The sequence below is a fragment of the Streptomyces sp. NPDC005492 genome (assembly GCF_040605995.1).
In the GTDB taxonomy this organism is placed as follows: Bacteria; Actinomycetota; Actinomycetes; order Streptomycetales; family Streptomycetaceae; genus Streptomyces.
On the sequence record NZ_JBEXDX010000004.1, the window covers coordinates 260129 to 374767 of the forward strand.

The 114639-nt window shown below is 70.9% G+C and carries 99 protein-coding genes and 4 pseudogenes (1 of these 103 running past the window's edge); 53 read left to right on the forward strand and 50 right to left on the reverse strand.

Annotation, left to right across the window (positions count from 1 at the left end; all coding sequences use genetic code 11):
• Positions 1-19: 19 nt before the first annotated feature.
• Both mftR and ABZT04_RS08250 read right to left on the reverse strand, forming a co-directional pair.
• Complete coding sequence (gene mftR, locus ABZT04_RS08245) at positions 20-643, reverse strand: mycofactocin system transcriptional regulator (RefSeq protein ID WP_356054327.1); 624 nt, start codon at positions 641-643, stop codon at positions 20-22.
• 33 nt (positions 644-676) lie between these two features.
• Positions 677-1906, reverse strand: a complete 1230-nt coding sequence (locus ABZT04_RS08250) for a SpoIIE family protein phosphatase (RefSeq protein WP_356054329.1) — start codon at positions 1904-1906, stop codon at positions 677-679.
• A gap of 123 nt (positions 1907-2029) precedes the next feature.
• Between ABZT04_RS08250 and ABZT04_RS08255 the strand changes: the two genes are divergently transcribed.
• Both ABZT04_RS08255 and ABZT04_RS08260 read left to right on the forward strand, forming a co-directional pair.
• Positions 2030-2593 carry an AAA family ATPase gene (locus tag ABZT04_RS08255; protein WP_356054331.1) on the forward strand — a complete coding sequence of 188 codons (564 nt, stop codon included), beginning with the start codon at positions 2030-2032 and terminating at the stop codon, positions 2591-2593.
• Positions 2590-3453: a fructosamine kinase family protein gene (locus ABZT04_RS08260; RefSeq protein WP_356054333.1), complete on the forward strand. Its 864-nt coding sequence runs from the start codon at positions 2590-2592 to the stop codon at positions 3451-3453. The genes ABZT04_RS08255 and ABZT04_RS08260 overlap by 4 nt, the downstream gene beginning before the upstream one ends.
• A 27-nt stretch (positions 3454-3480) precedes the next feature.
• Here ABZT04_RS08260 and ABZT04_RS08265 read toward each other — a convergent pair whose 3' ends face one another.
• Positions 3481-4680 carry a PP2C family protein-serine/threonine phosphatase gene (locus ABZT04_RS08265; protein ID WP_356054335.1) on the reverse strand — a complete coding sequence of 400 codons (1200 nt, stop codon included), beginning with the start codon at positions 4678-4680 and terminating at the stop codon, positions 3481-3483.
• Between the two features lie 231 nt (positions 4681-4911).
• Here ABZT04_RS08265 and ABZT04_RS08270 point away from each other — a divergent pair.
• A pseudogene (locus tag ABZT04_RS08270) lies at positions 4912-5107 on the forward strand (hypothetical protein); the annotation flags it as partial.
• Between the two features lie 9 nt (positions 5108-5116).
• Here ABZT04_RS08270 and ABZT04_RS08275 read toward each other — a convergent pair.
• Entirely contained in the window at positions 5117-6631 is a 1515-nt protein-coding gene (locus ABZT04_RS08275) for a serine/threonine-protein kinase (RefSeq protein WP_356054337.1), read from the reverse strand.
• Positions 6632-7021: 390 nt separating this feature from the next.
• Positions 7022-7468: a DUF1772 domain-containing protein gene (locus tag ABZT04_RS08280; protein WP_356054339.1), complete on the reverse strand. Its 447-nt coding sequence runs from the start codon at positions 7466-7468 to the stop codon at positions 7022-7024.
• A 90-nt stretch (positions 7469-7558) separates the two neighbouring features.
• On the opposite strand from ABZT04_RS08280, the gene ABZT04_RS08285 reads away from it, so the two are divergent.
• The 5 genes and pseudogenes from ABZT04_RS08285 to ABZT04_RS08305 all read left to right on the forward strand — a co-directional run.
• On the forward strand, positions 7559-8137 hold the full coding sequence (locus ABZT04_RS08285) for a TetR/AcrR family transcriptional regulator (protein ID WP_356054341.1): 579 nt from the start codon (positions 7559-7561) through the stop codon (positions 8135-8137).
• 148 nt (positions 8138-8285) lie between these two features.
• Positions 8286-9284 (forward strand): NAD-dependent epimerase/dehydratase family protein, encoded by a 999-nt coding sequence (locus tag ABZT04_RS08290; RefSeq protein WP_356054343.1) that lies wholly within the window; start codon positions 8286-8288, stop codon positions 9282-9284.
• 140 nt (positions 9285-9424) lie between these two features.
• Positions 9425-10183 carry a glycosyltransferase family 2 protein gene (locus ABZT04_RS08295; RefSeq protein WP_356054345.1) on the forward strand — a complete coding sequence of 253 codons (759 nt, stop codon included), beginning with the start codon at positions 9425-9427 and terminating at the stop codon, positions 10181-10183.
• Positions 10180-10797 (forward strand): DUF2064 domain-containing protein, encoded by a 618-nt coding sequence (locus tag ABZT04_RS08300; protein WP_356054348.1) that lies wholly within the window; start codon positions 10180-10182, stop codon positions 10795-10797. The genes ABZT04_RS08295 and ABZT04_RS08300 overlap by 4 nt, the downstream gene beginning before the upstream one ends.
• Before the next feature lie 164 nt (positions 10798-10961).
• Positions 10962-11273: pseudogene (locus ABZT04_RS08305) on the forward strand (methyltransferase domain-containing protein); the annotation flags it as partial.
• Between the two features lie 134 nt (positions 11274-11407).
• Here the strand turns inward: ABZT04_RS08305 and ABZT04_RS08310 are convergent.
• On the reverse strand, positions 11408-11902 hold the full coding sequence (locus ABZT04_RS08310; protein ID WP_356054350.1) for a hypothetical protein: 495 nt from the start codon (positions 11900-11902) through the stop codon (positions 11408-11410).
• Positions 11902-13140, reverse strand: a complete 1239-nt coding sequence (locus ABZT04_RS08315; RefSeq protein WP_356054353.1) for a molybdopterin-dependent oxidoreductase — start codon at positions 13138-13140, stop codon at positions 11902-11904. Before ABZT04_RS08315 ends, ABZT04_RS08310 begins: the two co-directional genes overlap by 1 nt.
• 208 nt (positions 13141-13348) lie before the next feature.
• Here ABZT04_RS08315 and ABZT04_RS08320 point away from each other — a divergent pair, with 208 nt between their 5' ends.
• Positions 13349-14671 carry a hypothetical protein gene (locus tag ABZT04_RS08320; RefSeq protein ID WP_356054589.1) on the forward strand — a complete coding sequence of 441 codons (1323 nt, stop codon included), beginning with the start codon at positions 13349-13351 and terminating at the stop codon, positions 14669-14671.
• Positions 14672-14797: 126 nt separating this feature from the next.
• On the opposite strand, the gene ABZT04_RS08325 is transcribed toward ABZT04_RS08320, so the two are convergent.
• From ABZT04_RS08325 to ABZT04_RS08340, 4 genes are all read right to left on the reverse strand, one after another.
• Positions 14798-15913, reverse strand: a complete 1116-nt coding sequence (locus ABZT04_RS08325; protein ID WP_356054591.1) for a substrate-binding domain-containing protein — start codon at positions 15911-15913, stop codon at positions 14798-14800.
• A gap of 113 nt (positions 15914-16026) precedes the next feature.
• Positions 16027-17076: an ABC transporter permease gene (locus ABZT04_RS08330; RefSeq protein WP_356054593.1), complete on the reverse strand. Its 1050-nt coding sequence runs from the start codon at positions 17074-17076 to the stop codon at positions 16027-16029.
• A gap of 146 nt (positions 17077-17222) precedes the next feature.
• The gene (locus ABZT04_RS08335) at positions 17223-18791 is read right to left on the reverse strand and encodes a sugar ABC transporter ATP-binding protein (RefSeq protein ID WP_356054355.1); all 1569 of its coding nucleotides are present in this window, start codon (positions 18789-18791) and stop codon (positions 17223-17225) included.
• A gap of 204 nt (positions 18792-18995) precedes the next feature.
• A complete protein-coding gene (locus ABZT04_RS08340; protein WP_356054357.1) occupies positions 18996-19754 on the reverse strand; it encodes an IclR family transcriptional regulator in 759 nt (252 codons plus the stop codon).
• A 217-nt stretch (positions 19755-19971) separates the two neighbouring features.
• On the opposite strand from ABZT04_RS08340, the gene ABZT04_RS08345 reads away from it, so the two are divergent.
• From ABZT04_RS08345 to ABZT04_RS08365, 5 genes are read left to right on the forward strand one after another with little or no spacing between them, the layout of a single operon-like run.
• On the forward strand, positions 19972-20931 hold the full coding sequence (locus ABZT04_RS08345; RefSeq protein ID WP_356054360.1) for a cyclase family protein: 960 nt from the start codon (positions 19972-19974) through the stop codon (positions 20929-20931).
• A complete protein-coding gene (locus tag ABZT04_RS08350) occupies positions 20931-22031 on the forward strand; it encodes an NAD(P)-dependent oxidoreductase (protein WP_356054362.1) in 1101 nt (366 codons plus the stop codon). The genes ABZT04_RS08345 and ABZT04_RS08350 overlap by 1 nt, the downstream gene beginning before the upstream one ends.
• Entirely contained in the window at positions 22028-22957 is a 930-nt protein-coding gene (locus ABZT04_RS08355) for an NAD(P)-dependent oxidoreductase (RefSeq protein WP_356054364.1), read from the forward strand. Before ABZT04_RS08350 ends, ABZT04_RS08355 begins: the two co-directional genes overlap by 4 nt.
• A 5-nt stretch (positions 22958-22962) precedes the next feature.
• Positions 22963-23859, forward strand: coding sequence for a phosphogluconate dehydrogenase (NAD(+)-dependent, decarboxylating) (gene gnd, locus ABZT04_RS08360; protein ID WP_356054366.1), 897 nt, complete (start codon positions 22963-22965; stop codon positions 23857-23859).
• Positions 23860-23907: 48 nt separating this feature from the next.
• The gene (locus ABZT04_RS08365; RefSeq protein ID WP_356054368.1) at positions 23908-25008 is read left to right on the forward strand and encodes an MFS transporter; all 1101 of its coding nucleotides are present in this window, start codon (positions 23908-23910) and stop codon (positions 25006-25008) included.
• 17 nt (positions 25009-25025) lie between these two features.
• Here ABZT04_RS08365 and ABZT04_RS08370 read toward each other — a convergent pair whose 3' ends face one another.
• Positions 25026-26510 carry a gluconokinase gene (locus tag ABZT04_RS08370; protein WP_356054370.1) on the reverse strand — a complete coding sequence of 495 codons (1485 nt, stop codon included), beginning with the start codon at positions 26508-26510 and terminating at the stop codon, positions 25026-25028.
• Between the two features lie 159 nt (positions 26511-26669).
• Here ABZT04_RS08370 and ABZT04_RS08375 point away from each other — a divergent pair, with 159 nt between their 5' ends.
• From ABZT04_RS08375 to ABZT04_RS08390, 4 genes are all read left to right on the forward strand, one after another.
• Positions 26670-27554, forward strand: a complete 885-nt coding sequence (locus tag ABZT04_RS08375; protein WP_356054372.1) for an NAD(P)-dependent oxidoreductase — start codon at positions 26670-26672, stop codon at positions 27552-27554.
• The gene (locus tag ABZT04_RS08380; protein WP_356054374.1) at positions 27551-28324 is read left to right on the forward strand and encodes an SDR family oxidoreductase; all 774 of its coding nucleotides are present in this window, start codon (positions 27551-27553) and stop codon (positions 28322-28324) included. The genes ABZT04_RS08375 and ABZT04_RS08380 overlap by 4 nt, the downstream gene beginning before the upstream one ends.
• A gap of 68 nt (positions 28325-28392) precedes the next feature.
• Complete coding sequence (locus ABZT04_RS08385) at positions 28393-29448, forward strand: L-idonate 5-dehydrogenase (protein ID WP_356054376.1); 1056 nt, start codon at positions 28393-28395, stop codon at positions 29446-29448.
• Between the two features lie 193 nt (positions 29449-29641).
• A complete protein-coding gene (locus ABZT04_RS08390) occupies positions 29642-30661 on the forward strand; it encodes a D-glycerate dehydrogenase (protein WP_356054378.1) in 1020 nt (339 codons plus the stop codon).
• A 142-nt stretch (positions 30662-30803) separates the two neighbouring features.
• Here the strand turns inward: ABZT04_RS08390 and ABZT04_RS08395 are convergent, their stop codons facing one another.
• From ABZT04_RS08395 to ABZT04_RS08405, 3 genes are all read right to left on the reverse strand, one after another.
• A complete protein-coding gene (locus ABZT04_RS08395) occupies positions 30804-31697 on the reverse strand; it encodes an aminoglycoside phosphotransferase family protein (RefSeq protein ID WP_356054380.1) in 894 nt (297 codons plus the stop codon).
• 130 nt (positions 31698-31827) lie between these two features.
• Complete coding sequence (locus ABZT04_RS08400) at positions 31828-32193, reverse strand: hypothetical protein (RefSeq protein WP_356054382.1); 366 nt, start codon at positions 32191-32193, stop codon at positions 31828-31830.
• On the reverse strand, positions 32190-32795 hold the full coding sequence (locus tag ABZT04_RS08405) for a DUF6232 family protein (RefSeq protein ID WP_355913882.1): 606 nt from the start codon (positions 32793-32795) through the stop codon (positions 32190-32192). Before ABZT04_RS08405 ends, ABZT04_RS08400 begins: the two co-directional genes overlap by 4 nt.
• A 223-nt stretch (positions 32796-33018) precedes the next feature.
• Between ABZT04_RS08405 and ABZT04_RS08410 the strand changes: the two genes are divergently transcribed.
• Entirely contained in the window at positions 33019-33306 is a 288-nt protein-coding gene (locus tag ABZT04_RS08410; protein WP_356054385.1) for a hypothetical protein, read from the forward strand.
• Between the two features lie 87 nt (positions 33307-33393).
• On the opposite strand, the gene ABZT04_RS08415 is transcribed toward ABZT04_RS08410, so the two are convergent.
• Positions 33394-34674: a multidrug effflux MFS transporter gene (locus ABZT04_RS08415; RefSeq protein WP_356054387.1), complete on the reverse strand. Its 1281-nt coding sequence runs from the start codon at positions 34672-34674 to the stop codon at positions 33394-33396.
• Positions 34675-34777: 103 nt separating this feature from the next.
• Here ABZT04_RS08415 and ABZT04_RS08420 point away from each other — a divergent pair, with 103 nt between their 5' ends.
• The gene (locus ABZT04_RS08420) at positions 34778-35272 is read left to right on the forward strand and encodes a winged helix DNA-binding protein (protein WP_356054389.1); all 495 of its coding nucleotides are present in this window, start codon (positions 34778-34780) and stop codon (positions 35270-35272) included.
• Between the two features lie 18 nt (positions 35273-35290).
• On the opposite strand, the gene ABZT04_RS08425 is transcribed toward ABZT04_RS08420, so the two are convergent.
• Positions 35291-36499 (reverse strand): cytochrome P450, encoded by a 1209-nt coding sequence (locus ABZT04_RS08425; RefSeq protein WP_356054391.1) that lies wholly within the window; start codon positions 36497-36499, stop codon positions 35291-35293.
• 567 nt (positions 36500-37066) lie between these two features.
• Between ABZT04_RS08425 and ABZT04_RS08430 the strand changes: the two genes are divergently transcribed.
• Entirely contained in the window at positions 37067-39610 is a 2544-nt protein-coding gene (locus ABZT04_RS08430; RefSeq protein WP_356054393.1) for a SpoIIE family protein phosphatase, read from the forward strand.
• Between the two features lie 76 nt (positions 39611-39686).
• Positions 39687-42413, forward strand: a complete 2727-nt coding sequence (locus ABZT04_RS08435; RefSeq protein WP_356054395.1) for a SpoIIE family protein phosphatase — start codon at positions 39687-39689, stop codon at positions 42411-42413.
• Between the two features lie 40 nt (positions 42414-42453).
• On the opposite strand, the gene ABZT04_RS08440 is transcribed toward ABZT04_RS08435, so the two are convergent.
• Both ABZT04_RS08440 and ABZT04_RS08445 read right to left on the reverse strand, forming a co-directional pair.
• Positions 42454-43941 carry an esterase gene (locus tag ABZT04_RS08440; protein WP_356054397.1) on the reverse strand — a complete coding sequence of 496 codons (1488 nt, stop codon included), beginning with the start codon at positions 43939-43941 and terminating at the stop codon, positions 42454-42456.
• Between the two features lie 126 nt (positions 43942-44067).
• Positions 44068-45903 carry a glycoside hydrolase family 15 protein gene (locus ABZT04_RS08445; protein WP_356054399.1) on the reverse strand — a complete coding sequence of 612 codons (1836 nt, stop codon included), beginning with the start codon at positions 45901-45903 and terminating at the stop codon, positions 44068-44070.
• Positions 45904-46055: 152 nt separating this feature from the next.
• On the opposite strand from ABZT04_RS08445, the gene ABZT04_RS08450 reads away from it, so the two are divergent.
• The 4 genes from ABZT04_RS08450 (at position 46056) to ABZT04_RS08465 (ending at position 50414) form a co-directional block, all read left to right on the forward strand.
• Positions 46056-46262 carry a hypothetical protein gene (locus ABZT04_RS08450; RefSeq protein WP_356054401.1) on the forward strand — a complete coding sequence of 69 codons (207 nt, stop codon included), beginning with the start codon at positions 46056-46058 and terminating at the stop codon, positions 46260-46262.
• Between the two features lie 80 nt (positions 46263-46342).
• The gene (gene sthA, locus ABZT04_RS08455; protein ID WP_356054403.1) at positions 46343-47746 is read left to right on the forward strand and encodes a Si-specific NAD(P)(+) transhydrogenase; all 1404 of its coding nucleotides are present in this window, start codon (positions 46343-46345) and stop codon (positions 47744-47746) included.
• 224 nt (positions 47747-47970) lie between these two features.
• A complete protein-coding gene (locus tag ABZT04_RS08460) occupies positions 47971-49443 on the forward strand; it encodes an APC family permease (protein WP_356054405.1) in 1473 nt (490 codons plus the stop codon).
• Between the two features lie 11 nt (positions 49444-49454).
• Positions 49455-50414 (forward strand): hypothetical protein, encoded by a 960-nt coding sequence (locus tag ABZT04_RS08465; RefSeq protein WP_356054407.1) that lies wholly within the window; start codon positions 49455-49457, stop codon positions 50412-50414.
• 18 nt (positions 50415-50432) lie between these two features.
• Here ABZT04_RS08465 and ABZT04_RS08470 read toward each other — a convergent pair whose 3' ends face one another.
• The 3 genes from ABZT04_RS08470 to efeU all read right to left on the reverse strand — a co-directional run bounded on the left by ABZT04_RS08470 (position 50433) and on the right by efeU (position 55078).
• Entirely contained in the window at positions 50433-51596 is a 1164-nt protein-coding gene (locus ABZT04_RS08470) for a HoxN/HupN/NixA family nickel/cobalt transporter (RefSeq protein ID WP_356054409.1), read from the reverse strand.
• Positions 51597-51731: 135 nt separating this feature from the next.
• Positions 51732-53003 carry an iron uptake transporter deferrochelatase/peroxidase subunit gene (gene efeB, locus ABZT04_RS08475; RefSeq protein ID WP_356054411.1) on the reverse strand — a complete coding sequence of 424 codons (1272 nt, stop codon included), beginning with the start codon at positions 53001-53003 and terminating at the stop codon, positions 51732-51734.
• 44 nt (positions 53004-53047) lie between these two features.
• Positions 53048-55078 carry an iron uptake transporter permease EfeU gene (efeU, locus tag ABZT04_RS08480; RefSeq protein ID WP_356054413.1) on the reverse strand — a complete coding sequence of 677 codons (2031 nt, stop codon included), beginning with the start codon at positions 55076-55078 and terminating at the stop codon, positions 53048-53050.
• 193 nt (positions 55079-55271) lie between these two features.
• Between efeU and ABZT04_RS08485 the strand changes: the two genes are divergently transcribed.
• Genes ABZT04_RS08485 through ABZT04_RS08495 form a run of 3 tightly spaced genes read left to right on the forward strand, consistent with a single transcriptional unit; the run spans position 55272 to position 57240 of the window.
• A complete protein-coding gene (locus ABZT04_RS08485; protein ID WP_356054415.1) occupies positions 55272-55940 on the forward strand; it encodes a DedA family protein in 669 nt (222 codons plus the stop codon).
• Positions 55940-56542 carry a phosphatase PAP2 family protein gene (locus ABZT04_RS08490; protein WP_356054594.1) on the forward strand — a complete coding sequence of 201 codons (603 nt, stop codon included), beginning with the start codon at positions 55940-55942 and terminating at the stop codon, positions 56540-56542. The genes ABZT04_RS08485 and ABZT04_RS08490 overlap by 1 nt, the downstream gene beginning before the upstream one ends.
• Entirely contained in the window at positions 56539-57240 is a 702-nt protein-coding gene (locus tag ABZT04_RS08495; RefSeq protein ID WP_356054417.1) for a phosphatase PAP2 family protein, read from the forward strand. The genes ABZT04_RS08490 and ABZT04_RS08495 overlap by 4 nt, the downstream gene beginning before the upstream one ends.
• Here the strand turns inward: ABZT04_RS08495 and ABZT04_RS08500 are convergent.
• From ABZT04_RS08500 to ABZT04_RS08520, 5 genes are all read right to left on the reverse strand, one after another.
• The gene (locus tag ABZT04_RS08500) at positions 57182-59344 is read right to left on the reverse strand and encodes an alpha-galactosidase (RefSeq protein ID WP_356054419.1); all 2163 of its coding nucleotides are present in this window, start codon (positions 59342-59344) and stop codon (positions 57182-57184) included. The two genes, ABZT04_RS08495 and ABZT04_RS08500, sit on opposite strands and share 59 nt — an antisense overlap.
• Positions 59345-59396: 52 nt before the next feature.
• Positions 59397-60251: a proteasome subunit beta gene (prcB, locus tag ABZT04_RS08505; RefSeq protein WP_356054421.1), complete on the reverse strand. Its 855-nt coding sequence runs from the start codon at positions 60249-60251 to the stop codon at positions 59397-59399.
• 73 nt (positions 60252-60324) lie between these two features.
• Positions 60325-61272 (reverse strand): lysylphosphatidylglycerol synthase domain-containing protein, encoded by a 948-nt coding sequence (locus tag ABZT04_RS08510; protein ID WP_356054423.1) that lies wholly within the window; start codon positions 61270-61272, stop codon positions 60325-60327.
• 93 nt (positions 61273-61365) lie between these two features.
• A complete protein-coding gene (locus ABZT04_RS08515) occupies positions 61366-62730 on the reverse strand; it encodes a HupE/UreJ family protein (RefSeq protein WP_356054426.1) in 1365 nt (454 codons plus the stop codon).
• Positions 62727-63653, reverse strand: a complete 927-nt coding sequence (locus ABZT04_RS08520; RefSeq protein ID WP_356054428.1) for a DUF3500 domain-containing protein — start codon at positions 63651-63653, stop codon at positions 62727-62729. Before ABZT04_RS08520 ends, ABZT04_RS08515 begins: the two co-directional genes overlap by 4 nt.
• 604 nt (positions 63654-64257) lie before the next feature.
• Between ABZT04_RS08520 and ABZT04_RS08525 the strand changes: the two genes are divergently transcribed.
• From ABZT04_RS08525 to ABZT04_RS08535, 3 genes and pseudogenes are all read left to right on the forward strand, one after another.
• Positions 64258-64983, forward strand: a complete 726-nt coding sequence (locus ABZT04_RS08525; protein ID WP_356054430.1) for a response regulator transcription factor — start codon at positions 64258-64260, stop codon at positions 64981-64983.
• Positions 64984-64996: 13 nt separating this feature from the next.
• Positions 64997-66496 carry an ATP-binding protein gene (locus ABZT04_RS08530; protein WP_356054432.1) on the forward strand — a complete coding sequence of 500 codons (1500 nt, stop codon included), beginning with the start codon at positions 64997-64999 and terminating at the stop codon, positions 66494-66496.
• 157 nt (positions 66497-66653) lie between these two features.
• Positions 66654-66832: pseudogene (locus tag ABZT04_RS08535) on the forward strand (deaminase); the annotation flags it as partial.
• Between the two features lie 47 nt (positions 66833-66879).
• On the opposite strand, the gene ABZT04_RS08540 reads toward ABZT04_RS08535, so the two are convergent.
• Both ABZT04_RS08540 and ABZT04_RS08545 read right to left on the reverse strand, forming a co-directional pair.
• Entirely contained in the window at positions 66880-68166 is a 1287-nt protein-coding gene (locus tag ABZT04_RS08540) for a VanZ family protein (protein WP_356054434.1), read from the reverse strand.
• A 91-nt stretch (positions 68167-68257) separates the two neighbouring features.
• Positions 68258-69019 (reverse strand): DeoR/GlpR family DNA-binding transcription regulator, encoded by a 762-nt coding sequence (locus tag ABZT04_RS08545; protein ID WP_356054437.1) that lies wholly within the window; start codon positions 69017-69019, stop codon positions 68258-68260.
• An 89-nt stretch (positions 69020-69108) separates the two neighbouring features.
• Between ABZT04_RS08545 and ABZT04_RS08550 the strand changes: the two genes are divergently transcribed.
• Together ABZT04_RS08550 and ABZT04_RS08555 are read left to right on the forward strand one after the other, a co-directional pair.
• Positions 69109-70287 carry an MFS transporter gene (locus tag ABZT04_RS08550; RefSeq protein ID WP_356054439.1) on the forward strand — a complete coding sequence of 393 codons (1179 nt, stop codon included), beginning with the start codon at positions 69109-69111 and terminating at the stop codon, positions 70285-70287.
• 19 nt (positions 70288-70306) lie between these two features.
• Positions 70307-70936, forward strand: a complete 630-nt coding sequence (locus tag ABZT04_RS08555) for an HAD family phosphatase (protein WP_356054441.1) — start codon at positions 70307-70309, stop codon at positions 70934-70936.
• On the opposite strand, the gene ABZT04_RS08560 is transcribed toward ABZT04_RS08555, so the two are convergent.
• Genes ABZT04_RS08560 through ABZT04_RS08570 form a run of 3 tightly spaced genes read right to left on the reverse strand, consistent with a single transcriptional unit; the run spans position 70922 to position 74023 of the window.
• Entirely contained in the window at positions 70922-71926 is a 1005-nt protein-coding gene (locus tag ABZT04_RS08560; RefSeq protein ID WP_356054443.1) for a TAXI family TRAP transporter solute-binding subunit, read from the reverse strand. The two genes, ABZT04_RS08555 and ABZT04_RS08560, sit on opposite strands and share 15 nt — an antisense overlap.
• Positions 71923-73326, reverse strand: coding sequence for a HAMP domain-containing sensor histidine kinase (locus tag ABZT04_RS08565; RefSeq protein ID WP_356054445.1), 1404 nt, complete (start codon positions 73324-73326; stop codon positions 71923-71925). Before ABZT04_RS08565 ends, ABZT04_RS08560 begins: the two co-directional genes overlap by 4 nt.
• Positions 73327-73336: 10 nt before the next feature.
• On the reverse strand, positions 73337-74023 hold the full coding sequence (locus tag ABZT04_RS08570) for a response regulator transcription factor (RefSeq protein WP_356054447.1): 687 nt from the start codon (positions 74021-74023) through the stop codon (positions 73337-73339).
• A gap of 254 nt (positions 74024-74277) precedes the next feature.
• On the opposite strand from ABZT04_RS08570, the gene ABZT04_RS08575 reads away from it, so the two are divergent.
• From ABZT04_RS08575 to ABZT04_RS08590, 4 genes are all read left to right on the forward strand, one after another.
• Positions 74278-75561 carry an MFS transporter gene (locus ABZT04_RS08575; RefSeq protein WP_356054595.1) on the forward strand — a complete coding sequence of 428 codons (1284 nt, stop codon included), beginning with the start codon at positions 74278-74280 and terminating at the stop codon, positions 75559-75561.
• A 180-nt stretch (positions 75562-75741) separates the two neighbouring features.
• Entirely contained in the window at positions 75742-76134 is a 393-nt protein-coding gene (locus ABZT04_RS08580; RefSeq protein ID WP_356054449.1) for a hypothetical protein, read from the forward strand.
• Positions 76135-76192: 58 nt separating this feature from the next.
• The gene (locus ABZT04_RS08585) at positions 76193-77413 is read left to right on the forward strand and encodes a histidine kinase (protein WP_356054451.1); all 1221 of its coding nucleotides are present in this window, start codon (positions 76193-76195) and stop codon (positions 77411-77413) included.
• On the forward strand, positions 77410-78075 hold the full coding sequence (locus tag ABZT04_RS08590) for a response regulator transcription factor (protein ID WP_356054453.1): 666 nt from the start codon (positions 77410-77412) through the stop codon (positions 78073-78075). Before ABZT04_RS08585 ends, ABZT04_RS08590 begins: the two co-directional genes overlap by 4 nt.
• Before the next feature lie 41 nt (positions 78076-78116).
• Here ABZT04_RS08590 and ABZT04_RS08595 read toward each other — a convergent pair whose 3' ends face one another.
• A complete protein-coding gene (locus ABZT04_RS08595) occupies positions 78117-78878 on the reverse strand; it encodes a LysR family substrate-binding domain-containing protein (RefSeq protein ID WP_356054456.1) in 762 nt (253 codons plus the stop codon).
• 58 nt (positions 78879-78936) lie between these two features.
• On the opposite strand from ABZT04_RS08595, the gene ABZT04_RS08600 reads away from it, so the two are divergent.
• Positions 78937-79320, forward strand: a complete 384-nt coding sequence (locus ABZT04_RS08600) for a DUF5997 family protein (RefSeq protein WP_356054458.1) — start codon at positions 78937-78939, stop codon at positions 79318-79320.
• 282 nt (positions 79321-79602) lie between these two features.
• Here the strand turns inward: ABZT04_RS08600 and ABZT04_RS08605 are convergent.
• Both ABZT04_RS08605 and ABZT04_RS08610 read right to left on the reverse strand, forming a co-directional pair.
• Positions 79603-79695 (reverse strand): annotated as a pseudogene (locus ABZT04_RS08605) (TetR family transcriptional regulator); the annotation flags it as partial.
• 17 nt (positions 79696-79712) lie between these two features.
• Positions 79713-80108: an SgcJ/EcaC family oxidoreductase gene (locus ABZT04_RS08610; protein ID WP_356054460.1), complete on the reverse strand. Its 396-nt coding sequence runs from the start codon at positions 80106-80108 to the stop codon at positions 79713-79715.
• A 114-nt stretch (positions 80109-80222) separates the two neighbouring features.
• On the opposite strand from ABZT04_RS08610, the gene ABZT04_RS08615 reads away from it, so the two are divergent.
• On the forward strand, positions 80223-80900 hold the full coding sequence (locus tag ABZT04_RS08615; RefSeq protein ID WP_356054462.1) for a nucleoside/nucleotide kinase family protein: 678 nt from the start codon (positions 80223-80225) through the stop codon (positions 80898-80900).
• Here the strand turns inward: ABZT04_RS08615 and ABZT04_RS08620 are convergent.
• The 6 genes from ABZT04_RS08620 to ABZT04_RS08645 form a co-directional block, all read right to left on the reverse strand.
• Entirely contained in the window at positions 80897-82714 is a 1818-nt protein-coding gene (locus ABZT04_RS08620) for a hypothetical protein (protein WP_356054465.1), read from the reverse strand. The two genes, ABZT04_RS08615 and ABZT04_RS08620, sit on opposite strands and share 4 nt — an antisense overlap.
• A 51-nt stretch (positions 82715-82765) precedes the next feature.
• Complete coding sequence (locus ABZT04_RS08625; RefSeq protein WP_356054467.1) at positions 82766-84484, reverse strand: hypothetical protein; 1719 nt, start codon at positions 84482-84484, stop codon at positions 82766-82768.
• A gap of 2 nt (positions 84485-84486) precedes the next feature.
• Positions 84487-85392: a carbohydrate ABC transporter permease gene (locus ABZT04_RS08630; protein ID WP_356054470.1), complete on the reverse strand. Its 906-nt coding sequence runs from the start codon at positions 85390-85392 to the stop codon at positions 84487-84489.
• On the reverse strand, positions 85389-86300 hold the full coding sequence (locus tag ABZT04_RS08635; protein WP_356054472.1) for a sugar ABC transporter permease: 912 nt from the start codon (positions 86298-86300) through the stop codon (positions 85389-85391). The genes ABZT04_RS08630 and ABZT04_RS08635 overlap by 4 nt, the downstream gene beginning before the upstream one ends.
• A 117-nt stretch (positions 86301-86417) precedes the next feature.
• A complete protein-coding gene (locus tag ABZT04_RS08640; RefSeq protein ID WP_356054475.1) occupies positions 86418-87746 on the reverse strand; it encodes an extracellular solute-binding protein in 1329 nt (442 codons plus the stop codon).
• Positions 87747-88023: 277 nt separating this feature from the next.
• The gene (locus ABZT04_RS08645; RefSeq protein WP_356054477.1) at positions 88024-89157 is read right to left on the reverse strand and encodes an ROK family protein; all 1134 of its coding nucleotides are present in this window, start codon (positions 89155-89157) and stop codon (positions 88024-88026) included.
• Between the two features lie 295 nt (positions 89158-89452).
• Here ABZT04_RS08645 and ABZT04_RS08650 point away from each other — a divergent pair, with 295 nt between their 5' ends.
• The 5 genes from ABZT04_RS08650 to ABZT04_RS08670 all read left to right on the forward strand — a co-directional run bounded on the left by ABZT04_RS08650 (position 89453) and on the right by ABZT04_RS08670 (position 96092).
• Positions 89453-90352: a BadF/BadG/BcrA/BcrD ATPase family protein gene (locus ABZT04_RS08650; protein WP_356054480.1), complete on the forward strand. Its 900-nt coding sequence runs from the start codon at positions 89453-89455 to the stop codon at positions 90350-90352.
• A gap of 214 nt (positions 90353-90566) precedes the next feature.
• The gene (locus ABZT04_RS08655; RefSeq protein ID WP_356054482.1) at positions 90567-92495 is read left to right on the forward strand and encodes a phosphatase PAP2 family protein; all 1929 of its coding nucleotides are present in this window, start codon (positions 90567-90569) and stop codon (positions 92493-92495) included.
• Positions 92496-92587: 92 nt separating this feature from the next.
• Complete coding sequence (locus ABZT04_RS08660) at positions 92588-94312, forward strand: phospholipid carrier-dependent glycosyltransferase (protein ID WP_356054484.1); 1725 nt, start codon at positions 92588-92590, stop codon at positions 94310-94312.
• Between the two features lie 67 nt (positions 94313-94379).
• Positions 94380-95303: a MurR/RpiR family transcriptional regulator gene (locus tag ABZT04_RS08665; RefSeq protein ID WP_356054487.1), complete on the forward strand. Its 924-nt coding sequence runs from the start codon at positions 94380-94382 to the stop codon at positions 95301-95303.
• Between the two features lie 414 nt (positions 95304-95717).
• Entirely contained in the window at positions 95718-96092 is a 375-nt protein-coding gene (locus ABZT04_RS08670) for a hypothetical protein (protein WP_019064417.1), read from the forward strand.
• A 12-nt stretch (positions 96093-96104) separates the two neighbouring features.
• Here the strand turns inward: ABZT04_RS08670 and ABZT04_RS08675 are convergent, their stop codons facing one another.
• The gene (locus tag ABZT04_RS08675) at positions 96105-96752 is read right to left on the reverse strand and encodes a peptidoglycan-binding protein (protein ID WP_356054490.1); all 648 of its coding nucleotides are present in this window, start codon (positions 96750-96752) and stop codon (positions 96105-96107) included.
• A gap of 233 nt (positions 96753-96985) precedes the next feature.
• Between ABZT04_RS08675 and ABZT04_RS08680 the strand changes: the two genes are divergently transcribed.
• The 3 genes from ABZT04_RS08680 (at position 96986) to ABZT04_RS08690 (ending at position 101255) form a co-directional block, all read left to right on the forward strand.
• Positions 96986-97669, forward strand: a complete 684-nt coding sequence (locus tag ABZT04_RS08680; protein ID WP_356054597.1) for a TetR family transcriptional regulator — start codon at positions 96986-96988, stop codon at positions 97667-97669.
• A 168-nt stretch (positions 97670-97837) separates the two neighbouring features.
• Positions 97838-98251 carry a zinc ribbon domain-containing protein gene (locus tag ABZT04_RS08685; RefSeq protein WP_356054492.1) on the forward strand — a complete coding sequence of 138 codons (414 nt, stop codon included), beginning with the start codon at positions 97838-97840 and terminating at the stop codon, positions 98249-98251.
• 277 nt (positions 98252-98528) lie between these two features.
• On the forward strand, positions 98529-101255 hold the full coding sequence (locus ABZT04_RS08690; protein ID WP_356054495.1) for a hypothetical protein: 2727 nt from the start codon (positions 98529-98531) through the stop codon (positions 101253-101255).
• A gap of 70 nt (positions 101256-101325) precedes the next feature.
• On the opposite strand, the gene ABZT04_RS08695 is transcribed toward ABZT04_RS08690, so the two are convergent.
• The 4 genes from ABZT04_RS08695 to ABZT04_RS08710 all read right to left on the reverse strand — a co-directional run bounded on the left by ABZT04_RS08695 (position 101326) and on the right by ABZT04_RS08710 (position 104634).
• A complete protein-coding gene (locus ABZT04_RS08695; RefSeq protein ID WP_356054497.1) occupies positions 101326-101796 on the reverse strand; it encodes a DUF1003 domain-containing protein in 471 nt (156 codons plus the stop codon).
• A gap of 37 nt (positions 101797-101833) precedes the next feature.
• Positions 101834-102220, reverse strand: a complete 387-nt coding sequence (locus tag ABZT04_RS08700) for a PPOX class F420-dependent oxidoreductase (protein WP_356054500.1) — start codon at positions 102218-102220, stop codon at positions 101834-101836.
• 10 nt (positions 102221-102230) lie between these two features.
• On the reverse strand, positions 102231-102989 hold the full coding sequence (locus ABZT04_RS08705) for a type 1 glutamine amidotransferase domain-containing protein (protein ID WP_356054502.1): 759 nt from the start codon (positions 102987-102989) through the stop codon (positions 102231-102233).
• Positions 102990-103455: 466 nt separating this feature from the next.
• Entirely contained in the window at positions 103456-104634 is a 1179-nt protein-coding gene (locus ABZT04_RS08710) for an aminotransferase class I/II-fold pyridoxal phosphate-dependent enzyme (RefSeq protein WP_356054505.1), read from the reverse strand.
• 231 nt (positions 104635-104865) lie between these two features.
• Here ABZT04_RS08710 and ABZT04_RS08715 point away from each other — a divergent pair, with 231 nt between their 5' ends.
• Complete coding sequence (locus ABZT04_RS08715) at positions 104866-106233, forward strand: S1 family peptidase (protein ID WP_356054507.1); 1368 nt, start codon at positions 104866-104868, stop codon at positions 106231-106233.
• Positions 106234-106374: 141 nt separating this feature from the next.
• Here the strand turns inward: ABZT04_RS08715 and ABZT04_RS08720 are convergent, their stop codons facing one another.
• Positions 106375-106560, reverse strand: a complete 186-nt coding sequence (locus tag ABZT04_RS08720) for a hypothetical protein (protein WP_355922869.1) — start codon at positions 106558-106560, stop codon at positions 106375-106377.
• Positions 106561-106660: 100 nt separating this feature from the next.
• Positions 106661-107818, reverse strand: coding sequence for an ROK family transcriptional regulator (locus tag ABZT04_RS08725; protein WP_356054510.1), 1158 nt, complete (start codon positions 107816-107818; stop codon positions 106661-106663).
• A gap of 171 nt (positions 107819-107989) precedes the next feature.
• On the opposite strand from ABZT04_RS08725, the gene ABZT04_RS08730 reads away from it, so the two are divergent.
• From ABZT04_RS08730 to ABZT04_RS08745, 4 genes are read left to right on the forward strand one after another with little or no spacing between them, the layout of a single operon-like run.
• Positions 107990-108907 carry a sugar ABC transporter permease gene (locus ABZT04_RS08730; RefSeq protein ID WP_356054512.1) on the forward strand — a complete coding sequence of 306 codons (918 nt, stop codon included), beginning with the start codon at positions 107990-107992 and terminating at the stop codon, positions 108905-108907.
• A 15-nt stretch (positions 108908-108922) separates the two neighbouring features.
• Complete coding sequence (locus ABZT04_RS08735; protein WP_356054514.1) at positions 108923-109870, forward strand: carbohydrate ABC transporter permease; 948 nt, start codon at positions 108923-108925, stop codon at positions 109868-109870.
• 10 nt (positions 109871-109880) lie between these two features.
• Positions 109881-111224 (forward strand): sugar ABC transporter substrate-binding protein, encoded by a 1344-nt coding sequence (locus ABZT04_RS08740; protein WP_356054517.1) that lies wholly within the window; start codon positions 109881-109883, stop codon positions 111222-111224.
• Positions 111225-111253: 29 nt separating this feature from the next.
• Positions 111254-112453 (forward strand): Gfo/Idh/MocA family oxidoreductase, encoded by a 1200-nt coding sequence (locus tag ABZT04_RS08745; RefSeq protein ID WP_356054520.1) that lies wholly within the window; start codon positions 111254-111256, stop codon positions 112451-112453.
• Positions 112454-112485: 32 nt separating this feature from the next.
• Here ABZT04_RS08745 and ABZT04_RS08750 read toward each other — a convergent pair whose 3' ends face one another.
• Positions 112486-113181 (reverse strand): L,D-transpeptidase, encoded by a 696-nt coding sequence (locus ABZT04_RS08750; RefSeq protein ID WP_356054522.1) that lies wholly within the window; start codon positions 113179-113181, stop codon positions 112486-112488.
• 135 nt (positions 113182-113316) lie between these two features.
• Positions 113317-114639: the 3' portion of a PQQ-binding-like beta-propeller repeat protein gene (locus ABZT04_RS08755; protein WP_356054524.1), read on the reverse strand. The gene runs 735 nt beyond the window's last position; 1323 of the gene's 2058 nt are visible here — the last part of the coding sequence; its start codon lies off the right edge, out of view — the gene reads right to left on this strand; it ends in the stop codon at positions 113317-113319.

Genomic DNA, 114639 nt, shown 5'->3' on the forward strand with positions numbered 1-114639 from the left:
CCCCGAACGAAGCGCGGAGTCAGAGCCGAGCCGGCCCCTCGAAGCCGGCCGCGAGTTGACGTAGCCCCAGGTCCAACAGGCCTCCAAGGCTTGCCTGTTCGTCGGTCAGCCAGTGTTCGTACGCGGCGATGCAGGCGGCCAGGGCGGTGTGGCCGATGAGGGCGGGTAGCAGGTCCGAGGGCGGTCGGCCGGTGCGTCTCGCGGCGAAGTCCGTGACGAGGGAGCGCCATGAGGCGTAGCGGACGGTCGAGTCGGCCTGGAGGGTCGGGACGCGCAGGATCAGGGCCATGCGCTGGCGGTGCCACGGTACGGCCGCCGGGTCGAAGCGGTTGAACTCGACGACCGCGCCGCGCAGCGCGTCCATCATCGGGGCGGCCGGATCGGTGGCCGTCAACAGGCCGTCGAGCTTGATCAGTTCGGCTTCGAAGTCGCCCCACACCAGGTCGTTCTTGGCGGCGAAGTAACGGAAGAAGGTACGGCGGCCGATGCCGGCCGCGGCGGCGATGTCGTCGACGGTCGTCCGGTCGAAGCCCTGCCGTGCGAACAGTTCGAAGCCCACCCGCTCCAGTGCGGCCCGCGAGGTCGCGGGCGGCCGGCCCGTTCTGGTCCGCCGCTGTTCGTGCTCACCCTGCTCACCGTCCACAGCGGACATCATGCACAGATGTGGGGTGACCCGTCAGAGTCGCACGATGATCAGGGCGGTGTCGTCGGTCGCGCCGCCGCGCGGCAGCAGTTCGAGGAGTACGGCGTCGGCGAGGGATTCGGGGTCGGCGTTCTGGTGGCGGACCAGGGAGTCGGCGAGGCGGGCCAGGCCTGTGTCGATGTCCTCGCGGCGGCGTTCGATCAGGCCGTCGGTGTAGAGGACCAGGGTCGAGCCGGGGGAGAACGCGGTATCGGCCTGGAGTCTGGGCGTCGGGTCGGGCCGGGCGTCGAGCGGCGGGTCGGTGGCGCGGTCCAGGAACTCCACGCGGCCGTCGGGATGGACCAGTGCGGGTGGCGGGTGGCCGGCGCTGCTGTAGGTGATGGTGTGCCGGTCGAAGTCGACGAACGTGGTGACCACGGTGGCGGATTCGGCGCCGTCCACGACGTTGGCATAGCGGCCGAGGACGTCCAGGGCTTGGGCGGGGCCGTCCGCGACCCGGGAGGTGGCGCTCAGGGCGCTGCGCAGTTGACCCATGACGCCGGCGGCGGCGAGGCCGTGGCCGACGACGTCCCCGACGGAGACGCCGATGCGGTCGCCGCCGACCAGGCCGACCACGTCGTACCAGTCCCCGCAGACGTTCAGGGAGCCGACCGCGGGCCGGTAGCGCACCGCGATCTGGTGGCCCGCGCTCTGGCGGCGGGTGGGCAGCATCGCCTCCTGGAGGGCCAGGGCGACCTCGCGTTCCCGGGCGTGGGCGCTGCGCAGGCGCTCGTTGACCTCCTGGAGTTCGCGGGCGCGGGAGTACAACTCAGCCTCCAGGACGCGGGTGCGGCTGCCGCCGGAGCTGCCGCGGGCGCGGATCAGTTCGGTGACCTCCTCGACGCGGTGGACGAGGAGCACCACCTTGCCGCCCTCGTCGAGCACGGGGGCGTTGACCGGGCTCCAGTAGCGCTCCTCCCACTGTCCGGGGCGCTGGGTCGACTCGACGTCGTAGCGCTGGAGGGCCATGGTGTCCCGTTCGCCTGTAGCTATGACGCGTCGCAGCGAGGTCTCCAGGTTGCGCATGCCGGTGGCGGCGGAGTCGTTCGGGTTGTCGGGGAAGACGTCGAAGAGGAAGCGGCCGACCACCTGCTCGCGGGTGCGGCCGGACATGCGCAGGAACTCCTCGTTGGCGTCGGCGTACACCAGGTCGGGAGTCAGCAGCGCCACCATGCCGGGCAGCCCCTGGAACACCGCGCCGTAGTCGATCGTCGCGTCGGTCATGGCCCTGCCACCAATCGCCGCTATCACACCATTTTCCCACGATATGAGCCGACCGGGCAGTCCCCAGGGGGCACTTTGTGTCCACCTGGTCACCCAGTGACACACGGTGGATAGGGTGCCCCGGTGACCACGCCCTCCTCCCCCACCCGGCTGATCGTGCTGCGCGGCAACAGCGCCTCCGGCAAGAGTTCGGTGGCCACCGGTCTGCGTGAGCGGTACGGCCGCGGTCTCGCCCTGGTGCGCCAGGACACCCTGCGTCGCGAGGTGCTGCGCGAGCGTGACGTCCCTGGCGGCGCGAACATCGGCCTGATCGACCTGACTGTGCGGCACGCCCTGGCGCACGGCTTCCACACCGTGCTCGAAGGCATCCTCTGCACCGCCCACTACGGCGAGATGCTGGCCGGGCTGCTCGCCGACCACCCGGGCCGCACCCACTGCTACTACCTCGACGTGTCCTTCGAGGAGACCCTGGCCCGGCACGCCACGAAGCCCATCGCCGACGAGGTCTCCGAGCACCAACTCCGCGAGTGGTACCGGCCGTTGGACGTGCTGCCGGGTGGCGTCGAGACGGTGGTCCCGGCGACGAGCCCGCTGGAGGGGACGATCGGGCGGGTGCTGCGCGAGTCCGGCCTGTGCGAGGGCGTTCGGGCGGAGGCCGGTTTGACCGGTCGTACGCTGTGGTCGTGATCGAGAGCGAGACTCCGGGTGCGGCGGCGGCCCGGCTCACCGGGTACGCGGTCTCCGGTGAGCGTGCCGTGTCCGGGGCGGTCACCGAAGTCACGCTGGGCGGCGGGCAGTTGGTGGTGGTCAAGGGTGACGAGGCCCCGGGCGCGGTGCGGGCCGAGGCGGCGGGGCTGCGCTGGCTGGCCGACGCCGGTGCGGTCCGGGTACCCGCCGTGCGCGGGCTGGACGAGCGCTGGCTGGTCACCGACTTTGTGCGCACCGGGCCGCCGAGTGCGCGAGCGGCGCTCCGGTTCGGCCGTGACCTCGCCGCGCTGCACGCCTCCGGTGCGTCCGCCTTCGGCGCGCCACCGCCCGGCGGCCCCACGGACGCGTACATCGGCCTCGCCCCGATGCGCGACGTGCCGGGCGCCGACTGGCCCAACTGGTATGCGGAACAACGGGTGTTGCCCTATCTGCGCCGCGCGGTCGACGCGCACACCCTGCGCGCCGACGAGGCTGCGGCGGTGGAGCGGGTCTGCGAGCGGCTCCCCGAGCTGGCCGGTCCCGCCGAGCCGCCCGCACGGCTGCACGGCGATCTGTGGAACGGCAATGTGCTGTGGGGCGCCGACGGGCATGTGTGGTTGATCGACCCGGCCGCGCACGGCGGGCACCGGGAGACCGACCTGGCCATGCTCCATCTCTTCGGCTGTCCACACCTGTCCGAGGTGCTGGAGGGCTATCAGCAGACCGCGCCGCTGGCCCCCGGCTGGGCCGACCGCATCGGGCTGCACCAACTGTTTCCGCTGCTGGTGCACGTGGTGCTGTTCGGGCGCGGCTATGCCGAGCAGGCGTCGTCGGTGGCAAGGACGGCCCTGGCCGGATGACCCCGGCCGGGCCGGGTGCGTCGGCGCCTACGCGTTCATCTGGGCGGGGTTCCTCGGGCGCAGCCGGGCCGCGATCGCCGCCACGTCGTCCTCCGCGTCCTGTACGTCGAGGCGGAGCACGATGTCGTCGAGGAGGCGGGAGACGCCCTGACCAGGGTGCAGCCGTAGCCGGGCCAGTCGGGCGAGGGAGACATCGATGTCCTCGCCGCGCCGCTCGACCAGTCCGTCGGTGTACATGACCAGGGTGTCCTCGGGGGTGAGGGTGAGCGTGGTCATCTCGTAGTCGGCGTAGCCCGTGCCGAGGGGCGGGCCGACGGGGACGGGGATCAGTTCCCCGGCGCCGTCGCGGTGGAAGACGGCGGGCGGGAGATGGCCCGCGCCGGCGAACGCGGCCGTGCCCCGGTCCGGGTCGAGAAGAGCGAGCAGACAGGTCGCCGGGCGGCGACTGTGCTCCTCGGACATGGCGGTGTCCATCTGGCGCAGGATGCGGTGGGGCGGCAGGTCGGTGGAGGCGACGTAGCGCAGCATCGAACGGTACGCGTTCATGTCGACCGCCGCGTCCAGGCCGTGCCCCATGACGTCGCCGATGACGAGGAGGGTGCGGCCGTAGTGCAGTCGTACGGCCTCGAACCAGTCGCCGCCGACGAGCGTGCCGCTGCCCGCGGGCAGGTAGCGGGTGGCCATCTCGACGTTGGGGTGGGGGCGGCTGGGCTCGGTGAGCAGGACCTGTTGCAGGTTCAGGGCGGTGGTGCGCAGCCGGTGGTTTTCGACCGCGTGGCGCAGATGGGCCGCGGTGAGCCGGGCGGCATAGTGCACGGCGGCGGCCTCGTCGTCGCCGAAGGTCCGCCCGGCGCGGATCGTGAGGAGCGCGCCGTAGGCCTTGCCCCAGGCCGTCAACGGCACGGACAGGGCGGCCAGTACACCGTGGTCGTTGGTGGTGAAGGACGTGGTGATCGGGTGGCCCGTGTCCAGGGCACGGACCATGACGTCCTCCCGTGGCGCGGTCCGCAGGCTGTCCAGCAGTTCCTTGCGGCCCTCGGCCGCCATCGGGTGCAGCATGCCGTGCGGCGCCGGCCGTGCCTCGTCCTGCGCGAACAGGTCCACGGCCGCGGCGTCGCACAGCTCCGCCACGAGGAATCTCGCGCACTCCGCCGCCGTCCTGCGCTCGTCGAGCGTCGACCCGATGGCGGAGACGGCCCGCTGCGCGAGCGCGAATCTGTCCGTCAAGCCCTTCTCCGACCCGGTAACCCCGTCGCCGTCCACCACGGCCCCTTTCTGCCGCCTCCATCCCAACACCCGCGCAACCGATCGGGCGGTAGCGACCCGTGGTGGGTGACATCGAGTACGAGGTGCCGGACCGGCGCCGAGGGGCGCCGAAACTCCGTGGCCGTCCCGTCTCTGCCGCGCATATCGTCCGCTGTGATCCCTTGGCCACCGACGCGGACAGCGACTCCGATGATCGACTGGCGGGCCTGGCCGCCCCGGCTGCCCGAGCAGCCGATCTTCTACCCGGTCCTCAACAAGGACTGTGCGATCAGGATCGTGAGGGACTGGAACGTCCAGCACGACGGCGCCGGTTTCGCCGGCCGCGGAGCTGGCGGAGTTCAACACCCACATCGTCGGCGAGATCCAGGTGGTGCACGAGTTCCGGTGAGCCGGTGGCTCAGGACGAGGTCGTCGCGAAACCGTCCCTGACCCTGTCGAAGACGGGACGGTAGGTGTCCCACTTCGCGTCCGGGGCCGAGAGGTAGATGTCGTACTCGCGGTCGCCCTCCTTGCCGAAGCCGAGGTCGATGGCGCGGAACATCCGCACCCTGCCCTGGAAGGTGAACTCCCAGATCGCGGCCGGTTGTTCGCGGAAGGTCGTCTGCTGCATGCGGAGCCTGCGGTAACTCGGGTAGTTGACCTTGGTGTTGGCCTCGATGTCCGCGAAGTGTGTGCTCGGGTTGGGGCCCGCCGGGTCGACGATTCCGATGGTGAGCCCGGCCAGGCCCGTCCCGTCGGTGTACGTGACGCCCTCGGCCGTCCGCTTGGCGGCCTTCCAGTCGTCCGGCACCGGGAAGGAGACGCCGAGTTGGCGGTCGCGGACGAGGTGATAGCCCTCCGGCACGGGTGACACGGAGGGGGTGGTGGTGGGCTCGTCCGACGCCTGACCGGGGTCGGGCTTCGACGTCGAGTGGAGCACGAGCACCGTGGCCGCCACGGCGGCGGCCACGGCGATGGCGATCCCCACGAGGACGAGCTTCTTCCGGCCCCGGCGACGCCCGCGGCCACCGCTGTCCCCGACCTCCTCGGCCGGTCCCGGCTGTGGGGTCGCGATGGTCAAGTCGGGGGTGGGCGGGGGCAGTTGGGTGGTCGGATCCCCCCACCACGCGGTCTGCAGGGCACGCTCCGTCTGTGCCGCCGTCGGCCGCTCGTCGGGCTCCTTGATCAGGAGCGCCTCGATGAGCGGCTCCAGCGGCCCGGCCCGCTTCATGGATTCGAGGGGGTCCACGGCGATGGCGTACGCGGTCTCCATCGCGGTGGCCCGGCGGAACGGCGGGCGCCCCTCGACGGCCTGGTAGAGGGTGGCGCCCAGGGCCCACAGGTCGGAGGCCGTGCCGGGGGTGAGCCCACGGATCCGCTCCGGGGCCATGTAGTGGATGGAGCCGACCATCTCGCCGGTCTTGGTCAGCGTGGACGCCCCGTCCGTCATGGCGATGCCGAAGTCGGTGAGGACGGTCCGGTCGCCGGCGCCGAGCAGGACGTTGCCGGGCTTGACGTCGCGGTGCAGCACACCGGCGGCGTGGGCCGCGCGCAGGGCGGCGACCATGTCCAGGCCGATCCGGGCCGCGTCCGGATGCGGGAGGGTCCGGCCGTCCTTGAGGAGGTCGGCGAGGGTGGGGCCGGGGACGTACTCCATGACGATGCAGGGCCGGCCGCCGTCGTCCACGACGTCATGGACGACGACCACGTTCGGGTGCGTGATCCTGGCGGCGCTGCGGGCCTCGCGGCGGGTCCGCTCGTACAGAGTGTCGAGTTCGTCGGCGGACAACTCCGGCCGCGCGTGCAGCCGTTTGACCGCGACCTGGCGGCCGAGCACCTCGTCGTCGGCCCGCCAGACCGTACCCATGCCGCCCCGGCCGATCTGCTCGATCAGCAGGTAGCGCCCGGCGATGCGACGCCCTTCGTCCGACACGGTGTCCTCCGCCGGTTCTGTCCACGTTCGATTCGCCTGATCACCATAACCGCCACCTGTTGCGGATCATGTGGGGCGGATCACTGCGTCCGACTCAAGGGGAGGGCGGAGAGGGCGCAATTCCCCGGTACTAGTCGCCCCGGCCGTTTTCACTTCCCCGGTCCCCCGGCTGCCCCGAGGGGCGTGGGGCCGCAGGCGTCGGCCGCCGGTGCCACCGCCCGCGTGGTGTTCGAGGCGCCGGACGGACAGCAGCTGAGGTCCGGCGCCAACAGGACAAGGAGCCCGGGCCAGTCGTGGTTCAGGGGCAGTTCGGCCGGTATCGCGGCGCAGGCAGGCGAGCCCGAGAAGGGCTGCTGCTCGCGCCGGGATCGCGGTCGCGGATCCGCGAGGTCAGACGAGGGCCGCGGCCAGCAGGGCGAAGGCGGCGATGATGACGGCGACGCGGACGTAGTGGAAGCGGTCCCAGCGGTTCATCTGCTGCTTCCAGTCGGCGGGTCGGTTGTCAGGGGTCCATGTCTTGCCCCGGTTGTTGATCGGAACGAGGAGCAGGATCGACATGATCACGCTGAGGGCCAGCAGTGCGCCGGCGGTGACGACGGCTCCGGTGCCGTCGTGGTGCCGTCCGGCGACGGCCCAGACCCCGACGAGGATGAGCGAGGTGATGTACCAGACCGGCATCACGGCGCCGAGCATCCGGCCCCCGTGGGCGCGGCCGAGTTGGCCACTGTCGCCGGGGAGTGCGTCGAGGATCCGGTTGATGACGAAGGCGACGGAGAACTCCACCCCCACCATCACTCCGACGACGACCGTGGTGACGACCTTGAGTGCGTCGAGCATGGTGACTCCCCTGATATCTAGCGCCGCTAGCCGATGAGGCAACGCTAGTACTGCCGACGCTCGATTGTCTAGCAGTGCTAGGGTCGAGCCATGTCGGTACAGGAACGCAAGCAGCGCGAGTGGGCGGAGCGCGAGCGCCTCATCGTGGCGACAGCCCGCGAACTCGCCGAGCGGCAGGGCTGGGACGCGGTCACCACCCGCCGGCTCGCCGAACGCATCGAATACAGCCAGCCCGTGCTCTACAGCCACTTCCGCGGCAAGCGCGAGATCATCGGCGCCGTCGCCCTGGACGGCGCGGCCGAGATGGCCGTAGCGCTGCGGGCCGCGACCGCCGCCGCGGACGGACCCCGCACCCGGGTCACCGCCCTCGCCCGCGCCTACCTCGACTTCGCCGCACGCAACCCGGCGGTCTACGACGCCATGTTCCAGCTCGACGGCGGCCTGGCCTTCGCGCACGAGGACACCCCGCAACCTCTGAAGGACGCCTTCGCCGCCCTGCTGGAAAGCCTCGGCGAGGTCACCGGCGACGGCGTCCACCCCGCACTGTTCACCGAGGTGTTCTGGGCGGCCCTGCACGGACTGGCCACCCTGACCCGAGCGGGGCGACTGCCGCCGGAGGACGCCGAGTCGAGGGTGAAGCTACTGGTGGACCGACTCGCCGTGGTCTGACACACCGTTGCGGCGGCGCACACATCGGCCGGGATGCCCACACCGTTGTCGATGACCGCACCACCGATGCTGAGCAGGCCTTACGGACCGGTGACATGACGGGCGTGGTGCTGCCTCACGGCGGGTTCGCGGTCCTAGCGTCTGATCCATGCGAGTACTGGTCACCGGCGGTGCCGGGTTCATCGGGTCCCATGTCGTCGAAGCTCTGACCGCACGGGGACATGAGGCGGTCGTGTTCGACCTGAGCGACGGCTCGGACGTACGCGACACCGAGGCGGTCGCGTCCGCGCTGCCGGGAGTGGACGCCGTATGCCATCAGGCGGCGATGGTGGGGCTGGGGACGGGATTCGGTGACGCCGCCGACTTTGTCTCGCACAACGACCTGGGTACGGCGGTGCTGCTCTCCGCCATGGCCGACGCGGGGGTACGCCGACTCACGCTCGCCGGGTCGATGGTGGTGTACGGCGAGGGTTCGTACGCGTGCGAGTGGCACGGACCGGTGCGTCCGGGGCCCCGGGCCGTGGCCGATCTGGAGGCCGGGCGTTTCGAACCCCGGTGCCCGCGCTGCGACGAGGAGTTGGCACCGGGGCTGGTGGGTGAGGACGCTCCGGTCGACCCCCGGAACGTGTATGCGACGACCAAGCTCACCCAGGAACATCTGGCGGCCGCCTGGGCGCGCTCAACGGGCGGTTCGGCCGTGTCGCTGCGCTACCACAACGTGTACGGCCCGAGGATGCCGCGCGACACCCCGTACGCGGGAGTCGCCTCCTTCTTCCGGTCCGCGCTCGCCCGCGGTGAGGCGCCCCGCGTCTTCGAGGACGGCGGCCAGCGGCGGGACTTCGTGCACGTACGGGATGTGGCGAGTGCCAACGTGGCGGCACTGGAGGCCGATCCCCAGGAAGGGGCGCTGGTCGCGTACAACACCGGCAGCGGTGACCCGCACACGGTCGGCGAGATGGCACGCGCGCTGGCCGCCGCGTACGGCGGGCCCGAACCCGTGGTGACCGGGGAGTACCGGCTGGGGGACGTACGGCACATCACGGCGGACTCGTCGCGGCTGCGGGCCGAACTGGGCTGGAAGGCCGAGGTCGGATTCCCGGAGGGGATGCGGGAGTTCGCGACGGCGAAGCTGCGGGGGGAGCGGTAATCGCCGCCGAGGGCTCGGGCGTTCACGCCTCGCATGCCGTCGAGCGTCCCGGCAGCACCGTTCTGCCGCCGGTCGCCGCGCCCCGACGTCCGCGTTTCGTAAGGAGCGGAAGTCCGATACGTCCCATTCGCGATCGTAGGGTGAAAGCCGTGACGACCTCTCCCGCAACGGAATCTGACACGGCGCCTGTCGACGTGGTCCTCCCCTGTCTGAACGAAGCCGGGGCTCTGCCCTGGGTCCTCGCCCGTATCCCGGCCGGCTGGCGCGCGCTGGTCGTCGACAACGGATCCACGGACGGTTCGGCGCAACTGGCCGCCGGCCTCGGCGCCACCGTCGTACGCGAGACGCGCCGCGGCTTCGGCGCCGCCTGCCACGCCGGGCTGCTGGCCGCCACCGCGGACATCGTCTGCTTCTGCGACTGCGACGCCTCGCTCGACCCGTCCCTCCTGGTGCCCTTCGTCCGCGAAGTCCGGGACGGCCAGGCCGACCTCGTGCTCGGGCGGCGCCGCCCTCAGGGGCGAGGCGCCTGGCCCGCACACGCCCGGGCCGGCAATCTCGCGCTCGCCCGGATGCTGCGCCGCCGCACCGGACTGCGCCTGCACGACCTCGGCCCGCTCCGCGCCGCCCGCCGCGAGGAGTTGCTCGCCCTCGGCCTCACGGACCGGCGCAGCGGCTACCCGCTCCAGATGGTCGTCCGCGCCGCCGACGCCGGCCTGCGCGTCGCCGAGCACGACGTGCCGTATCTGCCGCGGACCGGCGCCTCCAAGGTCACCGGGACCTGGCGCGGGACCTGGCAGGCGGTACGGGACATGCGCCGCGTCCTGGCCGAACCTCCGGGGTCCCGGAAGCTTCCGGGCGTCAACTCCTCCTCCGCATCCCTGGGAGCGAACTCCCGGTGACCACACTTCTTCTCATCGCCAAGGAGCCGCGACCGGGACGGGTGAAGACCCGGCTCACTCCGCCGTTCACCCCCGCGGAGGCCGCCGCGCTCGCCGAGGCGTCGCTCGTCGACACCCTGCACGTGCTACTGGCGACGCCCGCGCGGCGGCGGGTCCTGGTGCTCGACGGAACGCCGGGCCCATGGCTGCCACCGGGCTTCGAGGTCGTACCGCAGTGCGGCGGCGGGCTGGACGAGCGGCTGGCCGCCGCCTTCGCGGGCTGCGACGGACCCGCGCTGCTCATCGGCATGGACACACCCCAGGTCACGCCCGACCTCCTCACCGTCGACTTCGCCGACTGCGACGCGTACTTCGGCCCGGCGGAGGACGGCGGCTTCTGGGCACTGGGCCTCGCCGACCCCGACCCCGAACTCCTGCGCGGCGTACCGATGTCGACGCCCACCACGGGCGCCGTACAACGGATGCGGCTGACCGCCGGAGGGCTGCGGGTGCGGGATCTGCCCGCGCTGCGCGACGTCGACACGGCGTACGACGCCGAACTGGTCGCCGCCGCGGCACCCGACGGGCGGTTCGCCAGAAAGCTGGCACGGCTGAGAACGGGAGTCGCCGGGTGAGCACGGAGCACGAGGTGGCGCCCCCACGCCCCTGGTCCGCCGACCCCTACACCGACGCGCTGCGCACCGGCCGCGGACCCCTCTATCTCCGCCGTACCGACGGCTGGTTGCTGCCTCTGGAGGTCGAGCGGTGGTGCGCGGCGGCCGATGCCGCGGACCATGAGGTGCTGCGGCGGTCCCAGGGGGCCGTGCTCGACGTGGGATGCGGGCCCGGCCGGCTCGTGGCGGCGCTCGCCGCGCAGGGGCGGCGGGTGCTCGGCATCGACGTCAGCGAGGCCGCCGTCGCGCACACCGTCGGGCTGGGCGGGCAGGCGCTGCGCAGGTCCGTCTTCGATCCCGTCCCCGGTGAGGGCCGCTGGGACACCGCCCTCCTCCTCGACGGCAACATCGGCATCGGCGGCGACCCCCGCGCCCTGCTCCGCCGGATGTCCCAACTCCTCGCCACCGGCGGCATGTTGATCGCCGAGACCGCCGTGGTCGACATCGACGAACAGGTGCAGGTACGCGTCGCCGACGGGCGCGGCGCCATCGGTACGCCCTTCCCCTGGGCCCGCCTGGGCACCCCGGCCCTGCTGCGGTACGCCCGCGCGGCCGGATGGCGCCCCGACGGTCAGTGGGCGGCCGGCGGCCGCTCCTTCCTCGCCCTGCGCAACCGCAGCACGAGCAGCGCGGCCGAGCCCCCGAACAGCACGGCCGTGAGCAGCAGCCAGCGGGAAAGGAACCCGTCGCCGGACAGGGCGGTCGCGGACCTGTAGTGGTCCGCGACCTGCCCGCTGATCAGCGGGAACCACACCAGGAGCAGCAGACCGGAGAACGCCGCCGGGACCCGGACGTAGAGCGTCCACTCCCGGTGGCCGACCGCTCCCAGGGTCCGTGCGAGAGCCCGGTCCGCCCCCGCGTACAACGGCACCAGCACCAGGTCGTGCACCAGCGCCGCGCCCACGAACCACATCGCCACCCCGAACCAGTCGTCCGCGAGCAGCCGCACCCCCGCGTACCCGGCGAGCGCGAACGAGCAGGCGAGCAGCAGGATCTGCAGGGGGCTGCCCAGCACGGGCCTGCCGAACGGTCGTAGCTTCAGCGGTGTCCATCGCGGCCGTCGCATCACAGGTCTCCGAACGTCATTCGGGCCACCCATTTGGTGTTGAGCACGCCGGGCGCCGCGGGGACGATGACGCGTGCCGGGTAGCCGTGGTCGGGGGTGAGGTCCTCGCCGTTGACGAACAGGGCGAGCAGGGACCGCGGGTCGCGGACCTGGTTGTCCCGCAGGGCCGAGCGGCGGAACGCCCCATGCCGTTGGAGCGACTCCACCAGTACGTCGGGCGCCTGGGCCGTCTCGTAGCCGACGAGCGCCGCCAGGTCGCGCAGCCGTACGCCTCGCCACCACTGGTCGGAGGTCGACCAGCCCTCCACACAGGCGATGGGCAACGCGGCGCTGTACAGGGGCAGTTGAAGCAGCTCGGCCCGGCTCAGCCGGACCGTCCGGCCGCCTCCCTCGACCACCAGCCTCCACGCCTCGTCGGATGTCTCGCGCATGTCGATCCCGACCGCCGCAGCGGTCTTGTTGATCTGGAACGCGCCGGGTCCCGAGCCCGGTTCGGGTCCGCCGTGCGGTGCCAGCACGGCCGTCTCCCGCAGGGCTCCGTCGAAGCTGTGGCCCGCCGTCGTGGCGAACAGGAGCAGCGATCCGCCGCCCACCACACCGAGCGCGCCCCGGCGCGAGACGGTGGGCTCGGTGGGGTTCGGCGACACCAACTCCCTTTCGTCGGGAGTGGGTTCGCCCCGTAGGTGGCGCAGGTTGCGCAGCGCGATGGGCGTCTTCAGGACGGCGTGCGCGAGGAACGCGGCGAAGAAGACCCAGGCGCCGTAGAAGTGCAGGGGATAGAAGGAGCCCGGAAAGATGTAGTCGAGCTGGACGTTGAGCACGCCGGTGGTGAACTCGAACAGCCCGCCGCCCACGAGCAGCAGGAGCGAGAGCCGCTCCAGCGCGTGCGCGAGGGAGCGGGCCGGCGGCAGGGCGAACAGCTTCGGCACGACCGACCACAGCTTCGCCAGCAGTACGGGGATCAGCGTGATGCCGAGGGTGACGTGCACGCCCTGCGTGAAGCGGTACAGCCAGGCCGGGTCGGTCGGCCAGGAGAAGAGATAGAAGCCGAGGAGGCCCTTGTCCGGTGTCTGGTCGTTCACCGGCGACAGGTCCGGGTTGTAGGCGGCGTACGACACCAGGCCCGTCACGAACAGCACGGTGATCCCGCCGAGCAGCACGACGCCCAGCACGGAGGTGAACCAGGGGCCGCGCAGCGGACTGCGCCAGAAGGCGGGTGAGGACGGGGAGCGTGGCATGTTCCGACCGTAGGCCGGTGCTGCCCTCGAACGGCTCCGCGAACCATGACGAAACCCTGACGTCCACCCCGGCGGCGGTTCCGTCGGGCGTACATCGGCCTAGCGTGGCCGTGTGAACCGCGATCTTCTCCGCGACCGGCCCCGCACCCGTCCTGACGAGCGTCCCCGTGACGTTCTCGGCGACCGCCCGCGCGACCACGTCCGCGACCTGTCCGCCGCCCTCGCCGCCACCGCACTCGTCGTCGTGGCCGCCCTGGTCGGCACCGCCATCCAGCACAGCGACCGGTCGCTTTTCGTCAACTGGCCGCCCCTGTTCGCCACCTGGGAACCGCATATCGGCCCCGGCACCCCGGCAGCGCTCGCGATCGCGGTCGCCGTCGTCGCCTACGGGCCCGTCCTCGCGGCCCGGCTGCCCTGGCGCGCGCTGCTGTTCACCGTCTGGGGCACCGCCATGGCCTGGACGTTCTCACTCGCGCTGGTCGACGGCTGGCAACGCGGCATCGCGGGACGGCTGACGGCCCACAACGAATACCTCACGGTCATCGGCCGCTTCCACGACATCCCCGCCACCCTGCGCGACTTCACCCACCACATCCTGAGCCACTCACCCGCGCCTTGGCCCGCGCACATCGCGGGGCATCCCGCGGCGGCGACCGTCACCTTCGTCCTCCTCGACCGGATCGGACTCGGCGGCGGCGCCTGGGCGGGCGTCTGGTGCATCGTCACCGGCGCGGCGGCCTCGGCCGCGGTCCTCGTCACCGTACGAGCGCTGTCCGGCGAGGCACTGGCCCGCCGTGCCGCTCCCTTCCTCGTCCTCGCCCCGGCCGCCATCTGGGTGGGCGCCTCGGCGGACGGATACTTCGCGGCGGTCGCCGCCTGGGCCGTCGCCTTCCTCGCCCTCGCGGTCACCGGACACCGGCCGCGGACGTCCGGCCTCGCCGCCGGCCTCCTCTTCGGCCTCACCATGTATCTCTCGTACGGCCTGACGCTGTTCGCCGTGATCGCGGGCGCCGCGCTGCTGCTCGGGCGGCGCCGACTCGCCCCCCTCCCCTATGTCGTCGCCGGACTGGCCGTCGTCCCCCTCGTGTTCACGCTGCTCGGCTTCGACTGGTGGGAGGCGTACCGCCTCCTGATCACCCGCTACTACGAAGGGGTGGGCGGGACCCGGCCGTACAGCTACTGGGTGTGGGCGAACCTGGCGTGCACGGCGGTGATCGTCGGCCCGGCGACGGCGGCGGGTCTGCGGCGGGCTGTTTCGGCCCCCGGTCGTCCCCGGCTCCCGGACCTCCGGGGCGATTTCCGCACCTCCTCACCCGAACCCCGCCTCGCCCTCCTCGTGTTGGCGGCACTGCTCGCCCTCCTCGTCGCCGACCTCTCCGGTATGAGCAAGGCGGAGACGGAGCGCATCTGGCTGCCGTTCGCGATGTGGCTGCTCCCCGCCTGCGCGTTCCTCCCCCGGCCGCGCGCGTGGCTGGCGGCCCAGGCGGTGCTGGCCCTGCTTCTCAACCACCTGCTGCTGACGGGGTGGTGAGGAGCGGGACGCGGACTTGCACGCACGAATGCCCCGGCGGGGAGGCACGGCGGTGTCCCTCCCGGGCGTCGAACGGGAGGGACACCGCCGGTACGGAACCTGTAAGGCACCTGCGCAGAGCGGGAGTTACTTCCCCCAGAGCTTCTTGTACGCCTCGCGGTATCCCGCCGGGTCCCAGGACGACTTGGTCTCACTGTTGTCGCTCGTGGTGATGTGGGCCGGAGCGACATAGCCGCTGGCGGGCTTGCCGGCGAAGGAGCGGTTGAACTCGTCGACGATCTGCCAGCCCTGCTCGGACAGCGGCTCGGGGACCGTCGCCGACTGGAACTGCTTGCTGTTGATGCGCTGGAAGGCGGAGGGGTCGCCGTCGCCCGCGCCGATGTTGAAGGGCGCGGCGTTGCCCTGCCTGCCCGCGGCCCGGAGCGAGGGGGCGGCGTCGGCGAAGTAGAGGTCGTTGATGGCGACGGAGTTCGTCCACTTGGTGCCGTAGCGGGAGAGCAGGGCGGACACCTCCTGCGGGGTGCGGGTGCTCGCGTCGGCGATGGGGATGTTGGACGTCTTCAGGACCTTGACGTCGGAGCAGGTGGCGAGTTCCTTCACGATCAGGTCCGACTTGCCCTTGGCGAAGGGGATGGAGGCGTCGGTGAAGACCACCACGCCCGCGCGGCCGTTGGACTGGCTGATGACCCAGTCGGCGCTGATCTTGGCGACGTCCTGGACCTTGGTGGTGATGTTGCTGAACAGCTTGGGGTCGGTGCTGGGGCCGGGGGCGTCCACTGCGTGCCAGCCGATGAGCGGAATGCCGGCGGCGTTGGCCTGGGCGACCTGCTGTGCGGTCGACTTGGGGTCGAAGCCGGACAGCACGATCCCGTCGGGCTTGACCGCGACGGCCTGGCTGAGCGCGGCCTGGATGCCGGCCGGTGTGCCCTGGCCGTCTATGACGCGCACCTTCCAGCCGATGGCCTTGGCCGCTTCCTTGACGCCCTCGGCGGCACCGGCGACTCCGGGGTTGGTCATGCTCTGGGCGACATAGACGATGGTCTTGCCGGCGACCGCCTTGGGGCCGGTGGTGGGGCCGTTCCAGGCGGCGTTGACGTCCTCGGCCGCCTTCACCGCGGCCTTGGCCTTGGCGAGGACGGCGGGGCAGCCCGCCTTCGTGCCGGACACGGTGCCGGCGGCGCCGGTCTGTGAACCCCGGCTGCAGCCTGTGGCGAAGGCGGTGACCACGGCGAGGGCTGCCACAGCTCTCACGGACGTCTTGCGGGTGAGGTGGTACGACACGGAGGAGCTCCTTGCTCAGGTGCGGCGGGGAAGGAGAGTGCGCGGGGGGAGGTGGAGGGCGGCAGGGCCCGGAGCTAGTCCGTCGTGGACGGTGGCGGGGGCGCGTCCTGGGCGGCGGTGACGGAGGTCTGGACGGATGCCGCCGGGGATTCGGACAGTGACGTGCGCGTGGCGGTGGCCCCGGCGCGCAGCCTGCGGCGGGCGGAGTAGCCGGCCAGGCCGACCGCGAGGAGGAGGGTGCCGCCGTTGAACAGGGAGGTGGCCCAGAACTCGGCGCCGAGCTGCTGGATGCCGGCGAGGCCGATGGCGAGGATGGCGACGGCGACGACCGTGCCGGCGGCGTTGGCGCGGCCGGGCTTGATGGCGGTGGAGCCGAGCAGCGCGCCGACGAACGCGGGCAGCAGATAGTCCATGCCGACGCTGGGGTTGCCGATCTGCTGCTGGGCGGCGAGCAGGACGCCGGCGACACCGACCACGAGACCGGAGCCGGCGAAGGCGTAGATGCCGTAGCGGCGGGTGGGGATGCCGACCAGGTCGGCGGCGCGGGCGTTGGAGCCGATGACGTACAGGTAGCGGCCCAGCGGCAGCCGTTCCAGGAGCAGCCACAGCAGGACGGCGAGGCCGAGGACGTAGAAGGCGGGTACCGGCAGGCCGAGGAACTTGGAGTCGTACAGGTCCGTGAAGGCCGGGGGCAGTCCGTTCGGGCCGGGGACGATGCGGGCGCCGTCGGTGATCCAGCCGGTGACGGCGTAGAGGACGCTGCCGGTGCCGAGGGTGGCGATGAACGAGTCGATCTGGGCGAACTCGACGAGCAGGCCGTTGAAGACACCGACGATGCCGCCGCCGACGATGACGACGAGACAGGCCGTCGGCCAGGGCCAGCCGTTGTTCACGATGAGCTGCATCGTCAGCACGTGGGCGAGGCCGAGGCCGTAGCCCACGGACAGGTCGAACCTGCCGGTGACGATGGGGATCATCGCGCCGAGCGCGAGCATCGCCGGGATCGACTGGTTGGACAGGATCGACGAGATGTTGTCCAGGGTCGGGAAGGTGTCCGGAAGCGCGAGGGAGAAGATCAGGAACAGCAGGACGGTGAGGGTGAGCAGGCCGTAGGTGCCGATCAGGTGGCCCCGGAGCCGGCCGCCGCGGGACGTGTTCTTCTCGCGCCCCGGTCGGGCGGGCGCGGTCTTACGGCGGCTCACGGGTGGCCCGTCGGCTCCGCCGGTCGTGGGCCGCTGGGCTCCGTTGGAGGATTTCGTCTCGGTGGCCATCAGTGGTTGCCCGTTCCGGTCAGCGCCGGCATCGCCGACGCGGCATGGGTGAGTTCGGTGACGTTGAGGGCTTCGCCGGAGAGTTCGGCCGTCACGCCGCCCCGGACGAAGACCAGGGCGCGGTGGCACACGTCGGCGACCTCTTCGAAGTCGGTGGAGATGAGGAGGACGGCGAGTCCTGCGGCGAGGGCGTCGTCCAGGAGGCGGTAGATCTCGGCCTTCGCGCCGACGTCGACTCCGGCGGTGGGCTCTTCGAGGATCACCACACGGCGGCTGAGCCGCAGCCAGCGGCCGATCATGATCTTCTGCTGGTTGCCGCCGGACAGGGTGGCGATGGGTGCCTCGGGGTCGGTGGGGCGTACGCCGAACCGTTCGACGAGTGCGTCGGCCTCGGCGCGTTCGCGTGCGGGGCTGATCCAGCGCCACGGGGAACGGCTGTCGGCGCGGGGGTTGGCCAGGAAGTTCTCGCGCACGGTGAGTTCGAGGGCGCAGCCCTCCTCCTGGCGGTTGCTGGTGACGAAGCCGATTCCGGCGTCGACGGCGGCGGTGACCGAGCCGGGTCGGTAGGGGCGGCCGTCCAGCAGCACCTCGCCGGAGGTGAGGGGCCGGGACCCGGCGAGGGCGCGGCCGAGGTCCATGTGGCCGGCTCCGGTGAGGCCGACCATGCCGAGGACCTCACCGGCGCGCAGTTCCAGGTCGACGGGGCCGGCGCCGGCGGTGGTGACGCCGCCGAGGCTCAGCACGGTTGCGGCGGCGGTGCCCGTGGTCCGGGGCGCGGGCGGCCGGTGGCTCTCCGGTTCGTGGCCGACGATGTCGCGCACGATGCGCTCGGGGCCGTGGTCGGCGAGCAGGCCCTCGCTGATGAGGTGGCCGTCGCGCAGGACGGCGAAGCGGTCGGCCACTCGGTAGACCTCGTCGAGGCGGTGGCTGACGTAGACGATGGCGTGGCCTCGGTCGCGGAGGGTGTGCAGCACGTCGAAGAGCCGCTCGCAGTCGGCGGCGGGCAGGCTGGCGGTTGGTTCGTCGAGGACGACGACGCGGGCGCGGGTGGACAGGGCGCGGGCGATGGCGACGAGGGAGCGCTCGGCGCGCGTCAGGTCGGCGACGGCCGCGTCGGGGTCGAGGTGTCCGGCGACGATGTCCAGCGCCTCGGTGCAGCGCCGGCGCACCTGGCGCCAGGAGACGAGCCCGCCGCGGCGGGGGTAGCCGGTGCCGAGGGCGACGTTCTCGGCCACCGACATCCACTCCACCAGTCCGAGGTCCTGGTGGATGAAGGACATCTCGGCGGAGGCCGCGTCGGTGCCGAGGGCATGACCGGCGACGCTGACCTGGCCTTCGTCGGCGCGGTAGACGCCCGCGAGAACCTTGATAAGTGTGGATTTTCCGGCACCGTTGTGCCCCAATAGGGCGAGGACGCTGCCGCTGTGGATGTCGAGGTCGACGTCGGCGAGGGCGAGGGTGCCGCCGAACCGCTTGCGCAGTCCGCGGATCGTCACCAGCGCGTCGGAGGCCGGATGACCGCCGGATACCGGGGAGCTGGGAGCTGTGTCGTCGGGAGCGTCTATCACGGACTTCTCCGGGGGGATCTGCAGGCCGAGGACCAATCCATCGGCTCGGACAGAATCCTGAACTCATCCCAACATGCTGGTCAATACTTCGGCGGGCTTTTATTGCCCCAAAGTTACGGCGGCCGTACGGAAGACTCCGTACGGCCGCCGCCGTCGATCCGGGCCCGACCGGGTCTCACCAGGCCGGGCACCCCACCACCCCTGTCATCCGGCGCTGACGGACACCCCCCGGGGGAGCATCGGATTCTCCAGCCCGGCCGCGATGGCGCGCAGGTCCTTCAGCAGCGCCTCGCGGAACTCGTCGTCGAGCCGCGCCTTGAGCACGGTGACACTGATCGCGAAGGGCGCCGAGTCGGTACGGAAGCCCGTGACCGGCACGGAGAGGCAGACCACTCCGGCGGTGGCCTCCTCGTCGTCGATCGCGTACCCCCGCTCCCGCGTGGCCGCCAGATCCGCCAGCAGCGCGGGTGCCGAGGTCAGGGACCGCTCACTGAGGCCGGGGAGCGTACGGCCGCGCAGCCGGTCCTCCGCCACGGCCGGATCCAGTGTCGACAGGATGGCCTTCCCCGTGGCGGTGCAGTTGGCGGGGAAGCGGTCACCGATGTTGGCGGTGAGCCGCAGCGGCTGGGTGCCGTCGTACCGGGCCAGATAGAGCACCTCCAGGCCGTCCAGGACGGCCACCCGGGCGGTCTCCCGCGAGATGTGCGAGCTGCGCCGGCACAATTCGTAGAAGTCGCGCAGTTGGTCCACCGTGGACAGGTAGCGGCCGCCGAGCTCGACCAGCTTGCGCCCCAGGCCGAAGCCCGCGCCGTTGCGCGTGATCATGCCCGCCGCCTCCAGCGAGGCACACAGGTTCCCCGTCGAGGACTTCGGCAACTCCAGGGCACGCGCGATCTCACTGACCGACAGCGGGCGCCCCTCCGCCTCGCCGAGCACGTCCAGGATCGCCACTGCTCGCGTCACCGCCGGGACAAGGCTTCCCGGGTCGCTTGCGCTCACCGTCGTTTCCACCCATCATTCTGTTCGTCGTTCAGCATGTTGTTATTGTCTCTCGTCTGTCACCGAACGACAATGCCGTCGCCGCGCGTTTTGCCATCGGGACTCACCAAGGCTTCCGACCGTAGCGCGCCTTCCGGGCCGACCGACGACACCCTTCCAGCCTTGGAGCGCTGAGCAGCACATGACCAGCAACCCGCCCGAATCCCCGCCTCCCGTCGCCGACAACGGCCCCCGCCTGTCGCGCGAGGAGTTCGACTCCCTCTTCGACTCCCTCCGGACCTGGGGCCGCTGGGCCCCCGCCGACCGCGGCGCGTGGAACCGGGTCACCCCCGCACACGTCCAGCGGGCCACCGCCCTGGTCCGCAGCGGCACCACCGTCCCCATGGCGCTGCCCTGGAACACCGTAGCCGGGCCCGACAACGGCAAGCCCGCCCTGCACTACATGTCCGACCTCGGTGACGTGGAGGCCCCCGAGCCGTCCTGCCACAAGGACTTCATCGCCGTCGACTACCACGGCAAGGGCGTCAGCCACCTCGACGCGCTCTCCCACATCGCCTACCGCGGGCAGCTCTACGACGGCCGCAGCGCGCGTGAGGTCGTCGACGCGGCCGGCGCCCACTTCGGCGCCGTCTCCGCCCTCGGCCCCCTCGTCACCAGGGGCGTCCTGCTCGACCTGCCCGCCGTCCTCGGCACCGACTGGCTGGAGCCCGGGACCGCCGTACACGCCGAGGACGTGCTCGCGGCCGAGAAGGCGCTCGGTGTGCCCCTCGGCGAGGGCGACGCGGTGCTGCTGCGCTCCGGCCACTTCCGGCGCCGCGCCGAACTCGGCCCCTGGAACCCCGACAACGCCAGCGCGGGCTTCCACGTGGACGCCATGCCCCTGCTGGCCGAGCGCGGGATCGCCCTGCTCGGCGGCGACGGCGACAGCGACGTACGGCCCTCCCCGGTCGAGGGCCTGCACTCCCCCGTGCACGCCCTCACGATCACCGCGATGGGCGTACCGCTGCTGGACAACCTCGACCTGGAACCCCTGTCAACGGCCTGCGCGGCGGCGGGCCGCTACGAGTTCCTGCTCGTCGTGGCGCCCTTGAACGTCCCCGGCGGCACGGGCTCCCCGGTCAACCCCGTGGCGGTGCTGTGATGGCGGGCACCGGAACGGACACCGGCCGGTTCACCGTCGGAGTCAGCCGCGACTTCCTCGACCCGGACGGACGCAATGTATGGGGCGACATCCGGCTCGGCGAACTGGACGCCGCCGGAGTGGACTGGCACTACCTGCCGCGCGACACCGACGAACTCCTCGCCCCGGACATCGACGGCCTGGACGCCGTCCTGTTCGCCGCCCCCGCCGTCACGGCCCGCACGTTCGAGGGCGTCACCCGTCCCCCGATTCTCCTCGCCCGCTTCGGAGTCGGCTACGACGCCGTCGATCTCGACGCCTGCACCCGCCACGGCGCCCTGGTGACCATCACCCCGGACGGCGCCCGGCGCCCCGTCGCCACCGCCGCCCTCACCATGCTCCTGGCCGTCCTGCACAACGTCGCCGCCAAGGACCGCCTGGTGCGCCAGGGACGCTGGGCCGAGCGGGAGGCGTGGATGGGCCTCGGCCTCACCGGCCGCCGGATCGGCCTGCTCGGACTCGGCAACACCGCACGCGACCTCGTCGACCTGCTGCGGCCGTTCGACACCGAGATCATCGCCTACGACCCCTACTGCCCGCCGGAGACGGCCCGGGAACTCGGGGTCCGCCTCGCCGACGCCGACACCGTGATGGCCGAGGCGGACGCCGTGATCGTGATGTGCGTGCTGACGGAGGAGACCTTCCATCTCGTCGACGCGCGGCGGCTGTCCCTCATGAAGCCGTCGGCCGTACTGCTCAACGTCGCTCGCGGCCCGATCGTCGACGAGAGGGCCCTGATCGATGCCCTGCGCGACGGGCGCCTCCGCGGCGCCGGACTCGACGTGTTCGAGACCGAGCCACCCGCCCCCGACAACCCGCTCCTGACCATGGACCACGTCGTTCTCAGCCCGCACAGCCTCGCCTGGACCGACGAGATGTCCGCCGGCAACGGAGGCAGCGCGGTGCGGGCCGTCCTGGACGTGGCGTCGGGCCGACTGCCGCGCTTCGTCGTCAACCGCGACGTGCTCGGCCACGCGTACCTCTCGGAACGACTCGGCGCGCGGGCCGCCGTCGCCTCGTCGGAGGACGGGCAGCAGGAGCCGGCCGGGGTCCACCCGTGAACCCCTCCGCGCCCGCGCCCACGACGGTCGGCTTCCTCGGCCTCGGTGCGATGGGCCTGCCGATGGCCGCCAACCTCGCCAAGGCCGGCATCGACGTACTGGCCTGGAACCGCGGCCGACCCGCACTCGACGCCGCCGTCGCCGCCGGCTGCCGCCCGGCCGACCGTCCCGCCGAAGTGGCCGCGCACGCCCGGATCGTCCTCACGATGCTTCCCGACCTGCCCCAGGTCCGAGAGGTGCTGGAGGGCCCGGACGGCCTGCTCGCGCATCCGACCGGAGTGCTGGACACGCTGGTCGTGATGGGCACCGTCTCCCCCGTCGCCGTGCGCGCTCTCGCCGAGGAGCTGCGTCCCCGTGGCATCGCCGTCGTGGACGCCCCCGTCAGCGGCGGGGTGACCGGCGCCCGCGACGCCTCCCTGTCGATCATGGCGGGCGGGACGGTGGACGCCGTAGCACGCGTCCGTCCCTGTCTGACCGCGATGGGCTCGACGGTACGGCGCATGGGCGACACCGGAGCCGGGTCGCTCGCCAAGGCATGCAACCAACTCGTCGTCGCCGGAACCCTGGTGGCCCTCGCCGAAGCCGTACTGCTCGGCGAGCGCGGCGGCCTCGCACCGGCCGATCTGCTGGAGGTACTGGCAGGCGGCCTCGCCTCCTCCGAGGTGCTGACACAGAAACACCGTCACCTCGCCGAGGGCGACTTCACGCCCTCCGGACCCGCGCGCTACCTCCTCAAGGACCTCGGCTTCGTCCTGGACAGCGCCGCGGACACGGACGTCGCGCTGCCGCTGTCCGCCACCGTCGCCGGGCTGTACGCGGCGGTCGACGCCCACGGGCTCGGCGACCTCGACAACAGCGTCGTGCTCCAGCTCCTGCGCGAGGGCGCCCCCTCCCGCGACCCGCACCACACCACCACGAAGGACTGAACCAGATGCAGGTAGGAATCGTCGGACTCGGCCGCATGGGCGGCAACATGGCGGCCCGCTGGCGGGAGCACGGCCACGAGGTGGTCGGCTACAGCCGCACCTCCCCCGACCGTGACGTCGACTCGCTGGAGGAACTGGCCGGCAAGCTCGCCGCACCCCGCGTGGTGTGGCTGATGCTGCCCGCCGGCGACCCGACCCGCCAAGCGCTGCGGCAACTGACCGGGCTGCTGTCCCCGGGCGACGTGGTCGTCGAGGGCGGCAACTCCCGCTTCAGCGACGACACCGAGCACGCCCGGATGCTCGCCGAGCACGGCATCGGCTACGTCGACTGCGGTGTCAGCGGCGGCGTCTGGGGCCGGGAGAACGGCTATGCCGTGATGTGCGGCGGCACGGACGAGCACGTCAGCCGGGTGTGGCCGCTGCTGAAGTCCCTCGCCCCCGAACAGGACGGCCTCTGCCACGCGGGACCCGTGGGCGCCGGCCACTACGCGAAGATGGTCCACAACGGCATCGAGTACGGGATGATGCAGGCCCTCGCCGAGGGCTACGAGCTGCTGGAGGCAAGCGAGTTCGTGCCCGACGTGCCCAAGGTGCTCGCCTCCTGGCGGCACGGCACGGTCGTGCAGTCCTGGCTGCTGGACCTCTTGGTCCGCGCGCTGGAGCAGGACTCCGGAGTGGACGGTTTGTCCGGCCGGGTCGACGACTCCGGCGAGGGCCGCTGGACGGTCGAGGAAGCGGTACGCCTCTCGGTGTCCGCCCCCGCCATGACCGCCGCGCTGTACGCCCGCTTCGCCTCCCGCAAGCCGGACGCCGCCCAACTGAAGGCGCTCGCCGCGATGCGGCAGCAGTTCGGCGGGCACGCGGTGCACGCGGCGCAGGGGTCCTCGGCGGACAACGGCTGACACGTGCTGCCGGGCCGGGGAAGTGGCCGGAGGGACGACGGCAGGGGCTTGGCGCTGCTGGTGGCCGGGGCCTTCTTCATGGAGAACCTGGACGGCACCATCATCTCGCCGGCCGCCCCCGACATGGCCGCCTCCCTCGGCGGACGGCCGGTGGACATCGGCCTCGCCATCACGGCGTACCTGGTCGCTCTCGCGGTGTTCATTCCGGCGAGCGGCTGGGCCGCCGACCGGTACGGCGCCCGGCGCGTCTTCGCCGCGGCCGTCACGGTGTTCACCGCCGCCTCGGCGCTGTGCGCCGCCGCCCCGGGTCTCCCGGAGCTGGTGGCGACGCGGGTGGCGCAGGGAATCGGCGGGGCGATGATGGTGCCCGTCGGCAGACTGGTGGTGCTGCGCGGCACCCGCAAGGCCGACCTGCTGCGGGCTGTCGCCTACCTGACCTGGCCCGGACTGCTCGCCCCCATCGCCGCACCCGCGCTCGGGGGTCTGTTCACCCAGTACGCCTCATGGCGCTGGATCTTCCTGGTCAACGTCCCGCTCGGAGTGGCGGCACTCCGGCCGGCCCTGCGGCTGGTGCCTGACCTCAGAGCGGCCGAACGCCCCCGCCTCGACCGGACGGGCTTCGTGCTCGGCGGGGTCGGGCTGGCGGCGACGGTGTACGGGCTGGAGTTGTTCGGCGGACCGCCAGGAACAGGGGGCGATGCCACGGCATGGGCAGGCACAGGCATCGTCGTCTGCGTTCTGCTCTGCGGGTCACTCGGCCCCCGCACTCCTCTGTTCGTGGTGCTGTCCGTGCTGTTCGCGAGCGGCGTGTGCCGCTCCGTCTCCCTCAGCGCCTATGCCTCGCTCGGCTTCGCCGACATCGAACCGGACCGGACCAACGCCGCCAACACGCTCTCCAGTACCGTGCAGCAGTTGGCCGCAGGCCTGGGGGTCGCCTTCGGCGCCCTGGCCCTGCGCACGGCGGACACCCTCACCGCGCACCTGGGCCTGGACGGGCCGAGCGAGTCGTACCGGCTGGCGTTCGTGCTTCTGGCGCTGCTCCCGCTCGCGGCCGTCGCGGAAGCCGAGCGCCTACGGCCCGACGCGGGAGCGGTCGTGACCCGAACCGGCGCGCACCGCGACCCGCCGATCGAGAGGCCCGCCCGGTGAACCGCCGCCGGGGGATGTCAGTACGTCTCGCGCAACAGCCGGTACAGCCGCTCGGCGAGAGGCCTGGCGTCCGCCATCCGCCGGGCGGCCAGGGGGTCGGGGTCCACCGTGCGGTGCGGCCGAGCCGGAACCGGTGCGACCGGAGTGGCGGCCAGGGACGGCAGGCCACCGAGCGCGCGCCGGCCGAGCAGAGCGGCTCCGAAACCGGACCCCGCCGCGTCGTCGGTGATCTCCAACGGCATGTCGAGCGCGGCGGCCAAGACCTCGGCCCACAGCGGGGAACGCAAGGCTCCGCCGGTCGCCCGCACAGTGCTGACCGGCGCGCCGGCCTCGCTCAACGAGTCGCGCACCAGGGCGAGTTGCTGGCCGACGCCTTCGATCATGGCGCGTGTCATGTGTGCCCTGCCGTGTCCACGCCGCAGGCCGACCAGGGCCCCGCGCGCGTCGGGGTCCCACCACGGGGCACGTTCGCCGAGCAGATGGGGCAGCGCGAGCAGCCCCTCCGCCCCGGGCTCGACCTCGGCCGCCTCCTTCAGCAGATCGGCGACGTCGACGCCACCGAAGGACTCCGCCGCCCACTGGGCGACCACGCCCGCGTTGCTGACCGCGCCGCCGAGCACCCACAGTCCGTCGGCGAGGTAGTAGCAGAACACCCGGCACCGTTCGTCCACACCCGGCCGGTCCCGTACGACACGGAGGGCTCCGCTGGTGCCCAGGGACAGGGCGGCGGTCGCGGGCGCGGTGGCGCCGACTGCCAGATTGGCGAGCGGTCCGTCGCCCGCGCCCGCGACCACGGGCAGCCCGGCGGGCAGGCCGAGAGCGGCGGCCGGTCCGGGAAGCAGCGCGAACACCTCGGTGGGCGGGACGAGTTCGGGCAGCCGCTCAGCGCCGACTCCGGCGGCCTCCAGAGCCGGCGGGTGCCACCGGGCGGTGCGCAGGTCCATCAGCCCGGTGGCCGACGCGCAGGAGAGGTCGGTCACCAGACGGCCGGTCAGCCGGGACAGGACGAAGTCCTTCAGCCCGCACCAGACGGCCGTACGCCTCATCAGCGCGGGTTCGTGCTCGGTGTACCAGGCGAGTTTGGCCAGCGGAGCCATGGGATGGACAGGGGTACCGGTGGCCCGGTGCAGCTCGGCGCCCCGGTCGTCCGCGCGCAGCCGCCTGGCGGCGTCGGCCGCTCGGGTGTCGGCCCAACTCAGTGCGGGAGTCAGGGGAGTTCCGGAGGCGTCGAGGGCGAGCAGGGTGTGCAGAGCCGCGCTGAAGGACAGGCCGGCGACGGCGAGCCCTTGCTGCGCGCAGGCGACGGCGCTCTCGCGCACCGCCGCGATCACCCCGGTCAGTACCGCCTCGGGATCGTGCACGGCTTCACCGTCGCGCGCGGTGCGCATCGGGGCTGGGCGCTCGACGGTCGACACCAGCCGGTGCGCGCCATCTACTGCGACCACTTTGGTGGCGGTGGTCCCCAGGTCGATGCCGAGCACCACCTCGCCGACGTCGTTCATCAGGTACTCCGCTTCCGCCTAGAACAACATGTCGGCATAAACCCAACATGATGGATGATCGAGATGCAGCATCGCAGATTTTAATGGTTTTTCCACCCCTTCCCCCACTCTCATGTTCAGTATATTGTTCCCAGAACAGCATTTGGTTCAGGAGGTTCGATGTCAGGACACATGGAGGTGGGTGTCGCCGGGCTCGGAGTCATGGGCTCCGCCATCGCCCGCCGACTGCTCGCACGCGAACGGGCGGTGCGCGTCTACGACATCCGCCCCGAGGCCGTCGCCGAACTCGCCCGGGACGGAGCCGAATCGGCACGGTCACCCGCCCTGCTCGCCGCCTCGGGCGTGGTGGTCCTCTCCCTCAACACCGCCGACATCGTGGAGCAGGTGGCCTTCGGACCGGGTGGGGTGCTGGCGTCCGCACCGGACGGAGTGCTCGTGATCGACATGTCGAGCATCGACCCGGGACGTACCCGCGAGTTCGCCGAGCGCGCCGCGAAGCTGGGCGCGGGCTGGGTCGACGCCCCGCTGTCGGGCGGCGTCCCGGGTGCCGAGCGCGGTGAGCTGACCCTGATGCTCGGCGGCGAGGAGGAGCACGTCGAGCGCGCGCTGCCCGTACTCGGCGCCCTGGCCTCCCGGCTGACGCACCTCGGCCCGCCCGGCGCCGGTCAGTTGGTGAAGTCCGTCAACCAGGTACTGGTCGGCTGCGGGTTCGCCGCCCTCGCCGAGGCGGCCGCACTGGTACGGGCGGCGGGACTGCCACCCCGGAAGGTGCTCACCGCGCTCGGCGGCGGCAGAGCCGATTCGGCGCTGCTCCAGGAGTTCTTCGTCAAGTTCGCCGAGGCGGACCTCTCCCCCACCGGGCGGGTCGGCAACATGGTCAAGGACCTGGAAGCCGCCCGCGACTACGCACGCTCGGCCGGTGTGCCGCTACCGGTCACCACCGCCGTCGCGGAACTGCACCGCTGGCTCACCGCGGCCGGACACGCGGACGCCGACAACGCGGCGCTGATGCACTACTACGCCCCTCTGGAGGTACGGCCGTGAAGGCTTCCGCCCTGTTCGACCTCAGCGGCCGCCGGGCCCTGGTCACCGGCTCCAGCAAAGGAATCGGAGCGGCCCTGGCCGCCGGCCTGGCGGAGGCGGGCGCCGAACTCGTCCTCAACGGCCGGGACACCGGGGCGCTGGAGCGTGCTCGGGAGGAGTTGGCCGAGCGCACCGGGGCGAAGGTGCACACGGCGGCCTTCGACGTCACCGACGAGAGCGCCGTACGCCGAGCGGTCCAGGAGATCGAGGACGGCATCGGTCCGCTGGACATCCTCGTCAACAACACCGGTGTACAGCACCGCGAGCCGATGCTGGAGGTCTCCGCGGCGACCTTCGAACGCGTTCTGCACACCAACCTCACCAGCGCCTTCCTGGTCGGCCGCACCGTCGCCGCCGGGATGGTCGCCCGCGGCCACGGGAAGATCGTCAACATCTGCTCCGTCCAGACCTGGCTGGCCCGGCCCGGCATCGCGGCCTACGCGGCGTCCAAGGGCGGCCTCGCCATGCTGACCCGCAGCATGTGCGCGGAATGGGCCGGATCGGGGCTCACCGTCAACGCCCTCGCCCCCGGCTACGTGGTCACCGAGCTGACCCGCCCGCTGGTGGAGGACCCCGCCTTCGACTCGTGGATCCGTGGCCGCACCCCGGCCGGGCGCTGGGCCTCGGTCGAGGACCTCGTCGGCACGCTGGTGTGGCTCGCGGCACCGGCGTCGGACTTCGTCAACGGCCAGGTGATCGCCGTGGACGGCGGACTCACCGCGGTCGTCTGACCCCACGTAACCAGCCGAAGAAGCCGAAGCAGCCGAAGCAACTGTTCGACAGAGAGCGGGACGAGGACATGAACTCAGGGACGATGCGGGCCGTGGTCGCGCACGGCGCCGGCGACCTGCGCCTGGAGGAACGACCGGTACCCGTGCCGGGCCCCGGCGAGATCGCGGTCGACATCAGATACGGCGGCATCTGCGGCTCCGACCTGCACTACTGGCGCCATGGAGCGGTCGGGGAGTTCCGGCTGCGCGAACCACTGGTGCTGGGACACGAGATCGTGGGCACGGTGCGCGAGGCAGGCCCCGGCACCCAGGCGCCACCGCCGGGCACGCCGGTGGCCGTGCATCCGCTGGCGTCCTGCGGCAGGTGCAGGCAGTGCCTGGCCGGGCGGCGCAACACGTGCCTCGACACCGGCTACCTCGGCAGCGCGGCCAGGAACCCCCACGTGCAGGGCGGCTTCGCGGACGTCCTCGTCGTACCCGCCGAACGCGTGCTTCCCCTGCCGAAGGGACTGGACCTGCGGCTGGCCGCGGTGGCCGAACCCGCCGCGGTCGCCTGGCACGCCGTACGGCAGGCCGGCGATGTCCGCGGCAAGCGGGTACTGGTCACCGGAGCCGGCCCCATCGGCTGCCTGGTGGTCGCGGCCCTGAGCGCCGCCGGCGCCGCCGAGATCACCGTGACCGACGTGCACGAGGCACCGCTGACCGTCGCCAAGCAGGTGGGCGCGACGTCGACCGTACGGGTCGGCTCCGGCCTCGACGGTCTTGACGAACTCGCCGCGGACATCGCCATCGAGTCCTCCGGCAACCCGGCGGGACTGCGCACGTGCATCTACGGCGTCGACCGGGGCGGCCTCGTGGTCGGCCTCGGCCTGCTGCCGCCCGGGGACACCCCAGTGGCCGCCAACGCCCTGATCACCCGGGAACTGCGACTCGTCGGCTCCTTCCGTTTCGACGACGAACTCACCGAGGTCCTACGGGCGCTGGCCGACGGCCGCCTCCCGGTCGGGCCGGTGGTCACGTCCGTACTGCCGGTACTCCAGACCCAACAGGCATTCGAGCTGGCGGCCGACCCGTCCCGCTCGTGCAAGGTGCTGCTCGATTTCGGCGATCAGAGGACGGCCTGAGCCGGCCGGACAGCCGACCCGGCCCGGCGGCGGCCCTGTATGCCCGGCCGTCTCGTCCGATCAAGCGCGGCCGTGAGCAGTCCTCGGAGGACCGCCACGGCTCCTCACGCATCAACTCCCCGGCTTTCATGGCCACTTCAACCCGCGGCCCCGGCTCGTCCCCTCACACCTCCCGCATCGAACGGAGCTCAGCATGGCCGGCGCACCAACCCGTCGCCCCCGCGTAGCGGTCAGCCGCACGGACCTGCCCGGAGACGGCGTCGGGCGCCTCGCCGCCTCCTTCGACATCACCGCGTGGCCGCACCCGCAACCGCCGTCCCCCGCCGAACTGGCCGCGCTCGTCGGCGGATGCGAGGGCCTGCTCGTCCTCGGCAGCGACTGGGTCGACGCGGCTCTGCTCGACGCGGCGGGGCCGACGCTGCGTGTCGTGGCTCTGGCGTCGATGGGTTACGACGGCGTCGACGTGGCGGTCGCCGCCGAACGCGGTGTCGTCGTCACCCACACTCCCGACGTGTTGGCGGACACCACCGCCGACGTGGCGATCGCGCTGATCCTGATGGCCCGGCGCCGGCTGCCCGCCGGCATGGACGCGCTGCGCCGGGGTGAATGGGGCGCCTTCCGCATGGACGCCTTCCTCGGCCTCGACGTCCACGACGCCACCCTCGGACTGATCGGCTACGGCCAGATCGCCCACGCCGTCGCCCGCAGGGCAGCCGGGTTCGGCATGCGGGTCCAGCATCACCACCCGCGGCGCCGGGAGGACGACGAGCTGTCCCGGTGGGTGCCGTTCGGCGAACTGCTGCGCACCAGCGACGTGGTGTCCGTGCACACGCCCCTGACGGAGGAGACCCGGGGCATGATCGGTGCGGAGCAACTCGCCCTGATGAAACCGACCGCGACCCTCGTCAACACCGGCCGAGGCGGAGTCGTAGACGAGGAAGCCCTGCTCACCGCACTGCGCCGAGGAGATCTGCACTCGGCGGGCCTGGACGTGATGACCGCCGAGCCGCGCACCGACCCGTCCGACCCCCTGCTCACCGAACCACATCTGGTCGTACTGCCACACGTGGGCTCGGCGACGGCGGCAACCCGCGCGACCATGGTGGAACTGGCCGCCGACAATATCGAGGCGGTCCTGCAAGGGCATCCGGCTCCTACTCCACTCCCGGGCACCATGGCATCCCCGGGCCTTCCCGTCCGGCTTGGGCGGTAGGACCGCCTGCCGAGGAGATGACGCGCCGGCTCATGTGAAGCCGCTCGAACCGGGCGGTGGAGCAGAGGACGAGCCAGGCCTCGGGCCCGGCCAGGTCCTGATGCGCGCCCATAGCCGGGAAAGCTGTCGATCTGTGCCGGCGTCAAAGCCCCTTCAGGACACGGTCAAGTGCGGACCGGCCCGCGGGCCCCCAGTTCGGCTTGCCGCCGGGCAGGCCACGGTCACCGTTCAGTCCCATCAACATCAGGAACAGGCTCTTCATCGCGGCCAGCCCGCGTGCCCGTCGCACCGCCGCCTCGTCCGCCTGTGCGTAGCTGTCGAAAAACCGTGCGGCGCCGCCCGCGGGGAGCAGCACCCAGGCGGCCGCAAGGTCCCACGCCGGGTCGCCGGCGAAGACCGCGCCGAAGTCGACGACACCCGCCAATGTCCCGTCCTCGACGACGACGTTGGCGGGATGCAAGTCGCCGTGCACCCACACCGGTGAGCCCTCATACCCCGGGGCCGCCACCGCCTCGTCCCAGACTTCGCGGATCTCGTCGGCGAGGTCGGCAGGGGCGACCTGGAAGAGGTGCTCGAAGCCGTCCGTGCAGTCCTTGGGGTGAGCGCCGAAGTCCGAAGGACGCGGTGCGTCGGAGGGCGCCTCCACGTGCAGCGCCCTGAGGAAGCCGGCCAGCGTCTCGGCGGCGTCGTCGCCGCGAGTGATCGAGCCGTGGTCGAGCGGAGTGCCCTCGACCCATGTCATGACGGTCCAGATCTTGGGAAAGCGCTCGGACGGCGCGCCGTCCCGCACGGGGACGGGAATCGGCAGCGGCAGGCGTGAGGCCAGAGTCGGCAGCCACCGGCGCTCCTTGAGCTGCGGATCGGGGCTCATGTCCATTCGCTGCATCCGGACGGCCAACTCGTCACCGAGGCGCCACATTTGATTGCCCCAGCCGCCCTCGACCTCGCGGATGGACAGCTTCGCCAGGTCCGGATGCTGTTCCCGAAGCAGATCGCGGACCAGATCCTCGCCGATCTCAATCTCGGATTCGATCATGCGTAGTCACGGTACTCGAGGTGGGCGGAGGCGACCTGGCTCTTTGGGCGATCCAACTCCCCGTGAAATCCCTGGACAGCCGGTGCGTCCAGGGCGCCGCGGACTGTGCGGGCGAGGGCTGTTCGGCCACCTACTGGCCGCCGAGGAGCCCCAGAATCCGGTTCACCGCCTCCAGCACCGGCTGGCCCACCGCGCCGACCGTCGCCGCGATCCCCGCGACAGCCATCAGCGCGCGGTGCTGCTCCTGCGGGGCGGTGGCCGGGTCCGTGGTGAGGGCCGGCAAGGAGTCGTCGATGGCCTGCGCGCTCGCGGCCGGGACCTGCTCACGCAGGGTCCCGACCAGTCGGCGAAGTTCCTCGACCGCGGCTTGGAGGGCGGGGTCGACGGGGAGCGGCCCGGCGGGTGTCTGGTGCTTGGCGATGCCGGTGTTCCCCGTACCGCCGTGCATGTTGACGTTGTCACCGAAGTAGAAGTTGTTGCCGCTCATGCCACTCATGCGTGTCCCACTCCCACGTTGCCCGTACCGCCGTACATGTTGACGTTGTCACCGAAGTAGTAGTTCGCCGGGTTGACCATGAGACGGTCCACCCTCACGTGGAACTCCGTCTCCGGGTGCTCGATCGCGTGAACGATGGAGCCCACCAGTTGATCGAGCTGTCGCGGGTCCGCGCTCGTCACCACGGCCATGGGCGGGCCGGACGTCTCCACGGCCAGGACGTACAGCGGCGCCGCCGTCAACACCTGCAGCCACTCCACCCCGCAGAAGATCAGCGCGGCCGTCGAGCCCAGCCACACCCACACGATGAGCGTGCCTGCCGTGTCCTGGCTGGCGATCCCGGTGATGCCGCCGAGGATGGTCAGTGCGAACGCCATCGACAGGATGATCCCGAGACGCTTCAGGAAGAGCCTCGTGGCCTCCCAGCGCTTCGGCATGAGCATGTACGTGTGCACCCGGGCGATGTTCGCCAGCGGGTACGAGGCCCCGCCGACCCACAACAGCCGCTTGCCGACCCGCAGGTCGATCGCGTGTAACGCCTGCGGCGGGGTGGCGGGCGGCGGCGGGATGTCCGGGAAGCCGGACACTTCGGTTCTCTCCACGAGTCCCCCTGAGATCACTGACAGGTGATCATTAACTACGTCAGGTGGCCATCTGTGCAAGTCGATATACGGGATCAACTGTGCTGCTTTCGTGGAGAGTTGACCGCAGCTGTCCAGATCGTTCGCCGACGGCGGGCACGGTTCACCAGGGGTCTCACCCGCTGGCGCAGCCGAACAAGTCGGTGGCGGCCGCCAGCGGCGACTCGCGTGAGATCATCCGTTCATGAGCGGCGACCTGGAAGTGAGTGCTCTGGCGATCAATGTCACGATCCCTCAAGCACTCCGCTGGACGGACACTCGACGCGGTGAAGCGTTCACGCTCACCACTCTCAACATCCGGCTTCTCCCGGACGGTCACCTCGCCGTGAAGGCCTATGGCCGCCCAGTCGGTGGCGGTCGGGGCGCGTACGTCTCGTTCCCCGTCCCGGACAAGCCCGAACTGGCGGCCCTGGTCGACGAAGCCGCCGGCCGCGCCGGGGAGTTGTGGGCCGCGCATCGCGGTCTCGGCTGAACCAATGATCGTTCCAACTGCGGGGCAGGCCGCCGACAGCCCGCAGTTCACCCCTGTGTCCAACAAGACCGGAAAACCTGCAGCCACCTACGACACCCCCGCCCCCGGCTCCCCTCCCCCTTCCCAAGGCCGCGCCAACCCCACCAGCGCAACCCCCGCCGCCCCGACCGCGACCAGCATGATCACCGCCATCGGCAGGGAACTGTCCTCCCCGAACAACCCCACCAGCGGTGCCGCGAGCGCGCCGAACAGGAACTGGAGGCCGCCGAGGAGGGCGGAGGCCGCGCCGGGGGCGTTGCGGCCGAGGGTCTGGCCGATGCTCAGGGTCGACGGGAAGACCAGGCCGATGCCGCCGGCCGTGACGAACAGTGTGATCCAGGTGCCCGCGAGGGTCTCCCCCACGGTCAGCACCAGCAGTACCTGGGCCAGCGCGCCGACCGCCGCGACGCCGACTCCGGCCACGAGGAGGTTGTTCAGGCGTGTGCGGCCGGCCAGTTGAGAGAAGGCCGCGCCGGCGAGCAGCATGGCGAAGGCGTTGGTCGCGAAGATGAGGGAGTACGTCGTCGCCGACACACCGTGCAGGTTCTCGAACACGAAGCTGGAGCCGCTGATGTAGGTGAACAGCGCCGCCGAGATGAAGGCGAGGACAAGGACGTATCCCATGAAGGTACGTTGACCCAGCAGCGCCCCCATGGCCCGGAAGGTACTCGCGATCCCGCCGGTGTGCCGACGCTCGGGCGGCAGGGACTCCGGGACCTTGCGGAGCACGGCCAGCAGCAACAGACCGCCTGTCACGGCCAGTACGACGAAGACCGCACGCCAGGTCGAGACGGCCAGGATCGCCCCGCCGAGCACCGGCGCGGCGACCGGTGCGACACCCATGATCTGCGAGAGCACCGCGAAGTAGCGGGGCAGTTCCGGCCCGTGGAAGCGGTCGGTCAGCACCGCGCGGGCCAGCACCATGCCGGCCGCGCCGGTCACACCCTGGAGGAACCGGGCGCCGGTGAGCACCCCGATGCCGGGGGCGAGGGCGCAGGCGAGGGAGAAGAACACGAACCCGGCCGTGCCGAGGAGCAGCAGCCGACGGCGTCCGAGGCCGTCGCTGAGCGGGCCTATCAACAGTTGTCCGACGACGAGTCCGGCCAGGAACGCGGTCATCGTCAGTTGTACGGCCGAGCTGCCGGCATCGAGCGTGCGCCCCAGGGCGGGGAAGCCGGGGACGTACATGTCGGTCGCGAACGGGGCGACCGCCGTGAGTGCGGCGAGGACGGCGACCAGGGCGACGGCTGCACCTCGCGAGGGGTCGGTGTTTTCGGCCGGGGCGGAGGCGCGCGCGGCGGTGGAGCGGGAGGGGGACGGCGATACCATGACCATAACGGTAACTGATGGTTCACCGGTTAACAATGACAAGATCGGTCAAGATCTGTAACGCCCGTGACGAGCCGGTCCAGGAAGCGAGAACACGAGCCCCATGTCACCCACCGCCGCCGAGGTCCACGCCCAGTGGGCCGAGCACAATCCCGGTCTCGACACCTCCCCCATGGAGCTGATCGGCCTGCTCAAGCACGCCACCGGTCTCCTCAACCGTGCGGTGGAGCCCCTCTACGCGGGCGCCGCGCTGACCGCTCCCGAGGTCGACATGCTGATCCCGCTGCGGCACGCCACCGACCCGGTGATCGCCCGCCGCCTCGCCGAGTGGCTCGGCCTGTCCCGCGCGGGCGTCAGCAAGGCCCTGGGCAAGCTGGAGAAGCGCGGCTTCATCGCCCGCACCCCGAACCCGGCCGACCGGCGGGCCGCGCTGGTGACCATCACACCGGCCGGGGCCAAGGCCGTGGACGACCTTTTCCCCCGCCAACTCGCCACCGAGGTAGCCCTGTTGGCGGGCCTGGGCGAGGACCGGGATCAGGTGCTGAGCGCGCTGGGGCGGTTGGTGGAGGTCATGGAGCGCCAAGTGGGTCGTGAATGAACGCCTCCTGACAGGGCGTCACCGAACCACTGGTGGACCACCTTGCCCCGCCCCGGCGTCCCAGAGCACATGGAGCGCCGGCGGCTTGCGGAACACCAGTCCGTGCGGGGCGGTCGGGTGGTCCGGGTCGAGGCACAGGTCGGGGAGGCGTTCGAGGAGGTGCTGGAGGGCGATACGGGTCTCCAGCCGGGCGAGGTGGGCGGCGAGGCAGTAGTGCGGGCCGTGGGCGAAGGCCAGTTGGAGGCGGGCGTTCTCGCGGCGGACGTCGAAGCGGTCGGGGTCGGGGAAGACGGCCGGGTCGCGATTGGCGCCGGTGAGGGAGACGGTGACCAGGTCGCCCTCGCGGATCGTGGCCGGGCCGAGGACCGTGTCCCGGGTGGCATAGCGGTCCACGACGGCGGCGCCTGGTTCCAGGCGCAGCGATTCCTCGATCGCACCGTCCAGCAGGCCCATGTCGGCCCGGACCAGGGCGAGTTGGTCGGGGTGCCGGAGCAGGTGCAGCAGGGCGTTGGTGATCATCGCTTCGGTGGTCTCTATGCCGCCGAACATCAACACCGCCGCGTTGGACGCGACTTCGGGCACCGACAGGTGTCCGGCGGCGGAGACGAGGAGTGAGGCGCCGCCCCGGTCGGCGACGGTGGCTTCGACGGCCGTCCGCAGTTGCGCGTACGCCGTGGTGCCGACGGCTCCCGCCTCGTGCCCGGCGGTGATGTCGGAGACCGAGCGCACGATGGCGTCGTACCAGGTGAGGACCGTGTCCGGGGTGGTGCCGGTCAGGCCGAGCGCCTCGGTCACGACGGCGACCGCGAGCGGGCCCGCGAAGGCGCGGCGCAGTTCGCCGGCGCCCGCCGGTCGCAGCGCGGTGACGAGCCGGTCGGTCTCCCGCTCGATGAACGAGGCGAAGCCGTCCCGTACTTCGCGCGGGCGGAAGGGTGCGGTGAAGGGGTCGCGGTGGCGGGCATGCTGGTCCCCGTCGAGGGAGAGCATGCTGGGGCCGACGACCTGGGCGGTGGAGAAGCGCGGGTCGTCCACGGTGAAGGTGGCCGCGTCCCGCATCACGCTCAGCGCGAGGTCGCGCCGGGTGACCAGCCAGCCGTCCAACTCCGGTAGCCAGGACACGGGTTCACGCTCGCGGAGGCGCGCGAGCCGTGGATGGGGGTCCTGGGCGAGTTCGGCGAGGGTGGTCCCGGCACCGAGCGGGAAGGAGGCGGCGGCGACCGTACTCATCGCGATCCATGACGGGGCAAGGGGAAACTGGCCATGACCGAGGCTAACAATCGCGCCGCGGGCCGGGCGCTCCGGGTCGATACACCTGGTGGTCCGGCCCGCCTCTGACCGCGGACCCCCACCGGCCTGTCACTACCGACGAGGGCAACAGACCGAATTCGCCCCGCGAGAGACGTAGTTTGCGCCATCCTGAACGCCACGGGACGAGGACCGACCACGGAAGCGCGGCGGGAGCCACCCCCCTGTTCCGACTGTCCACTCAGCGCGCCGATCCGAAAGAGCACCTCCCCTATGGCCACACCCTCGCCCGCCGTCGTCGCCTGACGCACGGGAAGCCCGCCGGGAGCGCGCGTCATGAGCCGCCGACACCGGACCGTAGACAGCATCCAGCACCCAGCACTCGACACCCACACTTGAGTCACTCTTGATCACTTCATCAGACACCGGCGGACCGGCGATACGCCTGTCCCTCCGGCCCATCGCGTCCGCCCAGGTGACCTGGGCCGCGTCCTGGCGCATTCTTGCTGTGTCACCCACCCGGCGTCACAGGGACGAGGTAGAGCCCCAATGACTGGGAGTGCCGAGCGCGAGAAGGGGACGCCCGGACGGCTCGCCGAGCTGCTCATCGATGCCTCGACGGAGGCGATCGAGGCGGCCGGCGGCCACTCGGGGGGCGTCTACCTGCGGTCCAGCACGCCCGGACTGCTGCGCCTCGCCGTGCTGGCGGGGCTGCCCGGGCCGCTGTTCCGCCCCTGGGGCAGGCTGCACGTCGACAGCAAGTTCCCCGTCGCGGACGCCCACCGGCTCGGCGTCCAGGTGGTCCTGCCGAACGCCACCGAGACCATGCGCCGCTACCCCCAGTTCGCGGCCGGCCTCCCCTTCCAGTTCGGATCCCTGTACGTGCCCGTCATCGGCGGGTCGACGACGTACGGCGTGCTGACCGTGCTGCGGCCCTCCGCCGCCGACGCCACCGAGGTGCTGTCCGGGGTGGACCGTATGACCCGACTGGCCGAAGAGCTGGGTACGGCGCTGCGCGACCTGGAGGACGAGCACAAGGACGAGGACGGGCCGTGTGTCGCCTGGGACGGCGAGCCGGTGTGCGTCCGGTCGGCGGCCACGCACAGACCCGAGGGCCGTATGGCGCGGTTCGTCTGGGATCCGGAGACGGCGGTGGTGAAGGGGGACGGCGCCCTGCCCGCCCTGCTGGGGGTGGACCCCGCGGAGTTCGCCGGTACCGCGCAGTCGATGGCGGACGCCCTGGCCCCGGGCGACACGTACCAGGTCATGGCGGCGCTGCGGGCAACGGCCGCCGGGAAGCCCCCGCCGCTCCCCCTGCGGGTGCGGGCGGCGGACGGCTCGACCAGGCTGCTGGACCTGTGGACACCCGCCCCCGGACCCGTCCCGGCCCGGGGCGGACATCCGGTCAGCGGTGTCGTCCTCGATCCGGGCGCCGCCTCGATGCCGGACAGCGCGGCCGATCTCCTCCCGGACGGCGTGTTCTGCCTGGACCGGCTGGGGCTGGTCACCTACGCCAATCCACGCGCCGCCCAGTTGCTGGGGCGGCCGCGCGAGGAACTGCTGGGCCGCCCGCTGTGGGAGGGCGTGCCCTGGCTGAACCAGATCGGCTGCGAGGACCAGCTCCGAAGCGCCCTGTTGTCCCTCGAATCCTCGCACTTCCACGTCCGGCGCCCGGAGGCGCGGGAGCAGCCGCAGGGGTCGTACGAGAGCGAATGGCTCGCGATGGCCGTGCATCCGGGCCAGGACGGTCTGACGTGCACCGTCGTCCCGTCGGCCCGGGTGGCGGGGCCGCCGCTCCCGCTGGTGCCCGTGGATGCCGACGAGCCCGACGCGTCGGCGAACGGTGTCACCTCGCTGGCTCCGGTGTACCGGCCGATCGTGCTCGCCATCGCGCTGACGGAGGCGGTCACGGCCCGCCAGGTGTCCGCGGTCGTCATGAAGGAGCTGCTGCCCGCGTTCGGCGGCCGAAGGCTGGCGATCTACCTGTTGCAGGAGCGCCATCTGACCCTGGCCTGGGAGACCGGGTTCCCGCAGGGGTTCCTCGCCCCGTTCGACGGAGTCGGCCTCGATGCCCGGCTGCCGGGGGTCGAGACCCTCACCACGGGACGCCCGCTGTTCTTCGACTCCATGCAGCAGCTCGCGGAGGCCTATCCGGGGATACCGCTGGACGCGGAGGTGGGGGCCCGCGCGTTCCTGCCGCTGATCGCGTCGGGCCGTCCGGTCGGCTCCGCCATCCTGGGCTTCGACCGGTCCCGCAGCTTCAGCACCGAGGAGCGCACGGTGCTCACCGCCCTCGCCGGGCTGATCGCCCACGCGATGGAGAAGGCCCAGCGCTACGACTCCGAGGCGGCCCTCGCCCGCGGCCTCCAGCAGGCCCTGCTCCCCCGCCGGCTGTCGGCCCACCCGCAGGTGGAGACCGCCGGCCGCTATCTGCCCGGCACCCAGGGCATGGAGGTGGGCGGCGACTGGTACGACGTCGTCGAGGCCGGCGACGGTCTGGCCCTGGTCATCGGCGACGTCCAGGGCCACGGCGTGCAGGCGGCCGCCACGATGGGTCAACTCCGCAGCGCGGTAAGGGCGTTCGCACTCGGCGACCGGCCGCCCGACGAGGTGATGAGCGGCACCAACCACCTCCTCATCGACCTCGATCCCGGCCAGTTCGCGAGCTGCTGCTATCTGCGGCTGGACCCGGCGAGCGGACTGGTCCGGGTCGCCCGGGCGGGGCATCCACCGCCGCTGATCCGTACCCCGGACGGCCGTACCCGGGTCTGGGACATCCCCGGAGGCGTCGTACTCGGGGTGGATCCGCACGCCCAGTACCCGGTGGCGGAGCTCCACCTGGAGCCCGACTCCATTCTGGCGCTCTACACGGACGGCCTCGTGGAGCGGCCCGGCGTCGACATAGACGACGGCATCGCCGCCCTGCGGGTGGCCCTCGCGAAGGCGGCCGGTCCCGCCGCACGGCCGGGCGGTCGTTCCCTCGCCGGGGTCGCCGACCGGCTCACCACGGCGGCCCGGCACGCGGCCGACCGCCCCGACGACATCGCGCTGCTGCTCGCGGCCCGGCGGGCCAAGCCCGGCCGGCACCCCTGATCCACGGGTCGGCCCCGGCCTGTCACCCGGTGTGACGCCCCTCGCCTCCTGAGGTCAGGCAGTGTAGACATGGCACATGGTCCGCCTGACGGGTCGGCCCCGGGCCCGGTCGACCCACCGCCCCGACACTCTGCGTGCACAGCGCCCGTACGACCGTGCCCGCCGGGCGCACGAGCACCGGCACCGGCGGTCCGGCCTCGGCGGCCGCAGCGTCGCCGGGCAGGTGTTCGTGCTGCAGGTGGTGATCGTGCTGCTGCTGGTCGTGTCGGCCGTGGTGGCGCAGGTCCTTCAGGTGCGGCACGACAGCACGCAGGAGGCCCGCAACCGGTCGGTTGCCGTCGCCGAGACCTTCGCCAACGCGCCGGGCACCGTCGCCGCGCTGCGCAGCCCCGACCCCACGGCGATCCTCCAGCCGCGCGCCGAGGCCGCGCGCAAGACGTCCAAGGTCGACTTCATCGTCGTGATGAACACCGACGGAATCCGCTACACCCACCCCAAGCCGGACCGCATCGGCAAGAAGTTCGTCGGGGACATCGCCCCCGCGCTGGCCGGGCACGTCGTCACCGAGGAGATCATCGGCACCATCGGGCCGCTGGTGCAGGCCGTGGTGCCGGTCCGTGGTCCGGGCGGCAAAGTCGTGGGCCTGGTCTCGGCCGGGGTGACGAAGGCGAACGTCGGCGGCACCGCCGACCAGCAGCTCCCGATCCTGCTGATCGCGGCGGGCGTGGCCCTCGCCCTGGCCACCGGCGGCACCGCCCTGGTCAGCAGACGCCTCCAGCACCAGACCCATGGCCTGGGCCCGCACGAGATGACCCGGATGTACGAGCACCACGACGCGGTGCTGCACGCCGTCCGGGAGGGCGTGATCATCGTCAGCGGCGAGGGCAGGCTGCTGCTCGCCAACGACGAGGCGCGCCAACTGCTCGACCTGCCCGAGAACGCCGAGGGACGGCTGATCCTCGACCTCGGGCTCGACAGCGAGATGACCGCCCTGCTGGCCTCCGCGCGGGTCGCGACGGACGAGGTGCACCGGGTCGGCGGCCGGCTCCTGGCCGTCAACCAGCGCCCCACCGACCTGGAGGGCGGCCCGCCCGGCAGCGTCACCACGCTGCGCGACTCCACGGAACTGCGCGCCCTCTCCGGCCGCGCCGAGGTCGCCCGCGAGCGCCTCAACATGCTCTACGACGCCGGAGTGGGCATCGGCACCAGCCTGGACGTCACCCGCACCGCCGAGGAACTCGCCGAGCTGGCCGTCCCCCGCTTCGCGGACTTCGTCACCGTCGACCTCTACGACGCCGTCCTCAGCGGCGAGGAGCCGCAGCCCGGGACCGAGCTGCGGCGCACCGCGTACAGCGGGGTCCGGGACGACGCCCCGCTCTACCCGGTGGGCAAGCAGATCCAGTTCGTACCGTCCGCCCCGCAGGCCCGCAGCCTCGACACCGGCGAGGCGGTCGTCGAACCCCGATTGGACGAAGCCCCCGGCTGGCTCACCCAGGACCCGGAGCGGACCGCGCAGGTCGTCGAGTACGGCATCCACTCGCTGATCACCGTGCCGCTGCGGGCCGGCGCGCTGATCCTCGGCGTGGTCAACTTCTGGCGCTCCGACAAGCCCGAGCCCTTCGACTCGGACGAGCTGGCTCTCGCCGAGGAACTCGTCGCCCGCGCCGCGGTGTCCATCGACAACGCCCGCCGCTACACCCGCGAACACGGCATGGCGGTGACCCTCCAGCGCAGTCTGCTGCCCCGCCGACTGCCCGAGCAGACCGCGCTCGAGGTCGCCTACCGCTATCTGCCGGCGAAGGCCGGGGTCGGCGGCGACTGGTTCGACGTCCTGCCGTTGTCCGGCGCCCGGGTCGCGATGGTCGTGGGGGACGTGGTGGGCCACGGTCTGCACGCGGCGGCCACCATGGGACGGCTGCGCACCGCGGTCCACAACTTCTCCGCGCTGGATCTGCCGCCGGACGAACTCCTCGGTCTGCTCGACGAGTTGGTCGGCCGGATCGACCAGGACGAGACGACCGAGGACAGTGGCGCCCCGGTCACCGGCGCGACTTGCCTCTACGCCATCTACGACCCGGTGACCCTGCGCTGCACCGTCGCCCGCGCCGGCCATCCGCCCCCGGCGCTGATCCGCCCGGACGGCACCGTCGAGTTCCCCGACGTCCCCGCCGGACCCCCGCTCGGCCTCGGCGGACTCCCTTTCGAGACGGCCGAGTTGGAGCTGGCCGAGGGCAGCCGGCTGGTCCTGTACACGGACGGGCTGGTCGAGGACCGGGACCGGGACATCGACGTGGGCCTGGAGATGCTGCGCACGGCCCTCACCCGGGCCGGCGACTCCCCCGAGGACACCTGCCGGGCCGTCCTCGACTCGGAGTTGTCGGTGCGGCCGAGCGACGACATCGCCCTGATCGTCGCCCGCACCCGCGCACTCGGCCCCGACCGGATCGCCGAGTGGCGGGTACCCTCCGACCCCGCGGCCGTCGCCGAGATGCGCGCCTCGGTCACCCGCCAACTCACCCACTGGGGCCTGGACGAGCTGACGTTCACCACCGAACTCATCCTCAGCGAACTGGTCACCAACGCCATCCGCTACGGCAACGACCCCGTCCGCGTACGCCTGTTGCACGACCGCACCCTGATCTGCGAGGTCTACGACGGCAGCACCACCTCGCCCCACCTCCGCTACGCGGCGATGACGGACGAGGGCGGACGGGGCCTGTTCCTGGTGGCCCAGCTCTCGGAGCGGTGGGGCACCAGGTACACACCGGCGGGCAAGGTGATCTGGGCCGAGCAGGGGCTGTGACGGCGGGAACGGGCCCGCACCGTCACTTCCCCGCTCTTCCCTACTCGTCGATCGCCGCCCCGAACGCCGCCGCCTTCGCCGCGCCGCCGAGGTCCGCCGCGCCGTACAGCGAAGAGCCGTCGGCGAGCAGGCCGTTCGGGCCGGCCGGGAGCAACCAGACGTAGCCGTCGCCGGAGTTCTCGCCCGGTGCGGAGGCGACCAGTTCGGAGCGGCCGTTGGCGTCCGTGTCGGCCAGGCGGACCTGGGCGCCCCAGGCGTCGTCCTGTTCGGCGGTGCCGGGGATGCCCGCGGTGTTCTGGTCGAAGGACTGGGCGCCGGTCGCGGTCACGCCCTCGCGCGAGCCGCGCAACAGCCAGACGGCGCCCGCGTCCTGGACGGTGCCGACGTCCTCGCCGGGCGCGCCCACGGCCACGTCCGCGAAGCCGTCGCCGTCGACATCGCCGACGGAGAGGTCGTTGCCCCAGGCGTCGCCGTGCTCCGAAGTGCCGGGCACGCCCGGGGAGTTCTGCGACCACCAGTCCGCGGGTCCGGCGGTGCCTTCCGAACTGCCGTAGTAGACGGCGATCTTGCCGCCGTCGTCGCCCTCCGCCTTGTCGTCGGCGCTGCTGAGCTGGCCGAGGACCAGGTCGTCGTAGCCGTCGCCGTTGATGTCGCCGGAGGCGGTGCCGAGGCCGCCGTTCAGGTCCTGACGGTATGTCAGGGAGGTCTCGCCGCCCGCGTAGAGGGCCGACCAGCCCTGCTGGTAGTCGTCGTCGGGGCTGTAGCCGGAGATGACCAGGTCGGCGTAGCCGTTGCGGTCGTAGTCACCGGTGGTGAGGTAGGCGGGCTGGAGGCGGTGGCCGCCGGGGTGGGTGGTCGTGTTCAGTGCGCCCATCGAGTGCAGGATGCCGGTGTGGTAGGTGAAGACCTGGGCGCCGTTGTTGTCGAGTACGGCCATCTCGTCGGTGTCGGTCGCGCCGGTGAAGCGGGCCGCCGCCACGGACTGCCCGAAGCGGGCGCCCGCCGTGGGGGTGGTGGAGGTGAAGGAGTCGTTCGTCTCGGCTCCCAGGCCGGCCTTGGAGCCGTACAGCACGGTGACACGGCCCGCGTCCTCGACGCTGCCCTCGTCCTCTCCGGGCGCGCCGATGATCGCGTCGTCGTAGCCGTCACCGTCCACGTCGCCGGTGGCGATCGCCTGGCCGAAGGAGTCATACGTCTCCGAGGTGCCGGGGACGCCGGGCGTGGACTGGCTGATGACGGCCGTACGGCCCTTGGGGACGGTGTTGTTGGTGGCGATGCCGTTCGGGGCGCCGTACTGCACGGTGACGTAGCCGGCGCCCTCCTTGCCGTCGACGGTGCCCGACGGCGCGCCGATCAGGACGTCGTTGTAGCCGTCCCCGTTGAAGTCGCTGTTGCGGTCGACGGCGCTGGTGCCGCCGGGGACGCCCGCGTAGCTGGCCGGTGCGGCGACGATGCCGGCGCCGGCCAGGAGCAGGAAGGTCGCGGACGCGACGGCGGCGGAGACCTTCTTGCGTGACACGTTCGTCATGGTGTGTTCCCCCGTGAGTCAAATTTGTTGCGGTCAGGGGGTTCGACACGAGACGTACGACGGGAGTTGTGGTGTCGCGGAGTGCTGTGACACCTCAGTGACGTTTGTTGCGCGACCCGGACGCGATCAGCCCAGCGCCCGGTCCAGGTTGAACGCGGCGCTGATCAGGGAGAGATGGGTGAACGCCTGCGGGAAGTTGCCCTGTTGCTCGCCGGTGCGGCCGATCTCCTCGGCGTACAGGCCGAGATGGTTGGCGTAGGTGAGCATCTTCTCGAAGGCGAGGCGGGCCTCGTCGACGCGGCCGGCGCGGACCATGGCCTCGACGTACCAGAAGGAGCAGATCGAGAACGTGCCCTCGTCGCCGCGCAGTCCGTCGGGGCTGGCCTGCGGGTTGTAGCGGTAGACGAGGGAGTCGGAGACCAGTTCCTCGGTCAACGCGTCCAGTGTGGACAGCCACTTGGGGTCGGTGGGTGCGATGAACTTCGCCAGCGGCATCATCAGCACGGCGGCGTCGAGGACCTCGCTTCCCTCGTACTGCACGAAGGCCTGGCGGGTCTCGGACCAGCCGCGGTCCATGATGCGGCGGTAGATGGTGTCGCGGCACTGGAGCCAGCGCGGCAGGTCGGCGGGCAGTCCGCGGCGGTTGGCGAGGCGGATCCCGCGCTCGATCGCGACCCAGCACATCAGCCGCGAGTAGAGGAAGTTCTTACGGCCACCACGCGTCTCCCAGACGCCCTCGTCGGGCTGGTCCCAGTGCTCGCAGACCCAGTCGACCAGGGCGCACACGTCGTCCCACTGGTCGCTGGAGATGGGCTCGGCCCATTTGTCGTAGAGGTAGATGGAGTCGATCAGGGCGCCGTAGATGTCGAGTTGGAGCTGGTCGGCGGCCGCGTTGCCGACCCGGACCGGGGCGGATCCCAAGTGCCCTTCGAGATGGGGGAGTTCGCGTTCGGCGAGTTCGCTGCGGCCGTCGATGCCGTACATGATCTGGAGCGGGCCCGACGGGTTGCCGTCGCCGGGGGTGATGTAGCGGGTCACGAACTGCATGAACGCCTTCGCCTCGCCGGTGAAGCCGAGGCGCAGCAGCGCGTAGACGCAGAAGGCGGCGTCGCGGATCCAGACGTAGCGGTAGTCCCAGTTGCGCTCGCCGCCGAGCTGTTCGGGGAGGCTGGTGGTGGGGGCGGCGACGATCGCTCCGGTGGGGGCGTAGGTCAGCAGCTTCAGGGTGAGGGCCGAGCGGTGGACCATCTCGCGCCAGCGGCCTCGGTAGCGGGACTGGGACAGCCAGCGCCGCCAGTAGGCGACGGTGCCGGCGAACTCGTCCTCGGCCTCCTGGCGTGCGCAGGGGCGGGGGCTCACCTCGCCGTCGACCTGGTCGAGGGCGAACACCTCGGACTCGCCCTCGTCGAGCTTGAAGTCGGCCCACACATCGACGCCGTCGCACTCCAGGGGCACGGTGGCGGTGAGCGCGAGGGACTTCTCGGCGGACTCGAAGAGGGCCACGTCGCCGATCATCCGCGCGGTGTGCGGGCTGGCGCCGTAGTCGAACCGCGGGGCGATGCGGGTCCGAAACGGGACCGTGCCGCGCACGCACAGCACGCGGCGGATCAGCCGGTGCCGGGCCGACTCGTCCGTCTCCCCGGTCACCGGCATGAAGTCCTGGACCTCGCCGACGCCGTCCTCGGTGAAGAACCTGGTGATCAGGACGTTGGTGTCGGGGAAGTAGAACTGCTTGGTGCGCGCGGGCACGGTCGCGGCCAGCTCGAAGGAGCCGCCGCGCTCCGCGTCCAGGATCGAGGCGAAGACGCTGGGGGCGTCGAAGGACGGGCAGCAGTACCAGTCGATCGTGCCGTTGCTGCCCACCAGCGCCACGCTCCGCAGATCGCCGATCAGTCCGTGCTCGGCGATGGGCAGATATCCGGGGCCGGTGGGTGTGTCCTGGTGGGGCGGGGTGTCGACCATCGCGGCAGCCTCCCTGGTTCGGGCCCGCGCGGGCCGGTTCCAGCTTAGGTTCACGTTCTCGTTCGGCCACTCTTCCGGATGCACACTGGAGACGGGCGGGGAATCGTGGGAGTGGGACCCACGGCACTTTCCGGCCGCCCGGAGGAGGCACCATGTCGAGAGCACAACCCCCCGACGGCACAGACGGCACCGAGCGCGCCACCCCGGACGCCCTGCTGCACGCCCGTACCGGTACCGAGGTGGCCCCGGAGGACGTGGTCCTGGCGACCGGCCGGGACGTCACGCCGAAGAACCTGGAGTGGGCTCGGCGGAAGATCGAGGCGGAGGGGCCTGCTGCCTTGGACAAACTGCTCCCCTAGCCGGTCCCCGGCCGTCTTGTGGGCATCCGGTTACCGGTTCGCCCTTTCGGAGGAGGTGCTCCGACTGACAGACTCCGGAGGTGCCCGACTTCGACATGCTTGTGATCGGTTCAGGACCGGGTGGCCAGAAGGCCGCCATCGCCGCGGCCAAGCTCGGCCGCCGGGTCGCCGTCGTCGACCGCCCCGACATGGTCGGCGGGGTCTCCATCCACACCGGGACCATCCCCTCCAAGACACTGCGCGAGGCGGTGCTCTATCTCACCGGCCTCACCCAGCGAGATCTGTACGGGCAGTCCTATCGCCTCAAGGACGACATCACCGTCGGCGACCTCACCGCCCGGACGCAGCACGTGGTCAACCGTGAAGTCGACGTCATCCGCAGCCAGTTGTCCCGCAACCAGGTCTCCCTGTTCGCCGGCACGGGTCGCTTCGTCGACCCGCACACCGTGGCCCTGACCGAAATCACCGGCCACGAACGGCTGTTGACGGCGGAGAACATCATCATCGCCACCGGTACGCGTCCCGCGCGGCCCGACACCGTCGAGTTCGACGGGCGGACCATCATGGACTCGGACAACGTCCTGGACCTGCCGAAGGTCCCGCGGTCCATGGTCATCGTCGGCGCGGGTGTCATCGGGATGGAGTACGCCTCCATGTTCGCGGCGCTCGGCAGCAAGATCACCGTGGTGGAGAAGCGGGCCGGCATGCTCGACTTCTGCGACCTGGAGATCATCGAGTCGCTCAAGTACCACCTGCGGGACCTCGCCGTGACCTTCCGCTTCGGGGAGACCGTGGCCGCCGTCGAGCGGCACGCCAACGGCACGCTGACCGTCCTGGAGAGCGGCAAGAAGATACCGGCCGACGCGGTGATGTACTCCGCCGGCCGGCAGGGGCTCACCGACGAACTCGACCTGGACAAGGCCGGGTTGTCCGCCGACCGGCGCGGCCGGATCGACGTCGACGAGAACTTCCGTACCGCGGTGCCGCACATCTACGCGGTCGGCGACGTCATCGGCTTCCCGGCACTGGCCGCGACCTCGATGGAACAGGGCCGCAGCGCCGCCTACCACGCCTGTGGCGAGCCGGTGCACCGGATCGACGACCGGCAGCCGATCGGCATCTACACCATCCCGGAGATCAGTTTCATCGGGAAGACCGAGGACCAACTCACCGAGGAGTGCGTGCCGTTCGAGGTAGGCATCTCCCGCTACCGCGAACTCGCGCGCGGCCAGATCATCGGCGACTCGCACGGCATGCTCAAGCTGCTGGTCTCCCCCACCGACCGCACCCTGCTCGGCGTGCACTGTTTCGGCACCGGCGCCACGGAGCTCATTCACATCGGCCAGTCGGTCATGGGCTGCGGTGGAACGGTCGACTATCTCGTGGACGCGGTCTTCAACTACCCGACGCTCGCGGAGTCTTACAAGGTCGCGGCCCTGGACGCGACCAACAAGCTGCGGCAGATCGACCGACTCGGCGACTGACCGTTCACAGGAGATTACTCACTGGTCAATCTTGAAAGGTCAAGAGGTACCGCTATCATCACACCCACACACGGTGTGACCGTCCGCCGACGCAGCGGTTGAACGGGTATCCACCATCCCCTTTTTGTTGACTCGACCGGCCGCTGACCCGAGGCCACCCCTCTCAGGTCCGGGGCCGGTTCGCTCAACCCCCCACGTCGTGCAAGACGGAAAGCAGCGCATCCATGAGCAACATCAGGGGCAGAGGGCTACAGGCCAACGCCCTCGGCACGTTCGACACCGTGGTGATGGCCGTGGCGGGCAGCGCCCCGGCGTACTCGCTGGCCGCGACCACCGCGGTCCTGGTCGGCGCGGTGGGGCTGGCCAGTCCGGCCGCCCTTCTCTACTGCGCGATCCCCATGCTGGGCATCGCTCTGGCCTTCAGCTACCTCGGCCGTATCGACGTGAACGCGGGCGCCAGTTACTCCTGGGTGGGGCGCACCCTGCATCCCTTTCTGGGGTTCATCAGCGGCTGGGCCCTGGTGGTCTCCGCGACCATCTTCATGGTCGCCGGTTCGCTGCCCGCCGGGTCGATGACACTGTCCCTGTTCGATCAGAGCCTCGCGGACAACACGGCGTTGTCGACGGTCGTCGGCGCCGCCTGGTTCGTGATCATGCTGCTCGTGGTGCTCGGCGGCGCCCGCCTCACGGTCCGCGCCCAACTCGTCATGTCCGGTGTGGAGTTGGGCATCCTGGCACTGTTCGCGGTGTTCGCCGTATTCCACTCCGACAACGCCCGCGCCTTCGACTGGTCCTGGCTGGGCTTCAGCCACTTCGACGGGGTGTCCGGCTTCGCGTCGGGCGCGCTCATCGCCGCGTTCTACTACTGGGGTTGGGACGTCACCAGCAACCTCAGCGAGGAGACCCGCAACAGCCGTCGCACGACCGGACTCGCGGGCCTGATCGGCGTCGGCATCGTCTTCCTGCTCTTCGAGGTGTTCACCATCGCGGTGAACATCATCCTGTCCTCGCGGCAGATCGAGAGCAACGACGCGAACGTACTGGCCGTGCTCGGCGACGAGTTGTGGCCCGGCTGGGGCGGCAAGTTGCTCATCGTGTCGGTGATGCTGTCCACCATCGCCACGCTGGAGACCACTCTCATCCAGGTCACGCGTTCGCTGTTCGCGATGGGCCGCGACCGTACGATGCCGGCCGCGCTGGGCAAGGTCCACCGCATCTGGAACACGCCCTGGGTGGCGATCACCGTGGTCGGCGGGGTGGCACTGGTGATGTTCATCGCCTCCAACGCGCTCGGTTCCGTGGGCGAGATCCTCTCCGACGCGATCTCGGCGATCGGTCTGCAGATCGCCGTGTACTACGGTCTGGCGGGCCTCGCGGTCGTCGTCGCGTACCGCAAGATGCTCTTCAAGTCCGCGGCGAACTTCCTCTTCGGCGGACTGTGGCCGCTGTTCGGCGCGCTGTTCATGTTCTGGATCTTCGTCGAGTCGCTCAGCAGTCTGAGCAACGCGGCGATCGCCATCGGCATCGGCGGGCTGGCCGTGGGTCTGGTCCCGATGTTCTGGTACTGGCGACAGGGCAGCGACTACTACCGTCCCGCACGGCTCGACGCCACCCACACCGTCGAGACGGACTACGTCCCCGACGACTTCGTGCCCGAACAGTCCCGGGTCCATCAGGGTCTCCCGACCGACTTCTGAGGGGCACCCCGATGGCGCGAGACCGCTTCACCCCCGACTTCGACCCCGACTGCGGGGACGCGGCCCTCACCTCCGCCCGGCACGACATCGTCATCGGCCGTTGGCAGGGGCTGCGGGAACTCCTGCGGATCACCGGCGCGCACTGGCTCGATCGGGGCCACCGGATCCGGTCGCTTGCGCAGGCCTGCGCGAGCAGTTCCACGGTGGAGTCGTGGCTGGCCGCCGAACCCCGCAGCGGTGACGCCCTCACGTTGCGGGCGGCGACAGAGACGGCCCGGGCGTTCAATCTCGCCATCGCGGCGGGCCGGGGCGTGCCGATCGACCGGAACCGTATCGACGCCGCCGTCATGGCCTGCCTCCAGGCCGCGGAGTTCTACCCCGACGACCCCACGCCCTGGATCTCCCTGATCTCCGTCGCCCGCCTCTATCCGTCGGGGGTACGGCGCCAGGAACTCGCCCGCTGGTGGGACGAGTTGCACCGCCGCGACCCGTACAGCGTCGAGGGGCACCTCCAGGTCCTGCACTACTACTCCTCCCGCTGGCACGGCAGCCACGGCCTCATGTACGACTTCGCCCGCGACGCGGCGGGCGTGGCACCGCCCGGCTGCCCCTTGCCGGTGCTGGTCCAATACGCCCGAGTCGAGGAGTACCGCTTCGTCCTCGACGCCGCGAAGGGCCAACAGGCCGCGGTCGGCCTCGGCCAGCACTGGACCCACGACGGCGCGGTCAGCGACGTCCGCCGCACCTGGGAACGCTGGCTCGCCCCGCGCCAGGACGGCCCCGTCCCACCCGGCGAACTCCGCGACCTCAACTACCTTGCCCACGCGTCCTGTTACGCGGGCACGAAGGATGTCTCGGCGGCTGTACTGGGCATGATGGGACGCCGGGCGACATCGACTCCGTGGTCGTATACGGGGGACGCGGAGAAGCAGATCGTGAAGTGGCGGAAGGAGGCGGGGGTGCGGTCGTGAAGTCCGTGCGGAGAGCGGCTAGTCGGCGGGCTGTTCCGCAGGCTGGGCCAGACCTGCCGTCCACTTGGCCTCGATGCGGGCGAGCTTCCATACAAGTAGGGCCACGATCCAGGTCGCGAAGAACAGGCCGACGATGATGAAGCCGATGATGTTGAGGTCGAGGCCCGCGATCCAGTCCCAGAAGAAGCCGTGGAGGTCGAGCTTCTCGGCGAACAGGCCCAGGAGTTCGACCGTGCCGATGATGAGGGCGACGGCGACGGACAGGCCGGTGATGGTCAGGTTGTAGTAGACCTTGCGGACCGGCTTGGAGAAGGCCCAGCCGTAGGCGAAGTTCATGAACGTACCGTCGATCGTGTCGAGCAGTGACATACCGGCGGCGAAGAGGACCGGCAGGCACAGGATCGCGTACCAGGGCAGGCCGGACGCGGCGCCCGAACCGGCCAGCACCAGCAGCGCGATCTCGGTCGCCGTGTCGAAGCCGAGGCCGAAGAGCAGACCCAGCGGGTACATCTGCCAGGACTTGGTGATCGACTTCATGAAGCGGCCGAGGACGCGGTTCATGAAACCCCGGTTGTTGAGCTGTTCCTCCAGGGCCGCCTCGTCGAAGTGGCCCGAGCGCATCTGGCGGAACACCTTCCAGATGCCGGCCAGGATGACGAGGTTGATGCCGGCGATGACGTAGAGGAAGGTGCCCGAGACGGTCGTACCGATCAGGCCTGTGACGTCGTGGAGTTGGGAGTTGTCGTCGCGGACCGGGCCGGCCAGCGCCTTGACGCCGAGGGAGAGCAGGAGGGTCAGGCCGAAGACGATGCTGGAGTGGCCGAGGGAGAACCAGAAGCCGACGGACAGCGGTCGCTGCCCCTCGCTCATCAGCTTCCGCGTGGTGTTGTCGATCGCCGCGATGTGGTCCGCGTCGAACGCGTGCCGCATGCCGAGCGTGTACGCGGTCACGCCCATGCCGATACCGAAGGACTTCTCGCCGACGCTGTAGTGCCCCGGCGCCACGATCCACACCAGCGTGAACCAGCCGATCACATGCAGAGCGAGGACGAACGCGGCCATCCCGCCGACCCTGGTCCACTCCTGCCGCGTCATGGACGTACGGACGCGGTACCAGACCGAGGGCCGCGCGGCCGCGACCGTGGCGGGGAGCGGCGAGGTGGACTGGGGCGCGGCCGTCATCGAGGAGCGTCTTTCTGCCGGGTACGCGGTCGCGGAGTGCAACCTCGTGCCATCCTCCCGTACCTGCAACCCATTCGCAGTAACGGTCGGCAAAGATCACGGCAGGTCTTGCTCAAGGAGAGGAAAAATGACTGGTCAGGTGGCCAGGAGACCCCGCCCGAGCCAGTCCTTGGCGTCCCGCGCACCGGGCAGCGCGAAGAAGTAGCCGCCGCCCGTCGGGGAGATGTAGTCGACGAGGGGCTCGTCGATCAGCCGGGTCTGGGTCGCCTCGAACTGCCGCTGCACGTCCTGCTGGTAGCAGCAGAAGACCAGGCCCATGTCGAGGTTGCCGACGTCGTCGATACCCCGGTCGTAGTTGTAGCCGCGGCGCAGGATGCGCGAGGTGTCGGTGGCCGCGGTGCGCGGGTTGGCGAGGCGGATATGGGCGTCGAGCGGGATGGCCGCGCCCTTGGGGTCCTTGGCGTAGTTCGGGATGTCCGTCTCCTTGGCGCCGTCCAGCGGGGCGCCGGTGTCCTTGCGGCGGCCGAACATCAGCTCCTGCTCGTTCAGCGAGACCCGGTCCCAGAACTCGACGAGCATGCGGATGATCCGGATCACCTGGTAGCTGCCGCCGCTCGCCCAGGCCGGCTCGCCCTGTCCGTCGCCGACCCAGATCAGCCGGTCGGTCTCCCTGGTCGACTTCACGTTCGGGTTGGCTATGCCGTCCTTGAAGCCGAGCAGGTTGCGCTGGGCACCGGTGGGGCGCGGAGTGTTCTGGAAGCCGTCGATACGCCACTTGATCTGCATGCCGCCGCGGGTGTGCCGGGCGATGTCGCGCAGCGCGTGCAGCACCGTGTCCTGACGGGCGCCGCACACCTGGAGCGAGAGATCTCCGTGGCACTCGGCGGCGCGCAGGTTGTCGTTCGGGAACGTCCTCATGGGCGTCAGCCGGCGCGGCTTGGCCTTGGCGAGGCCGTAGCGGTCGTCGAAGAGGGACGCGCCCACGCCGACGGTGACCGTGAGGGCGTCGGCGGGGACGTCCGGTCCGAGGATGCCGTTGTCGGCGGGCGGCGCGCCGACGCCGAGGTCGGTGGGGGTGCCGCCGGAGGTGAGGAAGCGGGCCCGTTCGGTGATCGTGCGGAGCAGGTCGGCGAGTTCGGCGCGGTTGTCGGCGATCACGTCGAGGGAGACGAAGGTCGCGGCGGCCGGCGCGGGGGTGAGGATGCCCGCCTGGTGGGTGCCGTGGAAGGGCACCTGGCCGGCGTTCGCGGTGTCCGCGGCCCGGGCCTGGGTCGTACCGCCGGTCTCGGCGAGCGCGAACGCCCCGCCGGCCAGTGCCGCCCCGGCGGCCCCGGCGCCGAGCGCCGTCCGGACGAAGGAGCGGCGGCCGGCTCCGGCCGGACAGCCCGGGGTTGCGGCAGACGGCATCGGACGGTTCCCTTCACTTTCACTACGGCTGTTCTCGGTACGCATCAGGCGGACTTCCTGATCTCCAGCAGGTCGGGCACCGGTGCCAGGTCCTCCAGCAACTGCCCGGTGACGCCGTCGAGTCGGGCCCGGTCCGCCTGGTCGAGCCGCTCGACCGGGGTCCAACTGCCGCCCCGGTGCGCGGAGTCGAGCAGTCGCTGCAGCCGGGCAACGTCGGTGTCGACGGTGGGGAGCAGCTTCGGGGACTCCTTGGTGAGCAACGGCCTGAGTACGGTGAGCAGTTCGCGGGTGCCGGCGAGGTTGCTGTCGACGGTGGCGAGGTTGGTGCCGCTGCCCTCGTCGGTGTCGCCGGTCAGCTCGAACTGGAGGGCGTTCTCCAGGATTTCGTGGGCCCGCAGCGGCAGATCGCCGGGGTCGAAGTCCTGGGTGGGGAACGCCTTCCGCAGTCCTACGACCGCTGCGGCCAACCGCTGGGCGGGCGCCTTGAGTTCACTCGCCGACTGCCCGTGCCACAGCCCGTACTCGATGCGGTGGAAGCCCGCGAAGTCCTTGTCGTCGACTCCCCCGGCCAGCCCGTCGGACCGGCCGTTGATCTTCTGGTCGAAGTCCTCGAAGGTGCCGTAGGCGGCGCCGAGCGAGGCGTAGGTGCGGTGCGCGGTGAGCCAGTCGGTGCGCGCCTTGGCGAGGTGGTCGCCGGCGATGTCGGCGACGAGCTGCCGGGTCTGGGTCTCCAGGGTGGCCAGGCCCTGGTCGACGTAGACCTTGTAGGCCTTGAGAGGTGCGGCGAGATCGTTCTCGGAGACGGGGACGACAGCCTGCACCGCTCCTCCCCCGCCGCTGACGTGGACCGTGGCGGAGGTGACGGCCTTCGCGCCGGTGGGCACGCAGCGCCAGGCGTAGGAGCCGCCCGCGACGGTGGCGACCAGATCCCGGGTGGTGCCTGGGGCGAGGCCCTCGATCTCGCCGTAGACCGCATTGGTGGCCGGGTCGATGAGATAGACCTCGGCGGTCTTGTCGCCGGAGTTGTGCATCTGGAAGGTCTGCCGCCCGGTGTCGGGCGCGGTGAAGCCCTTGCCGCACTCCGTCTCGGAGACGGCCACGGTCTCGGAGTCCGCGGGCTTGGGGCGGGCGAAGGCGACGACGAGTCCGGCGATGACCGCGGGCACGGCGACCACGGCGACAGGGAGCACCCAGACGGGTCGGCGGCGGGGGGCCGGGGCGGCCTCGCGCGCCTCGGCGGGCGCGGGCTCGGGTTTCGGGGTCTTGGCGCGCACTCCGCGCACGAACAGGGGCAGGACCACGGCGAGATAGCCGACGTAGGCCACGACCTGGAGCCAGGTCATCGTGGGCATCAGGTTGAACACGCCCTGGAGGAGGGTGCTGTACCAGGAGCCGGCGTCGACGCTGCCGCCGAGGTCGAAGGCGTAGGTGGTCACACCGGGCAGGACACCGCCTTCCTGGAGGTCGCGCAGGCCGTAGCCGAGGACTCCGGCGGCGATGACGACGAGGACGACGCCGGTGGCGGTGAAGAACTTCGTCAGGTTGATCCTGAGGACCCGGCGGTACAGGCCCCAGCACAGGCCCGCCGCGAGCACCAGCCCGATGGCGGCGCCCGCCAGGGGGCCGGAGGACTCACCGGCCGCGCGGGCGGTGGTCCACAGGAACAGGGCCGTCTCCAGGCCTTCGCGGCCCACCGCGAGGAAGGAGGTGAGCATCAGCATTCCGGCGCCCATGGTGAGCGCGCCGGTGACCTTCTCCTTGATCTCGCCGGAGAAGGTGCGGGCCGAGCGGCGCATCCAGAACACCATCGCGGTGACGAACCCGACGGCGATCACGCTGAGGACGCCGCCGAACGTTTCCTGGGCCGTGGCGGAGAGGTTCGCCGCGGTGAAGGTGAGCACCGCGCCGAAGCTCATGGCGAGGGCGATCGCGGCCAGCACGCCCGTCCACACCTGCGGCAGGCGGGACTTGGCGTCGGCGCGGACGATTGTGGCGATCAGAATGGAGACGATGAGTCCCGCTTCCAGCCCCTCCCGCAGCCCGATCAGAAAGCTCGGAAACGCGTCGTCCCACATCGGGTGCGACCCCTCCTGGTTAGTGAAGGCATGCCTTACTTCGCGGACCATCATGACTACATGCATGTAGTCAGCCGGTCATGAATCGGCAACGACCGGGCAAAAGTGCGGAACTCCTCGTGCGCCGAGATCGTCTACAGTTAAGTAGACCGTCTACAGATTTGTAGTCACACCGGCGAAGGGGCTCGCGACGATGACCACACCCTTGGACCTGGCGTCCCAGCTCGCCGTCAATGTGCTGGACGCCAAGTCGCTGCTCGCCGCCTTCGGGGTGCTGGGCGTCGGCGTGGTGATGTTCGCCGAGACGGGGCTGCTGATCGGGTTCTTCCTGCCCGGCGACTCGCTGCTGTTCACAGCGGGTCTGCTGTGCACCGGCGGCGCCGACAGAGCCGTGAAGCTGTCGCTGCCGCCCCTTCTGATCGCGGCGGCGGTGGGTGCGCTCGCCGGAGCCCAGTGCGGCTATCTGCTCGGCCGGAAGGCGGGCGGTGCCCTGCTCGCCCGCAGTCGCTCCGGCCGGCTGCGCGAAGGCGCCCGCCGGGCCGAGGAGTCACTGGAGCGGTACGGCTATGCGAAGGCGGTCGTGCTGGCCCGCTTCGTGCCGGTGGTGCGGACGGTCCTGAACCCGATGGCGGGCGCCCTCGGAGTGCCGCTGCGGACGTTCACCGTGTGGCAGATGGTCGGCGGCCTGGTGTGGAGCCTGGGACTGACGCTCGCCGGGTACGCGCTGGGTTCCTCGATCCCGAACGTCGACAAGTACCTGCTGCCGATGGTCGCCCTCATCGTGATCGTGTCGCTGCTCCCCCTCGCCGCCGAGGTGTACCGCTCCCGCAAGGCCGCCCGAGCCGGGGAGGCGCGCGGATGATCCTTGTCGCCTTCCAGGGCTCGTCGATCGACGGCGAGGCCTACACGGACGTGGTCGACTCCGCCCGGCACGCGCCCGGTTGGCTGGACAGCGCGGTCTCGGCCTGGTCGACGTACGGGCTCGTGGTGTTCGCCGTGCTGATGCTCGTGGGCTGGTGGCGGGCGCGCCGGGTCGGTGCCGAGGCGGCGGTGACGGCACTGGCCGTGCCGGTGGTCGTGGTGGCCGCGTACGGCATCGACTCCCTGCTCAAGTCGGCGGTGCGGGAGATCCGCCCCTGCCGGAGCCTGGGAGTGACCACACTGGAGGCGTGTCCGGCGCCGGGTGACTGGTCCTTCCCCAGCAACCACGCGACGATCGCCGCGGCCGCCGCGATCGCCCTGTTCTTCGTCTCCCGTCGGCTCGGCGCCGCGGCGGCCCTGGCCGCGCTCGCGATGGCGGTGTCCAGGGTCTGGGTCGGTGCCCACTATCCGCACGACGTCGTGGCGGGCATGGCGGTCGGCGCACTCCTCGCACTGGGTGCGATGGCGCTGCTGAAGCGGTGGCCGGAGCCCCTGGCACGGCGGCTCACGGCCACCCGGCTGCGACCGCTGCTGGTGTCATGAACCGCAAGGACGTCGCCGAGCTCGCGGGCAGCGTGGGCCTGGGCGCCTGGGTCGCGTTCGGTGTGCTGAGCATGGTCGTGGTCGGGCACGAGGGCGCTCCCCTGTTCACGGACGAGGACGCGCTGTCCTGGTCCCTCGCGCACCGCCCGGACGTGGCGGTGGCGCTGGCCCGGGGTCTCACCGCGACCGGCACCGGCATCGTCCCGTACGCGCTCGTCATCCTCGCCGGAGCCTTCACCGGCCGCACCGCGCGCGGACGTGTGCTCGCCGCGACCCTGGCCACGGCCTGCCTGGCATCCGGCCAGGGCCTGCGGTACGGCGTGATGAACCTGGTCTCGCGCCCCCGCCCGGAGCAGGTCGACTGGGCCACCCACGCCTCGGGCTGGGCCTTCCCCTCCGGCCACACCACCACGGCGGCGCTCACCGCCGGACTGGTGATCCTCGCGATACGTGTACGCGCCCCGCACGGGAGCACGCTGCTCTGCCTGACCGTCGGCTGCTGGGGTGCGCTGGTCGGGCTGACCCGCGTGTATCTGGGCGTGCACTGGTTCACCGATGTGCTCGGCGGCTGGCTGTTCGCCGTCGGCTGGCTCGGCGTGTGCCTGTGCGCGGCGGCCTGCTGGTTGCCGCTGCGACGGGTCACGGACGGGGCCGCACCTCCGCGAGAGGAGCATGTGCCCCGGGGGCCTGTGGTGTAGCGCCCAACCGGACGAGTACGGCGGTGTCGGCCCGAGGCAGCGAGATCGTCAATCGGCCCTCAGCCGCGTCCCATTCCGCGCCGGCGTCGCCGGTCGCCGGATACAGCACCGTGGGCTGGACCCGGGCGCCACGCAGGTGGGGTACGGCCAGTGTGCGCCTGGTGTCGGCGGGGCCGCCGTCGCCCAACTTCCGCCGCCAGACCGTCACATACGTGGACCGCGCACCTCGCAGTCCCTGCGCGATCCACTCGTCCTCCCAGCTCGGAAGGCCCAGCGGCCAGAAGGGGTGCGCGGTGGTGATCTCCGGCCGGATGTCCTTGTAGACGGCGATCGCCGAGCGGACGAGGTCGAACTGCTCCTCGGTCATGAGGTTGAGGAAGCCGGAGAGGTGGACACGGCCGAGGAGCGCGCCGGTGAGGGTGAAGGCGATCTCGTCGCGGCTCTGGTCCGGCTGCGGGTACGCCCACACGGCGGCCTGCTCCGGAGTCACGGCGGTGGCGGCCGCGGCGGCGATGGGCGGGTAGAGCAGCGGGTCCTGCTGGTCGCTGGTGGACTGGAGCTGGGCCACGGCCAATTGGGCGTAGTCCATGCGCAGTCCGCCCGATCCGCAGTTCTCCAGGACCAGTCGGGGATGACGGTCGAGGAGACCGTGCAACCAGTCGAGGTGGGCGCGGTGGTGCCCGAGCAGTCCCGCGCCCGCGCTCTCGGTGCCGTTCTCGGTGCCGGGGCCGATGTTGATGTTGTAGTCGAGCTTCAGATAGCCGATGCCCCACTCGCCGACCAGCCGGTCCACGACCCCGTCGAGGTGGGCGCGGGCGGCCGGGTGGCGCAGGTCGAGCTGGTGCCGTCCGTGTTCCGTGACGCGCACTCCGCCGCGCCGGAAGAACGCCTCGGGCGGCAGGGTGTGGGCCAACGGGCTGCGGACGCCCACGACTTCGGGTTCGAGCCAGAGGCCCGGGGTCATGCCGTGCTTGGTGATGGCGTCCAGAACTTCCTGTATACCGCCCGGGAAGCGGCTGGCGGCCGCCTCCCAGGCGCCGACGGAGTCCCACCAGCCCTGGGAGTCGTCGTCGTACCAGCCCGCGTCGATGACGAAGACCTCCGCACCCGCTGCCGCCGCCGCGTCGATGAGGGGCAGGAGCCGTTCGGTGGTGGGGTCGCCCATCAGGGTATTCATGTAGTCGTTGTAGATCACCGGGAGGGTGCGGTGGTCCGAGTGCTCGCGGCGGATGGCGCGGCGGTGGTCCGTGAGGGTCGCGAAGGCGGCGTCCAGTCCGCCGGTCTCCGCGCGGACGAGCACGGCGGGGACGGTGTGGAAGTCCTGGCCGGGGGCGAGGGTGTGGTGCCACTGGTGATGGGCGTCGTCGGGCCCGAACAGGGCGACGTAGACCGTGCCTTGGCGCTCGCCGGTCTCGAAGCGCCAGCCCCCGCTGGACTCGATCTGCCAGAGCCAGGCCCCGCCGTCGCGGTCGGTGAGTGCGGCCATCGGAAGGTGCCGGGCCGTGGACCAACTCCCCTGTGAATGCAGCGAGAAGCAGCCGCGCCCGTCGGGGCCGGGCCCGGACCGGCTCAACGCGACGAGCCGGCCACGGAGTTCGGCCTGCCGCCAGCGGCACTCGGCGAGCCAGTCGTTGTCCGCCCAGTGCAGGGTCAGTCCGTCGAGACCGCCCTCGGCGTCCGCGATGCCCCCGAGGGTCAGGGTCGTCACGCTCTCCAACCGCAGTGGACCCGCGCCCTCGTTGACCAGTCGGACCCGCGCCCGCAGGAAGCTCGCGCCGGTCTCCGTCTCCAGGACGACCTCGGCGGCCAGCCCGGTCACCGGGTCCGCCAGCCGGATCGCCGTACGCTCGACGCATCCTTCCGTCACGGTGTCGTGGTCACGGTAGGCCAGTCGGTCGCCGATGGCCGTCGCGATGAAGCGCTCCCCCGACCATGTGCGCCCGTGCCCCGTGGCGGTCACCTCGACGAGCGGCACCAGACAGGCCCAGTCCTGGCCGGGCGCGCCCAGCCGGACCGCTCCGGCGGCATCGACGACGGCGTGCAGCCCGAGCCCCGGGTGCGACCAGACACGGGACTGCTCGGCTTCTCCTACGACACTGGTCAACGCGGTGTTCCCCTCTGAGCCGGACCCTTTCCCATACGGCGCCGCCCGCCGCTCAGGGCGCCACGGTCGGCCCGTCCGGGTGGTGTTGGCGTTGCTCGACCATCTCGCGGGTCAGGGCCTCGGTCTCCGGCTCGGGCAGCCGCTCGAAACCGTCCTCGGTGATGACCGACACGATGGGGAAGATACGGCGGTTGATGTCCGGGCCGCCGGTGGCCGAGTCGTCGTCGGCCGCGTCGTACAAGGCCTGCAACGCGGCCAGCGCCGCGTCCCGCCGGGACATGCCCCGGTGGAACAGCTTCTTCAGGGCGCCTCTGGCGTACGGCGATCCGGAGCCCTCGGCGTGGAAGTCCGACTTCTCGTAGGTGCCGCCGACGACGTCGAAGGTGAAGATACGGCCCTTGGCGCCCTCCGGGGCGGCGGGGTCGTAGCCGACGAGCAGCGGTACGACGGCGAGGCCCTGCATGGCCTGTCCGAGGTTCTGCCGGATCAGGCCGGCGAGCCGGGTGGCCTTCGCGTTGAGGGTCATCGGGATGCCCTCGATCTTCTCGAAGTGCGTCAGCTCGACCTGGTACAGCTTCACCATGTCGACGGCCAGCCCGACCGTGCCGGCGAAGGCGACCGCGGTGTAGTCGTCCGCGGGGTGCACCTTCTCCAGGTCGCGTTGGGCGATGACGTTGCCCATGGTCGCCCTGCGGTCGCCGGCGATCAGTACGCCGTCGCGATAGGAGAGGGCCAAGACCGTGGTGCCGTGCGGGAATTGGTGGTCGCCGGCGCGGACGCCGTCCGGGAAGGGGCGGCGGGTGGGCAGCAGTGCGGGCCGGTGCGCGGCCAGGAACTCGGTGAACGACGAGTTCCCGGGAGTGAAGAACTCCTCCCCCAACCGGCCGTCGGTCTCGTTCCCTGCCATGCGACTCCCCCTCGCCCGTTGGTCGATGAGGTTGTCCTACCTGAACCGGGGTGGCGGGAAACACCGGTTGACGTCAGAGGTCCTTGCGCCGAACCAGTACACCCAGCACCAGCAGGCCGGGGATCAGCGGCAGCCACACGGTGAGCAGCCGGTAGCCGAGGACGACGGAAGCGGCGGCCGCGGCCGTGGTTCCGGAGGCGGTGAGGGCGAAGACCAAAGCGGCGTCCAGGGACCCGATGCCACCCGGGGTGGGCAGCAGGGCGGCGGCGCTGCTGGCGGCGAGGTACAGGAGCGCCACCCGGGCCGGGGAGAGCGGCAGTTCGACGGCCTGGGTGACACAGATCAGCACCAGGGAGTGCAGCGCGGCGAAGGCCAGCGAGCCGCCCCACAGCGCCGCCGCCCGCTGCGGCCGCGCGTGCACGGCCCGGATGTCGGTCAGCACTGCGGCGAGCGCCCGTCGACACCGGGGCCACAGGGGGCAGTTCAGCAACACGGTCACGAGCACGAGGGCCGCGAGTACGACCCCCACCACGCCAAGGGAGACGCGCGGGACTCGTAGAACTCCCGGACAGGCCATGGCGAGCACCCCGATGAGCACGGTCCGGACGACCACACCGGCGGTCGCCTTGACGGCGAGGGCACTGGCCGAGCGGCCGACCGGCAGCCCGCAGCGCGTCAGGAAACGCAGGTTGACCGCGCCGGCGCCGAGCCCGGCGGGCAGCACGTGGTTGGCGGCCGACGCGGCGAGCTGCGCGGCCACCAGCCGTCCACCGGGCAGCCGTTGAGGCACCGCGCCCTGCTGGGCGACCGCCGAGGACACCCACGTCCCGAGCGCGGCCGTGCCCGCCACCAGCAACCACCCCTGATCGGCGACGGCAAGCCGCCCGGCCCCGCCCGCGACCACGGCCCAGTGCCGCCGCACCAGACAGACCACGCCCACCAGCACACCGAACGTCACCACGGCGTGCCAGCAGGCGCGTCGGCGGGTGGTCGCCGCGGGGAGGGCGAACCGTGTCCTCATCGCCCTCCTCTCATGGCCACCCCACCCCCGTACGGCGCGGCACCCTCCAGCTTGTGGGACTGCGAGGCGGGCGCCAGGGACAACAGGGACAAATTAGCGTGTGAAGGCCGCTGCTTGCTCTCTTCTCATCGCGATGACGACCGTCCAGAGCAGCGAGAACACCGCCGCACCGATCAGGACGGCGAACAGGTCGGACGTGTGCGTTCCGGCGCTGTCCGACGCCCGGGCCACGGGGTTGGACAGGCCGAGGCGGTCGAGGAGCCAGCCCAGTGCGGCGGTGGCCGTCAGGCCCGCGCAGACCCAGCGGACGAAGGAGTTCCCGGGAAGGCGGGTGAGAAGGAGCAGCGTCGGCAGGGCGAGGAGGACCAGGAGGAGTTGCATCGCCTCGATACCCAGGTTGAAGCCGGCCAGACTGAGGGCCAGTTGGGTCGTGGAGAGGTGCATGTCGGCCAGGACGAAGGAGAACGCCAGACCGTGCCCCAGGCCGAAGAACCCGGCCACCACGGCCTCACGGCCCGGGAAGAGTGGACGGATCGCGTGGACCGCTCCGACCAGGATGCTGAACGCGATGAACGCCTCCACCGGTTGGGCCGGGATGTCGAGTCTCCCGAAGGCACTCAGGGCGAGGGCGAGGGAATGGCCGACGGTGAAGGCAAGAGTCGTACGGCCGATCCGGCTCATGGCGGTTCTGGTTCCCACCGTGCCGCGCCAGCGGTGCCGGGCCGCCAGAAGGGGTGCGGGCAGCAGGAGGATCAGCAGGAAGAGCAGGTGGTCGGTACCTTCGAGGATGTGGTCGGCGCCGAGCCGGAACATGGCGTACGTCCCGCTCCAGACGCTCCCCGTCTCCAGGTTGATGGTGAGCGGAGTGACCTTCATGGTGCGGGAGTCGACGCGGATGAGACCGACCTGGGTGGCCGACTCCCCGTCCCCGCCCTCTACTTGGCCGGTGGCCCAGTCCTGACGGATCGACACCAGCACGGTGTGTGTGACGACTTGGTGGACCACGGCGTCGTAGCCGAGGTCGAAGTGGCGGGTGTCGCCTCCGGCGGGCGCGGTGAGCGTGGCCTGGACGATCAGTTCGCGGTAGGGGCCGGTGGACGTCTGCTCCGCCCGGCTCAGCGTGATGCCGCCGAAGGCGACGGTCCATGCCTTGCCGTGGAGAGTGGTGGGGCGCAGGTGGGCGGCGAGGTAGCGGCGGATCACGGCCTTGCGTGCCGCCAACTGCTTCGCGGTGGTCCGGTCGTCGACGCCGATACCGCTCGCCCGGGAGAAGTCGCTTACGGGCAGTTCGAGTTCGGCGGTCACCGTCGTCTCGTGCACGTCGAGCAGGAGTACCGAGTGCGGCGTGGGATGCGCGGCAGCGGGCGGCGCTGCCAGAAGCAGCGCCGCCGTCACCGCCGCCGCGATCCCGGTCACCGTGCGCAGGGCACGTGACAGTGAGATCGGCAGGCGGCTCATGAGAACGTGAACTCCCCTCCGTAGTCGGTGTCGTGGTCGCGGTAGACGGTGTGGTAGTGCACCTGGCTGGTGTAGACGACGCCGTCCTGAACGACGAACTCGATCCAGACGCCCGGTCCGTCGATGCGGACGTAGTCGCCCTGGGTGTCCAGAGCGGTGGTGCCGGAGTAGGAGATGTAGGTGTCGTCGAGATCCGACTCGTAGCCGCTCAGTACGGAGGCGGCGGTGTCGTCGTCGGCCACATCGACCCATGGCTTGATGGCAGCGAGCACCAACGCCTGCTGGTCGTCGGTGAGTTCGCTGACCTGGAGGCCTTCCTTGGTCTCCGGGAAGTCCCCGTCGTCGTCCGGGCCGAGCAGCACGTCACTGAAGGACTCGGACAGTTTCGCGTCCGTCAACTCGTCGTCGCTCAGGCTCTCCAGCATGGACAGCATCGCGTCATGCATGCCGTCCAGGGGCGCGTACGAGGTGCCGTCCTCAGCGAAGGAGGTGGGTTCGACTCCGACGAAGAACGGTGTGGATCCCTCGACCGCGCCGTCCTTGTAGGTGAGGTTCAGTGCGAGGTGGTGGCCGCCGAAGTGCAGTTGCCAGGTGCCGTCCGTGCTCGGGGTGCCGAGGAAGGCCAGGTAGTAATTGCCGCTGCCGTAGCCGGACGCGGTCTCGCCCAGGTAGTCGTCGGCGGCCAGGATCTGGGTGATCTGGTCGTAGCCGGTGTCGGCGCCGGTGCCGGTCGCCGCCTCGATCACCGCCTTGGCGGCGGTCAACTGGTCGTCGGTGAGCGAGCTGAACTCGATGCCGACGCGGCAGGTCGAGCCGCACGGGAGGTTCGACCAGGCGGTGGCGTTGGCCTCGGTGAAGTCCAGGAGGACCTCGGACTGCTGGTCGTCGTCGAGCGTGGCGATGAACGCGTCGGCGGCGGTCACGACGTCCGACACGCTCGCGCTGGTGGCGGTGGTGGAGGTCGTGGAGGTGGAGGAGGCGGAAGAAGTCGTGGACGTGTCCGTCCCGTTCGGCTGACTCGACGGGTTCGACCCGTTCGCCGGAGCGGACGCGGCGGTCGTGCCGCCGGTGGACGCCCCGCCCTCTCCGGGGGCCGCGTTCGCCGTGTACAGCGCTCCGAAGAGAAGCGCCGATCCTGCGGCAAAGGACGCGAGTATCTTCCTCTTTCGCCGCGACGACCTGCGGTGAGCATTTTGATCTTGCAATTCAATACCCCTTCTTCACAGCCACCCGAAAAGAGGCTTTCAGGAAGCTCCCAGGGATTTCCTGGACAAGCTGCATTCGATCGCCGGGCACTGTGATAGGAGCCTGAGAAGACTTTGAGTCCCTCGTGATTTTCTGTCAACGTGCCGGTAAACAAGGGAGTTTGACGGCCAGTCAGGCTGTTATGGAAGGAAGAACTCCAGGTGGGCGGAGTACCGGCTGCCGCCCCGATATTTCAGGTTCGACGTTTCATGTGACGGCCGCGTAAATCCCCACAGGCCACGCATGCCGTCCTCCCATGACGGGCCGCCACAATGCCGAACCATGTTTGACACCCCAGGGACTCACGACGGCGCGATTCGCGTGCTGATCGTCGACGACGAACCCGAACTGACCGAGTTGCTGTCCGCCGCCGTGACCGCGGCCGGCTGGCGTCCCTTCCCGGCGCGGGACGGGCGCAGCGCGCTGCGTATCGCGCACGATCGCGCGCCGCACATCGTCGTCCTCGATCGCATGCTGCCGGGCATGGACGGCGTGCAGGTCCTGCGCCGCCTCCGGAGCGAACACCACCGTCTGCCCGTGCTGATGCTCACCGCTCGCGACGAGTTGGAACACCGGATCGACGGACTGACCGCGGGCGCGGACGACTATGTGACCAAGCCGTTCTCACTGGAGGAGGTCATGCTCCGCCTGCGCGGGCTGCTCCGTCGCGCCGGACACACCGGGATGTCCGGGCACGAACCCGTCCTGGTGCTCGGTGACCTCGTACTGGGTGAGAAGACCCGCGAGGTGCGGCGGGACGGTACCCCGATCCCGCTCACCGCCAAGGAGTTCGACCTCCTCCGGTTCCTCATGGACCACCCGCACCAGGTGCTCAGCAAGACGCGGATCCTCGAACACGTCTGGCACGCCTCCTTCGACGGCGAGGGAAACCTGGTCGAGGTGTACATCCACGGCCTGCGCTCGAAGATCGACAAGGGGCGGGCGCCGATGATCAGCACCGTACGCGGTGTCGGCTACTCGATCAGGGCCGCGGAGGCCAACGCATGAGACGACACAGCGTATGAAAGGCCACCCGCGCCGTACGGACGGCCGGTCCCGCGCCGGTCTGGGAAGCCGCTCGTTACGGTTCCGGCTGGTGCTCTTCGTCTCGGTGGCCCTGGCCTTCGTCTGCGAAGCCATGGCGCTCACCTCGGTGGTCGTCCAGCGGATCTATCTGTACGGGGACCTGGACCAGCGCGTCGCGGACGCCGCCGAGCGAAGCCAGGGCGGGCTGCGGCACGGGCCGGGCGACGCGACGGACCTGGGCTTCCTCAACGAACAGGGACAGCCCACCGGTACGCTCGCGGGCCGGTTCGTCGACGGGCGGATCGTCGCCGCCGAGACGGTGACCGAGGACGGACACCGGCGGACGCTCACCGCCGCCCAGCGTGCGGCCCTCGACGGAATCCTCCCGGACGGATCGCCACACAGCCGTACCCTCCCCGGCCTCGGCACCTACCGCGTGACCGCCATCGGCGGCGACGGGGTTCCCGTGCTGGCCGGGCTTCCGATGGCCGGCATCGAGCGCGTACTCAAGCGGCTGGTCGTCATCGAGTCAGTCATCGCCTCCGTCGGCCTGGTGGCCGCGGCCACCGCCACCACGGCGGTCGTCCGCCGCCAGCTCCGACCTCTCGGCCGGGTCGCCGCCACCGCCGCCGAGCTGGCCCAAGTACCGCTGGATCGCGGCGAGATCGTCGAACTCACCCGTGTGCCGGCGTCGGACACCGATCCCGGTACCGAGGCCGGCCGGATCGGCGCGGTGCTCAACCGTCTCATCGACCACGTCGAGTCCTCGCTCTGCGAGCGGCAACGCACCGAGGAACGCATGCGGAGTTTCCTCGCCGACGCCAGCCACGAACTGCGCACGCCTCTCGCCTCGATCGCCGGATACGCCGAACTCATGAACCACGGGGACCAGCAGATCCCACCGGACCTCGCGTGGCAGCGGGTCACCGCCCAGTCGGCGCGCATGACAGGACTGGTCGAGGACCTTCTCCTCCTCGCCCGTCTCGACGAAGGGCGGCCCCTGCGGTCGGCGGAACTCAACCTCGCGACCCTGGTCGCAGAAGCGGTGTGGGACGCGCGGGCGGCCGGCGCCGACCACGACTGGCGGCTCGCGCTGCGCCTCGCGAACGGCCACGCGTCCGTCGTCGGCGACCGTTCCCGGCTCCACCAGGTGGTGGCCAACCTCCTGGCCAACGCCCGCCTGCACACGCCGGCGGGCACGAAGATCACCGCCAGCGTGGAAACGACCGAGAGGGAATGCGTCATCCGCGTCCGGGACGACGGTCCCGGCATCCCGTCCGACCTCCTCCCCTCGGTCTTCGAACGCTTCACCCGGGCCGACACCTCCCACTCCCGCGCGCCCGGCGCGGAAGGCGGTTCGGGGCTGGGTCTGGCGATCGCGGCGGCTGTCGTCCAGGCGCACGGCGGCCGTATCCACGTCGAGAGCGAGCCGGGACGTACGGAGTTCACGGTGGCACTCCCTTCCCCACTGCTGGGCGTGGGGAAGGTGCGGTAAGAGCGATGAACCTCGCCCTGGCTGTCGGTCTGTACCTCCGACACGTGATCGGATCACTCGCACACTGAGGAGACCATCATGTCTACGGAGCCCATACGTATCGGGCGTTCGCGCAGATGCGGTCGTCTCGACAACACTCGAACGCCCCCTCGACGGGTTGATGGCGGCCGGTCTGGTCGACCGTGTCCAGGTGACGTCCTCCCCGTGATCACCGGTCGGACCGGGCTGGCCCCGATCTTCCAGGGTGCGGCCGACTTCGACCTGGAGCTGATCGAACAACGGGCGCTCGACGGCCGCGTTCAAGAGCTCGTCTACCGGCCCTCGCTGCATGCCTGAGTCCCCCGCCGCGCGAGCATGATCCCGAGGGAACAGGGGCCCGGGGCTCAGAGAGACGAGCGTTCGTGGTCGTCGGCGCGGCGGGTGGTCGTGGTCGGGGCGGGGGCGGCCGATCGGGGGCGGGTCCGGGTTCGCGTGTGCGGGAGGGCCTGGTTGCGTACACCGGAGAGGACCTCGTGGGGGCCCAGGCCCTGCGGATGACGCCTGACGGCCCGCACATATGCGCCGATCAGGAGGGCGCAGACGACGGGAAGCAGCAGCAGGACGAGGCCGAGTTCCGGGTCGGCGGCGAGGCTGTACAGCAGGTTTTTGTGGTTCACCGTGCCCTCCGCGACGTCGGCCGACGCGGACGGCATGGCGAGGGCGACCGCCGCTGCGGCGAGGGCCCCGCCCGCGGCGAGGTACGTGAGTGCCAGGGCCGGGCTCAGGACCAGGGCGCGCAGCGCCAGTCCGGCGAGGCCCGGTCGTTCCCCGTCCGGCGTGGCCAGCCGTAGGAGCAGGACGCGCTTGCCCGGCGTCGTACCCGTCCGCCACGGGACGACGACGAACCACAGGCCGAGGACGGCCACCGGCACGAGAAGGTTCCATCCGTCGCCGGTCGTCATGTGTACGGCGATCACGGCGACCAGGGTCAGCACTACGGCGCCGAACACGTCCAGCAGCAGCGCGACGAGACGGCGGCCGAAGGGGATCCGGCCGGCGGCGAGTCGGGCCAGCGGGCGGCCGTCCAGGGCGTCCAGTTCGGGCAGCGCACGGACCAGCGGTCCGGCGATCGCCCAGCCGAGGGCGGCGCCCGCCGTGTTGACGATGAGGTCGTCGACGGCGAAGAGACGGTACGGGCACGGGTAGAGGCCCCACAGGCCGGTGTACTGGGTCAGTTCGAAGAACAGGGATCCCGTGAACCCGGCCGCCGTGGCCGCGACGGGGCCGCGCCGGAAGTGGGTCCGCACGAACACGCCCAGCGGCACCAGCAGGAGCAGGTTGAACACGGTCTGCCAGAAAGCCGGGTTGTGCAGGACGAGCGCGTCGAGGGTGACGCGGTGGTGTGCCTCCTTCCACAGGTCGGAGAAGGCGACGCCAGGCGTGAACTGCGGTTCGGCGAAGGTCGGATAGGCCTTGCAGACGTTCACCGACCGCCTCGGCAGGGGCACGATGGTCATACAGAAGGCGGTGAGCGCGTAGTACACGCCGCCGTAGAGGGACAGCACCCGCCAGCGCGTCATGACGCCGTGCCGCCGGTACAGGACGATCGCCGTCGGCACGAACATCACGAAGGCCAGGGCGGGGAAGATCAGCGCGGCCGTACGGATCGGCAGGAGGTAGGTCTCTGTCACGGCACCTCACTATACACACTACGTATACATGCCGTGTATAGAGGTTGTGTGCGACCGGACCGGGGGTGCTACCCGTAGCCTGGACCGCGACTCAGACCGCCCTGACGACGGTCCCGGTGTCTTCGAGTGCCGTGATCTCGGCGGAAGGTGCGGCGGTGTCGGTGACGACGGTGTGCAGGAGGGTGGCGGGGCCGACGTAGGCGTAGGCGGTGTGGCCGAGTTTGCTGCCGTCGGTGGCGACGACGACGCGTCGCGAGGAGTCGATGGCGGCCTTCTTCACGGCCGCGTCGTCCAGGTCGTAGGCGGTCAGACCCTGCGCCGCGCTCAGACCGCAGCAGCCCATGACGGCCGTGTCGAAGCGCAGAGCCGCCAGGGACGCGAGGGTGAGGGGGCCGGTGAGGGCGCCCTCGGCGGCCCGGGGCCGGCCTCCGGGCACCATCAACGTGGCCTGGCCCGGGCCCTCTCCGAGTACATGGATGGCCTGCAAGGAAAGGGCCATGACCGTGACCGGCCTCCGGCTCAGCACGTGTGCGATCTCCAGGCAGGTGGTGCCGCTGTCGAGGAGTACGGTCTCGCCGTCGGCGATGAGCGAGGACACCTCGGCCGCGATACGGCGCTTGGCGTCGACGGCCTCGTGGGCACGCAGGGCGAAGGGCGGCTCCTCTCCCCGCAGCAGCAGGGTGCGGGCGCCGCCCCGGACGCGCTCAAGGACACCCTGTGCCGCCAGCGCGTCGAGGTCACGCCGGATGGTCATCTCGGAGGCGCCGGTCAGTTCGGCCAGGACCTGGACCGTGACCCTGCCCGATTCCCTGACGGTCTGTGCGATCAGCCCGTGCCGGTCCGCGTTGCTCATTCCGTGATTGAACACCAGGCGAAACGAACATTCAATGTGTGTGAAGAGACAGTATTCAATCATCGAATGTGTTCGTTACGGTGGTTCGCATGAGCCGTTCCGTACGAGTCGCCCGAGTGGCGACCTTTGTCTACTTCGTCCTCTGCGGCACCACGATGGGCACCTGGGTGGTGCACATCCCCGCCATCGAGGAGCGTGTGGGCATCAGTCACGCCACGCTCGGGGGGCTGCTCGTGCTGCTGGGCCTCGGCGCCTTCGTCGGCATGCAGACGGCCGGGCGTCTGACCGACCGGCTCGGAGCGCGCAGAGTCGTCCCCGCCGCCGGGGCGCTGTGCAGCGCGACCCTGGTGCTGCCCGGTCTCGCCCGGGAACCGTGGACGCTGGGAGCCGCCCTGCTGGTCTTCGGGTTCTGCAACGGCTGCCTGGACGTGGGCATGAATGCCCACGCCGTGCATGTGGAGAGGGCGTACGGGCGTCCGGTCATGTCCGCCTTCCACGCCACGTTCTCGGTCGGCGGTGTCCTCGCCGCGCTCGGCGGAGCGGCCACCGCGAGTGCCGGCCTGAACCCTGCCGCGGGCATGGCCGTCGTGGGAGTCCTGGGCGTCGTGACCGCCCTGGTGCCCGCGCGAGCCCTGATGCCGACCGCGCCCACCACCGTCGATACCGATGCCGTCGTCAAACACCGCGGCACCGGCGGCCGTATCTGGGTCCTCGCCGCCCTGGCGCTGATGGTCATGCTGTGCGAGGGAGCCGCCAACGACTGGAGCGCGTTGCACCTGAAGGACGTCCTCGGCGCGTCCGAGAGCACCGCCGCCTTCGCGTACGGCACCTTCGCGGCGACCATGACCATCGGCCGACTGCTCGCCGACCGCCTGGTCACCCGGTTCGGATCCATGGCGATCCTGCGGTACGGCGCGGTGATCGCGGGCGTCGGCATCACGCTCGTCGCCCTCGCCCCGTGGATGTGGGCCGCGTTCGCCGGGTGGGCGCTGTTCGGTCTGGGGCTGTCCGGCTGTGTCCCGCAGTTGTTCAGCGCGGCCGGGCACGCCGACCCCTCCGCCGCGGGTGCCAACGTCTCCCGGGTCGCCGGGCTCGGCTATGTCGGCATGCTCGCCGGCCCCGCCGTCATCGGCTGGCTGACCCACCTCGTCGCCCTCAACCACGCCTTCGTACTGCTGACCCTGCTGTGTGCGATCACCGCGGTGGCCGCCCGGGTCCTGCGCACCGGATCCGACCGCCCGCGCGAACCGGCGACAAGCAGCAACTGACGACAAGGAACTCACGATCATGCCCGCCGACCGAAGCATCGTCCTGTTCGACCTCTTCGGGGTCATCGCCCGTCCCCAACGCCCCGGCGCCCTGGGCAGGATGGCCGCCCGGTGCCACGCGTCCACCGACGCCTTCACCACGGCGTACTGGTCCTGCCGACCGCCGTACGACGCCGGCCAGCAGTCCGCGACCGAGTACTGGACCGCCGTGCTGCGATGGCTGTCCCGGCCCGCCGACGCCGACACGATCGAGGAACTGCGCCGCACCGACATCGACAGTTGGTCACGTGTGGACGCTCGAATGGTCGCCTACGCCCAGTCCCTCCGCGGCGCCGCCGAGGTCGCCCTGCTGTCCAACATCCCCTCCGACCACGCGGATGTCTTCCTCGCCGCACAGCCCTGGCTGCACGACCTGGACCACGTCGCCCTCTCCGGGAAGATCAAGGTGGCGAAGCCGGACCCGGCCGCCTTCCAGCACTGCGTCGTCGCCATGCGGGCCGCACCGGCCGACTTCCTCTTCGTGGACGACCGCGAGGAGAACGTACGTGCCGCGCGGGCGGCCGGTATGCACGCACACCTCTTCACCGGTCGCGACGAGCTGGAAGCCGCCGTCGGCACCTGGTTGCCGTCCCGCTCAGCCGTGCAGTGAGCGGTAGGCGGTGGCCGCCCCGGGGTGCAGGGGGATGCTGCCCGTGCCGATCAGGCTGCGGACGTCGAGGAACTGGATGCCGACGGCGTGATCGGGAACGAGCGCGGCGGCACGGAGGACCAGCAGGCGGGTGAGCGCGTCGGCCAGGGGCCGGGAGAGGTCGGGGCGGCAGACCAGCAGGTTGGACACACCGATCGTGGCGACTCCGCCCGCCGCCCGGTACGCGCCGTGCGGCAGCGGCACCTCGGCCAGGCCCGAGCCGGCCAGACCGTCCCGTCCACCGAGCCTGGGCAGGAGCCCGGCCAGTGGCAGGAACCGTAGGCCGGGGTCGTCGTCCAGGTCCGACAGGACGGGGATCGGTACCCCGCCGACGACGAGCACGGCGTCGACCGCGCCCGCCCGCATGGCGTGGGCCACCGTGTCCATCTGGAGATGGCGCACGTGCACGTCGCCACCGGGCGAGAGGCCCGCGGCACGCAGGATCCGTTCGCCGAGTACGGCTCCGCCCGATCCGACCGCGCCGAGCCAGACGGTGTGTCCGGCCAGGTCGGAGACGGCCCGCACGGGCAGGTCGGAGCGGACGGCGAACTGGAGGTAGGTCTCGTAGACCCTGCCGATCGCGCGCAGCGGCACCGGGTGCGGGAAGGGCGTGGTGCCCTCGGCGGCGGCCCGCGCGGTGTCGGTGAGGGTGAGGGCGAGGTCGGCGCGACGGTCGCGCAGCATCTCGATGTTCTCCACGCTGGCCGCGGTGGTCAGCACTTGGCAGCGCAGATTCGGATACGCCGCTTCGAGTTCGGCCGCGAGGAGATGCCCGAACGCGGCATGAAGTCCCTCGGGTTCGCCGGTCGCCAGCCGCAGCACACCACTCGGTCCCGAATCCCGGAGCGGTCCGTCACCCGCGAGCGCACCACCCAGCAGGGCGACGGCCGCTGCGCCGAGGGTGGCGCGCAGCGCGGTACGGCGGCCGAACGCGTCCGTACGGGGGTTCATCGCGCACCCTCGTCGGGGACCGCGCGCGGCACGATCGCTCTGGCCCGCAGCCCTCGCGGCCGCGCCTGCTCCAGTTCCAGTCGGCCTCCCCGACCCGCCAACAGACGTTCGGCGATGGCCAGTCCCAGGCCCGTGCCCGACGTCCCGCTCTGCCGGTCCGAACGCCAGAACCTCCTTGTGGCGCGCGGGAGTTCCTCCGTGCTCAGACCGGGCCCGTCGTCCGTGACCGTGAGCACCGCGAGGGAGCCCTCCGTGGTGCAGCGAACTGTGATCTCGGTGTTCCGGCCCGCGTATTTGATGGCGTTGTCCACGAGGATGTCCGCGATCTGGGCGAGTTCGCGGTCCGTGCAGGCGGCCGTGACCGGGCCGGCCGCCTCGCTGGTGAGACGGGCTCCGGCGCGGTGGGCGACCGGTTCCCACAGCCGGTGCCGGGTCCGTGCCACCTCGGCCGCGTCGCAGTGGGCGTCCGAGCCGTCGGTCACGGCCAGTTCGCCGGCCCGGTGTTCCGCGGTCGCGAGGGCCAGCATGTCGTCCAACAGGGTTTCCAGGCGGTCGAGTTCGGTGGTGACCCCGGTGTACGTGCGCTCGGCGGAGGCGGGCAGATGGGTGTGCAGGGCGTCGACCCGCAGTCGGAGCGCCGCCATGGGGTTGCGCATCTGGTGGGAGGTGTCGGTGACGAGTCTGCGCTGCTGCTCCAGGGCCGCCGTGACGGTGCTCGCCATGCGGTTGAACCCGATGGCCAACTGCCGTAGTTCGGGCGGGCCGCCGGCCTCGGTCTGCGCCGGCGGTACCCCGGCGGTGAGTTGGCCGACGGCGCGGTCGAGACGTCGTAGCGGACTGACCACCCATCGGGTCAGCAGTCTGGCGAGGGCCGTGCAGGCGAGGGCGACCAGTGCCGTACCGGCGAGGACGGCGGCCCAGCGCCAGGTGATGTCGTGGGCCGCGGTGCGCACCGAGGCCCGCAGGACGACGGCCCCGGACACATGCGTGCCGGTGCCCGCGGGCTCGGCGAACATGGCGTATCCGCGTGACCAGGGGTGCAGCGAGCCGCCGGGGTGTGTGGTCGTGTTGCGCAGGGCCGCGTCGACCAGCCGGGCGACGGCCGGGTCGGTGGCCAGCATGCCGCCGGTCTGTACGACGGGGGCGCGCCCTGCGTCGACGACGACGAGCGGTTCGCCGTAGAGCTGGGTGTAGCGGCGGGCCTCGGCGATCAGGGAGGAGGTGTCGCCGGTCGCCGCGGCCTGGTCCGTGAGGGAGGCGAAGCGGTCGAGGTCGGCGCTGCGGGCGAGGACCAACTGCTGGGTGCGGTCGGAGGCGGTGAACAGCAGCAGCGGTACGGCGAACGCGGCCACGGCGAGGACGGCGAAGGCGAGGAGCGCCGCTTGGACCCGGGTTCGCACGCGCCGACCCTCAGTCTCCGAAGTCGGTGGCGTCTCCGAACCGGTAGCCGAAGCCGCGGATCGTGGTGAGGAGTTCGGGGCGGCCCAGTTTGGCGCGCAGTTGGGTGAGGTGTACGTCGAGCGAGCGGGAGCGGGACATGGCGTGGTGGGCATGGCCCCACACCTCGTCGAGCAGTTGCTCACGGCTGACCGCGGTGCCCGCCCGGCCCGCCAGCACGGCGAGGACGTCGAACTCCTTGGCGGTCAGCTCGACCTCCGCGCCGGCGACCTGGACCCGGCGCGCTTCGAGGTCGACCTCCACGTCACCGGCGCGGACCGTGCGCACGATACGGGCCCCTGGTGGGCCGGCGGCCCGTCGCGTGACGGCGTCGATACGTGCGAGCAGCTCGGCCAGGCGGACGGGCTTCACGAGGTAGTCGTCGGCCCCCAGCCGCAGCCCTCGCACGACCGAGCGCTCGTCGCCGCGCGCGGTGAGCACCACCACGGACATCGCGCTCACCGCCCGCAGGGCACGGAGCACGTCGAGGCCGTCGGTGTCGGGCAGGCCCAGGTCGAGCAGGAGCAGGTCGGCGCTGCGATGGTAGGTCAGCACATCCCGGCCGTACCGGACGCGCCGGGTGACGTGACCGTGGTCGTACAGGACCTCGACGAGGGCGGCCGCCACCCCGTCGTCGTCCTCGGCCAGCAGTATCTGCACTTTCCCGCACCTTTCTGTACCTTCCCGACCCTCCGTCTCTGTGGACACTTCTGTCAACAGAATTGTTAAGGAGAGGTTAGCTCCGTGTTCGCAGGTATCCGTCGGCCACCCGGAATCGGCCACTCTGCCGCTGACCCACCTCAGGGTTCCCCTCAGGAAGGAGTGGCACTGTGGCCACCAAGGACGCCCCCACGGACGTACCCGTCCTCGCCCGCAGCCCCTGGAAGGCGCTGGTCGGCGGTTCGGTCGGCAACATGATCGAGTGGTACGACTGGTTCGTCTACTCCACGTTCTCCGTCTACTTCGCCTCCGCGTTCTTCCCCGAGGGGAACGCCACGGCCCAACTGCTCAACACGGCGCTGATCTTCGCCGTCGGCTTCTTCATGCGGCCGGTGGGCGGCTGGCTGCTCGGCCGCCTCGGTGACCGCAAGGGACGCAAGGCGGCTCTCACCACGACCGTGACGCTGATGTCGCTGAGCGCCATCCTGATCGCCGTCGCCCCCACCTACGACCAGGTCGGCTACTTCGGCGCGGCCGTGCTGCTGATCGCGCGGCTGCTGCAGGGCCTGTCGGTGGGCGGCGAGTACGCGGCCAGCGCCACCTATCTGACCGAGGCGTCGGCGCCGGGCAAGCGGGGGTTCTTCTCCAGCTTCCAGATGGTGTCGATGAAGATCGGCCAGCTCGTCGGGCTCGGTATGCAGATCGGACTCCAACACACCATGTCGGACGCGACGTTGTCCTCCTGGGGCTGGCGCATCCCGTTCGTGGTCGGGGCCGTGGGCGCGGCGGGCATCTACTGGCTGCGGCGCAATCTGCTGGAGACCGAGGCGTACGAGGAGCTGGACGGGGACCCCGCGACCAGGGCGAAGCGCGGCACCCTGCGCGGGCTGCTCGACTACAAGCGCGAGGTCCTGCTGATCATCGCCTTCAGCATGGGCGGCACGCTGTGCGACTACACGTACTCGACGTACATGACCAAGTACCTCTCCAACACGGCCGGTCTGACAAAGGACACCGCGGCGCTCGTCAGCTTCTGCGCCCTGGTGGTCTTCATGCTGCTCCAGCCGCTGGCCGGCGGGCTGTCGGACCGGATAGGCCGCCGCCCACTGCTCATCGCGTTCGGCGTCAGCGCGATGTTCGGCACCGTGCCGCTGATGACGGCGCTGGGGCATGTGTCGTCGTTCGGCGGGGCGTTCGTGCTGATGCTGACGGGCCTGGTGATCATCACCGGGTACACCTCCATCAGCGCGGTGGTGAAGGTCGAGATGTTCCCCGCCCACATCCGCGCCCTCGGTGTCGCCCTGCCCTACGCACTCGCCAACGCCCTGTTCGGCGGCACCGCGGAATACGTGGCCCTCTGGTTCAAGAACGCCGGGATGGAGTCGGGCTTCTACTGGTACGTCACGGCGTGCGTGGCGATCTCGTTGGTCGTGTTCGTGAGCATGCGCGAGACGCGCGACGCGGTGTTCTTCCGGGACGGGAGCACCGATACGGCGACGGCAGGGACCGGGATCCAACAGGCGGGCGCCACCGCGTAGTTCAGCCCGCGCCTCCTTCATGGCACACCAGCCCATCAGCAACGGATGGTTGAGGAGCACCGGATACGAAAGTCGGGGGTCGGGTCCTCGTTCAGGGCGATGATCGGCTCGTAGCGCCGGCACAGACTGCTTGGGCGACGTCGGAGGGCGTCGCAATCCCCCTGACCAAGGAGTTCTGTGATGAGCGTTGTCGGAAAGATCCTGCTCGGAGTCCTGGGAGTCGTCGTGCTCGCCGGAGTGGGGCTGTGGACCGGCATCAGGCACATCGCGGGCGACATCAGCTCGCACACGATCACCGCGGCCCAGTTCAAGGGTGTGCACGTCGGTGAGGCCCGGGACGACGTGCACGACCGGATCGGCAAGCCCGGTGGTCTTCAGCCGGAGGACAAGCCCAAGGTGCCGGCCGGGACCACCTGTGACTACTACCTGCAGAAGAACGTGTCCCTGGAGAAGAAGCAGACCTTTGAGATCTGCTACCGGGACGGGAAGGTCGCCGCCACCCGGGCCCTGCCGTCCGCCGAGGAGGAGGGCGCCCAGGACAAGGGCAAGAGCAGTGGGAGCACCAAGCCCTGAGTCGCCCGGACTCCGCCTCCCGGTACGACCGACCGAAGGGCCCTTTACGGTGGCACGCGTGTCCGTATCCTCCACGCCGGTCTCGGCAGCGACTCACCGTGCCCGGATCCGGTGGCCCTCCGAGCCGATCGCCTGGGTGCTGGCGGGGTTCATCGCCTCCGGGGGACTCCTTCCGGCCTCCGCATCGCGATCCCTGCTGCCCCTGCCGCTCGCTGTCTCCGCCGTCCTGACCTGCGCCACCGGACTCCTGCTGGCCTGGCGGCGCGATCGGCCCACCCTGGTCGCGGCCGTGATCGCCGGAGTTAGCCTGCTGAGCGTCCAGCCCGCTCTGCCGTTCGCGATGTACTCGCTGGCCAGACGCAGGCCCACGACCCCGCTGCGCTACGGCGTCTACGCCACCGCGGTGCTCAGCCAGTTCACCACGGGCTCTCCGGTGACGGGGGCCGTCACGACAGCCCTGTTCGTGGGCGCGCCCGCCTGGCGCGGCACGGTGATCCGGTACCGGCACGCCAGGCTGGAGGAGTTGGCCGAGCGTGCCGAGCAGGCCGAGCGGGAGGCACTGCTGATCGCCCGCCGGGTCCGCGCGGAGGAACGGGCCGCGCTGGCACGCGAGATGCACGACGTGGTGGCGCACGAGGTCAGCCTGATCACGCTGCACGCGGGCGCGCTGAGCGTGGACCCGCAGGAGTCGGAGCGGGCCCGCGAGACCGGCGAGCTGTTGCGGGTCACCGGCAGGCGCGCGCTGGCTCAACTGCGCCAGATCCTCGATGTGTTGCGCGATCCGGCGACCGTCGAGGGTTCCTTCCGGCCCGGCCCGGCGTTGCGGGATCTGCCGCAGTTGCTGGCCGACTCGGCGAGGGCGGGCGTTCCCGTGGACCTGGCGCCGTGGTCCACGCCGGTGACGGAAGTCCGGTCCGGAGCACGGCCGTTGCCGTCGGCGGTGGAGCACACGGTCTACCGGATCGTCCAGGAGGCGCTGACCAACATCCGCAAACACGCACGCGGTGCTCACGCCACGCTGGGGCTGCGGGTGGTCGGCGAGTACCTGGAGTGCGAGGTGACCAACCCGGCGACCGGCCTGCCCGGCGAAGGGGCCGGCGAGGGCGCTGGCATGGGCCTGCGCGGTCTGCGGGAACGGGCCGCGCTCCTCGGCGGCACCCTGGACACCGGGCACCGGGACGGCGTGTTCCGCGTCCGGCTCCGACTGCCCATCGCGCGGCCCGCACCGAACCCGGCGCGGGAGACGATGGGTGAAGTATCCGCCGGGGAGGCTCAGTGATCCGCGTCCTGCTCGCGGACGACGAAGCCCTGGTCCGCACCGGGTTGCGCCTGCTGCTGCAGACCGCCCCCGACATCACGGTGGTCGCCGAGGCCGACGACGGGCGGGCCGCGGTCGAGGCCTGCGCCCGCCTGACCCCTGATGTGGTGTTGCTGGACGTGCAGATGCCCGGCCTGGACGGCGTGGGAGCCGCCAGGGAACTGTCCGCGTTGCCCGTACCGCCACGGATCCTGATGCTGACCACGTTCGACGCCGAGACCTATCTACTGCCGGCGCTCCGAGCCGGTGCCCAGGGCTTCCTGCTCAAGGACGCCGAGCCGGGCCAGGTCCTCGACGCGGTACGGGACACCGCGGCCGGCCTCCACGCCCTCGCCCCCGAGGCACTGAACCACCTGGTGGCCCGGGCGGCCGCCGAGCCGCCGCCGACCGTACCGCCCCGGCTGCCCCCGCTCACACCCCGCGAACGGGAAGTTCTGGCGGCGATAGCGGACGGGCTGAGCAACGCCCAGATCGGTCGGCGGCTGGGCCTGCGCCTGCCGACCGTGAAGGCCCATGTCTCACGGATCATGGAGAAACTCCACTGCGAGAGCCGGGTGCAGGCCGGGCTGCTCGCGATGCGCGCGGGGCTGGGCGGAGAGACGAGTCCGACGGACGAGGTGTGACCTCGCGCTGCGAAGTCGGCCTGGACGGAAGGCCGTTGCTGTCAGCGGCCGCGAGGCTTGCCGCGCTTGGTTCCCTTGGCGCCGCCGGCGGAACCACGCGGGTTCTTGCCGGTCGCCCTTCCGGGGGCGGGCTTGCGGCGGGCCGGGGTTTCGGTGCGCTTGCCCTTCGTCTTCGGCTGGGCGGGCGGCGGGGTACGGCCCCGGGTGCTGTTGACCGTGCGGCCGCGGACGATGCCGATGAAGTCCTCGACGAGGTCGGTGGTCGCGTCCTCGGGCCAGGACAGGACGACGTCCGACCGGGGGGCGTCCAGGACGGTCCGGTAGGTGAGGTCCTTGCGGTGGTGCAGCCGGGCCAGGGACTGGGGGACGTAGAGGATGCCGATGCCCGCCGCCACGAGTTCGACGGCGTCCTCGGTGGTCGCGGGGCGCTCGAACGCGGGCTCCCCCGGCGGCTGTTCCCAGCCGAGGACGTCGTCGAGGGGGTGGAGGACCACCTCGTCGGCGAGTTCGTCCAGGGACACTTCCTCGGCCGCCGTCACGACGTGGTCCTTGGGGGCCACGACGACGGTCGCCTCGGTGTAGAGGGGGATCGCGCTGAGGACCGTACGGTCGACCGGGAGCCGGACGAGTCCTGCGTCGGCCTCGCCGCGCCGCAACACATCGGATGCCTCGGCGGACGGGACCGGCAGGAGGGTCAGGGGGACGTCGGGCAGGCGCTCGTTCCAGATCCGCACCCACTTGGCGGGCGTCACCCCGGGGACGTACGCGAGCCGGAACGTGGGGGATGCTTCCGAGCCTGTCACCCCGCAAGGTTACCCGCCGTGGTCGGAGGTCTCGTACGCGGTCGATACTCTTGACGGTATGAAGTCGCACCAGACCACCCAGACGATGAAGCCCGCCACGGCGGCGAAGAAGCTGGGTGTGTACCTAGAGGCCACCCCCGCCGAGTTCCAGGAGGGTGATGTCTCCCGCGCCGAGCTGAACGAGTTGCAGGCCAATCCGCCCGAGTGGCTGCGCGAGCTGCGCGCCAACGGCCCGCACCCGCGCCCGGTCGTCGCGGCCCGGCTCGGCGTCTCGATCGCCGGTCTGGCCCGGGGCGGGGTCACCGAGCCCCTCACCACCGAGCAGATCGAGGCACTGCGGAAGAACAGCCCGGAGTGGCTGGAGAAGGAGCGCGCCACCCAGGCCGAGGTCCGCAAGGAAGCCGAGCGGATCAAGAACAAGAAGAACGCCGAGCGCGACTGACGGTCGAAGGACGCAGGCGCTCAGCGGGGACGGGGAAGCCCCCGGCCCCGGACCGGGGCCGGCTGATCTGGGCCGGAGATCGGCGAGAGCCGCCAAGGCTCCGGCGGTCGGCTGCCGACCGCGGGCGAACTCGCCGAGCGGTACGGCGAGTTCGGGGCGCGGTTCGCCAGGCGATGGCCCTCCTGCACACCGAGGGGCTGATCGCCTCACGGCGCGAAACCCGACGGATCGTGATCGAGAAGCCCCGCCCGGACGTGCACCAGGCGGAGGGCGTCGTGGCGCCTCGAAGCCGGCACTGTCGGACCGTAGAACTGCGACGAGTCCATGCTGGGTGACCAGGAAGTCGACAAACAGACTGATCCACTCGCGTAGCGCCGGACGGCCGGTCCACGTCAGTCGTGCGGGAACGAGTGGTGTTCGTGCGCGACCAGCCATCGGCCCCGCTCCTTGCGCAGACCGAAGGTGAGCCGGAGTCGGAGGGCGGGGTGTTCGGCGAAGTCCTCGGGGGTGCCGCACCGGAGCAGAGCGTGGGCGTAGGCGACATCCGTCCCGGCCGTGATGTCGAGGGTGTCGATGTCGAAGCAGGCGCCCTGGGCCTGCCAGTCGAAGAACGGCGGCCAGCTCGCGCGGTAGGCGGCGAGGCCGCGGATGCCCGTGTGCGGCGGCGGCACGTCGTACATGACGAGGTCCTCGGCGTGGTCCGCCATCACGCCGTCGAGGTCACCGCGGTGGACGGCCTCGGCCCAGCCGGTGATCAGGGCGCGGATCTGTGTCACGTCGTCGGGCATGGACGGCTCCTGTTCCTGTCCCCCAGTCCATGGTCTCTCTCCGCTGACGACTTCCCGATCTTCGGCGCGTCATCGCCCCGGCCGGGCGTCCGAGACGGATGGCACACTCTCCGTGTGCCGCTGACTTTCGACGACCTCCTCATCCGTGCCACCGCCCTCGCCACCCCCGGCCGACGTGCCCTCCTCGGCATCACCGGCAGCCCGGGCGCGGGCAAGACGACCCTCGCCGAGCACCTGGTCCGCACGTTGAACGGCACCGGGGAGCCCTGGGTCGCGCATGTCCCCATGGACGGCTTCCACCTCGCCGACGTCGAACTGGACCGGCTCGGCCGCCGCGCTCGCAAGGGCGCGCCCGACACCTTCGACGCGGCCGGTTACGCGGCGCTGCTGCGGCGGTTGCGGGAGGAAACGGACGACGTGGTGTACGCGCCGGGATTCGAGCGGGTGCTGGAACAGCCGATCGCGGGTGCGATCCCGGTGGCGCCGACGGCCCGGCTGGTGGTGACGGAGGGCAACTACCTGCTGTTGGAGACGGGCTCATGGGCGCGGGTACGGCCGTGCCTGGACGAGGTGTGGTTCTGCGAGATCGACGAGGCCGAGCGGGTGCGCCGACTCGTCGCCCGGCACGAGGAGTTCGGCAAGGGGCACGAGGAGGCAGTGGCTTGGGTGGCGGGCACGGACCAGCGCAACGCCCGTCTGATCGCCGGTACCCGGGACCGGGCAGACCTGGTCGTTCCGGATGGGGCGCTGCCCGCGCCGTACGACGCGGGCAGTGATCGCTCGCTGAACTAGCAGGCGGTGAGGGCGAGTTCGGGGTCGCCGTGGTTGTCCTCGGGTCCGATGACGGCCGTGAACGCCTCGGTGCGCACGGTCAGATCGCCCTCGAACGACGGCGTGAAGTCACCGCCGGGTCCGTATCGTACGGCGAACACATGCAGGTGCTCCGGTGCGCCCGGCGCCGGTTCGGCCTCGTACGCCGTGGAGGCGACCAGGTGGCGCCAGCCCTCGTCCGGGTTGCCGTAGCCGCGCGGGTCGGCGGCGAGGGCGAACGCGGCCTGTTCCTGGGTGAGTTCGGAGCGGGCGTCGAAGTGGTCGGTGCCCTCGCCGGACGGGTGGGTGAGGCGCAGGGCGCCCGCGGAGGAGACGTCGCCCTCCGCCGTCCTGCGCACCCGGTCGCCGTCGTCGGCCGCGTAGGGCAGCCCGGCGAGCAAGTACGGTGCTCCGTCGAGCCTTTCGACGGCCACCGTCACCCACAGTCGGGTGCCGTCCGTGACATACAGGGAGCGCACGTGCCGCAGGACGTGGTCGCGGCCGACGACCGGCTTGGTGACCAACTTGGCGGTCAGTCCGTCGGCTTGGACGTCCCGGACCCGTACCTCGCCCATCGGACGGCACAGCAGAAAGCCGTCGAGCACCGGGCCGAAGCCGTGCTGGCGGTTCACGGCCGCGGGCAGGTAGTACGTGCCGTCGGCCTCGACCACGGACGGGGTCATCCTGCTGTCGAAGGCCACCGACACGGTGCCGGCGCGGAGTTGATGGCGGGCCGCCTCCGTCGACGGTGTGCGGTGCCAGGGTGTGGTGTCCTGGATCTGCCAGATCAGCATCCAGGCGAAGTGTCCGTCGACCCCGCCGTCCGGCTTGGCCGCGTGCCGGCCCCAGCGGCCGTCGCCCCGGTAGCGGCCGATGTCGGAGCCGATCCGGGCGCCGAAGTAGCGCAGGCCGAGGACCGATTCGAAGCCGGAGTGCTGCTCGCTGTAGCGGGGGCCGCCGTTGTCGAAGCCGCCGCTCGTGAGGCGGGCGTCGATGTAGCGGGCCAGCGCCTCCCCGTCCTCGGCGAAGACGTCCTCACCGCTGACACGGTGGGCCTGGGCGAGGAAGGAGAGGGAGATCGGGCCGTAGTTGTTGTCGTAGGCGCCGCCGTGCTCGGGCGGGAGCAGTGCGCCGCGGTCGCTCACCCGGTGGGCGCGGATCTCCTCGCGGTACACGGCGAGCGCGCGTCGACGCACCGACTCCCCTTCCTCCGGAGGGAGTTGGCGGGCCAGCATCAGGCCGCCGACGACGCAGCCGATGGCCTGGTTGCCCGCTTCCTGAGGGTTGAAGTAGGTCGCCTCGGTGAGCCATTGCCAGTAGCCGCGCGCCGACTCGACCAGTGCGGTGCGCTGTTCGTCGTCGACGAGTCCGTCCGCCGCGTCGAGGATGTTGACCGCCTGGAGCAGCGCCCACACCGTGCTCGGCCAGTCACCGATGGGGTGCGCGCCCGCCTCCAGGACGTAACGGGCGTACGGGAGACCGGAGTTGCGGATCCTCAGGTTCGGGTAGTCGGGATTGTCCTCGGTGTAGACGCGTTCGCGGAGATGGAAGGCGAGGCTGCGGCGCACCGCCTCCGGGAGCCGGGGGTCCTTGCCCCGCTGCCAGGCGAAGGCCAGCAGGGACGTGATCCCCAGCGAGGTGTCCCCGATGTCGTCGTGGCAGTCGGGGTGTTCGAGGTCGCCCTCCGGTGTGATGCGTCGCAGGGCCTGTTCGACGACGTCGGCGAGGACGGCGTCGTAGGCCTCCTGGGTGTCCGGGAGGTCGTGCAGCGGACCGCGCTGGTGGAGGAGGTGCACGGGTGGGTCAGCCCTTCATGCCAGAGGTGGCCACGGCGTCGGTCGTCGGGGTCAGAGGACGGATGCGGGACGGCGGGCGCGCAGTGCGACGGTCAGTGTCTGCGGGCCCTGTCCACCGAGGTAGACGCGGTTCCCGGTTGTCGCGTCGGTGCCGCCGGCCACCGTGTAGTCCTGGCCCGGGTCGTACCGTAGTACGTCGCTCCGGTCCGGTCCGGCGAGTGGTTCGCCCGCCTCGACGGTGGCCTCGACCCGGATCTCGTCGTCGCCGACGCGGTAGGTCATCGGCTCGGTCGTCAGGCACCAGCGGCCGTCGCCGAGCGGTACGGCGCCCTCCGGCTCGCCGCCCGGCCGGAAGGTGAGTTCGAGGGACCAGGGCACCCGCGGTCCGCTGATGTCGATGCGCAGGTCGGCGCCGTCGTCCCGCAGGTCCACGTCGACGCGGGTCGTGTGCGAGACCTCGTCCCGGGGGCGGTCCGGGAAGGCCATCGAGGCCGAGAAGCGTCCGTCGTCCGTAAGCCGGTAGGCGCCGTCGTCCTGCCGTCGGTCCGGCGGGAGCGGCTGGTAGTAGGCGGCCGTGAGCGTTTCGGTGAGGCGGTAGCGGGTGTCGGCGAGCTGCTGCATGTCGGCGGCGCGGAACGGTCCCAGGTCGAAGAATCCCCGCGAGAGCCGGACCGCGTCGAGGACGGCGTCGCCCGCGAACAGGCGCAGGAAGGTGGGATTGCAGGCGAGGCCCGAGCGGATGCGCCGGTGCTCGGGCACGTCGGAGCCGCCGTACAGGACGCTGTGCGCGGTGGCCGAGGCATGCGAGGCGAGGCGTGCCGTGGTGAAGTACCGGTCGCGGGGCAGGAGTTCCGGCGCGGGTGCCGGCAGCGGGCGGCACAGGTCCGGGGTGAGGAGGGTCTCGGCGAGCAGGTCGGGGTCGTCGACGCCGCCGGCGGCCGCCAGTTGTGCGGCCCGGCTGAAGTCGCCCCGGCCGGTGCGGATCGCGAGCAGCCGGTAGTGCGGCAAGTAGGGCGCCAGCGGGAACGGGTGCTTCTGGTCCTGCCGTCGGGAGTGGACGGTCTCCACCGTGCCGTCCGGCCGGATGAGGTCCAGGGTCGCGGTGAGGTTGCGTTCGACGGCGTCCCGCAGGTCGGTGCGGCCCAGGACGTCGGCCAGCAGGAGCAGTGACGGGTTGGACACGTGGGACGCGTAGACGGCGCTCCGTTCCGAGTACAGGCCCTCCGCGTCGATGTCGACGCCCTCGGCGAGCCACTGCTCGATGCGGTCGAGCAGTCGGTCGTCAGGGAAGGAGCGGTGCAGCCGGGCCAGTGCCGCGCTCAACTCCCAGCGGTGGTTGGGGGTGTGCACCCCGCCGGTCAGGAGACCGTCGGAGGCGGCGCCCGCGATCTCGGCGAGCGCGGCGGTGACGTCGTGCAGTTCCGGGCCCGCGCCGGCGGCGAGGAAGTGCGCGTCGCACACGTCGTTGACGGTGAATCCGGAGTCCGGCGGCGACTGCACGTTGTCGCCGCCGGCGAAGAGGCCGGTGGCGGTCTGCGTGGACCGCAGGGCGCGGAGTTGGGCCATCGCGGCGGCGACGGCCTGCTCGCTGCCGTGCAGTGCCGAGTCCGGGGAGCGGTAGGCCGCGACCAGAGTCCGCACCCGGCGGGCCAGAACGCGGTGGGTGACACCTGCGAGTTCCTCGTCGCGACCGGCCGCCAGCGCGGCGGCAGGCCGGTCGGCGGCACGGGCCGCAGCGCGCACGAACTCGTGGTCGAGCGGGATGGGCAAGGTCAGTCCTTCAGTCCGGCGTTGATGTCGGCGCTCATGACGTACCGCTGGAAGACCAGGAAGATCACGATCAGCGGGATCATGGAGATGACCGAAGCGCCCAGCAGGACCGACCAGTTGATGTTCTGCGCGCCGACGATGCTCTGGATGCCGATCTGCACGGTGAACTTGTTCGGGTCGTTGAGCATCAGCAGCGGCCAGATGTAGTCGTTCCACCGCCACTGGAAGGACAGGATGGCGAGGGTCAGCATGATGGGCCGGGAGAGCGGCACCATGATCCGCAGGAAGATGGCCAGTTCGCGGGCGCCGTCGATGCGGGCGGCCTCGACGAGTTCGTCGGGGACCGTCAGGAAGAACTGGCGGAACATGAAGCAGCCGGTGGCGGTGAGCACGGCCGGGAGGATGATGCCACTGAAGGAGTTGTAGAGGCCGAGGTTGCGGACCACCAGGAACTCGGGGGCGAGCATGACCTCGGACGGCAGCATCGTGGTGGCCAGGATGCAGATGAAGAACGCCTTGAGCCATTTGTTGTCGTACTTGGCCAGCGCGTACCCGGTGCAGCAACTGGCCGCCACCGTGAGGATCGTCGTGATCACGCACACGAGGGTCGTGTTGATGAAGTACTGGGAGAAGTTGGCGCTGCGCCACGCCGTCATGTAGCCGGACAGGGTGGGATTGTGCGGAATCAGCGTCAGCGGATACGAGAACAGGTCCCCGGCCGGCTTGAGGGAGCTGAGAATGAACCACAGCACCGGCAGGCCGTAGAGGCAGGCCAGGACCCAGAGCAGTGTCGTGGCGGACACCGCCCGCCGGAGGCCGCCGCTGGCGGCGCCGCGGGGCCGCTTCTTGGAGACAGTTCGTCCGGGGGCGGGGTCGACCGGGCGGCGTGGCGTGTCTGTGGTTGTCATCGGTTCTCCACCCGCCGGTTGACGATCAGTTGGACGATCGCGACGGCCATCAGGATGAGCATGAGCACGAACGACGCGGCGCTCGCGTAGCCGATCTGGCCCCGTTGGAAGCCGGTTTGGTAGATGTACTGGACCAGCAGGTTGTTCGAGGTGCCGGGTCCGCCGTTGTTGAGGGAGACGAACAGCGGGTACTCCTTCATCGCGTTGATCGTGTTGAGCAGGATCACGATGAACGAGGTGGGCGCGATGCTCGGCAGCGTGATGCTGATGAACTGGCGCCAGGGGCCGGCGCCGTCGAGCGAGGCCGCCTCGTAGTACGACACCGGCACGTTCCTGATCGCCGCGATGAACAGCAGCATCGAGAAGCCGGTCCAGGCCCAGGACGCCGCCATCACCACCACGAGCAGCGACAGGTCCGCGTTCGACTGCCACGGCACGGCGTGGCCGCCGAGCTTCTCGATGATGTAGTTGACGAGTCCGAAGTTCTCGCCGAACAGCCAGCGCCACAGGACACCCACGACGATGGGCGACAGCAGCCACGGGATGAAGAAGAGGACGCGGGCGACCGACGCGCCCTTGGCGTGCTTGCTCACCACCACGTTGGCGACGAGCAGCGAGAGCACGAAGTTCAGCGGGACGAAGAGCACCGTGTACAGCAGCGTCCGCAGCAGCGCGTCGTAGAAGGTCGAGTCCCCGAGCAGGCTGTGGTAGTTGTCCAGTCCGATGAACTGGAACGCCCCCACACCGGTGTAGTTCGTGAAGGAGTAGACGAGCCCGATCACCGCCGGCCAGACGAAGAACAGCGCGAAGAGCACGACGTTCGCGGCGATGAGGACGAGCGGCGCGAGGGTGTAGGTGCTGCGTCGCTTGGGCGGGCTCCCGGACACGTCCGAGGCGCGTTTAGTCATCTTCCTGACTCCGTGCTGGGGGAATGGATTGCTGTGGGCTCACGCCATGAGCCCGGCATCGGGCGGGCGTCCAGGGCCGGGCGGCGGTGTGTCGGCTCCGCCGCCCGGCCCTGTGGCCTACGATCCGCCGCCGACCTGCTGGTTGTAGCCGGCCACGATGTTCTCCAGGGCCTTGTCGGACGACTGCTGCCCGTTGACCGCCTTGCCGATCTCCGTCTTGGTCGGGTCGGTGGTGAGGCTCTTGCCCTTCAGCACCCACTTCGTCTGCGCGCCGTTGAAGTAGCTGGAGATCGGGGCGTACTGCGGGATCTCCTCGTTGTACAGCTTGAACGCCGCCTGTGCCGCCGTGGAGGTGAACGGGTACTTCGGGCTCAGTCCGCTCTCGACGGGCAGGAACCCGGACGCCGCGCACAGCTCGGTGTAGTGGGCCGGCTCGTAGACCCAGGACAGGAACTTCTTCGCGGCGGTGGACGCGGCGCCGTTGTTGTTGAAGCCCACCATCATGCCGCCGCTGTTGACGTCACTGGCCTGCACGGGCTGGGCCGGGGTCGGGACGCTCGCCCAGTCGAACTTCTTGATGCTGTCCGAGAAGGCGGCGACCTGCCACACGCCGGACCAGTAGGCGACCACGTCACCGCTCTGGAACAGGGCCGACGGGTCGGCGCCGCTGGTCCACACCGACTTCGGCATGACCTTGTCGTCGTTGAGCCCGACGAAGTACTTCACGGCCTTCTTGGTCGCCGCGTCCACCGAGAACTTGCCGGAGGAGTCCGCGTGGACGTACTGCCCGCCCATCTCGTACACCATGGCGCGCAGCCGGGAGGGCGACTGGTCGAAGGTCAGGGAGTACTTGGCGCCGGTCTTCTCGCGGACCTTGTTGGCCGCCGCGATGAACTCGGTCCAGGTCCAGGTGTTCGAGGGCGAGGTCGGGACGGCGACGCCGGCCTTCTCGAACAGCGACTTGTTGATGAACAGGCCGGAGGCGGTGACGTCCGAGGGGATGGACAGCACCTTCCCGGACGAGTCCTTGGCGAGGAAGTTGGCGTTGATCTTGTTGCTCTTGTTGTTGGCGATGGAGCTGAGGTCGATCAGCTTGCTCGACCAGATCGGGTCAAGGGCCGGCACGTCCGCCACGTCGGGCAGGGAGTTGGCCTGCGCGGCGTTGTGCAGCTTCGTCGGGTAGCCGTCGTAGGGGATGTTGACGAGCTTGACGTTGACTCCGGTCTCCTTCTTGTACTGCGAGACCAGCTTCTTCCAGCCCGCGTCCTGTCCCGGAACGGTGGAGATCCAGAACGTCAGCGACTTGGAGGTACCGCCCGAGCTGGACCCCGACCCGCAGGCGGAGAGCAGCAGGGCACCTGCCGATGCCGCGGCAGCGAGGGGAACCAGGCGGCGCATGCCGCCGCGGCCGAGCCGGCGAGAGCGCCGCACACCCACATTGGTCATCTTTGATCCCTTGTTTCGTCGTAGGAGACGGAGCACGGCGCCGACGTAGGCGGCACTGGTGCAGTTTGCAAGAAAGGTCGCTTTCCGGGGGCACGGCCTCGCCCGGCCGCGTCGCCTTGAACGGGTGGGATCCCCGGCCATGAAGGCCGTCGCCGCACAAGCACGCCCTCGTGCGGCTGCCGTACCTCGTGTACGGCTGGGTCGCTCACCCTGAGTCGGTGTCCCGACCGACTTAGAAAGCGCTTGTCCGGACATTGGCAGACCGAGTCGGAGGCCGTCAATGCTTCACCCCCGGGGCATCGGTCACGGTTTGGACTCCTCGGGCCACCGCGAGCCGGGCGGCGCCCACCACGGTGCCGAGATCACCGACCGTGCTGCTGACCACCTCGGTGGGCCAGCTCAGCCGCTCCAGTTCGGTCCGCACCCCGGGCAGGAGCTGCGGGTCCGCGCCGGTGCTGCCGCCCAGCACGATCAGGCCCGGATCGAGGACGGCGGTCACGGCCGCGGCCAGTCGGCCCACGTCGACGGCGTGCCGGCCCACGAGGGCGCGGGCGGTGGCCTGTCCCTCACCGGCGAGGGCGAAGAGGCGCTCGGCGGTGCCGGGACACGGCCCGTCCGCGTCCCGCCAGGCCTCGGCGGTCCGGCGCAGCAGTGAGCGGGCGCCGATGTACTCCTCCAGGGCCTCCTGGCGCGGGTCGGCGTGGTCGTCCCAGGGGTAGGGCAGCCGGGCCAGCTCTCCCGCCGCGCCGTTCGCGCCCCGCAGCACCTGGCCGCCGACGACGATGCCGAGGCCGATACCGACGCCGATCCGCAGATAGCCGAAGGTGTGGCGGTCGCGGGCGGCACCCTCGTGCAGCTCGGCGAGCGCGGCGCAGTTGACGTTGTTCTCCAGATGGACGGGCACACCGGGCGGCAGGGCGACCGCCATCGCGTCGAAGACCGGCCCCGCCTTGGCGGTCGCGGGCCGCATGCCGGTGCCCTCCCGGTCGCGCGCCGTGACATCACCCACGGCGACGACCACGGTGCGCAGCGGGGTGCCCGGGGGCAGCGCGTCCAGGGCCTCGCGCACGGCGTCGGCGGCGTTCGCACGGGAGCCGGTCGCCTCGGCCAGCAGGGTGCCGTCGAGGGCGCAGCCGCGCACCCGGGTCAGGGCGGGGCCGAGATCGACGGCGAGTACGGCGCCGGCCGCCGGGCCGAGCCGGTAGACGGCGGCGTTGCGGCCCGTGCCGCCGGAGGCGGTCCCGGAGTGGGCGGCGAGCCCGACGCTCTCCAGTTCCACGACGGCGGAGGACACCGTCGGCTTGGACAGCCGGGCCAGGGTGGCGAGCTGCGGCCGGGTCGCGCTGCCGGCTCTGGCCAGCACCTCGAACACCGCGCTCGCGCTCTCGGTCAGCCGAGACGCCCGCGTCACGACATGTTCCACACTTCCCCCAGTTCACAGGCCGCGCTTCCGCAGGGTGTCCACGGCAGGCGGCGATGGGATGTCCTGGCGTCACGCGGGCCCGGACAGTGGTTCCCGTTGCTCGATACGCGATGCCTCTTGACGCACTGTACTTCGTTAGTTAACTTCCTAACGAACGTCACGGTACTCGCCTGCCGTGGTCCGTCAGAAGCCCGTCCCGAGGCTTCCCTAGTGCGTCAACTTCCGTCCTTCCGGACTCGGTTCGCCCACCGTCGCAGCACCGCGCAACGACGAAAGAGGTTCCGTGCAGGACTTCACGCCCCTCGTGGTCGGCATCGACGTGGGTGGCACCAAGACACATCTGCGCGCCTGCGCTGGCGCGGATGTCGTCGCCGACCACATCCGTGCCAGCGGCGGCTGGCGGCCGCACGACCCCGCGACCGCCGCCGACTGGCTGACCGCGCTGGTCCGTGACGCCCTGCCGGTGGGCACCCGCCCGTCCGCGCTCGCCGTGGGCGGGCACGCCTGCGAGACGCCCCGCCAGTGCGCCGAGATCCGGGCCGCGCTGGAAGAACGTCTCGCCGTGCCCGCACTCGTCGTGGGCGACGCCGAACTGCTCGTCCCCGCGGCCGGGTTGGAAAAGGGCGTCGGCCTGGTGGCCGGCACCGGTTCCGTCGCGGTGGGCCTGCTCGCCGACGGCGGCCGGCTCCAAGTGGGCGGCTGGGGCGCCGTACTCGGCGACGAGGGCGGCGCCGCCGGTCTCGTCCGCGAGGCGGCTCGCGCCGCCTGGGCCGCACACGACCGGGGCGAGGCTCCGGACCCGCTCGCCCTGGGACTGGTCGAGGCCTTCGCGGTGGCCGAAGTGCCCGCACTCGGCGCCGCGTTGGAAAGCGCTTCCGACGTCTCCGCCGAATGGGGGCGCCACGCGCGCGTGGTCTTCGCCGCGGCCGACGCTGGCTCGCTCGTCGCCCGCGAGGTGATAGCCGAGGCAGGCCGTTCCCTGGCCGCACTGGTCGTCCGGCTCGCCGAACGCGGCGTCCCCGTCGACGACGTGGTGGTCGCGGGCGGAACCGTCCTCGCCCAGCCCCGCCTGTACGAAGCCCTCACCGCCGCGCTCGCCGAGCGGGTGCCGCAGGCCCGGGCGCGGCCCATCCAAGTACCGCCCGTCGAGGGCGCGGTGGCGCTGGCACGTTCGATCCTGTGAAGCGCGGGCCCCCGTTCACCCGGGGGCCATGTCATGGACGCCGAACGCGTGCCAACGGGACACTGCCCGCCGTAAATCTTCGCACGTACGCACCAACCGACGTATGCGCTTTCATACGTCCCACGCGCATCTCGCACCACAGCCGATCGCACGACCCTCCCGGTCGCACGACCTCCCCGGTCCCGCGGCCGTAGAACTCAAGAGAGGCACCTCCATGCCGTCACCCGCCGGGCAGCGCACCAACGCCGGTCGACTCGCCGTGAACAGACGTGGTTTCCTCAAGACCTCGCTCGGCGCCTCCGCCGGTGTGGTCGCCGCACCCACGCTGGTCACCTGGCTGACCGCCGCGGACGCCAAGGCCGCCACAGCTCCCCTCGCGTTCGTCGACGACTACAAGACGAACGTCATAGCGAACCTGACGCCCGAGACCAACGCCGTGGTCCGGGTCCTCGGCGGCATGGCCCAGGTGTGGAAGACCGGGGCGGCCTGGAACACGGGCACCGCGCTGCGCCCCGAGATCCTGCGCGCCAACATGCGGTACTGCATCGACCTCACCACCCACCGCACCGAGGCGCAGGCCAAGGAGGCGTTCCTCTACGACCGGCAGCACCAGAGCTACGCGATGATCGCGGGCCTGGGCCCGCTGGCCGACCTCTACAAGTCGGGTGCCCTGGCGGTCACTTCGATCACCAGCGCGCCCGACGGCACACCCGCCACGAAGATCGACGACGCCGTACCCGCCGACGCCCCCGCCGGTTCCGCGCTCGGCGCCGGCTCGCACACCTCCGCACTCGGCAAGGTGGCGGAACTGGTCGACACGGTGCGCGGCAACTACGCGTCGGGCAACCCCTCCAAGTACGCCTACCAGTACCCGCGTCCGTGGCGCATGAACGAGAAGAGCGAGGTCGTCGACACCGGCAAGGTCGACGCGCTCGGCTTCCCGGTCTACGACTCGAAGGTGATCGTCGCCCCGCAGCTCCTGCGCCAGCGCAGCGCATCGCCGGTGGACGACGGCGGCTTCCCCAGCGGCCACACGAACGCCTTCCACCTGGCGGGCCTGGCCTACGCGTACGCCGTACCGGAGCGCTTCCAGGAGCTGGTGACCCGCACCCTCGAACTGAGCCACACCCGGATCATGGCCGGCATGCACTCCACGGTCGACGTCATCGGCGGCCGCATCATGGCCACCGCCCTCGCCGCCGCCACGCTCGCCGACCCCGCCAACGCGGACCTCAAGGCGGCGGCGCGCGCCCAGGCGCTCGCCTACTTCGAGGCGAAGACCGGCACGACGGCGGACACCCTGTACGCGTACGCGCACTCGGCGACCACCGCGACCGACCCGTACGCGGACCGGAGCGCCAACGCCCGCGTCGTGAAGCCCAAGTTCACCTATGTGCTGACCCGCAGCGGCCGCGACAAGGCGCTGACCGTGCCCAAGGGCGCGGAGGTGCTGCTGGAGACCCGGCTGCCGTACCTCGACGCGGACCAGCGCCGCGAGGTGCTGCGCACCACCGCGCTGCCCTCCGGCTACATCCTGCTCGACGGCTTCGAGCAGTGGGGCCGCCTCAACCTCTTCGCGGCGGCCGACGGTTACGGCTCCTTCGACTCCGATGTCACCGTCGCCCTCGACGCGGCGGCCGGGGGCTTCGGCGCGGCCGACGCCTGGCGCAACGACATCGACGGCTGCGGCGGCCTGACCAAGCAGGGCACCGGAACGCTCACGCTGACCGGCCACAACGCGTACACCGGCGGGACCGCCCTCAAGGCCGGTGCGCTGGTCGCCGGTTCGGCGCACGCGCTCGGCCACGGTGACGTGAGTGTGCTCGGCGGCACGCTGCGGATCTCCGAGTCCGTGCAGATCCACGGCGCCTACGCCCAGCAGTCCGCCGCGCTGGAGGTCACGCTGCGCTCGGGCCACCAGCCCGCCGTCGAGGTCACGCGACGCGCGACGCTCGGCAGGGGCAGCACGCTGTCGATCCGGTTCGACGCCGAGCACCCGCCGGCCGCGGGCTCCACGGTGCGGGTCCTGGGCGCGGCCTCGCTGCGCGGCCAGTTCGACAGCATCAAGGTGAACTCGGACAAGCTGCGGGCCGTACCGGTGTATACGGCGGAAGGTCTGTCGGTACGACTCCTGAAGCGGTGACGCCCCTGGTGGCGGGAGCGATGCGACAGTAGGGCCATGACCCGGCTCCGGATCGCTCCCGCCACCGAGCGGCCGGCCTCACCGCAGGGCGGATGATGGCGCGCGAACAGCACTCGGTCCTCGACCCCGGCACGCTCGGCGACGGCAGCGGGGAACCGCTGCCGCGCGCCACGGAGAGCCGGTCGGCACGCCTCCGCGCCGGGTTGCGGCGCCGCAGGCGGTGGCTGTCGCCCCTCCTGGTGGTGCTGCTCCTCGGGCAGATGGCCGCCGTGATGATCACGACCGCCGTCCAGCAGACACCGACCATCGACGAGCCGGTGTACGTGGCCACCGCCACGGTCTATCTGCACGAGCACAGCCTCGACTACAACCCCGAGCATCCGCCCCTCGGGAAGCTGGCGATCGCCGCCGGGATCGCCCTCGCCGACCCGCACTTCGACGCCGCCTACAAAGGCGACCAGGGTCAGTTGGGCCGCCATCTGCTGTACGAGTCGGGCAACGACCCCTGGCGGCTGATGTTCTGGGCCCGGCTGCCGGTGATCGTGCTGACGCTGCTGTTCGGGCTGGTCGTGTTCGCCTTCGCCCGTGAACTCGTGGGCGCGGCAAGAGGGTTGGTGGCCCTCACCCTGTACGCGTTCTCGCCCGATGTCATCGCGCACGGCTCGCTCGCCACGCTCGACGTGCCGGAGGCCGGCTTTCTGCTGACGTCGGTGTGGCTGCTGTGGCGGGCCAGACGACGGCCCCTCCTGTACCTGCCGCTCGCCGGGGTCGCGCTCGGCGCCGCTGTGGCGACGAAGATGGCCGCCCTCCCCGCCGTACCCGTGCTGATGCTCCTCGCCGTGGTGTCGGTGTGGTCCGCCCGCCGCCCGGCCGACCGCGACGCCCGGCTCCGGACGCTGGCGTACGGGGCCGCGAGCGCAGGCGTGTTGGCCCTGGTGAGCGTCGCCGTCGTCTGGGCGTCGTATCTCGCCGTCGATCCGCGGCTGCGGTTCACGCCCACCGAACCGGTGCCCGCCATCCACGGGTTGCGCGGACACCTGGTCCAACTCCTGCCGTTCCCAAGGGCGTTCCTCGACGGGATGCGCATCCAGTTCGGCATGGAGGACTACCCGTGGCAGGGCTTCCTGTTCGGGCACCTCTACACCGGGTCCCACTGGTACTACCTCCCCGCGGCACTCCTGGTGAAGACACCCCTCGGCATGCTCGCGCTGTGGACCGCGGGTGCCGTGGCGGTCGTGGCGGTACGGCGGTTGCGGCCGGCGGCGCCGTATCTGCTCGTCCCCACCGCCGTACTGCTCGCCTCGGCGATGGACGGCTCGCGGGACTTCGGCACGCGCTACGCGATCTTCGTGCCGATGTTCCTGGCGGTGGCGGCCGCCTGTGTGCCGGCGCTGCGGTGGCGGTGGGCCGCGCTGTCCACGGGGCTGCTGGTGGGGTTCGTCGCGGTCAGTTCGCTGCGGACGTTCCCCTTCTATCTGCCGTACTCCAACGAGGCGTTCGGCGGTCCCTCGAAGACCTATCTGCGGCTGCACGACTCCAATGTGGACTGGGGCCAGGACCTGGGCCGCCTCGCCGACCGGCTGCGCGAGCGCTATGCGGGCGAGCGGATCTGGCTCGTCTACAAGGGCAGTGGTGTGCCGTCGTACTACGGCATCGAGTCGTCCGACCCACGCAAGGCGGGGAAGGGCGAGGTGCACGGGCTGCTGGTCGTCTCGGACACCGCGATCGACAAAGCGCAGGGAGAACTGGCCGAGTTGATCGACAGCAGTCGCCCCATCGATCAGGTCGGTCATTCGATCACGATCTACCGTCGCTGATCACTCTCTGCCCACAACGCTCTGTGAGCTATGTTTTGTGGCTGTGGGAGACAAAGGAGGCGCATCGGTGCCATCGCCGCAGCAGGCACGCGCCCAGGCGTTCGCGATCACCTCGGGAAAGACCGACCCGGAAGTCGGGGCTGCGCCGACTTCCCAGCTCAGGGAACTGTTCGACGGGCCACGGCTGTCGCCGGGGCAGCGGCGCATCGCCCAGTACCTGATCGAGCACATCACCGAGGCCGCGTTCCTCTCCATCACCGATCTCGCGGAGCGCGTGGGCGTGAGCCAGCCCTCGGTGACCCGGTTCGCCGCGGCGGTCGGCTTCAGCGGTTACCCGGCGCTACGGGAGCGGCTGCAGGCGATCGCACTGAGCACCCTCGCGGGCGGCCCGGCGGCGGCCGAGGTGAACCGCAGCAACGAACTGCAGGCCGCGGTCGACGCCGAGATCGAGAACCTGGAGAACCTGCGCCGGGACTTCGCCGACCCCGACCGCCTGATCGGCATCGGGCGCGAGTTGTCGGCGTCCACCCCGCTGACCGTCCTCGGGCTGCGCATCTCCGTCTCGCTGGCCGAGTACTTCGCGTACGCCGCACGCCGTATCCACCCCGATGTACGGCTGGTGACCCGGGGCGGCAGCGTGGCGTACGACGCGATCCTCCAGTCGCGCGAGGCGGGCGGCACCTGGCTGCTGGCGTTCGACATGCCCAGGCACGCCCACGAGACGCTCACCGCGCTCCGCGTGGCACGCAGCGCCGGTCTCAAGGTGGCCCTGGTGACCGACCTGGCGCTCGGCGCGCTCGCCGACGAGGCCGACGTCACCTTCGCCATCGGCACCGGCTCCCGCCTGGTCTTCGACTCGTACGCGGCTCCCGGTGTGATGGCCTCCGCCCTGCTCCAGGCCATGACGGACGCCGATCCGGAGCGCACTCAGGCCCGGCTGGAGGACTACGAGCAGATCGCCGAGCAGCACCAGTTCTTCATGCGGGACTGACCCGCCCCTCCCCCACCGAACACCTTCAGACGGGGACATTTCCGCCTATTTCGCGCATGAATGTTTTCATACGCCTTGCAAAGCGGACGGCATATATAAATACTGCTCACGGATCGCACCCGGCCAACTCCGGGCACGTTCCGCACCCGTGAGCCCAGCGCTCGCACCAGCCCCGAGAAAGCACCGGTCCGCCCATGCGCACGCCGCTCCACCCGCCGCGCCGGCGACACCCGTCCCCCGGGGCTCCTGCACGAACACCCTCAGCCGCCGTCTCCTACCCGCGTCGGCGCCAGGGGTGTTCGGTCGGGCATCGCCTGCGCGAGCGCCCAGGGCGGCCCCGGTCATCCCCTAGACCGGGGCCGCCCCACACCGTCGACCCATCCCCCCCGACGCCGCACACCGGGAAGCGATGACATGCAACTGACCACCACGCGCATCAGCCAGGACTGGCCCTGTCAGGTCAAGACCCCGGGCAGCTACGACTGGGAGCGCTCGGCCGCCAAGTGGCTGCGCGAGCTGGTGCCGGCCCGCTACGCCAGCTACCCCGCGTTCATCCGCCACCCCGTGCTGCTCGCCCGCCATGCGCAGATCCAGGTCCAGCACGAGATCCGCGTGGCCCGGACCGCCCTGCAGACCGCGCGGGCCGACCTGCCCGGCATCGGCCTGCCCGAGTCGGTCATCGAGCACACCATCAAGCTGTACGCCGCCGAGGTCCTCCAGCTCCAGCACATCGCGCGCAGCGTGCGGGCAGTGACCGAGGCACTCGTCGGGCACAGCACGGGACGCTGACCGGCGATCCGGCTACTGACCGTCGTCGAGCGTGGTGCGTGACTCCAGGCCCTTGCGGGTGTCGTCGCCGTACACACCGTTCTCGTCGCCCCTGATGCCGTACCAGAGCTGGAAGCGGGCCACCGCCGCCGTCAGGGTCCCGTCGTACTGTCCGCTCGTGGAGCCGTTCTTGTAGACGTCGGGGATACGCAGGAGACGCTGCTCGAGCTCCGTCACCTGAGGCCCGCTGTCCCCCTCGCGGAGGGTGCCGGCCCCGTCGGGGTCGGTCGCCGCGGCGGTGGCGGACGCCACCGGGGTGGGTGTGGTGACCGGCTTGGCGGTGCTCGCCTCTCCCTTGCCCGGCAGCAGGAGGGCGCAGGCGAAGCCGACCAGCGCGGCGGCACTCACTCCGACCGCGATCGCGGCCCTGCGCAGACCCGGACCGAAGACGCCGCCGCTCGGCAGCGGGGGCAACTCGCTCGATACGGGCGGCAGTTCCTGGGTGTCGGACTCGGAGCCGAAGAACGGCCTCGGCACCGGCACGGACTCGAAGACCGAGGAGTCCCGGCGGACCTCCCGCAGCAGCTCCGCGAGATTGTCGGAGCGGCGGGGGCGCAACACCCGGGCGGGTTCCAGGACCCGGCCCTCGGACGACGATCCCGGTTCGGGCGGTGTAGACACACTGCTCTCCTTCCGTTCCGCACGCACGGATCTCCGCCATCCCCCTGGGAAGATACGCGCGCGCGGTCGCGGGAGTTCAGCTCACGCTCGGACGGACCACCTTGACGGTATCGATCGCCTCGCACACAACGGCCGTATCGACCGCGGGGGGACTCGGTTCCCCTCAGGAGCGCACTGAGTGCCATCTGTGCCGACCTGGTGCTACGTTCCCGTCCATGAGCTCCAAGCCGCCCATGCGGGACGCCCTGGTCGCGGCCGCCTTCCAGTTGTTCCTGGAGCGGGGCTACGAACAGACCACCATCGACGACATCGTCACGCTGGCCGGGGTCGGACGGCGGTCGTTCTTCCGCTACTTCCCCTCCAAGGAGGACGTGGTCTTCCCCGACCACGAACGCTGCCTGGCCGACATGACGGCCTTCCTCTCGGTCAGTGGCGACGAGCACGAGCCCGTGCAGCGGGTCTGCGACGCGGCCCGGCTAGTCCTGCGGATGTACAACGAGAACCCGACGTTCTCCGTGCAGCGCTACCGCCTCACCAAGAAGGTGCCGGGGCTGCGCGCGTACGAGCTGTCGGTGGTGTGGCGCTACGAGCGCGCCCTCGCCGCCTATCTGCGCGGGCGCTTCGCCGGGCGCCGCGACGGCACCCTCCAGGCGGATGTGATCGCGGCCGCCGTGGTCGCCGCGCACAACAACGCGCTGCGTTCCTGGCTGCGTTCGGACGGGCAGCGCGATGCGGTCACCGAGGTGGACCACGCCCTGGGGTACGTGCGCTCCGCGTTCGGACAGTCGCCTGCACCCGCGGCTGTCGAGCGACAACAAGAGCGACAGCCCGAGGACGTCGTGGTGGTGGTCTCCCGGCGCGGGGCCCCGATGTGGCGCGTCGTCCAGGAGATCGAGGCCGCGTTCGAGCGCGACTGAGTCACCCCGCCGCAGAAATCAGACAATCCCAAGGGTACGCAGTGTCTTTACGCCTGGCACTGAGTGCCATACCCTGAGGCCGTGCACGGTGGCACGGCGAACCGCGCACATGCGTGCCCGGCTCGGCCGCGCGCGCGGGATTCCGGCCGAGCGCAGGGAGTTGACAGCGTGTACCACCACTCAGGATTCGCGACCCGTCCGGCAGGCGGCTCCCCGGCGGGCGTACTCGATCCGCACACCCCTGACGGGGACACCATCGTCTTCCAGCGCTGCACCTGGTGCGGGACCGCCATGTACCACCGGCTGCTGTGCCCGGTCTGCCAGGGCGGCGACCTGCGCACGGAGCGGAGCGAGGGCACCGGCACGGTCCGCCACTCCACGGTCGTGCACCGCAACACCCCCGCCGCCCGCAATGTGTCGCTGATCGAGATGGCCGAGGGCTTCGTGGTGCGCGGCCGGGTCATCGGCCCGCCCATCGGCATCCACAGCGGCGACCGCGTACGGCTGTCCACGGCCAAGGACCCGGTGCGGGGCGAGCCCGTCTTCCAGCTCCTCGACGAGCCGTACCGCGCCTGGCACTGACGGCCGAAGGGATCGACTCGATCGAGTCCATCGGCACCGGTCGGTGAGCTGTTCCTGAACGGCCGTAGCGCGCGGCCGAGTTCGAACCCGGTCGGTGAAGATCGACCGAATCCTCCTCCACAGGCAACCCACAAGCTCCCCTTCCCGTCCTCCGGGGCGCGAGAGGCTCCCGGGATCGACGGGGTGCCTGAGCCTGGGGTTCTAGGAGGGGAAAACATTGTTCCGTGCCCGGCGAATATGGGTCACGGCCGCGGCGGTGCTCGCGGTGGCGGGAGGGATGTCCGGGTCGGCGCAGGCGGCGCCACCGGCGGATGCCGGACCGTTCACGGCGACGGCGGCAGCCGACAACGGTGGTCTTCCGCCGGGTTGGCGGATCACCGGGAAGGGCTCCGCCCAGCAGTTGGTGTGGCGTTCGGGCACGCGGGTGCCCATCGGTGACGCGCGCGTGGAGTTCCATGCCGGAGGTCGGCTCCTCGGCGTACCGAGAGCGGCGAAGGACGGACGGACGTTCCGGCTCGGCCTCGGTGCCGCTACGCCCAAGAAGCTGACGGGTCTTCAAGTACTGTCCGCAGGGCGTCGGTTGGACGCCGACGACGACAGCTCCGGCTCCGGCAGCGGGCGTTCGCAGGCCGCCGCCCGGCCCTCGGCCCAGCTCCCGGCGGGCGCGGTCGACCCCGGCAAACCGGGTTCGTACCGTACGACGACCGGTGAGTACAAGCTCAACTCCGTTCGTCTGCCCGGGTTTTCGGAGCCGGTCGAGATGCAGGCCGTCGTCGTCGCACCGAAGGGAGCCACCGGCAAGCGCCCGCTCGCGCTCTTCCTGCACGGCCGGCACTCCACCTGCTACACGCCCCACACCGAGAACACCACCATCGACTGGCCCTGCGCCGCAGGCGCAAAGACGGTCCCGAGCTATCGGGGCTATCTGCGCGACCAGCAACTCCTCGCCTCGCAGGGCTACATGACGGTGTCGATCTCCGCGAACGGCGTCAACGGCCAGGACTTCAACGCCGACGACGGTGGCGCGCAGGCCCGTTCCTCACTGATCCGGCAGCACCTGGCCCACTGGGCCGACTGGTCCGCGCACCCGCAGACGGCCCCGCCGGTCGTCCGGAACGCGCCCCGGGCCGACCTCTCCCGCGTCCTGCTGATCGGCCACTCGCGCGGCGGTGAGGGCGTCAACCGGGCGGCGATGGACAGCCTCTATCCGCCGCCGGCCGCCCAGGACGGCTATCACGGTCCCGTGCGCTGGAAGATCCGCGGCACCGTCCTCATCGGCCCGACCATCTTCGGCCAGAACCCGGTGGCCGACGTGCCGTCGGTGACGATCCTGCCCGGGTGCGACGGTGACGTCTCCGACCTCCAGGGCGAGGTCTACGTCGACGGCACGCGCGGAGTCAGCCGGGGCGCCGCCCTGCACAGCGCGGTCTATGTGGAAGGCGCCGACCACAACTTCTTCAACTCCGAATGGACGCCGGGCCAAGCCCAAGCGCCCGCCGAGGACGACTTCTACAACGACCCCGACGAGCGGGACCCGGTGTGCTCGCCGGGCACCGCGACCCGGCTGACCGCCGACCAGCAGCACAAGGCCGGGTCCAGCTACATCGCCACGGCGGCACGGCTGTTCGTCGCCGGGGACGACCGGGCCCGCGAGCTGCTCGACGGCTCCGGCCGCCGGGTGCCCTCGGCGGATCCCGCCCGGGTCCTCACCCACGCGGTGGGCGCGAACCGGGGCGCCGGGTTCCTCCCGGACGGCCAAGTCACCGTCTCCGGCGGCCGGTTGTGCGACGCGGTGGACCCCGACCCGGCCGCCGCCTGCCTGAGCGACGACACCCGGGGCAGCTCGCCGCACTTCGCGCAGTGGGAGGCCGCGAAGGAGGTCGGCCGCCGCGCCGTCGCGCTGCGCTGGTCCACGGCCGGTTCACCGGTGACGGTGCGTCCCGCCAAGCCGCTCTCCCTCGGCGGCGCCAAGGGCCTCGCCCTGCGGGTGATCGTGCCGCCCAACTCCACCGGCACCCAGCTCGACGTGACCCTGACCGACACCGCGGGCCATCGCGCGACCCTCGGCCGGGTCCACGTCGACGGCCTCCCCGGCACCCGGCGCACCGCCTCCTACTGGGCCCGCGAGGTCCGCGTACCACTGACCGCCGCCTCCCACGCCGGGCTCGACCTGCACAGCGTCAAGTCCCTTGAATTGACCCCGCGTTCACGCTCCGGCCAGGCCTGGCTGATGGACGCCTGGGGCTGGCGCCCCGGCACTCCGGCGGTCGCCGCGGCCCCGCTGCCGCGCGTCGACATCGGCCGACTCACCGTCAAGGAAGGGGACTCGGGCGTCAAGACGTACCGGGTGCCCGTCCAGGTCTCCGGCCGGGGCAGCGGCCAGGTGCGCGTCTACGTCACCGACCCGGCCACCGGCCAGAACACATCCCACCTGGTGACCGTGCGACCCGGCGGTCACGACATCGACGTACCGGTCGTGGTGAAGGGCAACACCCGCTTCGACTACGGCGTCCAACACGATGTGTTCGTGAAGGCGGTGCACGGCGCGGTGGTCGGCGCCCACCGTGGCGGGGTGACCACCGAGAACGACGACCCGATGCCCACCTTCACCGTCGCGCCGGTCGCCGACCGGGTCACCGAGGGACAGCCCCTGAGGTGGAAGGCGACGCTGTCGGCGCCGGCCGACGTCGAGATGAACTTCGGCTTCGTCGTGCAACCGGTCACCGCCGGCCCGGAGTTGTCCACCCTGGACGTCGATCCGCAGTGGTTCAAGGAGGCATCCAGTGAGGAACCCGCGCCGGAGCGCCCCCTGTCCAAGGTGTCGAGCCTGTTCATCTGGTCGTCCGTCCCTGCGGGGCAGCTCAGCACGGAGATCAGCGTGCCCACGGTCACCGATCAGGTGACCGAGCAGCCCGAGTCCGTACGCTTCGTGGCCACGGACGACAACGGCGAGCCGCACAGCGGCGGACCGGAACTGACGGGCACGGTGGTGGACGCGCCGTAGGGCCGAACGCCGTACGAGGGATGGGGCCGCGACTGACGAGTCGCGGCCCCATCCCTTGTCATACGGCCGCTCAACTCGGCGTCTGCGAACCGCCGTTCATCTTGGCGCGGTTCTCGGTGAGGAGTTCCTGGACGCGTTGTTCGATCTCGCGGGGGTCGAGACCCAGGGCGGCTCCGATGTGGGCGGACCACACCTCGGAGCGGAGGTTGGTCTCGAAGTCGAGGTCGGCCCGGACGTTCTCGCGGGCCGCCTGGCGGTTCTGGCTCACCATGACGAAGGTCGACAGGAAGATGGCCTCCAGGCTGACGATCATCGTGAGCAGTCCGTACGGGTACGGGTCGAAGATGCCGGCGTGGCCGAGGAGCCCTTCGTTGAGGGCGATCCAGACGGCGAACCACAACGCGTGGAGATAGACGAAGAGCATGGTGCCGGCGAAGGCGGTGATGGCGTCGGCGACCCGGTCCTGGGTGCCGCGCATCCGGGCGAAGACGATCCGCTCCTGCCGCAGCCTCAGGTCGGCCGGGTTCAGTGCGGGGTCCACGGGTGCTCCCTGGGTTCGGTGGGCAAGGGGATCGTCGTCAGGGGGCGAGCGTCACGCGGATGCCGACGGTGCCGTCGAGCCCGCGGCGCAGGCGGCTGCCGAGGAGCGTGAGGCGGCCGGTGAGACCGTACTTGCGGGTGATGAGGGTGCGGTAGCGGGCGGTGGTCTCGGCGTCGACGATCTCGGCGGTGCCGGGGATCTGGCTGCCGGTCGGGTTGCCGCGCAGGTCGCAGGGGCCCACGAGGACGTCGGCGCGAGCCCGGATCCGCTTCACCTTCCAGGAGTCGGCAACCGTCCAGACGCCCAGGGTCTCGCCGTCGCGGACCACCCACACCGGGGTGGCGACCGGGGTGCCGTTCTTGCGGTAGCTGGTGATCAGCAGGTACTGGCCTGCGCCGAGCCGGTCCAGCGGGGTCTCGTCCATGGTCGGCAGTCTAAGCACCGGCGGAGGCCTGGAGGAGGTCGAGATACCGGCGAGCGAAGAGGTAGGCGTCCCCGGGCCAGCGCGCCGACAGATAGCTGCCGTCCTGCACGACGAAGGCATGGGTGTCGTCGCTCGCGGTACCGCGCCGGGTGAGCTCCCTGGGACCGCGTTCGAACTGCTTGCCCGGGTCGTCGAGGGCGCCCCGCACCTCGTCCTCCACATAGGCGGGGTAGGTGCGGTAGTAGCGGCCGAGGCGCCAGGCGGTGGTCAAGTAGGCAGTACGTTCCATGTACTTGGGCAGACAGGTCGTACGGCGTCCGGCGAGAACACTGCGGCCGGTGTCCGGGTCCCGGGTCCGGGCCAGGACGAGGACGCCGTGACAGATGGCACCGACCGGACGGCCCAGCGCCCAGAACTCCCCCACTTTGTCCCGAAGTTGAGCGGATCCCAGGTACTGACGCATGCCGGGCGCGTGTCCGCCGGGCAGCAGCAACCCGTCGAAGCCGGTCACGTCCACACTCGCCCAGGAGATCGTGGCGCCGAACTCCGGTGCGGCGGTGAGCTGTTGATAGAACCCCTTGGGCTCGTCCTCGGCACCGAGCTGCCCGAACAGAACACCGCTCAGCAGCCGAGGATCCGCCGTAGGACGGGTCCCGGCACGCTCAGTGGCGAACACGACCTCATGCCCGGCATCGGTGAGCAGCCGCCAGGGCACGGCGACCTCGGTGACATCGAAGTCGCGGTCGGGGACGGGCATCAGGATGCGCATGGGGGTCATCATGGCAGCAGGGGCGGGTGCTCATGACAGCACGGCCAGTCGGTTCAGTCGGTCGCGAACGCGATCCGCCGCTCGGCTTCGGCTTCGGTTCGGCGATCACACCGGCGCCGGGCCGCCACCACAGCCGACCCGCCACCCATCAGCGCACCGCCGTCCGGCACGCTCCGTCGCCGACGCGATTCCCGGTACGGCTTCCACGAACACGGCCCGCACCGCGCCGACCGCCCATCACGGCACCGCCGTCCGGCGCGCCCCACTACCACCGCATCCGCGGACAGCGGTCATGAACACCACCCGCACCGAGCCGCCATCCCAGCCGGCCCGCGAGGCCATCACCGCACCGCCGTCCGGTGCGCCCGGGCGCCGCCGCCACACCGGACAGCGGTCCTGAACACCATCTGCATCCGCCACCCCGGCCGGTCCCCGCCACCGATCACCGCCCCGCCGCCATCCCCCCTCACCGAACCACCACCGCCATCCGCCGTACCGCCTCCGCAATCACCTCCGGAGACGTCGCCACATTGAGCCGTACGTGTCCGGCACCCCCCGTGCGAAAGTCGATACCGGGGCTCAGCGCGACCCGCCCCCGCCGCAGGAACACGTCCGCCGGATCCTCACCGAGGCCAACGGCGCGGCAGTCGAGCCAAGCGAGGTACGTGGCCTCCCCCGGGTGGTACACCACCTCGGGGAGGTGTTCGGACAGGAGGTCGGACAACAGTCGGCGGTTGTCGTCCAGGCCGGTCAGGAGGGCGTCCAGCCACACCGTGCCGTCGCGTAGGGCGGCGGTGTGGGCGATGACTCCGACGTGGCTCGGGCCGTGGCCGACCTCCTCGGGGAGGCGATTCAGGTCGGTGGCGGAGGCGGGGCCGGCGATGGCCAGGGCGGCCTTGAGGCCGGCCAGGTTCCAGGCCTTTGACGCCGACATCAGGGACAGGCCGTTCTCGCCGCCCTGCATGCTCAGGTAGGGCACGAAGGTCGTACCGCCGGCGACGACCGGGGCGTGGATCTCGTCCGCGACGACCCGTACGCCGTACCGCTCGGCGAGGGCGGCGACGGCGGCCAGTTCCTCGGCGGTGTGCACGGTGCCGGTCGGGTTGTGCGGGCTGCACAGCAGATACGCGGCCCGCCGACCGCCCTCGGCCGCTCGCCGGAACGCGTCCTCCAGGACATCGAGGTCGATGCGGAGATCCACCCCGAGCGGTGCCTCCACCACCTGCCGGTCCATGTGCTCCACGAACTGGAAGAATGGCGGATACACGGGTGGATTCACCACCACCGGATCCCCGGGTCCGGTCACCAGCCGGAGCATCTCCACGACGCCCAGCATCACGTCCGGCACGATCCGGGTGCGGTCCACCGCGAGCCCGTCCCAGCCCCACCGCTTCGCGGCGAACGCGGCCAGCGCCTCGGCGTAGGCCGTACCTGCTGGATAGCCGGTGTCCCCGAGCGCGAGCGCGTCCGTGACCGCGCGGACCACGGGTTCGGCGAGCGGCACGTCCATCTCCGCCACCCACACGGGCAGCACGTCCTCGGGATAGGTGCGCCACTTCATGCTCGTACGACATCGCAGTCGGTCGAGGCTGAGCGCGCGCAAGGGGTTCGGTTCACCGGACGTGGGCTGCGGGTTGCTGGTCATGGGGGTCAAGATAGGGGGATCGCGACTCGTGGGCGACGGGGCCAGCGGGGGCCCAGCGGGGGCCGCCCGCGCCAACTCGGCCGCTCGGGCCGTCTGTTGGCCACGGAAGCCGAAGCCGATCTTCCATCCGGTGAACGGGACGGTGCCGGGCCACGTATGGAGGAAGGGCACTCAAACGACCGGAGAGCCCCGCGGTGTCGTCACCGCACGTTCGGGGTTCGGGAGCCATGCATGAGGCACGCACGACGACGGGTCGTCCGGCGAGTTACACGGCTGGCGGCCGTCGGCGGACTCCTGCTGGGAGGTGCCATGGTCACCCAGGCGGCCATGGCCAGCGACTCCTCCGGCACGTCCGCCACCACGCTCAGCGCGCCACAGACCCCCGCGGACAAGGGTTCCGCCCTGGTGGCGAAGCTCGGTTCGGCCCGTACGGCGGGCAGTTGGGTCGACTCAGGGGGCCGTACGGTCGTCGCGGTGACCGACGAGAAGACGGCGGCCGAGGTGACGCAGGCGGGCGCCGAGGCGAAGGTCGTGCGGTACAGCATGAACGAGCTGAAGTCGGCCGCCGGCACGCTGAGTTCGGCGCCCAAGGTGCCGGGTACGGCGTGGGCGATGGACTACCGCAACAACAGGGTGCTGGTGGAGGCCGACAGCAGCGTCTCCGCCTCCAACTGGACCGCGATGTCGAAGGTCGCGACGAGCATCGGCGCCTCGGTCGAAATGCAGCGCACGCAGGGCAAGTTCACCACCCGGATCAACGGGGCGCAGCCGATCCTGTCGACCGGTGGCCGCTGTTCGGCGGGTTTCAATGTGACCAACGGCCAGAGCGACTTCATCCTCACGGCCGGGCACTGCGGTCCGGTCGGGTCGATCTGGTTCGCCGATAACCAGGGCGACCAGCAGTTGGGCAAGACGGTCTCCGACAACTTCCCCGGCAGCGACTTCTCGTTGGTGCAGTACGCGAGCGGTTCGGCGGGCGACGGTGCGGACGTAGTCGCGATCGGCAACGGCAGCGGGGTGACCATCACCGGCCTGGCCGACGCGGCCGTAGGTCAGAAGGTGTTCCGCAGCGGCAGCACCAGCGGGCTGCACGACGGTGAGGTGACCGCGCTCGACGCGACGGTGAACTACCCCGAAGGCACGGTCACCGGTCTCATCCAGACCACGGTGTGTGCCGAACCGGGCGACAGCGGCGGCCCGTTGTTCGCCAACGGCATCGCGCTGGGCGTCACATCGGGCGGCAGCGGCGACTGCACGGCGGGTGGTACGACGTTCTTCCAGCCGCTGACGAAGGCGCTGTCCGCGCTGAACGTGAAGCTGCTGGTGGCGCCGAAGACGGCCGCCTCGCCGGCTCCGTCCGCCTCGGCCGCGGGCAGCGCGCCGGCCGCCGGTGCGGCCACGCCCGGGACCTCGGCGCCCGCGACGAACACCACGGCGGGGTCGACCACCCTGGCGTCGCGGCTCACGGACCCGAAGAACGTGGGTCCCGGTCTGCTGGTCATCGCGGGCAGTCTGATCGCGCTGGTCGCGACCCGCTGGATCCGCGCGGAACAGGACCGCAAGGCCTTCCAGCGGCACTATTCGGCGATGTGGGGCTGATCACTCAAGAGAGTGCAGTTTGGATTGACGGTCGACGGACTCAGAGGAGCTCGACGGGGGCTCGGCTCGACCGGCTGGGCCGGGTCACGAGGAGGGCCGGGCGACGGGACCGACGACACCGTGTCGCCCGGGCGGCGGCTCTCAGGCCGCCGTGGCCGACTGCGGAGCTGCGGCGGCCCACTCCATCACGAGCTGCCTGTACTCCTCGCGCTGTTCGACGCTCAGTGTCCCGCCCGACCGGAGCCACAGGGCCCTGATCTCCTCGTTGACCTCGGCTGCCGATCGCTCGGTGGCTGATTCAACACTGGTGGACATGGTGTGAAGCATACGGCGCGGCAGGTGAAGGCGATGTGAGTAATCACGAGCTAAACGGACATATCGGACCGTGTTACTGATCACGTCCATCTGTCAAGCCCCGTAACGCATTTCACACTTCAACCACACCCAACACCAGCACCTGGATCGCCAACACCGCCGCTCCACGGGCCCAGTCGTGAAAGTCGGACACCTTCGTCTCGACGTCCAGCGGGACGGCCTGCGGATGCCGGCGGGCGCGCAGTGTGTCGTCCACCACCTTGCCGGCCACGTCCATCAGACCGACGCCCTCTCCGGCGAGCAGGATCTTCTGCGGCAGCACGAAGTTGGCGATCTGCGCGACCAACGTGCCCAGCGCACGGGCCGCTTCGTCGATGACCCGGGAGGCCATGGGCTCGCCCGCGGCGGCCTGGGCGAGAATCTCCTCGTACGTCAGATCCCGGCCGGTGGCGGCCCGGATCTGGTAGCGGATGCTGGGGATGCTCAACAGGGAGACGGCGCTGCCGCGTTCACCGATCGGGGTGAGCGGACCGTGCGAGTCCAGGATCCAGTGGCGTCCGAACTCGCGGTCCTCCTCGGCGTACTGCACCCGCTTGCCGCCGAGAACGAGGCCGTAGCCGATGCCCGCGCCGATGGTGAGGACGACGAAGCGGTCGAGGCCGCGTCCGGCGCCGAACCAGGTCTCGGCCTCGACGAGGGCGGCGACGTCGTTCTCCACGACGACCGGCAACCCGGTGCGTTCCTCGACGAGTTCGGCCAGCGGGACGTCGCTCCACTGCAGGAAGGGCGACTCCCCCACCACGGCACGGTCCTGGACGAGACCGCCGACCCCGATGCCTATACCGGTGAGCGTGGGGAAGCGGGCGGTGAGTTCGGCGGTCATCGCCGCGAGCAGGTCGGCCACTTCGTCGGGGTCGTGGGTGGTGAGCGGCCGGTCCAGACGGGCGACGATCTCGCTCCTGAGGGTGGTGACGACGCCGTAGACCATGTCGTCGGTGACCTTGAAGCCGAGAAACGTACGGGACTCGGCGACCACGTCGAGCGGTTGGGAGGGGCGGCCCTGGCGCACCTCGGCCGGGGCACCGTCGGGGACCTCGACCAGCAGGCCGGATTCGATCAGCGGCTTGGTGAGGCGGGTGAGGCTGCCCGCCGAGAGGTCGAGCCGGCGCGCGAGGTCGGTGCGCGACAGCGGGCCGTGGACGAGCACCTCGATCGCCACGGAGCGCTCGCCGGGGCTCAGCGGCTGCCAACTGGCCGCACGTGTGGTCATGAGCGTCAGACTCCCATACACACTATTTCTTTCACCACGGAAGCAATAAGGTCACTCTATGACCAGAATCCCGCACAGAAAAGATCCCTGCACGACTCTTGACGCCTGGATTCTTTCGCGGCAAAAGTAAGTGGCCCGAGGGTGAGCCGTCACAGACAAGGGAGTCTCCAGATGACCATCGCGTCCAGCAGTCCCCCGACCCGCCCGCCGCGGGCCCATGAAGCCGGGGGCGACGGCAAGCTGGCGGCGGTCTTCATCGCCCCGGCCCTGCTGGGTTTCCTGGTCTTCCTGCTCTGGCCGACCCTGCGGGGCATCTACCTGAGCTTCACCCGCTTCAATCTGCTGACGCCGGCGAAGTGGGTGGGCCTCGACAACTACGACCGGATGGTCCACGACCCGATCTTCTGGTCCTCGTTGAAGGTCACCGTCGAGTACGTGATCATCAACATCGGCGTTCAGACGGTGGCGGCCCTCGCCATCGCCGTCCTGCTCCAACGGCTCACGCAGTCCGCCCTGTTGCGCGGGATCGTGCTGACGCCGTACCTGATGTCGAACGTGGTCGCCGGCATCGTCTGGCTGTGGATCCTCGACACCCAGCTCGGCATCGGCAACCAGATCATCGGGGGCCTCGGCTTCGACCACATCCCCTTCCTCGCCGACAAGACCTGGGCGATCCCGACGATCGCCCTGATCAACGTGTGGCGGCACGTCGGCTACACCGCGCTGCTGCTGTTCGCCGGGCTCCAGGCCATCCCGAACGACATGTACGAGGCCGCGAAGGTGGACGGCGCGAGCGAGTGGCGCATGTTCTGGCGGATCACGATGCCGTTGCTGCGGCCGGTGCTGGCGGTCGTGCTGATCATGACGGTGATCGGTTCGTTCCAGGTGTTCGACACGGTCGCGGTGACCACCGCGGGCGGACCGGCGAACGCGACGAACGTCCTCCAGTACTACATCTACGGCTCCGCCTTCGGGCGCTTCCAGTTCGGCTACGCGTCCGCGATGTCCGTGGCCCTGCTGATCGTGCTGAGCGCGATCACCATCCTCCAGTACCGGCTCACCCGCGCCGGCCAGACCGACCTCGGCTGAGCGGAAGGAGTCGACATGGCCACCCTGACCACCACACCCGATACACCCACTACGCCGACCCGACAGGCGATCGTCCGGCCGCCCCGGCGCCGGCTCTCCGTCGGCAAGGTCGCCGCCTGGGCCGCGATGACCGCGATCATGCTGATCACCCTGCTGCCCTTCTTCTGGATCCTGCGCACCGCGCTCTCCACGAACACCGGCCTCGCCGCCCACCCCTCGGACCCGCTGCCGGTCGACTTCACCACCGGCGGCTTCGAGCGGGCCCTCGGTCTCCAGTCGACCAAGGAGGCGATCGCACAGGGCGGTTCGGGCGGTGGCCTCACGTTCTGGCGCTATCTGCTCAACTCGGTGATCGTCTCGACGATGGTCACCGTCTGCCAGGTGTTCTTCTCCGCGATGGCCGCCTACGCCTTCGCCCGGCTGCGCTGGCGCGGCCGGGACCGGATGTTCGGGCTGTTCCTGGCCGGGCTGATGGTGCCGGCCATCTTCACCCTGCTCCCGAACTTCGTCCTCATCAAGCAACTCGGCCTGGTGGACACCCTGTTGGGGATCGCGCTGCCGACGATGTTCATGACGCCGTTCGCGGTGTTCTTCCTCCGGCAGTTCTTCATGAACGTGCCCCGCGAGGTCGAGGAGGCGGCCCTGCTCGACGGCGCGGGCAAGATCCGCGTCTTCTTCCGGGTCCTGCTGCCGATGGCGTCCACGCCGATCCTGACGCTGGGCGTGCTGACGTACATCACGTCCTGGAACGACTACTTCTGGCCGCTGATGGTGTCCTACAGCGACAGCTCCCGCGTGCTGTCGGTGGCGCTGGCCATCTTCCGCTCGCAGACCCCGCAGACCGGCTACGACTGGTCGGGCCTGATGGCGGCGACCCTCATCGCCGCGCTCCCGATGCTCGTCCTCTTCGGAGTGTTCGCGCGTCGCATCGTCAGTTCCATCAGCTTCACCGGAATCAAGTAAGGGGCAGGGCATGCGATTTCGTACGGTCATGGCACTGACCGGGGCGCTCGCGCTCTCCCTGACGGCGGGCTGCGCCAAGGGCGACTCCGTCGGGTCGGCCTCGAACACGGTGACCTACTGGCTGTGGGACTCCAACCAACTCCCCGCCTACCAGGCCTGCGCGAAGGGTTTCGAGCAGCAGAATCCCGGACTCAAGGTAAAGATCACCCAGTTGGGCTGGGCCGACTACTGGACCAAGCTCACCGCGAGCTTCATCGCGGGCACCCAGCCGGACGTGTTCACCGACCACATCCAGAAGTTCGGCCAGTTCGCCGACCTCAAGGTGCTGGAGCCGCTCGACGACCTCGGCATCAGCGACGCCGCCTACCAGCCGGGGCTGGCCGCCAACTGGGTGGGCCAGGACGGCCATCGCTACGGCGCCCCGAAGGACTGGGACACGGTGGCCCTCTTCTACAACCAGAAGATGGCCAAGTCGGCGGGTCTGAGCGCCGATCAGCTGGGCAGCCTGTCCTGGAACCCCGAGGACGGCGGCACCTTCGAGAAGGCCATCGCCCACCTCACGATCGACCGGAACGGCAAGCGCGGCGACGAACCCGGCTTCGACAAGCACCACGTCAAGACGTACGGCCTCGCCAGCGGCGGCGCGGGCGACGCCGACGGTCAGACGACCTGGAGTCCCTTCACCGGCTCGGCCGGCTGGAACTACACGGACAAGAAGCGCTGGGGCACCGAGTACCAGTACGACAGCAAGACCTTCCAGTCCGTGGTCAAGTGGTACTTCGGGCTGGCGAAGAAGGGCTATCTCGCGCCGTACACGGACTACAGCGACGGCGCCAACCCCGCCAACGCACAGGTCGCCTCGGGCAAGGCGGCCACCGCCTTCGACGGAGCGTGGATGATCTCCACGTACTACGGCGCCAAGGGAATCAAGGTCGGCACCGCGTACACGCCGACCGGTCCGAGCGGTGACCGGGCGACCATGATGAACGGTCTCGCCGACTCGATCACCAAGAACGCCCACAACAAGGCGGGCGCCGAGAAGTGGGTCAAGTACCTCTCCTCCGACGCCTGCCAGAAGACGGTCGGCGGTTACGGAATCGTGTTCCCCGCGACCCCCGACGGCACGGACACCGCCGTCGCCGCCTACAAGAAGAAGGGCATCGACGTCACGGCCTTCACCAGGCCGGTCGTCGACAAGAAGGACTTCACCACCTTCTCGTACCCGATCACCAACTACGCGGCGGACGTCTACGCGTTGATGCACCCCGCCATGCAGGACATCTACGCCAACGGCGCACCGGTCGGCGGACTGGGTAAGACCAACAAGCAGATCAACTTCATCCTCGGTCAGTGAAATCCTCGGTCAGTGAAGGACACGCACCCATGACGTTCTCCCTCGGCATCGTCGGAGCAGGCCAGTTCTCCGGCCAGTTCGCCCGACTGTTCCAGGCCCACCCGGGCGTGAGCGAGGTCTACGTGACCGACCTCCTGCCGGAGCGGGCGGAGCAACTGGCCGCCGCCGAAGGGCTGGCGGGCACCTTCCCCTCGTACGAGGCGATGCTGGAGTCGAAGGCCGTCGACGCCGTCGCGATCTTCACCCAGCGCTGGACGCACGGCCCCCTGGTCCTGAAGGGGCTCGGCGCCGGCAAGCACGTGTACTCCGCGGTCCCCATGGCGATCAGCACGGAGGAGATCGCGGCGATCATCGACGCGGTCCGGGCGACCGGACTGACGTACATGATGGGCGAGACCAGCCAGTACAACCCGGCGACCGTGCACGCCCGCAACCAGATCGCGGAGGGCGCCTTCGGGCGGATCTTCTACGCCGAGGGCGACTACGTCCACGACATGGACCTGGGGTTCTACGAGGCGTACCAGTACAGCGGCGGCGAGGACTGGAAGGCGACGGCCAGCTATCCCCCGCTCCTCTATCCGACGCACTCGGTGGGCGGGGTGCTCGGCGCCTGGCAGACGCACGCGGTGAGTGTGTCGGCGATCGGGGTGGTCGACGAGCGCGGGGACGGTGTCTTCGACAAGGAGGTCAGTCAGTTCGGCAACGACTTCTCCAACGCGACCGCGCTGTTCGAGGTGGCGGGCGGCGGTTCGTTCCGTACGAACGAGTTCCGGCGGGTGGGCTATCCCTCGCAGATACGGGAGTCGCGTTTCCGCTTCTTCGGGACCGACGCGAGCATGGAGCAGCTCGCCACGGTGGCCTTCTGGCAGGACAAGAAGGGCGTGAAGGACATCAGCGAACTGCTGGAGCCCAAGCCCACCATGTCTCCTGACGACCCGTCACTCCAGCACATCGCGCCCGACCTTCGGGCCGCCTTCACCTCCGGCTCGGCGCCGGTGCACGACCGGTCGCGGCTGCCGCGGGAGTTCGACAACCTGCACAACGGCCACGAGGGCAGCCATCACTTCCTGGCGGACGACTTCGTGACCGCGGTCAACTCCCGTACGCTGCCGCCGGTGAACGCGTGGGTGGCGGCCCGCTACACCCTGCCGGGCATCGTCGCGCACGACTCGGCACGGCAGGGCGGGGCGAGGCTGGAGATCCCGGACTTCGGGGACGCGCCCGCGTAACGGCCTTGATACGCAAGCCGGGTGACTGTCTGTCAGGTACCCGGCTTGCGGCCGTAGACGAAGACGTCGTCGCCGTTCTTCAGCAGCGACCAGTACTTCTTGGCGGTGGCCGGCGTCATGTTGACGCAGCCGTGCGAGCCCGGCGGGTTCCACATGCTGAGGTTGACCGAGTGGAAGGCCTGGCCGCCGTCGAAGAACTGGCTGTAGGGCATCGGCACGTTGTAGATGTTCGAGACGTGGTCGATGTCCCGCCAGTAGATCTTCTTCAGCCCGGTGCGGGTCTCGTAGCCGTTGCGCCCGGTGCGCACCGGGACCGGGCCGTAGACGAGCCGGCTGCCGTCCTGGATCCAGCTGATCTGGAGCGTGAGGTTCACGCAGGCGATACGGCCCTTGTTGGTCGGGCACTTGCCGGCCGCGTTGGGCTTGTTGCCCACGGCCTTCTGCTTGTTCATGAGGTCCATCACGCCCCAGGTGACGGACCCGGCGTAGCCGATGTTCGGCGTGATGCCGTGCTTGGTCTGGAAGGCCCGGATGGCCTTGCAGTCGGCGGCGGACTGCTTCCCGTCGACCGGCCGGCCGAGGAACTTCTCGACCTGCTTCTGGTACGGCCCCGCCTGCGTCGTACAGCTCGCCGCCTGCGCCGGTGTGCTGCCCAGCGCGAGTGTGAGCGGTGCCACCAGCCCGGTGACGCCGAGCACCAAAGCACCTCGTCTGCGTATGTCCCCCATGTCGGACCCTCCCCCTTAGCCGGAACTGCGATCTCTGCCAACTAGACCGGTGCCCGGGCGACAGGGTTGTGGCCAGGGCCGGACCGCGACGGAACGGTGACATTTCTTTCCCCGCGCGGCAAGGGCGCACGGTGGTCAGGTGTATATCGCGTACAGGAAATCGCTCTCGCCGTCCTCCTCGTCGCTGCCGACATACACGGTCCCGTCCGCCACCACGGGTGTCGAATGCTCCTCCCCACCTGTTTCCAGACGCCAGCGTTCCTCGCCCGTGGCGGCGTCCACCGCCCAGAGCGACATGTCCTCGCTGCCGATGTACACGGTCCCGTCCGCCACAGCCGCCGACGAGTCGTACGCGGCTCCGGTCTCCCGCCTCCAGCGTTCCTCGCCCGTGGCCGCGTCCACGGCGTACAGGTACCAGCCGTTGGTGCCCATGTACACGGTCCCGTCGGCGACCGTGGGCGTGCACCAGGTCGTTTTGTCGAGGGGGCACTGCCACCGCTGTTCACCGCTGACGGGGTCCATGGCGAGCAGGCCGTGGTCATCGGCCGCGTAGAGGGTGCCGTCGACGACCACCGGTGAGGTGTACGCGGAGGAGCGGGTCCTCACCTCCCAGAGCGTGCTTCCCGTGGTGGCGTCCACCGCCCACAGGGACTCGCGCGGGAAGGAGACGTAGACCCGGCCGTCGGCCACCGCGGGGGAGCTGAACCCCCCTCGGGTGCGCGGGCGGCGCGGCCTGAGCCGCTGCTTCCACTGCATCCGGCCGGTGGCCGCGTCCACGGCCCGGAGGCATCCGTCGCTTCCGGCCGCGTAGACCGTGCCGTCGGCCACCGCCGGTCGTGTGTCTCGCGCGTATCTGGTCGCGCGCTTCCACAGCCTGCGGCCGGTTGCCGCCTCCATGGCCCACAACTGCCCGCCGCTGCCGCCGACGTAGACGATTCCGTCGACGACCGCCGGTGGCGAGTTGCCCTGGTAGGCGGACTTCAGTCGCCACCGTTCCTGGCCGGTGGCGGCGTCCAGCGCCAGCAGTCCGAGGTACGTGGCCTGGTATACGACGCCGTCGGCGACGACCGCCGTGAAGTGGTCCGCCCCCGGGGCCTCCACTCGCCAGCGCACGGTGCCCGCGACCGGAACGGAACCCCGATCGGCGCTCGCCCGTACCGGCTGGGCGGATGCGGCGCGGTGGTCCTCGGCGGGCGCTTCACCGGGCCGGTGGGCCCGCACGGCGTAGAGATGCTCGTCGAGGCTGTCGACGTACACAGTGCCGTTGCTCACCAGCGGCGTGGAGTGCACCGGCTCGGTGGTCCTGACCTTCCACCGTGGCTCACCGGTGGCCGCGTCCACCGCCCACAGGCGTCCGTCGTGGCTGCCCGCGTACACGGTGCCGTCGGCGATCGCCGGCGTCTCGTGGATCTCGCCGCGGGTCTTCAGCCGCCATCTCTCGCGACCGGTCTCGGCGTC

What these genes read in the sequence shown, in the direction of transcription:
- ABZT04_RS08700 (WP_356054500.1), bottom strand. Translation starts at nt 102,220, where the DNA reads ATGGACGAGACCCCGCTGGACCGGCTCGGCGCAGGCCAGTACCTGCTG.
- ABZT04_RS08720 (WP_355922869.1), bottom strand. Translation starts at nt 106,560, where the DNA reads ATGCTTCACACCATGTCCACCAGTGTTGAATCAGCCACCGAGCGATCG.
- ABZT04_RS08680 (WP_356054597.1), top strand. Translation starts at nt 96,986, where the DNA reads ATGCGGGACGCCCTGGTCGCGGCCGCCTTCCAGTTGTTCCTGGAGCGG.
- ABZT04_RS08580 (WP_356054449.1), top strand. Translation starts at nt 75,742, where the DNA reads ATGAGCGTTGTCGGAAAGATCCTGCTCGGAGTCCTGGGAGTCGTCGTG.
- ABZT04_RS08510 (WP_356054423.1), bottom strand. Translation starts at nt 61,272, where the DNA reads ATGAGGACACGGTTCGCCCTCCCCGCGGCGACCACCCGCCGACGCGCC.
- ABZT04_RS08750 (WP_356054522.1), bottom strand. Translation starts at nt 113,181, where the DNA reads ATGGGGGACATACGCAGACGAGGTGCTTTGGTGCTCGGCGTCACCGGG.
- ABZT04_RS08420 (WP_356054389.1), top strand. Translation starts at nt 34,778, where the DNA reads ATGTCACCCACCGCCGCCGAGGTCCACGCCCAGTGGGCCGAGCACAAT.
- ABZT04_RS08690 (WP_356054495.1), top strand. Translation starts at nt 98,529, where the DNA reads ATGTCCGGGTCGGCGCAGGCGGCGCCACCGGCGGATGCCGGACCGTTC.
- ABZT04_RS08730 (WP_356054512.1), top strand. Translation starts at nt 107,990, where the DNA reads ATGACCATCGCGTCCAGCAGTCCCCCGACCCGCCCGCCGCGGGCCCAT.
- efeU (WP_356054413.1), bottom strand. Translation starts at nt 55,078, where the DNA reads ATGTGGGACGACGCGTTTCCGAGCTTTCTGATCGGGCTGCGGGAGGGG.
- ABZT04_RS08250 (WP_356054329.1), bottom strand. Translation starts at nt 1,906, where the DNA reads ATGACCGACGCGACGATCGACTACGGCGCGGTGTTCCAGGGGCTGCCC.
- ABZT04_RS08575 (WP_356054595.1), top strand. Translation starts at nt 74,278, where the DNA reads ATGATCGAGTGGTACGACTGGTTCGTCTACTCCACGTTCTCCGTCTAC.
- ABZT04_RS08640 (WP_356054475.1), bottom strand. Translation starts at nt 87,746, where the DNA reads ATGACCAATGTGGGTGTGCGGCGCTCTCGCCGGCTCGGCCGCGGCGGC.
- ABZT04_RS08715 (WP_356054507.1), top strand. Translation starts at nt 104,866, where the DNA reads ATGAGGCACGCACGACGACGGGTCGTCCGGCGAGTTACACGGCTGGCG.
- ABZT04_RS08545 (WP_356054437.1), bottom strand. Translation starts at nt 69,019, where the DNA reads ATGAGCAACGCGGACCGGCACGGGCTGATCGCACAGACCGTCAGGGAA.
- ABZT04_RS08610 (WP_356054460.1), bottom strand. Translation starts at nt 80,108, where the DNA reads ATGCCCGACGACGTGACACAGATCCGCGCCCTGATCACCGGCTGGGCC.
- ABZT04_RS08710 (WP_356054505.1), bottom strand. Translation starts at nt 104,634, where the DNA reads ATGACCAGCAACCCGCAGCCCACGTCCGGTGAACCGAACCCCTTGCGC.
- ABZT04_RS08600 (WP_356054458.1), top strand. Translation starts at nt 78,937, where the DNA reads ATGAAGTCGCACCAGACCACCCAGACGATGAAGCCCGCCACGGCGGCG.
- ABZT04_RS08560 (WP_356054443.1), bottom strand. Translation starts at nt 71,926, where the DNA reads ATGAACCCCCGTACGGACGCGTTCGGCCGCCGTACCGCGCTGCGCGCC.
- ABZT04_RS08725 (WP_356054510.1), bottom strand. Translation starts at nt 107,818, where the DNA reads ATGACCACACGTGCGGCCAGTTGGCAGCCGCTGAGCCCCGGCGAGCGC.
- ABZT04_RS08435 (WP_356054395.1), top strand. Translation starts at nt 39,687, where the DNA reads ATGGTCCGCCTGACGGGTCGGCCCCGGGCCCGGTCGACCCACCGCCCC.
- ABZT04_RS08400 (WP_356054382.1), bottom strand. Translation starts at nt 32,193, where the DNA reads ATGAGTGGCATGAGCGGCAACAACTTCTACTTCGGTGACAACGTCAAC.
- ABZT04_RS08525 (WP_356054430.1), top strand. Translation starts at nt 64,258, where the DNA reads ATGTTTGACACCCCAGGGACTCACGACGGCGCGATTCGCGTGCTGATC.
- ABZT04_RS08350 (WP_356054362.1), top strand. Translation starts at nt 20,931, where the DNA reads ATGGCGGGCACCGGAACGGACACCGGCCGGTTCACCGTCGGAGTCAGC.
- ABZT04_RS08660 (WP_356054484.1), top strand. Translation starts at nt 92,588, where the DNA reads ATGATGGCGCGCGAACAGCACTCGGTCCTCGACCCCGGCACGCTCGGC.
- ABZT04_RS08395 (WP_356054380.1), bottom strand. Translation starts at nt 31,697, where the DNA reads ATGATCGAATCCGAGATTGAGATCGGCGAGGATCTGGTCCGCGATCTG.
- ABZT04_RS08450 (WP_356054401.1), top strand. Translation starts at nt 46,056, where the DNA reads ATGTCGAGAGCACAACCCCCCGACGGCACAGACGGCACCGAGCGCGCC.
- ABZT04_RS08705 (WP_356054502.1), bottom strand. Translation starts at nt 102,989, where the DNA reads ATGCGCATCCTGATGCCCGTCCCCGACCGCGACTTCGATGTCACCGAG.
- efeB (WP_356054411.1), bottom strand. Translation starts at nt 53,003, where the DNA reads ATGCCGTCTGCCGCAACCCCGGGCTGTCCGGCCGGAGCCGGCCGCCGC.
- ABZT04_RS08470 (WP_356054409.1), bottom strand. Translation starts at nt 51,596, where the DNA reads ATGACGGCCGCGCCCCAGTCCACCTCGCCGCTCCCCGCCACGGTCGCG.
- ABZT04_RS08460 (WP_356054405.1), top strand. Translation starts at nt 47,971, where the DNA reads ATGAGCAACATCAGGGGCAGAGGGCTACAGGCCAACGCCCTCGGCACG.
- ABZT04_RS08485 (WP_356054415.1), top strand. Translation starts at nt 55,272, where the DNA reads ATGACCACACCCTTGGACCTGGCGTCCCAGCTCGCCGTCAATGTGCTG.
- ABZT04_RS08745 (WP_356054520.1), top strand. Translation starts at nt 111,254, where the DNA reads ATGACGTTCTCCCTCGGCATCGTCGGAGCAGGCCAGTTCTCCGGCCAG.
- ABZT04_RS08415 (WP_356054387.1), bottom strand. Translation starts at nt 34,674, where the DNA reads ATGGTATCGCCGTCCCCCTCCCGCTCCACCGCCGCGCGCGCCTCCGCC.
- ABZT04_RS08740 (WP_356054517.1), top strand. Translation starts at nt 109,881, where the DNA reads ATGCGATTTCGTACGGTCATGGCACTGACCGGGGCGCTCGCGCTCTCC.
- ABZT04_RS08655 (WP_356054482.1), top strand. Translation starts at nt 90,567, where the DNA reads ATGCCGTCACCCGCCGGGCAGCGCACCAACGCCGGTCGACTCGCCGTG.
- ABZT04_RS08375 (WP_356054372.1), top strand. Translation starts at nt 26,670, where the DNA reads ATGTCAGGACACATGGAGGTGGGTGTCGCCGGGCTCGGAGTCATGGGC.
- ABZT04_RS08345 (WP_356054360.1), top strand. Translation starts at nt 19,972, where the DNA reads ATGACCAGCAACCCGCCCGAATCCCCGCCTCCCGTCGCCGACAACGGC.
- ABZT04_RS08735 (WP_356054514.1), top strand. Translation starts at nt 108,923, where the DNA reads ATGGCCACCCTGACCACCACACCCGATACACCCACTACGCCGACCCGA.
- ABZT04_RS08410 (WP_356054385.1), top strand. Translation starts at nt 33,019, where the DNA reads ATGAGCGGCGACCTGGAAGTGAGTGCTCTGGCGATCAATGTCACGATC.
- ABZT04_RS08440 (WP_356054397.1), bottom strand. Translation starts at nt 43,941, where the DNA reads ATGACGAACGTGTCACGCAAGAAGGTCTCCGCCGCCGTCGCGTCCGCG.
- ABZT04_RS08555 (WP_356054441.1), top strand. Translation starts at nt 70,307, where the DNA reads ATGCCCGCCGACCGAAGCATCGTCCTGTTCGACCTCTTCGGGGTCATC.
- ABZT04_RS08550 (WP_356054439.1), top strand. Translation starts at nt 69,109, where the DNA reads ATGAGCCGTTCCGTACGAGTCGCCCGAGTGGCGACCTTTGTCTACTTC.
- ABZT04_RS08425 (WP_356054391.1), bottom strand. Translation starts at nt 36,499, where the DNA reads ATGAGTACGGTCGCCGCCGCCTCCTTCCCGCTCGGTGCCGGGACCACC.
- ABZT04_RS08635 (WP_356054472.1), bottom strand. Translation starts at nt 86,300, where the DNA reads ATGACTAAACGCGCCTCGGACGTGTCCGGGAGCCCGCCCAAGCGACGC.
- ABZT04_RS08630 (WP_356054470.1), bottom strand. Translation starts at nt 85,392, where the DNA reads ATGACAACCACAGACACGCCACGCCGCCCGGTCGACCCCGCCCCCGGA.
- prcB (WP_356054421.1), bottom strand. Translation starts at nt 60,251, where the DNA reads ATGGCAGGGAACGAGACCGACGGCCGGTTGGGGGAGGAGTTCTTCACT.
- ABZT04_RS08430 (WP_356054393.1), top strand. Translation starts at nt 37,067, where the DNA reads ATGACTGGGAGTGCCGAGCGCGAGAAGGGGACGCCCGGACGGCTCGCC.
- ABZT04_RS08530 (WP_356054432.1), top strand. Translation starts at nt 64,997, where the DNA reads ATGAAAGGCCACCCGCGCCGTACGGACGGCCGGTCCCGCGCCGGTCTG.
- ABZT04_RS08670 (WP_019064417.1), top strand. Translation starts at nt 95,718, where the DNA reads ATGCAACTGACCACCACGCGCATCAGCCAGGACTGGCCCTGTCAGGTC.
- ABZT04_RS08280 (WP_356054339.1), bottom strand. Translation starts at nt 7,468, where the DNA reads ATGCTCGACGCACTCAAGGTCGTCACCACGGTCGTCGTCGGAGTGATG.
- gnd (WP_356054366.1), top strand. Translation starts at nt 22,963, where the DNA reads ATGCAGGTAGGAATCGTCGGACTCGGCCGCATGGGCGGCAACATGGCG.
- ABZT04_RS08310 (WP_356054350.1), bottom strand. Translation starts at nt 11,902, where the DNA reads ATGCGACGGCCGCGATGGACACCGCTGAAGCTACGACCGTTCGGCAGG.
- ABZT04_RS08390 (WP_356054378.1), top strand. Translation starts at nt 29,642, where the DNA reads ATGGCCGGCGCACCAACCCGTCGCCCCCGCGTAGCGGTCAGCCGCACG.
- ABZT04_RS08315 (WP_356054353.1), bottom strand. Translation starts at nt 13,140, where the DNA reads ATGCCACGCTCCCCGTCCTCACCCGCCTTCTGGCGCAGTCCGCTGCGC.
- ABZT04_RS08285 (WP_356054341.1), top strand. Translation starts at nt 7,559, where the DNA reads ATGTCGGTACAGGAACGCAAGCAGCGCGAGTGGGCGGAGCGCGAGCGC.
- ABZT04_RS08445 (WP_356054399.1), bottom strand. Translation starts at nt 45,903, where the DNA reads ATGGTCGACACCCCGCCCCACCAGGACACACCCACCGGCCCCGGATAT.
- ABZT04_RS08385 (WP_356054376.1), top strand. Translation starts at nt 28,393, where the DNA reads ATGAACTCAGGGACGATGCGGGCCGTGGTCGCGCACGGCGCCGGCGAC.
- ABZT04_RS08465 (WP_356054407.1), top strand. Translation starts at nt 49,455, where the DNA reads ATGGCGCGAGACCGCTTCACCCCCGACTTCGACCCCGACTGCGGGGAC.
- ABZT04_RS08290 (WP_356054343.1), top strand. Translation starts at nt 8,286, where the DNA reads ATGCGAGTACTGGTCACCGGCGGTGCCGGGTTCATCGGGTCCCATGTC.
- ABZT04_RS08495 (WP_356054417.1), top strand. Translation starts at nt 56,539, where the DNA reads ATGAACCGCAAGGACGTCGCCGAGCTCGCGGGCAGCGTGGGCCTGGGC.
- ABZT04_RS08370 (WP_356054370.1), bottom strand. Translation starts at nt 26,510, where the DNA reads ATGAACGACGTCGGCGAGGTGGTGCTCGGCATCGACCTGGGGACCACC.
- ABZT04_RS08515 (WP_356054426.1), bottom strand. Translation starts at nt 62,730, where the DNA reads ATGAGCCGCCTGCCGATCTCACTGTCACGTGCCCTGCGCACGGTGACC.